73 protein-coding genes and 1 pseudogene are annotated in these 87,450 nt (G+C 61.2%); 37 read left to right on the top strand and 37 right to left on the bottom strand.

The window, feature by feature from the left end; translation table 11 throughout:
• The first annotated feature begins 105 nt into the window (after positions 1-105).
• Entirely contained in the window at positions 106-1,053 is a 948-nt protein-coding gene (locus tag AB5Y67_RS11730; protein ID WP_019706001.1) for an IS30-like element ISAs2 family transposase, read from the top strand.
• On the opposite strand, the gene AB5Y67_RS11725 is transcribed toward AB5Y67_RS11730, so the two are convergent.
• From AB5Y67_RS11725 to AB5Y67_RS11710, 4 genes are all read right to left on the bottom strand, one after another.
• Positions 1,019-1,450 (bottom strand): hypothetical protein, encoded by a 432-nt coding sequence (locus AB5Y67_RS11725; RefSeq protein WP_368207799.1) that lies wholly within the window; start codon positions 1,448-1,450, stop codon positions 1,019-1,021. The genes AB5Y67_RS11730 and AB5Y67_RS11725 overlap by 35 nt on opposite strands.
• 272 nt (positions 1,451-1,722) lie before the next feature.
• Positions 1,723-5,298 carry a pyruvate:ferredoxin (flavodoxin) oxidoreductase gene (nifJ, locus tag AB5Y67_RS11720; RefSeq protein WP_325793711.1) on the bottom strand — a complete coding sequence of 1,192 codons (3,576 nt, stop codon included), beginning with the start codon at positions 5,296-5,298 and terminating at the stop codon, positions 1,723-1,725.
• Complete coding sequence (locus AB5Y67_RS11715; protein ID WP_150999041.1) at positions 5,295-6,941, bottom strand: NAD(P)-binding protein; 1,647 nt, start codon at positions 6,939-6,941, stop codon at positions 5,295-5,297. The genes nifJ and AB5Y67_RS11715 overlap by 4 nt, the downstream gene beginning before the upstream one ends.
• A 176-nt stretch (positions 6,942-7,117) precedes the next feature.
• Positions 7,118-7,870, bottom strand: a complete 753-nt coding sequence (locus AB5Y67_RS11710; RefSeq protein WP_368207796.1) for a substrate-binding periplasmic protein — start codon at positions 7,868-7,870, stop codon at positions 7,118-7,120.
• A 77-nt stretch (positions 7,871-7,947) separates the two neighbouring features.
• Between AB5Y67_RS11710 and AB5Y67_RS11705 the strand changes: the two genes are divergently transcribed.
• Positions 7,948-9,798 (top strand): hybrid-cluster NAD(P)-dependent oxidoreductase, encoded by a 1,851-nt coding sequence (locus AB5Y67_RS11705; protein WP_325793708.1) that lies wholly within the window; start codon positions 7,948-7,950, stop codon positions 9,796-9,798.
• 224 nt (positions 9,799-10,022) lie between these two features.
• Positions 10,023-11,730 (top strand): annotated as a pseudogene (locus AB5Y67_RS11700) (methyl-accepting chemotaxis protein).
• A 75-nt stretch (positions 11,731-11,805) separates the two neighbouring features.
• Here AB5Y67_RS11700 and htpX read toward each other — a convergent pair.
• The 5 genes from htpX to bioB form a co-directional block, all read right to left on the bottom strand.
• Positions 11,806-12,678 carry a protease HtpX gene (gene htpX, locus AB5Y67_RS11695; protein WP_005337890.1) on the bottom strand — a complete coding sequence of 291 codons (873 nt, stop codon included), beginning with the start codon at positions 12,676-12,678 and terminating at the stop codon, positions 11,806-11,808.
• A gap of 113 nt (positions 12,679-12,791) precedes the next feature.
• Positions 12,792-13,469 carry a dethiobiotin synthase gene (gene bioD, locus AB5Y67_RS11690; protein ID WP_005337893.1) on the bottom strand — a complete coding sequence of 226 codons (678 nt, stop codon included), beginning with the start codon at positions 13,467-13,469 and terminating at the stop codon, positions 12,792-12,794.
• 59 nt (positions 13,470-13,528) lie between these two features.
• On the bottom strand, positions 13,529-14,344 hold the full coding sequence (bioC, locus tag AB5Y67_RS11685) for a malonyl-ACP O-methyltransferase BioC (protein WP_257124643.1): 816 nt from the start codon (positions 14,342-14,344) through the stop codon (positions 13,529-13,531).
• Entirely contained in the window at positions 14,337-15,533 is a 1,197-nt protein-coding gene (gene bioF, locus AB5Y67_RS11680) for an 8-amino-7-oxononanoate synthase (protein WP_325793707.1), read from the bottom strand. The genes bioC and bioF overlap by 8 nt, the downstream gene beginning before the upstream one ends.
• Entirely contained in the window at positions 15,530-16,618 is a 1,089-nt protein-coding gene (bioB, locus tag AB5Y67_RS11675) for a biotin synthase BioB (protein ID WP_231721040.1), read from the bottom strand. Before bioB ends, bioF begins: the two co-directional genes overlap by 4 nt.
• Positions 16,619-16,811: 193 nt before the next feature.
• On the opposite strand from bioB, the gene bioA reads away from it, so the two are divergent.
• Positions 16,812-18,086 carry an adenosylmethionine--8-amino-7-oxononanoate transaminase gene (bioA, locus tag AB5Y67_RS11670; RefSeq protein ID WP_325793706.1) on the top strand — a complete coding sequence of 425 codons (1,275 nt, stop codon included), beginning with the start codon at positions 16,812-16,814 and terminating at the stop codon, positions 18,084-18,086.
• A 176-nt stretch (positions 18,087-18,262) separates the two neighbouring features.
• Positions 18,263-19,075: a HAMP domain-containing protein gene (locus AB5Y67_RS11665; protein WP_151287000.1), complete on the top strand. Its 813-nt coding sequence runs from the start codon at positions 18,263-18,265 to the stop codon at positions 19,073-19,075.
• A gap of 9 nt (positions 19,076-19,084) precedes the next feature.
• Here AB5Y67_RS11665 and AB5Y67_RS11660 read toward each other — a convergent pair whose 3' ends face one another.
• Positions 19,085-19,429 carry a hypothetical protein gene (locus AB5Y67_RS11660; protein ID WP_005359354.1) on the bottom strand — a complete coding sequence of 115 codons (345 nt, stop codon included), beginning with the start codon at positions 19,427-19,429 and terminating at the stop codon, positions 19,085-19,087.
• A gap of 200 nt (positions 19,430-19,629) precedes the next feature.
• Between AB5Y67_RS11660 and asnS the strand changes: the two genes are divergently transcribed.
• The 4 genes from asnS to AB5Y67_RS11640 all read left to right on the top strand — a co-directional run bounded on the left by asnS (position 19,630) and on the right by AB5Y67_RS11640 (position 24,444).
• Positions 19,630-21,030 (top strand): asparagine--tRNA ligase, encoded by a 1,401-nt coding sequence (gene asnS / locus AB5Y67_RS11655; protein WP_043818544.1) that lies wholly within the window; start codon positions 19,630-19,632, stop codon positions 21,028-21,030.
• 110 nt (positions 21,031-21,140) lie between these two features.
• Positions 21,141-21,896, top strand: a complete 756-nt coding sequence (locus tag AB5Y67_RS11650) for an ABC transporter substrate-binding protein (RefSeq protein WP_270804037.1) — start codon at positions 21,141-21,143, stop codon at positions 21,894-21,896.
• A 374-nt stretch (positions 21,897-22,270) separates the two neighbouring features.
• Positions 22,271-23,614: an anaerobic C4-dicarboxylate transporter gene (locus AB5Y67_RS11645; RefSeq protein ID WP_005337916.1), complete on the top strand. Its 1,344-nt coding sequence runs from the start codon at positions 22,271-22,273 to the stop codon at positions 23,612-23,614.
• A gap of 173 nt (positions 23,615-23,787) precedes the next feature.
• A complete protein-coding gene (locus AB5Y67_RS11640) occupies positions 23,788-24,444 on the top strand; it encodes an adenine nucleotide alpha hydrolase (protein WP_236366737.1) in 657 nt (218 codons plus the stop codon).
• Between the two features lie 138 nt (positions 24,445-24,582).
• On the opposite strand, the gene AB5Y67_RS11635 is transcribed toward AB5Y67_RS11640, so the two are convergent.
• Together AB5Y67_RS11635 and dcuC are read right to left on the bottom strand one after the other, a co-directional pair.
• A complete protein-coding gene (locus tag AB5Y67_RS11635; protein WP_325793705.1) occupies positions 24,583-25,722 on the bottom strand; it encodes a M20 family metallopeptidase in 1,140 nt (379 codons plus the stop codon).
• A 134-nt stretch (positions 25,723-25,856) separates the two neighbouring features.
• A complete protein-coding gene (gene dcuC, locus AB5Y67_RS11630; RefSeq protein ID WP_005350454.1) occupies positions 25,857-27,233 on the bottom strand; it encodes a C4-dicarboxylate transporter DcuC in 1,377 nt (458 codons plus the stop codon).
• Between the two features lie 285 nt (positions 27,234-27,518).
• Between dcuC and AB5Y67_RS11625 the strand changes: the two genes are divergently transcribed.
• From AB5Y67_RS11625 to AB5Y67_RS11590, 8 genes are all read left to right on the top strand, one after another.
• Positions 27,519-27,833 (top strand): hypothetical protein, encoded by a 315-nt coding sequence (locus AB5Y67_RS11625; RefSeq protein ID WP_005337929.1) that lies wholly within the window; start codon positions 27,519-27,521, stop codon positions 27,831-27,833.
• Between the two features lie 315 nt (positions 27,834-28,148).
• Positions 28,149-28,499: an ArsC family reductase gene (locus AB5Y67_RS11620; RefSeq protein ID WP_201993411.1), complete on the top strand. Its 351-nt coding sequence runs from the start codon at positions 28,149-28,151 to the stop codon at positions 28,497-28,499.
• 19 nt (positions 28,500-28,518) lie between these two features.
• Complete coding sequence (gene dapE / locus AB5Y67_RS11615) at positions 28,519-29,646, top strand: succinyl-diaminopimelate desuccinylase (protein ID WP_219263511.1); 1,128 nt, start codon at positions 28,519-28,521, stop codon at positions 29,644-29,646.
• Positions 29,643-30,332, top strand: a complete 690-nt coding sequence (locus AB5Y67_RS11610; RefSeq protein ID WP_203116130.1) for a M15 family metallopeptidase — start codon at positions 29,643-29,645, stop codon at positions 30,330-30,332. The genes dapE and AB5Y67_RS11610 overlap by 4 nt, the downstream gene beginning before the upstream one ends.
• On the top strand, positions 30,329-30,475 hold the full coding sequence (locus AB5Y67_RS11605) for a hypothetical protein (RefSeq protein WP_005337933.1): 147 nt from the start codon (positions 30,329-30,331) through the stop codon (positions 30,473-30,475). Before AB5Y67_RS11610 ends, AB5Y67_RS11605 begins: the two co-directional genes overlap by 4 nt.
• A 280-nt stretch (positions 30,476-30,755) precedes the next feature.
• Complete coding sequence (locus AB5Y67_RS11600; RefSeq protein ID WP_216948301.1) at positions 30,756-32,483, top strand: potassium/proton antiporter; 1,728 nt, start codon at positions 30,756-30,758, stop codon at positions 32,481-32,483.
• A 43-nt stretch (positions 32,484-32,526) separates the two neighbouring features.
• On the top strand, positions 32,527-33,630 hold the full coding sequence (locus AB5Y67_RS11595; RefSeq protein WP_325793703.1) for a beta-N-acetylglucosaminidase domain-containing protein: 1,104 nt from the start codon (positions 32,527-32,529) through the stop codon (positions 33,628-33,630).
• Positions 33,631-33,658: 28 nt separating this feature from the next.
• Entirely contained in the window at positions 33,659-34,867 is a 1,209-nt protein-coding gene (locus tag AB5Y67_RS11590) for a cation:proton antiporter (protein WP_325793702.1), read from the top strand.
• 73 nt (positions 34,868-34,940) lie between these two features.
• On the opposite strand, the gene AB5Y67_RS11585 is transcribed toward AB5Y67_RS11590, so the two are convergent.
• Complete coding sequence (locus tag AB5Y67_RS11585) at positions 34,941-35,573, bottom strand: LysE family translocator (RefSeq protein WP_005344345.1); 633 nt, start codon at positions 35,571-35,573, stop codon at positions 34,941-34,943.
• Positions 35,574-35,805: 232 nt separating this feature from the next.
• Between AB5Y67_RS11585 and AB5Y67_RS11580 the strand changes: the two genes are divergently transcribed.
• From AB5Y67_RS11580 to AB5Y67_RS11565, 4 genes are all read left to right on the top strand, one after another.
• Positions 35,806-37,428 carry a methyl-accepting chemotaxis protein gene (locus tag AB5Y67_RS11580; protein ID WP_266134438.1) on the top strand — a complete coding sequence of 541 codons (1,623 nt, stop codon included), beginning with the start codon at positions 35,806-35,808 and terminating at the stop codon, positions 37,426-37,428.
• Positions 37,429-37,603: 175 nt separating this feature from the next.
• A complete protein-coding gene (locus AB5Y67_RS11575; protein WP_041208367.1) occupies positions 37,604-38,134 on the top strand; it encodes a DUF1523 family protein in 531 nt (176 codons plus the stop codon).
• A complete protein-coding gene (locus AB5Y67_RS11570) occupies positions 38,131-38,427 on the top strand; it encodes a winged helix-turn-helix domain-containing protein (protein WP_319920185.1) in 297 nt (98 codons plus the stop codon). The genes AB5Y67_RS11575 and AB5Y67_RS11570 overlap by 4 nt, the downstream gene beginning before the upstream one ends.
• A gap of 74 nt (positions 38,428-38,501) precedes the next feature.
• A complete protein-coding gene (locus AB5Y67_RS11565; protein ID WP_234879884.1) occupies positions 38,502-38,771 on the top strand; it encodes a putative quinol monooxygenase in 270 nt (89 codons plus the stop codon).
• Positions 38,772-38,907: 136 nt separating this feature from the next.
• Here the strand turns inward: AB5Y67_RS11565 and AB5Y67_RS11560 are convergent, their stop codons facing one another.
• Together AB5Y67_RS11560 and rihA are read right to left on the bottom strand one after the other, a co-directional pair.
• The gene (locus AB5Y67_RS11560; RefSeq protein WP_139472934.1) at positions 38,908-39,375 is read right to left on the bottom strand and encodes a hypothetical protein; all 468 of its coding nucleotides are present in this window, start codon (positions 39,373-39,375) and stop codon (positions 38,908-38,910) included.
• 33 nt (positions 39,376-39,408) lie between these two features.
• Positions 39,409-40,344 (bottom strand): pyrimidine-specific ribonucleoside hydrolase RihA, encoded by a 936-nt coding sequence (gene rihA / locus AB5Y67_RS11555; RefSeq protein ID WP_325793700.1) that lies wholly within the window; start codon positions 40,342-40,344, stop codon positions 39,409-39,411.
• Positions 40,345-40,566: 222 nt separating this feature from the next.
• Here rihA and AB5Y67_RS11550 point away from each other — a divergent pair, with 222 nt between their 5' ends.
• The gene (locus AB5Y67_RS11550; protein WP_325793699.1) at positions 40,567-41,295 is read left to right on the top strand and encodes an RluA family pseudouridine synthase; all 729 of its coding nucleotides are present in this window, start codon (positions 40,567-40,569) and stop codon (positions 41,293-41,295) included.
• Between the two features lie 140 nt (positions 41,296-41,435).
• Here AB5Y67_RS11550 and udp read toward each other — a convergent pair whose 3' ends face one another.
• Positions 41,436-42,191, bottom strand: a complete 756-nt coding sequence (gene udp / locus AB5Y67_RS11545; protein ID WP_325793698.1) for a uridine phosphorylase — start codon at positions 42,189-42,191, stop codon at positions 41,436-41,438.
• A gap of 382 nt (positions 42,192-42,573) precedes the next feature.
• Between udp and yiaY the strand changes: the two genes are divergently transcribed.
• From yiaY to AB5Y67_RS11530, 3 genes are all read left to right on the top strand, one after another.
• Entirely contained in the window at positions 42,574-43,725 is a 1,152-nt protein-coding gene (gene yiaY / locus AB5Y67_RS11540; protein WP_150388769.1) for an L-threonine dehydrogenase, read from the top strand.
• 137 nt (positions 43,726-43,862) lie between these two features.
• Positions 43,863-44,201 (top strand): outer membrane protein assembly factor BamE, encoded by a 339-nt coding sequence (gene bamE / locus AB5Y67_RS11535; protein WP_005337980.1) that lies wholly within the window; start codon positions 43,863-43,865, stop codon positions 44,199-44,201.
• Between the two features lie 184 nt (positions 44,202-44,385).
• A complete protein-coding gene (locus AB5Y67_RS11530; RefSeq protein ID WP_325793697.1) occupies positions 44,386-45,015 on the top strand; it encodes an NAD(P)H-binding protein in 630 nt (209 codons plus the stop codon).
• 146 nt (positions 45,016-45,161) lie between these two features.
• On the opposite strand, the gene AB5Y67_RS11525 is transcribed toward AB5Y67_RS11530, so the two are convergent.
• Both AB5Y67_RS11525 and AB5Y67_RS11520 read right to left on the bottom strand, forming a co-directional pair.
• Positions 45,162-46,856 carry a pyridoxal-dependent decarboxylase gene (locus tag AB5Y67_RS11525; RefSeq protein ID WP_325793696.1) on the bottom strand — a complete coding sequence of 565 codons (1,695 nt, stop codon included), beginning with the start codon at positions 46,854-46,856 and terminating at the stop codon, positions 45,162-45,164.
• 218 nt (positions 46,857-47,074) lie between these two features.
• Positions 47,075-48,091 carry a lipoate--protein ligase A gene (locus tag AB5Y67_RS11520; RefSeq protein ID WP_257124630.1) on the bottom strand — a complete coding sequence of 339 codons (1,017 nt, stop codon included), beginning with the start codon at positions 48,089-48,091 and terminating at the stop codon, positions 47,075-47,077.
• 430 nt (positions 48,092-48,521) lie between these two features.
• Between AB5Y67_RS11520 and AB5Y67_RS11515 the strand changes: the two genes are divergently transcribed.
• On the top strand, positions 48,522-50,984 hold the full coding sequence (locus tag AB5Y67_RS11515; protein ID WP_257124629.1) for a diguanylate cyclase: 2,463 nt from the start codon (positions 48,522-48,524) through the stop codon (positions 50,982-50,984).
• A 51-nt stretch (positions 50,985-51,035) separates the two neighbouring features.
• Here AB5Y67_RS11515 and AB5Y67_RS11510 read toward each other — a convergent pair whose 3' ends face one another.
• Genes AB5Y67_RS11510 through AB5Y67_RS11470 form a run of 9 tightly spaced genes read right to left on the bottom strand, consistent with a single transcriptional unit; the run spans position 51,036 to position 60,761 of the window.
• On the bottom strand, positions 51,036-52,235 hold the full coding sequence (locus AB5Y67_RS11510; RefSeq protein ID WP_325793695.1) for an ABC transporter permease: 1,200 nt from the start codon (positions 52,233-52,235) through the stop codon (positions 51,036-51,038).
• Positions 52,235-53,449: an ABC transporter permease gene (locus AB5Y67_RS11505; protein ID WP_325793694.1), complete on the bottom strand. Its 1,215-nt coding sequence runs from the start codon at positions 53,447-53,449 to the stop codon at positions 52,235-52,237. The genes AB5Y67_RS11510 and AB5Y67_RS11505 overlap by 1 nt, the downstream gene beginning before the upstream one ends.
• The gene (locus AB5Y67_RS11500) at positions 53,450-54,139 is read right to left on the bottom strand and encodes an ABC transporter ATP-binding protein (protein ID WP_325793693.1); all 690 of its coding nucleotides are present in this window, start codon (positions 54,137-54,139) and stop codon (positions 53,450-53,452) included.
• A complete protein-coding gene (locus AB5Y67_RS11495; protein WP_199416537.1) occupies positions 54,132-55,271 on the bottom strand; it encodes an efflux RND transporter periplasmic adaptor subunit in 1,140 nt (379 codons plus the stop codon). Before AB5Y67_RS11495 ends, AB5Y67_RS11500 begins: the two co-directional genes overlap by 8 nt.
• A gap of 27 nt (positions 55,272-55,298) precedes the next feature.
• Positions 55,299-58,475, bottom strand: coding sequence for an efflux RND transporter permease subunit (locus AB5Y67_RS11490; RefSeq protein ID WP_368207788.1), 3,177 nt, complete (start codon positions 58,473-58,475; stop codon positions 55,299-55,301).
• Positions 58,468-59,508 (bottom strand): efflux RND transporter periplasmic adaptor subunit, encoded by a 1,041-nt coding sequence (locus AB5Y67_RS11485; protein ID WP_368207801.1) that lies wholly within the window; start codon positions 59,506-59,508, stop codon positions 58,468-58,470. The genes AB5Y67_RS11490 and AB5Y67_RS11485 overlap by 8 nt, the downstream gene beginning before the upstream one ends.
• A 41-nt stretch (positions 59,509-59,549) precedes the next feature.
• Entirely contained in the window at positions 59,550-60,020 is a 471-nt protein-coding gene (locus tag AB5Y67_RS11480; RefSeq protein ID WP_270804025.1) for a YeeE/YedE family protein, read from the bottom strand.
• A 13-nt stretch (positions 60,021-60,033) separates the two neighbouring features.
• Positions 60,034-60,447, bottom strand: coding sequence for a YeeE/YedE family protein (locus tag AB5Y67_RS11475; RefSeq protein WP_041202268.1), 414 nt, complete (start codon positions 60,445-60,447; stop codon positions 60,034-60,036).
• Positions 60,447-60,761, bottom strand: a complete 315-nt coding sequence (locus AB5Y67_RS11470; RefSeq protein WP_005338008.1) for a helix-turn-helix transcriptional regulator — start codon at positions 60,759-60,761, stop codon at positions 60,447-60,449. The genes AB5Y67_RS11475 and AB5Y67_RS11470 overlap by 1 nt, the downstream gene beginning before the upstream one ends.
• A gap of 88 nt (positions 60,762-60,849) precedes the next feature.
• On the opposite strand from AB5Y67_RS11470, the gene AB5Y67_RS11465 reads away from it, so the two are divergent.
• The 4 genes from AB5Y67_RS11465 (at position 60,850) to AB5Y67_RS11450 (ending at position 64,092) form a co-directional block, all read left to right on the top strand.
• Positions 60,850-61,035, top strand: coding sequence for a DUF2892 domain-containing protein (locus tag AB5Y67_RS11465; RefSeq protein ID WP_005344304.1), 186 nt, complete (start codon positions 60,850-60,852; stop codon positions 61,033-61,035).
• Between the two features lie 54 nt (positions 61,036-61,089).
• Positions 61,090-62,361, top strand: coding sequence for an NAD(P)/FAD-dependent oxidoreductase (locus tag AB5Y67_RS11460; protein ID WP_368207786.1), 1,272 nt, complete (start codon positions 61,090-61,092; stop codon positions 62,359-62,361).
• A 380-nt stretch (positions 62,362-62,741) separates the two neighbouring features.
• Positions 62,742-63,146: a hypothetical protein gene (locus AB5Y67_RS11455; protein ID WP_075115460.1), complete on the top strand. Its 405-nt coding sequence runs from the start codon at positions 62,742-62,744 to the stop codon at positions 63,144-63,146.
• 217 nt (positions 63,147-63,363) lie between these two features.
• Positions 63,364-64,092 carry an MgtC/SapB family protein gene (locus AB5Y67_RS11450; protein ID WP_368207785.1) on the top strand — a complete coding sequence of 243 codons (729 nt, stop codon included), beginning with the start codon at positions 63,364-63,366 and terminating at the stop codon, positions 64,090-64,092.
• Between the two features lie 91 nt (positions 64,093-64,183).
• On the opposite strand, the gene AB5Y67_RS11445 is transcribed toward AB5Y67_RS11450, so the two are convergent.
• The 8 genes from AB5Y67_RS11445 to grpE form a co-directional block, all read right to left on the bottom strand.
• Positions 64,184-65,194: a LacI family DNA-binding transcriptional regulator gene (locus AB5Y67_RS11445; RefSeq protein WP_064336901.1), complete on the bottom strand. Its 1,011-nt coding sequence runs from the start codon at positions 65,192-65,194 to the stop codon at positions 64,184-64,186.
• Between the two features lie 27 nt (positions 65,195-65,221).
• Positions 65,222-66,637 (bottom strand): sucrose-6-phosphate hydrolase, encoded by a 1,416-nt coding sequence (locus tag AB5Y67_RS11440; protein WP_201936890.1) that lies wholly within the window; start codon positions 66,635-66,637, stop codon positions 65,222-65,224.
• The gene (locus AB5Y67_RS11435) at positions 66,637-68,001 is read right to left on the bottom strand and encodes a sucrose-specific PTS transporter subunit IIBC (RefSeq protein WP_042657031.1); all 1,365 of its coding nucleotides are present in this window, start codon (positions 67,999-68,001) and stop codon (positions 66,637-66,639) included. Before AB5Y67_RS11435 ends, AB5Y67_RS11440 begins: the two co-directional genes overlap by 1 nt.
• A gap of 83 nt (positions 68,002-68,084) precedes the next feature.
• Entirely contained in the window at positions 68,085-69,041 is a 957-nt protein-coding gene (locus tag AB5Y67_RS11430) for an aminoimidazole riboside kinase (protein WP_270657313.1), read from the bottom strand.
• A 115-nt stretch (positions 69,042-69,156) separates the two neighbouring features.
• Positions 69,157-70,647 carry a carbohydrate porin gene (locus AB5Y67_RS11425; RefSeq protein ID WP_270657312.1) on the bottom strand — a complete coding sequence of 497 codons (1,491 nt, stop codon included), beginning with the start codon at positions 70,645-70,647 and terminating at the stop codon, positions 69,157-69,159.
• Between the two features lie 264 nt (positions 70,648-70,911).
• Positions 70,912-72,054 (bottom strand): molecular chaperone DnaJ, encoded by a 1,143-nt coding sequence (dnaJ, locus tag AB5Y67_RS11420; RefSeq protein WP_005338032.1) that lies wholly within the window; start codon positions 72,052-72,054, stop codon positions 70,912-70,914.
• A gap of 101 nt (positions 72,055-72,155) precedes the next feature.
• On the bottom strand, positions 72,156-74,084 hold the full coding sequence (gene dnaK / locus AB5Y67_RS11415; RefSeq protein ID WP_005338034.1) for a molecular chaperone DnaK: 1,929 nt from the start codon (positions 74,082-74,084) through the stop codon (positions 72,156-72,158).
• A gap of 297 nt (positions 74,085-74,381) precedes the next feature.
• Positions 74,382-74,957: a nucleotide exchange factor GrpE gene (grpE, locus tag AB5Y67_RS11410; protein WP_005338036.1), complete on the bottom strand. Its 576-nt coding sequence runs from the start codon at positions 74,955-74,957 to the stop codon at positions 74,382-74,384.
• Between the two features lie 291 nt (positions 74,958-75,248).
• Here grpE and nadK point away from each other — a divergent pair, with 291 nt between their 5' ends.
• Positions 75,249-76,133 carry an NAD(+) kinase gene (gene nadK, locus AB5Y67_RS11405; protein ID WP_270657311.1) on the top strand — a complete coding sequence of 295 codons (885 nt, stop codon included), beginning with the start codon at positions 75,249-75,251 and terminating at the stop codon, positions 76,131-76,133.
• Here the strand turns inward: nadK and AB5Y67_RS11400 are convergent.
• The gene (locus tag AB5Y67_RS11400) at positions 76,130-77,062 is read right to left on the bottom strand and encodes a LysR substrate-binding domain-containing protein (RefSeq protein ID WP_270657310.1); all 933 of its coding nucleotides are present in this window, start codon (positions 77,060-77,062) and stop codon (positions 76,130-76,132) included. The two genes, nadK and AB5Y67_RS11400, sit on opposite strands and share 4 nt — an antisense overlap.
• 162 nt (positions 77,063-77,224) lie before the next feature.
• On the opposite strand from AB5Y67_RS11400, the gene AB5Y67_RS11395 reads away from it, so the two are divergent.
• The 6 genes from AB5Y67_RS11395 (at position 77,225) to AB5Y67_RS11370 (ending at position 86,358) form a co-directional block, all read left to right on the top strand.
• Positions 77,225-78,538, top strand: coding sequence for a 6-phospho-beta-glucosidase (locus AB5Y67_RS11395; RefSeq protein WP_270657309.1), 1,314 nt, complete (start codon positions 77,225-77,227; stop codon positions 78,536-78,538).
• Between the two features lie 158 nt (positions 78,539-78,696).
• Entirely contained in the window at positions 78,697-80,361 is a 1,665-nt protein-coding gene (gene recN / locus AB5Y67_RS11390; protein WP_270657308.1) for a DNA repair protein RecN, read from the top strand.
• Positions 80,362-80,710: 349 nt separating this feature from the next.
• Positions 80,711-81,601: a manganese-dependent inorganic pyrophosphatase gene (locus AB5Y67_RS11385; RefSeq protein ID WP_150388745.1), complete on the top strand. Its 891-nt coding sequence runs from the start codon at positions 80,711-80,713 to the stop codon at positions 81,599-81,601.
• Between the two features lie 250 nt (positions 81,602-81,851).
• On the top strand, positions 81,852-83,015 hold the full coding sequence (gene macA / locus AB5Y67_RS11380; protein ID WP_150388744.1) for a macrolide transporter subunit MacA: 1,164 nt from the start codon (positions 81,852-81,854) through the stop codon (positions 83,013-83,015).
• Positions 83,012-84,991, top strand: coding sequence for a MacB family efflux pump subunit (locus tag AB5Y67_RS11375; RefSeq protein WP_368207784.1), 1,980 nt, complete (start codon positions 83,012-83,014; stop codon positions 84,989-84,991). The genes macA and AB5Y67_RS11375 overlap by 4 nt, the downstream gene beginning before the upstream one ends.
• Before the next feature lie 2 nt (positions 84,992-84,993).
• Complete coding sequence (locus AB5Y67_RS11370; RefSeq protein WP_368207782.1) at positions 84,994-86,358, top strand: efflux transporter outer membrane subunit; 1,365 nt, start codon at positions 84,994-84,996, stop codon at positions 86,356-86,358.
• A 534-nt stretch (positions 86,359-86,892) separates the two neighbouring features.
• Here AB5Y67_RS11370 and AB5Y67_RS11365 read toward each other — a convergent pair.
• On the bottom strand, positions 86,893-87,303 hold the full coding sequence (locus AB5Y67_RS11365; RefSeq protein WP_005344269.1) for an H-NS family nucleoid-associated regulatory protein: 411 nt from the start codon (positions 87,301-87,303) through the stop codon (positions 86,893-86,895).
• Between the last annotated feature and the right edge of the window lie 147 nt (positions 87,304-87,450).

Raw genomic sequence — 87,450 nt, 5'->3', positions numbered from 1 at the left:
CGGGAATTCAGATAATAAGTGCGACACTCATGGATGAATGGCGAGAGGTGGCCAACTGCTGATTGGTGGTACCCTTCTGCTCGCCAAAGTAAAAGCAGTATCACCATGAGCTATCAGCAGTTGACCGAGGGGCAACGATACCAGTTATCGGTGCTTCGCGCACAGGGGATGTCCATCCTTGCCACCGCACGCGCCATTGGCGTTCATCGCTCCACCCTCTACCGGGAGCTGCGTCGTAACGCCGGGCCGCAGGGCTACCAGCCAGACAATGCGCATCAGCACGCCACCCACCGACGGGCCAGTGCGGCCAAATCTCGGCTATCTGCCGATGTCATCCAGTTTGTCGAGCTGACACTCGCCTGGTGGTGGAGCCCGGAGCAGATAAGCGCGGTGGGCAAGCAGATAGGCCTCATGGTGAGTCACGAGTGGATATACCGCCATGTGGCCGCCGACAAAGCCCGGGGTGGCCAGTTGTACCGCCATCTGCGCCAGGGCCACAAGCGCTACCGCAAGGGGGCGAGCAGCCTGCGTTCTCCCATCAAGGAAGCCCGCTCTATTGATGAACGGCCGGCTATCGTCGATAGCCGGGAGCGGCTCGGTGATTGGGAGGCGGACACGGTGCTGGGCAAGCAAGGCACAGGTGCACTGGTCACCCTGGTGGAGCGCAAGAGCCGGCTCTATCTGGTCAAGCGGGTCGCGAGCAAACAGGCTGGGGTGGTGCGGGATGCGATAATCGAGATGTTAACTCCCTACATCGAGCAGGTGCATACCATCACCTTTGACAACGGCGGCGAGTTTGCCGAACACAAGGCGATAGAGGAAGCGCTGGGTGCCGAGACTTACTTTGCGCACCCTTACTCTTCGTGGGAGCGCGGTCTGAACGAGAACAGCAATGGGCTGTTGAGGCAGTTTATCCCAAAGGGAACAGACCTGAGAGAGGTCACGGACGAGGATGTCAGGAGAGCGGAGCAGTGGCTCAACCTACGACCTCGGAAATGTCTCGGATTCAGGCAGCCTGTCAAGGTATTCGAAGAGTACCGTCAGGCGGCATAGGCGAGTGTCGCACTTCGAAGTTGAATTCGCGTAGAAGCTCTGGATTAAATCGGTCGCCCTCTAAGTTTAAGTATGAATAAAGCTGGGGCGACACACTCACAGATTCACCAGACTTTAATATCAGAGGTGCTTCTGGTTTATAAACCTCAAATTGAATGTCATTTTCTATCACTGCATCTATCGACCATATCGATATTGTTTTATCTTTTCGGTTTGATATTACAATGTTATTGATTTGCTCATCACAGTAACCACCATTTCGCACCTGATATGATATCGCTATTTTGTTACCAATTTTTTGGTATGCAAAGTAGCCAGACAAAATAAAACTAATTGTCGCTATAACTGCACGCCAATTGACGTTTAACCATTGCAATAAACTATCAAGTAACTCCATCACCCCTCCAAATATTAAGCCAACAGCCAAAATAAAACACTTAGTAAAAACCACAATTCAGCTTTAAATTTGAACTCATAATTAATGGCATAAAAAGATATATAACAACATGTTATCTATCCTGAGATCCTGCCCATACTAATGTAAAGTATCAACATTATTATTCAAAATTTTCAGGATCTTAGCGATGAACAACATTCTTATATAGGTAACCAATGAACTTGTAAAAAGCGGGCCAATGGCCCGCTTGGTTATATTTCACTCACCCATTCTCACACCGGCGGATGGAAATGGCTGGCTTCGCGGGTAGCCATCTCCTCGTAGGTGGCCCACTTCTGCCACGCCACTTGTTGCGCCACCTGCATCAGCCGCTCGGCCTCCTCCGGATGGCTCTGGGCCAATACCCGATAACGGGTCTCCTCCTGCCGGTATTCAGAGAGGGGAATGGAGGGACGCAGGCTGTCGAGGCTGAAGGGGTTCTGCCCCGCACTACGCAGTACCGGGTTGTAGCGCATCAGCGGCCAGTGACCGGAAGCCACAGCGCGTTTTTGCTGGGTCAGGCCAAACTCCATATCGATGCCGTGGGCGATGCAGTGGCTGTAGGCGATGATAAGCGACGGGCCCGGATAGGCTTCGGCCTCACGCAAGGCCTGCAGCGCCTGCTGCGGATTGGCACCAAAGGCGATGCGGGCAACATAGACGTTGCCGTAGGAGATGGCCTGCAGCGCCACATCCTTCTTGGCCAGCGTCTTGCCCCCCGCCGCGAACTTGGCGACGGCACCGAGCGGGGTCGATTTCGACATCTGGCCACCGGTGTTGGAGTAGACCTCGGTATCCATCACCAGCACGTTCACATCGCGCCCGGAGGCGAGCACATGGTCGAGCCCCGATGAGCCGATGTCATAAGCCCAGCCATCCCCGCCGATGATCCAGACCGAACGGCGTACCAGCTGATCGATAAGCGACAGCAGCTCGCGGGCCTTGCCGGATTTCACCTCTTCCAGCCGCTCCCGCACTTGCGCCACCCGGGTGCGCTGGGCGCGGATCTCCGACTCCAGCCGCTGCGGGGCACTAATCAGGGTATCGACCAGCTCGGCGCCCAGCTCCCCCTTCATCACTTCGAGGGCCGCCACCGCCTGACCGTGATGCTGATCGGCGGTGAGACGGAAGCCAAAGCCAAACTCGGCGTTGTCCTCAAACAGGGAGTTCGACCAGGCCGGCCCCTTCCCTTCGCCGTTCTTGGCCCACGGGGTGGTCGGCAGATTGCCGCCGTAGATGGAGGAGCAACCGGTGGCGTTGGCCACCAACATGCGGTCGCCAAACAGCTGGGTCAGCAGCTTGAGATAGGGGGTCTCGCCACAGCCGGCGCAGGCACCGGAGAACTCGAACAGGGGTTCGAGGAACTGGGTGCCGCGCACCGTGGAGAAATCCACCCGCTCGCGGGCAGGCCACGGCAGGCTCTCGAACCAGCGCAGCGCCTGCTTCTGACCAGCCAGATGGGGGGCCTTGTCCATCATGGCGATGGCGCGCTCGCCTTCATGGCTCTCATCCGCTCCGGCCCGCACCGGACAAGCCTGCACGCACTGGCCACAACCGGTGCAATCTTCCGGGTAGAGCTGCAAGGTGTAGCGGCTGTCGGGGAAGCCCTTGGCGGTGACGGGCACCGACTGCGCTGCCTCGGGGGCGGTCGCCAGCCAGTCCTGATGGTAGAACTTGGCCCGCAGCGCTGCGTGGGGGCAGACAAAGACGCAGTTGCCGCACTGGATGCAGATATCCGAATGCCAAATCGGGATCTCGCGGGCTATATCGCGCTTCTCGAAGCGGCTGGTGGCAGTGGGGTAAGTACCATCCACCGGCAGCATGGAGACAGGGATCAGATCGCCACGCCCCGCCAGCATCTCGCCGGTCACCCGCTGGACAAACTCGCTGCCGCCGGGAGCCAATGGCAGCGGATAGTCGCTGATCTGCTCCTCACCGGCCGGGATGGCCACCTGATGGAGATGAGCCAGAGTGTCGTCCACCGCCGCGAAGTTGCGCTCAACCACCTCGGGTCCCTTGCGGGCATAGCTCTTCTCGATGCTCTCCTTGATCAGCGCAATCGCCTCATCCCGCGGCAAGATGCCAGCCAACGCGAAGAAGCAGGTCTGCATGATGGTGTTGATGCGATTGCCCATGCCGTTGCGCTCGGCCACCCGATCCCCATCGATGCAGTAGAGGCGGATATCGAGGGCGCGGATGCGGGCGCGCAGCCGCTCGGGCAGCTCGGCCCAGACCCGCTCAGGCTCATAGGGGGCATTAAGCAGCAGGGTCGCCCCTTCGGCGGCATGCTCCAGCAGATCGACCGACTCGACAAAACCCCACTGGTGGCAGCCGATAAAGCTCGCCTGCTCGATAAGCCAGGGGGCATCGATGGGCTCGGGGCCAAAGCGCAGGTGGGAGACGGTGCGCGAGCCCGACTTCTTGGAGTCGTAGACGAAGTAGCCCTGAGCGTGGAACCCCTCCAGCTCGCCGATGATCTTGATGCTGTTCTTGTTGGCGCCGACTGTGCCGTCGGCACCGAGGCCGAAGAAGAGCGCCCGCACCCGACTGGCGGGCTCCAGATCGCCGATGGGGTGCCAGGCCAGACTGAGCCCCGACACATCATCCACAATCCCCACGGTAAAGCGCGGACGCGGCGCATCCGATGCCAGCTCCTCAAACACCGCCGCGCACATGGCGGGGGTGAACTCTTTGGAGGAGAGGCCATAGCGACCGCCACTGAGCCAGGGCAGCCGCTTGATAAGACCGCGCTGCAAACCGTCGATCAGCGCGCTCTGCACATCCAGCAGCAGCGGCTCGCCGCCCGCCCCAGGCTCCTTGGTGCGATCCAGCACGGCGATGCGCCGCACGCTCTGCGGCAGCGCGTCGAGCAGCGCCTGTACCGGGAAGGGGCGATAGAGGCGAATGACCAGCACCCCGGTCTTGCGATCCTGTTGGTTGAGCCAATCCACGGTGGTACGGGCGGTAGCCGCCCCCGAGCCCATCAGCACGATGACGTCGGTGGCATCAGGCGCGCCGTGATACTCCACCAGTCGATAGTGGCGGCCGGTCAGCTCGCCGAGGTTGTCCATGCACTGCTGCACCCGCACAGGTACCGCTTCGTAGAAGGGGTTGACGCTCTCGCGGGACTGGAAATAGGTATCCGGGTTCTGGGCGGTGCCGCGCATCACCGGATGATCCGGGTTCAGCGCCCGGGCACGGTGGGCACGCACCCAGTCGTTGTCGATAAGGGCACGAATTTCATCCCGATGCAGGGCGGTGATCTTGTTCACCTCGTGGGAGGTGCGAAAGCCGTCGAAGAAGTGGATAAAGGGCACCCGGCACTGCAGGGTGACGCTGTGAGCGACCAAGGCCAGGTCCTGCGCCTCCTGCACCGAGCCGGAGGCGAGCATGGCAAAGCCGGTGCTGCGCGCCGCCATCACGTCCTGATGGTCGCCAAAAATCGACAGTCCCTGCGCCGCGAGCGAACGGGCCGCCACATGGAACACCGCCGAGGTCAATTCACCGGCGATCTTGTACATGTTGGGCAGCATCAGCATCAGCCCCTGACTGGCGGTGAAGGTGGTGGCGAGCGCCCCCGCCTGCAGGGCGCCGTGTACTGTACCGGCCGCCCCCCCTTCACTCTGCATCTCCACCACGGTGGGGATGTTGCCCCACAGGTTGGTCTGCCCCTCTGCCGCCCAGGCATCGGCCAGTTCGGCCATGGTCGAGCTCGGGGTAATGGGGTAGATGGCACACACTTCACTCAGCTGGTAGGCCACCCGGGCCGCGGCTTCGTTGCCGTCGACCATGATCAGTTCATGTTTCATTGGGACTCCTCCGGTTGGCGCAGCTCGATGGCGTGACAAGGGCATTGGTCATGGCAGGCACCGCAGCCGGTGCAGCGCTCGGCATCCACCTGATAACCTTTGCCCGGCCCCAGCTTGGCGATGGCCTGCTCGGGGCAGCTGCCATAGCAGCCGTCGCACTCGAAGCAGTTGCCGCAGGAGTAGCAGCGCGCCGCCTCGTAGCGGGCGGCCACCTCATCCAGCCCGCCGATGATCTCGCCAAAGTCATCTCGCGCCCACGCCGGTTTGACCGGCTGGCTGCTGGCCGGGGCGTGGGTCTGGAACCAGAGCTGCAACTGCTCCGGCCCCACCAGCGGGTAGGAGAGCGGCTTGTGGTAGTGGCGACCGCGCAGCCAGGCATCCATATGGCGCGCTGCCTTCTTGCCATGGCCGGTGGCGATGGTGACGGTGCGCTCGGAGGGCACCATGTCGCCGCCCGCAAACAGACCCGGCACATCCGTCATCAGGTTGCCTGCCACCTGAACTACCCCCTCCTTGTTGACCCGCACGCCAGGAATGCTCTCCAGCACCGAGAGATCGACCTCCTGACCGAGCGCCAGAATAAGGGAGTCCGCTTCAAGGGTTTCAAACTTGCCGGTGGGTACCGGTTTGCCCTCGGCATCCAGCGCCATCACCTCCACCTCGATATTGGTGTTGTCGAGCTGGCGGATGCTACGCAGCCAGTTGATCTTGATCCCCTCCTCCTCGGCCTCGTCGGCTTCAAAGGCGTGGGCAGGCATATGGTCCCGATCGCGGCGGTAGATGATCATCGCCTCTTCCACACCGAGGCGACGGGCGGTACGGGCCGCATCCATGGCGGTATTGCCACCCCCATAAATCGCTACCCGCCTTCCCAGTTTTGGGGGGGGCAAGCCCTGCTCTTCGGCCAGACTGGCCTGTTCGAGGAAACTCACCGCATCGAGGATCTTGCCCGCTTCCCGGGCCGGAATATCGACCCGCTTGGCCAGATGGGCGCCGATGGCCATAAAGACGGCGTCAAAGCCCCCCTCATCGCGCTCGCGCAGCACATCCTCCACCTTGTGGTTGAGGGTCAGGGTCACTCCGGCCGCCACGATGCGGGCTACCTCCCGATCCAGCACATCGCGGGGCAGACGGTAGGCGGGAATACCGAAACGCAGCATGCCGCCCGCCAGTGGCCCCGCTTCGCGGATCTCCACCTGATGGCCAAGCCGGTTGAGGTGCCAGGCGCAGGAGAGACCTGAGGGACCAGCGCCTATGACCAGCACCTTCTTGCCGCTGGCAGGGGCAGGTGGCGCAGGCTGCCAACCACGGGCCAGCGCCTCGTCGCCAAGGAAACGCTCGATGGCGTGGATGGAGACGGATTCATCCACCTGACCGCGGTTGCAGGCGCTCTCGCAGGGGTGATAGCAGACCCGGCCATGAATGGCGGGCAAGGGGTTCTCTTCGATCAGGGTCTGCCAGGCCGCCTCAAAACGGCCAGCCTGCGCCAAAGAGAGCCAGGCCTGGATATTTTCTCCGGCCGGGCAGGCGTGATTGCAGGGTGGCAGGGCCGGCCGCCAAACGGGTAGCCGGGTACGCACCGGGCCTGTTCCCGTTTTCAGGGAGAGATCCGGCAATGGGGTCATGTCCAGTTGTTTGCTCATACATTGCTTTCTTCTTTTTGTGTGACAGGCCCCACCCGATGGCGCTTGATACCGTGTCGCCGAGGCGGACGGTGGCCGGATGGGGAAGAAGCGAAAGCGTTAGAAACTGGGAACTGAGTCGATAATGGCCGCTTTTTTGTACTGATTAGCGAATCAGGATCAAAAAATGTTGCACTTTATGGTTCATAGAGACCAGAACGTGACTCAAGTAACATCTTCTCCAGTTGACCGCTGGCTTTCAGTTTGGCGAGCCCCCGATTGAAGGTTTTGATCAGCTCGTCAGCGTTGGCACGCTTGCGGCTGATCAGCAGGTGACCTTCAACTTTCATCACGGGTTTTGAATGGGTTGCAAAGAGATCGACCGTGCTGGCCGGGTAGAACTGACGCAGGGAGTAGTAGCCAACATCGATGTTCTCCAGCGTCAGGTCGGCGCGGCCGGAGAGCAGCAGATCGAAACTCTGGCGCAGCCGGGTGACGAACTGCACCTGCAGCGGCACCTGCGCGATGGCTGCAAAAAAATCTGCATTGTAGGTATAGCCACTGACCGCAGCCAGCTTGCGATCCGCCAGATCCTGATAGCCACGCCATTCCAGCGGATCGGACTTGAGATAGAACCAGACGTAGGTCTCGCTCAGGATGGGATCGCTGTAGAGATGGGTTTTGTGCCGCTCGCTCGACTCATACCAGTGGACAGTGCCATCCACCACCCCCTCCTCCGACAAGCGAAAGGCCCGCTTCCAGGGAAGAAACTGGAACTTGACGCTCACCCCTTCATTCTTGAATGCCTCGCTCACCACATGAGGGATAAGCCCCTGATATTTCAGCGTCTCGGAGCAGTAAGGGGGATACTCTCCCGTGGTCAGGGTCAGCTCCTGCGCCCAGAGCCCGTGGCAAAAAAGGCTCCCCGCCAGCAACCAGCTTATTTTCATCCCGATGCCCTCTTGTTCTGTTTTCCCAACTATAGACCGCCCCCTTGAAAGGATTGCCGGATCGCCGGGGAACCGTTATGTTCCACTTTTTCCAGGCGATCACGCCGCGTCACAAGGATATGAAGATGCCCAGGCTAGACAGCATTCACCTCTACCCCATCAAATCGACTGCAGGTATGCCGCTGGCTCGCGCCCGGGTGACCGAAGAGGGACTGGCAGGGGATCGCCGCTACATGGTGGTCAAACCGGACGGCACCTTTATCACCGCCCGAACCCATCCCCAACTGCAACAGGTCGTGGCTACCCCCATCGAAGGGGGCTTGCAACTGCGCTATCCGGGCTTTGAACCCCTCACCCTGCAAGAGGCCGACTTCAGCCGCGCCCCGCAAGCTACCGGAGTCTGGAGCGACCGTTTCACCGCCCTGCACACCGACCCCAAAGCCGATGGGTGGCTAAGCCGGGTGGCAGGGGAAACGGTGCAACTGCTCTGGCTGGGTGAAACCTCGGATCGTTTTCGCGAAAAGACCGGCACCCGGGTCAGCTTTGCCGACGGTTATCCGCTGCTGCTGATAAGCCAGGCTTCCCTTGAGGATCTCAATCTGCGCTCCGATGCCCTGCACCAGATGAGCCAGTTCCGCACCAATCTGGTGGCAAGCAACACCCAGCCCTTCGAGGAGGACAGCTGGGTGCGCATCCGCATCGGCGAAGTGGAATTCAAGGTGGTCAAGCCCTGCAGCCGCTGCATCATGACCACGGTGGAAGCAGGCACCGATCGCTTCAACGCCCTGAAAGAGCCGCTGGCCACCCTTACCCGCTACCGCCGTGGCGAGGATGGCGAGGTCTACTTCGGCCAGAACCTGATCGCCCTGAACGAAGGGTGGATTGAGGCTGGCAGCGAGATCGAGGTGCTGGAGCGCACCAGACCGGTGGTCTATCCCGCCGCCGCACCGAAGAAGCGGGAGCTGGTCTGCGTGGCCCGCGAACCGCTGGCGCGGGATCTGGAGACCTTCTGGTTCGAAGCCGCCGATGGCGAGCCCCTGCCCGACTACCTGCCGGGCCAGCATCTGCCCATCAGTCTCGATATCAAAAATGAACGGATCCAGCGGCGCTATACCTTGAGCTCCACGCCAGATCATCCGGAGCGTTACAGCATCAGCGTCAAGAAGGTAGAGGGGGGTCGCATCTCCCACTGGCTGCACCAGCAACTGCAGGTGGGCGACCGGCTGCTGGCCGCCAACCCCGCTGGCGAGTTTCACTTAGGGTCCGAGCGCAACCTACTGTTGCTCTCCGCAGGCTCCGGCGTCACCCCCATGCTGGCGATAGCGCGCACCCTGGCGCTACGCGGGGAACTGGAAGAGGTTCACTTTATGCACCTGTGCCGCAGCGAAGCGGACATACCCGCCGCCAGCGAACTGCATGCCATGGCGCAGCAGGGGATGACCCTCACCCTGATCCTTAGCCAGCCAGATAGCCACTGGCAGGGGCTGCAAGGACGACTCAATGATGAGCATCTGCAACGGATCAAAGGGCTGGCCGAAAAAGAGGTCTTTATCTGTGGCCCCCACGGTTTTATGGCCGATGCTGCCGCCAAAGTTGCGGCCCTCGGCGTTCCGACCGCACGGATCAGACAGGAGAGTTTTGGCGGCGCCATTCTCTCGGTGGCCCGCCCCCATCAGGCGGTGCAACTGCGTATCGGCGCCCAAGCCTTTACCGGCAACAATCAGGGCACAGTGCTGGATCAGGCCAACAAGCAAGGTGTAGAGCTGCCATGGAGCTGCCGCGCCGGCATCTGCGGCAGTTGCAAACAGACGCTGATCTCGGGCGAGGTGGATCACCCCGACGCCCCCGCCATCACCGCCGCCGAGCGGGCAGAGGGCAAGATCCTTGCCTGCTGCGCCGTGCCGCTCACAGACATCGTCATCAAATAAGGTGATCGAGCCACGAAAAGGCTGGCTGGGCCCCGATCCTGGCCGACCTTTTCCCCCCTGTCGACCCGCGGTTCCTCCATTCTCGTCTCTTTCTCGCCCCGCCTGCGCAACCATGCCGACGATGACTTCTATACTCACAGCAATAACAACAAAACCCCTCCGACGTAGCGGCCTTTGCCGTCTGACCAAGGGGGTTACCCGGTGAGAATAAGGACGCTCAAACCATGGAACAGAACAAACCCGCCTTTCAACTCAACCTCTTGCTCTCCGTCATCACCCTGATCCTGCTGTCACTGGTGTTTTTCGCCTACAGCTGGGCGGGTAAACAACTGGAAGAGAGTTATCGACAACAATATCTCTCCTACCTGCTGGCCGACGAGCTGCGCCAATCCTCCGATGACCCGACTCGGTCGCACCTACGTCATCACCAAGGATCCAGCCTACGAGCAGCAGTACATGCGGATACTGGCCATTCGCAACGGCGAACAGCCGAGACCGGATGGCTACAACCGTATCTATTGGGATTTTGTCGCGGCCAACGGCCAGAATCCTCGCCCCGACAGCAATGTTCGCCGCGGCCTGATCGATCTGATGAAGGATGCCGGTTTCACCGATGCTGAACTCGCCAAGCTCAACGAGGCCAAAAACAACTCGGATGCGCTGGTCAACACCGAGGTCGCCGCCTTCAAGCTGGTGCAGCAGACCGATGGCGATCCGGTTGCCAACCAGCAAAAAGCCATCGCCATGATGCATGACAAAGCCTATCACCAGAACAAGGGGCGCATCATGTCCCCCATCGATGACTTCTACGTGATGATGGAGCAGCGCAACCATGAGGCAGTCGAGAGCGCCATCGCCAATACCGACATGCTGCGCTATCTCTTTATCGCCCTCGGTCTGGTGTTGATGTTCTTCCTCTGGCGCACCTATCGCTCCCTGCTCGATCTGGTGGGCACCTCGGTCGAGCAGCTCAAGACCGATCTCCATATGATGGCGGAAGGGGACTTCTCGCGCCCCATCAAGGTGCCGCCAGGATCGAAAGAGAGCCTGATCGGTCTGCTCGGCAGTATGCAGACCACCCTCAAGGGGATCATCGCCAAGGTCTCCCACTCCACCGAGGAGTTGTCCCACTCTGCCGACAGCATCGCCCAAATTGCCGAGCAGACCGCCCAGTTTGCCACCGATCAGCAAACCAGCACCCAGACCATGGCCGCCGCCATCGAGGAGCTGGTGGTGAGCATCAGCCACCTCTCCGACAACGCCACCCATGCCGACGAGCTGAGCAAGGTCTCCGCCAATACCCTGGAGGAGGGTTCGGGGGTCATTAAAGAGACTCTCGGCAGCATCGAGAATATCTCCACCACAGTGGGGGATGCGGCCAGCACCATTTCCGAGCTCAACGGCCATACCCAGCAGATTTCGGAGATCATCGGGGTGATCCGCGGCATCGCCGATCAGACCAACCTGCTGGCCCTCAACGCGGCCATCGAGGCGGCGCGGGCCGGTGAACAGGGTCGCGGCTTTGCGGTGGTGGCCGACGAGGTGCGCAATCTGGCCAGTCGCTCGGCGGCCTCAACCCAGCAGATCACCGGGATGATCAGCAAAATCCAGAGCGGGGCCGATGCCTCCATCCGCAGCATGGAGAACACGGTCAACAACGTCTCTCGCGGGGTCACGCTGGCCAACCAGACCGGCGAGGCGATCGCCAGCATCCAGAGCCACGCCTCCAACCTCACCGGCCTGATGGGGGAGATCAGCCACACCCTGCGCGAGCAGTCCACCGCAGCCAACGAGGTGGTCTCTACCGTCGGCAACATCACCTCCCTCTCGGAGCAGTCGGGGGATGCCGCCCGCCACGTGTCCCAAGAGGCGGCCAAGCTCAAGCAGCTGTCACGGGTACTGCGCCAGGAGATGGGGCACTTCAAGCTTTAAAGAACGCTGAAAAGCAAAACGGCTGCCCGAAGGCAGCCGTTTTTTATGCAGGGTATCCCCGTCATTCAGTATCTATCAACCACGCAGGGCGGCGATACGCTGCTCGATGGGCGGGTGGCTCATGAACAGCTCGCTCATGGAGCGCTTGCCGTTGATGCCAAAAGCCATCATGGAGCCTTCCAGCTGTGGCTCGGCACCGCGGGAGAGGCGCTCAAGGGCGGCAATCATCTTGTCGCGACCGGCCAACTTGGCGGCACCGGCATCGGCACGGAACTCACGCTGACGGCTGAACCACATGACGATGATGGAGGCCAGAATGCCGAACAGCATCTCCAGCACGAACACGGTGATCATGTAGGCAAAACCGCCGGTACTGCTGCTCTCTTCCTCGTTGTTGGAGCTGAAGAAGTTGCTGATCACGCCAGCCACGATACGGGCGAAGAACATCACGAAGGTGTTCACTACACCCTGGATCAGGGTCAGGGTCACCATGTCGCCATTGGCCACGTGGCTCACCTCGTGGGCCAGTACCGCTTCCGCCTCGTCACGGCTCATGCTGTAGAGCAGGCCGGAGGAGACAGCCACCAGCGAATCATCGCGGCGAGCGCCGGTCGCAAAGGCGTTCATCTCGGGAGAGTCGTAGATCCCCACTTCCGGCATCTTGATACCCGCTTCGCGGGCCTGACGGGCCACAGTGCTCACCAGCCAGTGCTCGGTCTCGTTACGGGGTTGCTCGATGACCTGGACGCCATAGCTGCGCTTGGCCATCCACTTGGACATCAGCAAGGAGATAAAGGAACCCCCAAAACCGAACACGGCACAGAACACCAACAGCCCGGAAATGCTGGACTTGTTGATCCCCAGAACCGAGAACAGGATATTGAGTACCACCCCCAGCACCAGCATGACGGCCAGGTTGGTCACCAGGAATAGCATAATTCGCTTCATATAGACTCCTTGTGAAGATAAGGGACATGACCGGGGATCACTCGGGATCCCCACCTGATCATGTTAATGTCGACATTCTAGGGAGATTCGATGAATGTTCGCTGAATATGCCGTCAAAGTAGCGGCGAGATATCGAGACGCCCCTGCAAATCGGCTTCAAGTGGATTGTTTATAAACGGAATTTCGCCGAGGAAGGGAGCTGGCAGCAAGCCCCTCAGGGTGTCCAGATTTTCCTGATAATGGCTCATGGAACCATGGAGCCGATTAATTACCCACCCCGCCACCGGCAGCTGATCATTGCGAATGGCGGCAAAGGTGAGCAACGCATGGTTGAGGCAACCCAGCTTGGCCCCCACTACCATGATCACCGCCATGTTCTCCTGCTTGACCCAGTCCGACAGCAGATGCTTGCGATCGAGCGGCAAATACCAGCCCCCCGCCCCTTCCACTACCGCCAGTTCGGCCCCAGCCTGTTCAATCTTGCGTAGCCCCTCGCTCAACCCCTGCATGGTGATAGGCTGGCGCGCCTCGCTGGCGGCGATGTGGGGCGCAATCGGCGGCTCATAGGCGAACGGATTGACCACCTCATAGGGCAGCGGCAGACTCGCCGCCTCCTGCAACAGAACGGCATCCAGGTTGCGCAGCCCGTCCGGAGTGCGAGCACATCCGGCCGAGACCGGCTTGTAACCCGCGCACTTGATTCCCTGTGCGCTGAATTCGCGCAGCAGGGTGCGCGCCACCAGCGTCTTGCCCACATCGGTATCGGTGCCGGTGATAAAGAATGATTTCATACGGTTCTCTCCTTGGCAGGGCCCGTTGACTACCCTGCACACAATGCGATTCCCGGCGCTCAGCGAGGCTTGCTGAGGCGGCCGAGGCACACCCGATAACTGGCGACCAGCCTGCCATCGGGCTGGCGAAACACCTCATACGCCTGCGCCAGCTGCTGCAATCTGGCGCGACCACTCAGACCGGCCGGGGCGGCACTCCCCTGATTGTCATTGATCTGATTGGCCCCAATCCCCTTGAGATCGCGCAACAACTGCGGCAATTCAAGATAGGCGAGATCCCAGGTGATACAACGCAGCTCGGGAGCAGATACCCCGGCGCTAGCCAGCGCCTGCTCCAATTGTGGCAGGCTGAGGAAGCGATTGACATGGGCGCGACCATCAAGCTGCTGCCAAGCGGCTCGCAACTGCCAGAGTGACTCATCGAGCAGGGTCGAGAAAAAGATCTGGCCGCCCGGTTTGACCACCCGCAGCAACTCGCCAAAAGCCTGGGCCGGACGCTCGCACCACTGCAACGCCAGACTGGAGAAAACCCAGTCGAACGCGCTGTCGGCGAAAGGAAGCTGCTCCGCATCACCGCAGAGCAGGCGGGCGCCGCTGCCACGCAAGGCGGCCTGCGCCAGCATGCCGGGGGCGAGATCCAGCCCCACCAGCTGGTGACAACGGTTCGCCAGCTGGGGCAAGAAAAAGCCGGTGCCGCAGCCCAGATCCAGCCCGCTCACCGTCAGATCAGTGCCAACCAGCCTGTCTGGCATCCATTCCAACAGCGCCTGACCCACCTCCTGTTGAAAGCGGGCGTGGGCATCGTAATGACGAGCGGCGGCGCCAAAACGGCGAGCAAGCTGCGCCTTGTCGACCGTTTGAAAACGCTCAGCCATAGTGAGCCTCCCCAAGCGTTGTAACTGCAGGGCAGACCCCCAAGGCATCGAGCAGGCGCTCCACATCCTGCTCGCGGTGAGCCGCGCTCAGGGTAATGCGCAGCCGGGCCGTACCGACTGGCACCGTGGGCGGGCGGATGGCGCTCACCCAGACGCCGCGTTCCCGCAGCCGTTCTGCCAGTTGCAGGGCAACACTGCTCTCCCCCACCAGCAGCGGCTGGATCGGGGTATCGCTCGCGCCAAGCTGCCAACCCTGATCCTTTGCCCCTTGCCGGAAGCGAGCGATCAGCTGGCCAAGATGGGCGCGGGACTCATCAGCCGCGCGCACCAGTTCGATGCTCTTGCTCACCGCGCAAGCCTGCGCGGCGGGCATATGGGTGCTGTAGACATAGTGGCGAGCGAAGTTGACCAGATACTCCACCAGCTCGCGGCTGCCGCCGACAAAGGCGCCAGCGACGCCAAGCGCCTTGCCAAAGGTGCCCATCTGGATATGCACGTTGGCAGGATTTACTCCCTGCGCCGCCAGGGTGCCGCGCCCCTCAGGCCCCAGCACACCGAGGCCGTGGGCATCGTCGATCATCAGCCAGTTGCCGCTCCGGGCGGCGAGGATTGCGAGCTCACCCCAGGGGGCCTGATCCCCGTCCATGCTGAACACCCCCTCCGAGACGATGAGCCCGCGATTTGGCTCAAGCTGCCGTTCAAGGACCGCCATATCGTTGTGGGCAAAACGCTTCATCTTGCAAGGGAGCTGGCTGCCCATCTCCTGCAAAGAGGCGTGGTTGAGTTTGTCCTGCCACAGCAGATGTTCCTTGCCGAGCAGCGCTTTGAGCACCGCCTGATTGGCCGAAAAACCGCAGTTGAACAGCAGCACCGCCTCCACCCCGAGCCACTCGGCCAGGGTCTCCTCAAGCTGTTGGTGGGCACGGCTGTACCCGGTCACCAGCGGCGAGGCGCCGGAGCCCGCGCCATAGCGTTCAATCCCCGCGTTGAAGGCGGCCTTGATGGCGCCGTGTTCTGCCAGTCCCAGATAGTCGTTGGCGGAAAAATTGAGGTAGTCGCGCCCCGCAACCTTGAGCCGCCCGCCACTCGCCCCGTCGGTCGCGATGCGGTTGCGCAGCAGACCCACCTGCTCGCGCTCGGCCAGCGCTGTGCCCAACACAAAAGGGCCCGTTACTGCAGGGCCGTTCATGACCGCGCAGCCCCTGCACGGGGGCGGGTGGCGTCATAAAACATCTCGGTGGGCTCGCTCTGGCGGCTCACCTCGGCCAGCAGCTCCTCTTCTTGAACCTGATCCGGTTTCTGGGCGCGCTGGGCGGGACGAATACCGAGTCGTTTGAACAGCTGCATGTCGCTGTTCTCGTCCGGGTTAGGAGTGGTCAGCAGCTTGCAGCCATAGAAGATGGAGTTGGCCCCGGCCATAAAGCACATCGCCTGCATCTGCTCATTCATCTTCTCCCGCCCGGCTGAGAGGCGCACATGGGAGGCGGGCATCATGATGCGCGCTACCGCGATGGTGCGGATAAATTCGAACGGATCGAGGTTCTCCTCGTTCTCCAGCGGCGTTCCCTTCACCTTGACCAGCATGTTGATGGGCACACTCTCCGGGTGGCGCGGCAGGTTGGCGAGCGCCATCAAGAGGCCCGCACGGTCTTTGGCCTGCTCACCCATGCCGACGATGCCGCCAGAGCAGACCTTCATGCCGGCGCTGCGCACATGATCCAGCGTATCGAGCCGATCCTGATAGGTGCGGGTGGAGATGATCTCGCCGTAAAACTCCGGCGAGGTGTCGAGGTTGTGGTTGTAATAATCAAGCCCCGCGGCCCCCAGACGCGCCGCCTGATCGGCGGTAAGCATCCCCAAGGTCATGCAGGTCTCCATCCCCAGCCCGCGCACCTCCTCGATCATCCGGATGATGTAGGGCATGTCTTTTTCTTTGGGGTTGCGCCAGGCGGCCCCCATGCAGAACCGGGACGAGCCGTTGGCCTTGGCTTCGCGGGCCCGCTCCAGCACCTTCTCCACCTCCATCAGCCGCTCGGCTTCGAGCCCGGTGTGGTAACGGGCGCTCTGGGGGCAGTATTTGCAATCTTCCGGGCAAGCGCCGGTCTTGATGGAGAGCAAAGTACTCACCTGCACTTCATTCGGGTCAAAGTGGGCGCGGTGGACGGTCTGGGCCTGAAACAGCAGATCGTTGAACGGCAGGGCAAACAGGGCCTGAACCTCGGCGAGAGTCCAGTCATGACGAAGGGCGTGGGCACCCGCGGTGAGAGCATTCATACATGGCTTCCGGTTGTTATTAGTGGGATCCTGCGCCCGCCATCTTGGGATGGACGGCCACAGAACCCGCCGCCAGGCCCGCGCGCTCAAGGTGATGCGCAGTGCCAAGTGGCTGAAATTGTTGGCTAGTGTAGAGAGCACGCGTAGACTGTCAACACCGACCAGATCAAACCAATTGACAATAGAACAACAAATGAACAGCCAAGAATTCGACCTGCACCACATCTGGCACCCCTATACCTCCCTAACTCACCCCCTGCCCTGCTATGAAGTGGCCAGCGCCAAAGGGGTGACCATCACCCTCAGCGACGGCCGTGAACTGGTGGATGGCATGAGCTCCTGGTGGGCTTGCGTGCACGGCTATCAGGTGCCGGAGTTGGACGCCGCCGCCACCGCCCAGCTCGGCAAGATGTCCCACGTGATGTTTGGCGGCCTCACCCACGCCCCGGCGGTCGAGCTCTGCCGCAAGCTGGTGGAGATCACTCCAAAGGGGCTTGATCGGGTATTTCTGGCCGATTCCGGCTCGGTGGCAGTGGAAGTGGCGCTCAAGATGGCGCAGCAGTACTGGCACGCCAAAGGGACGCCCAGAGCCAAATTTGTCGCCCTGCGCAGCGGCTATCATGGCGACACCTTTGGCGCCATGAGCGTCTGCGATCCCGATGGCGGCATGCACGAGCTCTACAAGGGGTTTCTGCCGGAACACTATTTTGTCGATGCGCCGAGCTGTCGCTTCCACGCCGAGTGGGACGAGCAGTGCGTGGTGGAGCTGGCGACACTCATGGCCGATCATCACGAGGAGATTGCCGCCATTGTGCTCGAACCCATAGTGCAGGGCGCTGGCGGCATGCGCTTCTATCACCCCCGCTACCTGCAGTGGGTGCGCGCCCTGTGCGACGAATTCGGCGTGCTGCTGATTGCCGACGAGATTGCCACCGGCTTTGGCCGCACTGGCCAGCTGTTTGCATGCGACTGGGCGGGGATCAGCCCCGACATCATGTGTCTGGGCAAGGCGCTTACCGGCGGCTACCTCACCCTCTCGGCGACCCTGACCACCGAGCATGTCGCCCGCACCATCTGTGACGGCAAGGCGGGCGTCTTTATGCACGGCCCCACTTTTATGGGCAACCCGCTCGCCTGCGCGGTGGCCAACGCCTCCATCGAGTTGCTGCTGGCCTCACCTTGGCAGGAGCGGGTGCGCACCATCGAGCATCAGCTGCGAACAGAACTGGTAGAGCTGACCCTGCACCCGGCGGTCACGGATGTGCGGGTGCTCGGCGCCATCGGGGTGGTGGAGATGAAAGAGCGGGTGGATGTAGCGCGCATCCAGCGCAAGTTTGTCGAACTGGGCGCCTGGATCCGCCCCTTTGGCAAGCTGGTCTACCTGATGCCCCCCTTCGTCATCCCCCCTGAAGAGCTGCGGGTATTGACCGGTGCCATCCGTCAGGCCATCGCCGCGGGCGAGTTTTAATGCAAGCAGCGGGCGGCCATCGCTGCCGCCCGTTTGACTACCCGCATTTGATATATAAAGAGGGCAACTTTATCCACTTCAGTGCAGTTTCACTTGCCGTAATGTGAGCAAAACACCAGACCTGAGGCCCCAAGAGGGGTAAACTGCTGCGGTTTTACCATCAAGAAAGACTGCTCATGCGCCTCTCCATTGCTGCCAAAATCAACTTTTTCCTGCTCTTCATCTTCTCCATGGTACTGGTCTTCTCCGCAGCCTATCAGGCAGTGCGCGAGCGCGATCTCATCCTGACCCTCATCAAGGAGCAGAGCCGCGAGCAGACCGAAGCCTATTTCGACGGCCTCAACATGCTGATGCTGACCGGCAAGATGGATGCCCGCGATACCCTGCGCGGCAAATTTCTCGACCATGCCCATGTGGAGGATGCCCGCATCGTCCGTGGCGACGCGGTGAGCAAACAGTTCGGGCCGGGACGAGAGACAGAGCAGGTAAAAGATGAGTTTGATGAGCTGGCTCTGGCGGGCAAAGGGAGCCTGGAGGTGGTGCACAACGGCATGCACAGCCGTCTGGTGGTCACTCGACCGCTGCTGGCCAAGAAGGATTTTCGCGGCACCGACTGCACCAGCTGTCATCTGGTACCGGAGAACACCGTGCTTGGTGCGGTGCGCTTTGACTACTCCCTCGATTCGCTGTTTACCCGGGTCGAGCAGAATATCCTCACCTCGGCGCTGATCCTCACCGGCATCTTCGGGGTGGGACTGCTGCTGACCCTCTGGGTCATCCGCACCTGGATCGTGCGCCCCCTCAACCAGTTGACCCGTTCCATGGAAGAGGCCACCGACCTGCACGACTTCGGCCACCGGCTGGAGGGGGATGACGGCGACGAGATTGGCCGGGTGGCGGTGGCCTACAACCAGATGCTCGACAGTGTGGAGCGACAGCTCGGCAAGCGCACCAAGGCCAGCAGGCAGGAACCGGATCAGCCCCGCTGAGGCGGGCGCTTAACCGACGTAGTAAAAGAGCAAGCTGGCGATCAGCACCAATAGCAGGATGGCCAGATTGACATGCCGGGAGTCATCCTGACGGCGGCTGCGCTTGCGCTCCAGCAGCAACACCGCCAGCGTCAGGGCGCAGCAGCTCCAGAGCCCGTAGACCAGCCAGGGGGTAAGGGCCGGGTCCCAATAATCGCGCACCTCGATCCCGCCATAGACCAGAAAACCGTAGGCAATTTCGGGGCGGGCATAGTGGTAAAGGGAGAGCAGCACGATAAAGCCACCCCAGCAGAGCATCACCAGCCCCTGCAACACCCGTGTCAGCCAATCTGGCCCATGCCGCCGATCTTTCACCCACCTCTCCTGCGCCCGTGACACTCTTGTTGAGTGAACCATGCCGAAAACCCCACCAGAGTCCGACATTTTTGCTTGTTTATCAAACCCGCGCGGGTAAGATTGACGGCTTAGTCTGCCATGGTGGGCCATCTGTGCCCGGGCCAGACTCCCTAGTGTTGCAAATAGCGCTGCAAGAACAAGCTGGAGACAATATTTCGATGACGCACGCATCCGTAGTAGATGTGCTGGCCGGTAAGTATCCGGTCGGCACCACCCAAACTGTCAAAGGGTGGATCCGGACTCGCCGTGATTCCAAGGCGGGGATCTCATTTTTGGCCATTTCCGATGGCTCCTGTTTCCATCCGGTACAGGCAGTTGTCCCCAATACCCTGGCCAATTACGAGAATGAAGTGCTGCGTCTGACCACTGCCTGCTCCGTGGAAGTGACCGGCGTGGTTGCCGCCTCTCAGGGCAGCGGCCAGGCTTTCGAACTGCAGGCGACCGAGGTGAAGGTAGTCGGCTGGGTCGAAGATCCGGATACCTACCCGATGGCCGCCAAGCGCCACAGCATCGAATACCTGCGTGAACAGGCCCACCTGCGCCCGCGCACCAACATCGTTGGCGCCGTGACCCGCGTTCGTCACTGCCTGGCGCAAGCCATCCACCGCTTCTTCCACGAAGAGGGTTTCCTCTGGGTTGCGACCCCGCTCATCACCGCCTCTGACACCGAAGGTGCCGGCGAGATGTTCCGCGTCTCCACTCTGGACATGGAAAACCTGCCGCGCACCGACGCCGGCAAGGTGGACTACAACGAAGATTTCTTCGGCAAAGAAGCTTTCCTGACCGTATCCGGCCAGCTGAACGCCGAAACCTATGCCTGCGCACTCTCCAAGGTCTACACCTTCGGCCCGACCTTCCGCGCTGAAAACTCCAACACCAGCCGCCACCTGGCCGAGTTCTGGATGGTTGAGCCGGAAGTGGCCTTCAACGATCTGGAAGATAACGCCGCACTGGCCGAAGCCATGCTGAAGTATGTCTTCAACGCCGTACTGACCGAGCGTCGCGACGATCTGGAGTTCTTCGCCCAGCACGTGGACAAGGATGCCATCGGCCGTCTGGAGCGTTTCGTCTCCTCCGACTTCGCCCAGATCGACTACACCGACGCCATCGAAGTGCTGAAAAACTGCGGCAAGAAGTTCGAATTCCCGGTCTCCTGGGGTATCGATCTCTCCTCCGAACACGAGCGCTATCTGGCCGAGGAGCACTTCAAGTCTCCGGTGGTGGTGAAGAACTACCCGAAAGATATCAAAGCCTTCTACATGCGCCTCAACGACGACGGCAAGACCGTTGCCGCGATGGACGTACTGGCACCGGGCATCGGCGAGATTATCGGTGGTTCCCAGCGTGAAGAGCGTCTGGACGTGCTGGATGCCCGTCTGGCCGAGATGGGCCTGAACAAGGAAGATTACTGGTGGTACCGCGACCTGCGTCGCTTCGGTACCGTGCCGCACTCCGGCTTCGGTCTGGGCTTCGAGCGTCTGGTGGTATACGTGACCGGCATGGGCAACGTCCGCGACGTGATCCCGTTCCCGCGTACTCCGCGTACCGCCGAGTTCTGATCAGCGGCATCTTGCCACTGCATTGCAAAAGCCGACCTGTGGGTCGGCTTTTTTATTGTCACCGTTATGGATGATACTCAGGATCAACCGGCACAAGGAACTCGTCGCCTATGGGATATCGCCTGCTGCTCTCGCTACTACTGTCCTGCATGCCTGTTCAACTGTGGGCCGAGCCCGTTCGTCTGACTACCCTGGAGTGGCCCCCCTACACCAGCCAGAGCCTGCCCGATGGCGGCCTCACCGGTCATATTGTCAAACGCGCCTTTGCCGAGGCGGGACTGGAAGTGACATTCGACTTCTATCCCTGGCAGCGGGCAGTGCGGCTGGCGGCCGACCCGACCCAGCCTTATAGCGGCTATTTTCCCGAGTACCTCTCCGACACCCTGCCGACCCTGTGGCGCAGCTCAGCCAGCGTAGGCGACAGTGTGCTGGGTATGGCGCAGCGCTCAGGCCCCCCCATCCCCTGGCAGCAGCTCACGGATCTCGCCCCCTATCGGATCGGCGTGGTGGAAGGGTACGTCAACACCCGTGAATTCGATGCCCTGATGGCCAACAAGCGCCTCAACACTGCCGCCGTCGATTCCGACCTGCTCAACCTGCGCAAATTGCAGCGCGACCGGCTCGATCTGGCGGTGATCGACCGGGATGTCTTTCACTGGCTCATCAACCATGATCGCAAGCTGAGCAGCGCCAGATTGCAATTTCACCCGAAGATCCTCGAACACAAGAGCCTGCACATCATGTTTCGTCCCGATCAGCAGGCGTTGCAGCAACAGTTGGCACAGGCCATTGCCAGACTCGATATTGCCAAGCTGAGCGAGGATTATCAGCGCCGCCATCTGCAACAAGCACCCGCGGCCAAGTGAGCAGACCCGACGAAGTCAGCCCTTGCTGGCAAAAATAGCCTGAGCGCTGGCTTTTTCACCCTCTTCTGCCGCAATCGAGCCCTTTTTATGCCCCTCCCCTGCAGCCCTGTTGCCGCTCTGTTCTACCGCCATGACCACCCGATGGCTTGGCCCCGAGTGATACCACTTGGTGACAGAAATGATGTTTTTGTTAGTACGTGGTTTTTAAGTGGTTTAATCAAAAATTCATCGAGTTATTGAAGTAACTCAATTTTTTCACTTTTTCAGGGGAGCAGAATAGCAACTAACCCTTTTGGGCTAAATAAAACAGACAATGACAATTCATGGTTCAGGCTACCCGCGGCAATATGGGTTGAATCACACGAGGTAACGGAATGATCTTGATGGAATTTTTAGTGGTACTCGGCTGCTTGCTGCTGGGTACCCGCTTTGGGGGCATGGGACTCGGTCTCATCAGTGGTATCGGTCTCTTCCTGCTGACCTTCGTCTTCGGTCTGGTGCCGGGCGAACCGCCGGTGCAGGTGATGCTGACCATTCTGGCGGTGATCGGCTGTGCCGCCACCCTGCAGACTGCCGGTGGCCTCAACCTGATGATGCAAGTGGCCGAGCGCCTGCTGCGCCGTCACCCGCAATACATCACTATCCTGGCGCCGCTCACCACCTGGACCCTCACCTTCCTGTGCGGTACCGGCCACGTGGTCTACACCATGTTCCCCATCATCGCTGACATCGCGCTGCAGAAGAACATCCGTCCCGAGCGTCCGATGGCTGTCGCCTCCGTTGCCTCCCAGATGGCCATCTGCGCCTCCCCGGTCTCCGTTGCCGTGGTCTCCATGGTCTCCATTCTGGCGGCCGGTCATGGTATCGGTCAGGCTTACGGCCTGCTCGACATCCTGATGATCGCCATCCCCTCCTCCCTGACCGGTGTCATCGTGGCGGCCCTGTGGAGCCTGCGTCGCGGCAAGGATCTGGACAAGGACGAAGAGTTCCAGGCCAAGATAAAAGACCCGGAGCAGCGCGCCTTCATCTACGGCGGTGGTGAAACCCTGCTCAACACCAAGTTCCCGAAAGAGGCCTACTGGTCTACCTGGATCTTCTTCGCCGCCATCGCTGCCGTGGTATTGCTCGGTGCCAACGAAGGTCTGCGTCCAGTGTTCACCATCAAGGACAAAACCGGCCCGCTCTCCATGAACCTGGTGATCCAGATGATGATGCTGATCGCCGGTGCCATCATCCTGATGCGCTGCAAGGTCAAGCCGGGCGAGATCGCCAACGGTGCCGTCTTCAAGGCAGGCATGGTCGCCATCTTCTCCGTATTCGGGGTTGCCTGGATGAGTGAGACCTTCTTCCAGGCTCACATGCCGCTGCTCAAAGAGACTCTGGCCCATGTGGTACAGGCCCAGCCCTGGACCTACGCCCTGGTGCTGTTCCTCATCTCCAAGCTGGTGAACAGCCAGGCAGCCGCCCTCACCGCCATCGCCCCCATGGGTCTGGCGCTGGGTGTCGAGCCGAAGCTGCTGATCGCCTTCCTGCCAGCCAGCTACGGCTACTTCGTGCTGCCAACCTACCCGAGCGATCTGGCCTGTATCGGTTTCGACCGCTCCGGCACCACCCGCATCGGCAAGTTCATCATCAACCACAGCTTCATCATTCCGGGGCTGATCGGGGTGGTGACCTCCTGCTCGCTGGGCTTTATCCTCACCAGCATCCTGCTCTAATCGCAGCGGCGTTTACCACGCTATTGCAATACAGGCCCCCGCTTCGGGGGCCTGCTTTTTTCCCGCTCTGTGACCCCAACCATTTCCCCGCCGCCATTTCCGGACACTATGCCTTTACCTCTGCCCCCGCCGCTGGGTAGCATGCCCCCTCGTTCACCATTGGAATCTCATCCATGTCTCGCGTCATCCTGCTCTGGAGCGGTGGCAAAGATGCCATGCTGGCCCTCTGTCATGCCCGTCAAGCGGGCCATCAGGTGATGGCACTGACCACCTTTGCCCCGCCAGAGCCCCGATTTCTCGCTCACCCCTTGCCGCTGGTGCGCCGTCAGGCGGAAGCCCTCGGGCTGCCCCATCTGCTGGTCACCATAGAAGCGCCGTTCGATCTCGGTTATGAGCGGGCACTGGCACGGCTCAAGGAGGAGTGGCAACTCGATGGCGTAGTCACCGGCGATATCGACAGCGTGGGGGGCGCACCAAACTGGATCCGCGAACGCTGCCAGCCGCTGGGGCTCACCGTCCACACCCCGCTCTGGCTGCAATCTCGTCAAGCCTTGCTGGCGGATCTGCTGGCCCGCGGCATCGTCGCCCACCTCTCCTGCGTCGATACCCGGGTGCTGGCTCCCGAGTGGACTGGACGCACCCTCGATGCCGCCACCCTCTGCGAGCTACAACAACTGGCCGAGCGCGAGGACTTCGATGCCTGCGGCGAGCAGGGGGAGTACCACACCATGGTGACTGACGGCCCGGGCTTTGCGGCCCCGCTGCGCCTCGATGGCTGGCAGGTGGCGCGCCAGGATCATCTGGCCTATCTGGCCGAGCCACAGGGGTAACGGCCTCAGGCCATCTGGCCCGCTCACTCAGCGCGCGAAAATCGAGATAAAAAAACGGGAGGCAACAGCCTCCCGTTTGGATTTGAGCGGACCAGTTTTGAGCAGGCCAATAACGACCCGAACAAGGGATAAACCGGCTTATTTCGCCAGCTTGCCCAGCACCCGCTGCAGCAGGCGGATGCGCGGCTCGATGCTGTCGAGCAGCAGGAACTCCGCCTCCGAGTGGAAACCGCCCCCCATGGGGCCGAAGCCATCCAGCGACGGCACACCTGCGGCGGCGGTGAAGTTGGCATCCGAGCCGCCACCGGCCTCCAGCCAGTTGAAGGGGATCCCCTCCTCTTTGGCTGCCGCCTCCACCAGCGCCATCACGGCCTCGGTGTCACCACTCGGGCGCATCGCCGGCTTGAAGCTCTGGCGATCCACCTCGACCCGGCAGCCCGCAAGGAAGGGGTTGTTGGCCATAAAGGTGAGCCGATCGTGTACCGCAGTGGCCTCTTCGTTGCTCCAGAAGCGCAAATCCACGATCGCCTCGGCAAAGTCCGGCACCACGTTGACACCGGTGCCGCCCTGTACCACGCCGACGTTCATGGTGGTGCCCGTGGTCATGTTGACCTGCTCGTTGATGGCCAATACCCAGTGCGCCAGCTCGGTGATGGCAGAGACCCCTTCGGTGAGGGCCGAACCGGCGTGGGACGCCTTGCCGTGGAAGGTGATGCGGTACTTGGCATTGCCTTTGCGGGCGCTGATGAGATCGCCGTTGGGACGGGCTGCCTCGGCCACCAGCACGCAGCCGCTCTGTTTGGCCTTCTCCACCAGCCAATCTTTCGACCAGGGGGAGCCAATCTCTTCGTCGCAGTTGTAGCAGACCAGCACCTTGAGCTTGGCAAGCAATGCCGGATCCATCTCTTTGAGGGCATACCAGATAGAGAGCAGGCCGCTCTTCATGTCCGACACACCGGGGCCAAAGGCTTGATTGCCTTCGATTTTCAGCGGGCGCTTGGCCGCCGTCCCCTCGGGGAAGACGGTATCCATGTGGCCGCACAGCATCACGTCGTAGTGATCGGCACCCGGCGCATTGGTGATCTCGAGGCAGGGGCCGCACTCGGCAGCGAACTGGTGGCGGGTCACCTGCCAGCCGATGGCCTCATATTTCTCGGTCATGATGTCGGCCACTTTCGCTACCCCGGCCGGGGTGCGAGTACCGCAATCGAGGTTGATGAGCGGAGCCAGATCGGCCAGATAGCTATCAAGGGAAAACGGGCTCTTTACAACTGTCATTATCTTCTCCATGCAACAATCAGCATTGATGGCCGATCGTCTATTGCAACAATGCGACACAGTGAGAAAAAGGCGGGCAGCCATGCCACCCGCCCGACTGGTAAATTCCAAACACCACTACATAACCCACATCACTACATAAACAGCAGATAGTTGAGGGTCAACGCCGTCACCAGCGCCCCCGCCATCGGCACGCTGGTGCGTTTGACCACGGTAAAGGGCGATACCTTGGCAATCCCCGCACAGGCGATCAGCACAGCCGCGATGGGAGAGACAGTGCGGCCGATACTGGAAGCGAGCTGCATCGGCAGCAGCATGGTCACCGCAGGTACGCCAAACTTGGCCGCCACCGCCGGTGCCAGGGTCGAGAAGCTGAGGAACGCCGCGTTGCCGGAGCCCATGATGACCGCCGCCACCATGATCAGCGCCACCATCACCAGGGTCATCAGACCGCTGCCGATACCGGCATTGCTGGCAGAGTGCAGCAGGGTATCGATGGCGCCGATGGCCTTGAGGGATTCGGCAAACAGCTCGGCACAGACGATGAGCGCCACCACGGGGCCAAACACCTTGCCCATGCCGTCGAGGAAGCTCGACAGCCCGGCAAACGCGGTACGCACCGAGCGGCTACGCAGCAGCTCGCACAGCATGCCGATAAAGACCGACAGCAGCATGGCCACCTCCACGCTCATCTTGATGTCGCTCACCAGCAGCTTGGAGAAGGTCATCATCAGCACGAAGGGGATGATCGGCAGCAGCGCATACCAGGTGGGCGCCTGCACGCTCTCGGTGCCCTGCTCGTCCAGCTCGGCGTGATCGCCGCGATGGAGCGCCGGATCCCAGCCATCCTTGCGATCGCAGTGACGCTGCCAGAAGAAGTGCAGCACCATGGTCACCAGCAGCATGGGGGCCACCAGCCAGATCTGGTAGTCAACGAAATAGCTGGTCGGATCCATGCCGGATTGACCGGCGGAGAAGATGGCGTTGGTCTGGGTCGGGCCAATTTCAAACGCCTGGGAGGTGGCGATGACGCCACAGGCGGAGGCCGGGCTGATGCCGAGGTTGCGCATCACCGGATACATGGTGACCATCAACAGCAGGCCAAGGCCGGTAGCGGAGGTAACGAACAGGGAGACGAATACCGCCACCAGATAACAGATGGAGAGCATCAGGTAGCTGGACTGGATGCCCGCCACCGGTTTGACCGCCACCCGCACCAGCGCCTGGGAGGCCCCGATATGGGACATGTAGGTGGCAAACCCCGCCACCGCCATGATGGTGAGACCGAGGCCCGCCGCGCGGTAGGAGAAGATCCCCTTGAACACTTCGAACAGGTCGAACAGGGCGAAGCCGGTGCTCTTGTCAGCGGGGAGAATGGGGTGCAGCCCCAGCCAGTAGGCCACTGCAAAAATGGCCATGCCCGCCAGCGCCAGCACCGCCTGCGGGTTGTAATCCTTGATAATGCCGTAGACCACGGCGACCAGAACGAGCAAGACGAATAAAAGTTCCAATATTCACTCCTGATAAATTTATCGAAGAGCGAAATCTAGTGATCTGACCACTGTTTGCCTTTGATCCCTATCAATAAAGGTGCCGTCACCGTGATTCATTAGCATAATATGTCGGCCATGTAACAATTTTTCGTTATTTCAACTGCCAGAAAACCTTTATCACCCCATATCCGGGAATTGTGTGACGCGACTCCCCTCTTTTTTGCGTTGGATCAACATATGACGGCGCCGAACTGGCGAAGATGCGCTTCGACATATAGCGACCATTTCGCGCCGGAGAGAGTTATGACAAGCCAAGCCACCGCAGGTGCTTCGACCTGCGACTACAAGCTGTGGGACATCCTCGTCGAGTCTGCAAAGGAACGCACTACCATTCGTTACTCCAAACTGGCCAAGCAGGCCGGGCTGGAGCAGTGCCAGGATGAACTGCGCACCCTGCTGCAACGCATCCGCATGTACTGCACCGAAAACAACCTGCCGATCCTCTCCGCCATCGTGGTGGACGACGTGGGCAAATACACTGGCCTCTCTTCCAGCCTGCCTGATGCACCCTGGGAACGGGCCCGGGTCTTTGATCATGAATGGACCACCCTGCACTAATTGAGGTGCTTGATGATGCCGACCAAAACGCGCCCGCTGGCGCGTTTTGGCTATCTGGCGTTTGCCCTTTCTCTTTTTCTCCTGCAATAGCGGCTTTTCTCCGCAATCACCATCTCATCGGGCATACCCACCGCACTGCTTCTGATCTTGATCTCAAAATCGCCGTTCAGGTGTGACCAGTCCCGGTAAAACCCGCGAGCCGGACCATCGGCGTTGCCATGGGATTGCCACAATGCCAGAATCGGGCCCTTGCACTGCGTTGATTCGGATTTTCGGGCACGGCCACGGCCAGCGCCCACAAGAGAAGGACTCCCCATGGCCATCACCCTCTATGGCATCAAGAACTGCGACACCATCAAGAAAGCCCGCAAGTGGCTGGATGAGGCCGGTATCGACTACCGCTTTCACGACCACCGCGCCGACGGCCTGAATCCGGACGAGCTGGACAGCTGGCTGGCAAAACTCGGCTGGGAAGCCCTGCTCAACAGCCGCGGCACCACCTTCCGCACCCTGCCGGATGAGGCCAAACAGGGGCTCGACACCGCCAAGGCACGCGCCCTGCTGCTGGAACATCCGGCCATGATCAAGCGCCCGCTGCTCGACCGTGACGGCGAACTGACTCTGGGTTTCAAGGCTGATCACTACCAATCCCTCTTTTCCCGTTAAGGACAACTAAGGACAACTGATGTCGGATGTCATCGCACTGGCCAAGGATCTGATCCGCCGCCCCTCCGTTACCCCCCTCGATGAAGGGTGTCAGACCCTGATGGCGGAGCGCCTCGCCAGGATCGGATTCGTTATCGAATCCATGGTGTTTGAAGACACCACCAACCTCTGGGCCCGTCGTGGCAGCGAGGGGCCGCTGTTCTGCTTCGCCGGTCACACCGACGTGGTGCCCGCCGGGCCGCTGGACAAATGGCACACCCCGCCGTTCGAGCCGACCATCAAGGATGGTGTGCTCTACGGGCGCGGCGCCGCCGACATGAAGGGCTCGCTGGCTTCCATGGTGGTGGCGGTCGAGCGCTTCGTGGCCGAGCATCCGGATCACACCGGGTCCATCGCTTTTCTCATCACCTCCGATGAGGAGGGGCCCTTTATCAATGGCACCCCCCGGGTGATCGACACCCTGGAGGCCCGTAACGAGAAGATCCGCTGGTGCATCGTCGGTGAACCCTCCTCTACCGCAGTGGTAGGGGATGTGGTGAAGAACGGCCGCCGCGGCTCCATCACCGGCGATCTGCTGGTGCGCGGAGTGCAGGGCCATGTCGCCTACCCCCATCTGGCGGACAACCCCATTCACAAAGCCGCGCCAGCGCTGGCGGAACTCGCCGCCACCGTGTGGGATGAGGGCAACGCCTACTTCCCCCCCACCAGCTTCCAGATCGCCAACATCTCGGCCGGCACAGGCGCCTCCAACGTCATTCCGGGCGAGCTGCAGGTCCAGTTCAACTTCCGCTTCAGTACCGAACTGACCGACATGGATATCCGCGAGCGGGTCGAAGCGCTGCTGGATAAACATGGCCTCGATTATCAGCTGAACTGGACCCTCTCCGGCCAGCCCTTTCTCACCGATACTGGCGCGCTGCTCGATGCGGCCGTGGCGGCCATCGAACAGGTTAATGGTCAGCGACCGGCCCTGCTCACCACCGGCGGCACCTCCGACGGGCGCTTTATCGCCCCCACCGGCGCCGAGGTGATTGAGCTTGGCCCCGTCAACGCCACTATTCACAAGGTGAACGAGTGCGTGAAGGCGGACGATCTGGATCTGCTGGCCGACATGTACCAAGGGGTGCTCGAGAGATTGCTGGCATGACGCAGGAACAACTGCTGGGGCTCGACGAGAGCCACCTTATTCTGGTGGGGCGCGGCCCTCATCGGCTGACCGCCGCCACCGCGGCGGCCTTCAACGACATGCAGGTGGCGGCCGCCTATGAGGGGTTCAACCTGCAGGCGGCCTCCAGCTGGCGCAGCTTCGAGCGCCAGCTCGCCATCTGGAATGGCAAGTGGCGCGGCGAACGGCCGCTGCTCGATGCCAACAGCCAGCCCATCGATGCCCTGCAACTGGGCGAGATAGAGCGGCTGCACGCCATCCTGCGCTGGAGTGCCCTGCCCGGCACCAGCCGTCACCACTGGGGGACCGATCTCGATATCTACGACCCGGACTGCCTGCCAGCCGATACCAAACTGACGCTGGAGCCCTGGGAGTATGAAGACGGGGGCTGGTTTGCGGACCTCAGCGAGTGGCTCAGCGACCATATGAGCGACTTCGGCTTCTTCCTCCCTTATGCCAAACCAGTTGGTGCAGGCAGCGGCGTCGCCTACGAGCCCTGGCATATCAGCTTCTCGCTGGAGTCCGACGAGCAGCGGCTCGATCCCGCGGCACTGGCGCTTTGTCTGCAACAGGCGGATATTGAAGGCAAGTCGACCATATTGGCCAACCTTGATGAAATTTTGGCCCGTTATGTCACCACCTGTCCTGACGAAAGGAAAATCCCATGAATCTCTGGCTGTGGATAGGGTTGCCGCTGCTGTTCCTGCTCGGGCTGTTTCTCAATGCCATCAAAGACATGAAACGGCTGGAGAAGCAGTTGCCCAACTACAAGGACAAGATCCGCGAAGTGAAGGACGACGAGGACGACTGAATCCCGCCCCCATCCCGTGGGGAGCGCCCTTGTGCTCCCCTCTCCCTCTGCTGTGCCGTTTCGCTTTTCCCCGCCCTCTCCTCCCTGCGCATCCTGAAATCGACGCTCCTTTGACTCCGCTTTCGTTAACCCCGTCACTGTCAGAATATGGCGCGGCCATGCTGAAAAAAGGGATGAAAAATGTAAGAAAGTGCAAATTGATGCACAAATAAGCCACACAAGGGGGGCCTAACTGCATATAATGTGCCTACTTTGCACATTACCAGGAAGGAGTTCGCCCTTGGATGCCGCTACCATCAACAGTTTCTTTTTTGTCGCTGCCCTGTTGGTGGGAGCCAGCGTACTGTTGAGCGCCCTCTCTTCCCGCCTCGGTATTCCCATTCTGGTTATCTTCCTCGCCGTCGGTATGCTGGCCGGTGAGGATGGCCCAGGAGGCATCCACTTCGCTGACTACTCCATCGCCTATCTGGTGGGCAACCTGGCGCTCGCTATCATCCTGCTTGACGGCGGCATGCGCACCCGGGTCTCCTCGTTCCGGGTGGCGCTCTGGCCTGCCCTGTCGCTGGCGACGGTCGGGGTGGCCATCACCACCGGCCTGACGGGGCTTGCCGCCGCCTGGCTGTTTGACCTCAACCTGATGCAGGGGATGCTGATCGGCGCCATCGTCGGCTCCACCGATGCGGCGGCGGTCTTCTCCCTGCTTGGCGGACGCAGTCTCAACGAGCGGGTGAGCGCCACTCTGGAGATAGAGTCAGGCAGCAACGACCCCATGGCAGTGTTTCTCACCGTCACCCTGATCGAGGTGCTCGCCACCGCCCAGCAAGGGCTGGATGGGGGCTTCCTGCTGCTGCAACTGGTCAAGCAGTTTGGCCTTGGCGCCGGGATTGGCCTTGGCGGCGGCTGGCTGCTGTGGCGCCTTATCAACACCGCCCGCCTGGCGCCGGGACTCTATCCGCTGCTCACCGTCAGCGGCGGTCTGCTGATCTTCGCCCTCACCACGGCGGTCGGTGGCAGCGGCATCCTCGCCATCTACCTCACCGGTCTGTTGCTCGGTAACCTCGCCCTGCGCAGCCGCAGCACCACATTGTCGGTGCTGGACGGTCTGACCTGGCTCAGCCAAATCGGCATGTTTCTGGTGTTGGGGCTGCTCGCCTCCCCCCACAAGCTGCTGCCCATCGCCCTGCCCGCGCTGGCGCTGGCGATGTGGATGATCCTGTTTGCCCGCCCGGTGTCGGTCTGGATCGGGCTGCTGCCGTTCAAGAACTTCGCCCCCCGCGAGCGCTGGTTTATCTCCTGGGTCGGCCTGCGCGGCGCAGTGCCCATCATTCTGGCGGTCTTCCCCATGATGGCGGGGCTGCCCAACGCCCAGCTCTACTTCAATGTCGCCTTCTTCGTGGTGCTGGTCTCGCTGATTTTGCAGGGCAGCTCGCTGCCGCTGGCCTCAAAACTGGCGCGGGTGGAGGTACCGGCACCGCCGTCCCCCATCAACCGCTCCGGGCTCGAGATCGATCTCGACAGCCAGTGGGAGACCTTCGTCTACCAGCTGGGGGAGGAGAAGTGGTGCATCGGCTCGCCACTGCGGGATCTGCAGATGCCCACCGGCACCCGGATCTGCGCCCTTTTTCGCGGCCGCGAGCTGCTCCACCCCTCGGGCAGTACCTGTCTGCAGGCCGATGACATCCTCTGCGTGATCGGTCACGAACGTGACCTCCCCGCCCTCGGTAAGCTGTTCAGTCAGGCGCCGGAGCAAGATCTCGGCCCCCGCTTCTTCGGTGACTTCCTGCTGGAAGCAGCCGCGCGGCTGGTGGATCTCGCCCCTCTCTACGGGCTGGATGTGAGCGAGGTGGCGGATCAGACACTGGGCGATTTTATTGCCAGCCAGTTGGGCGATAATCTGGTAGTCGGTGACAACATCGAATGGCAGGGCCTGATCTGGACCGTGGCCGAAATGGACGAGAGCGTGCCGAGCAAGATCGGGGTGCGCTTTCAGGAAGAGGACCCGGTCTGACCGACCGTCCCGTATCAAGTCCCCAGCAAGAAGGGAGAGAGTTATGCCATATCAAAGTTTGCTGTCCGGCCCCCTGCCCCCCGCTGCCAATCTGGGGGTGATTGAAGGCTTTTTTGGCAAGGGATGGAGCTGGCAGGCCCGCGCCCGTTATGCCCAGTGGCTGCCGCGCCACGGTTACGGCTTCTATATCTACGCCCCGAAAGAGGATGGCTATCTGCGCAAGCATTGGGCCCTCCCCTGGCCCGAGCAGCAGTTGGCGGATCTCGCCGAACTGGCGCGCCAGTGCCGCGCCAACGGGCTCGCCTTCGGGGTGGGCTTGAGCCCCATGGGGGCGCATCACGACTATGAGCGGCAGCGCCCGGCACTGCTCGAGAAAGTGCGCCTCATCGACGAGATGCTCCAGCCCGATATTCTGGCGGTGCTGTTTGACGATATGAAGGGGGATACCCCGGACCTGGCCCGTCACCAGCTCACCATCGCCCACGACATAGCGGCCCACAGCAAGGCGACCCGCCTCATCTTCTGCCCCAGCTACTACTCGACCGATCCGGTACTGGAGAAGGTGTTTGGCGCCATGCCTCCCCGCTATCTGGAGGAGCTTGGCGAGCAGCTCGACCGCCGCTTCGAGATCTTCTGGACTGGCCCCAAGGTCTGCTCGACCGAGTATCCAGCGAGCCACCTCAAGCAGGTGACCGAACTGCTCGGCCGCAAGCCCTTCCTGTGGGACAACTACCCGGTCAACGATGGCAGCAAGGCAAGCAGCTATCTCTATCTGCGTGCCTTCGAGAACCGCCCCGCCGAGCTGGCGGATCTGCTCTCCGGCCATGCGGTCAACCCGATGAAGCAGGCGGCGCTCTCCGCCCTGCCGCTCGCCACCCTGCCGATGAGCTACAAGCTCGGCAAGCAGTATGATCCCGACAAGGCGCTGCACGCCTCCCTCAACGCCACCTGCGGCCCGCAGATCTCGGCGATGATTGAGGCCGACCTGCCGCTGTTTCAGGATCTGGGACTGGCCCGACTCACTCCCGAGCAGATTGCCGCCCTCAAGGCGCGCTACCTGCCGTTTCGCGATCAGGCTTGCGTCGATGAAATCGTGCGCTGGCTGGACGGCGAGTATGTGTTCGACCCGGACTGCCTGACCGATTAAACCGCCCGCGTGGCTGGAAGGAGGTTGTATGGATGCACACCTGCTTTATCAGAATCTGGCGGTGATCGCCGCCTTTTTGCTGCTCTACAGCCTGATCGCGGGGCGCTTCGAGTCAAAACTGGTCAACGGCCCCCTGCTCTTTCTGCTGAGCGGCTGGCTGCTGGGGCCGGGAGGGCTGGAGCTGCTCTCCCTCTCTATCGACAGCGCCGGCATCAAGCTGCTGGCCGAGCTGACGTTGGTGATTGTGCTGTTCAACGATGCCGCCAACACCAACTGGCAGGTGCTGCTGGCCAACCGCCAGCTGCCCATCCGGCTGCTGCTGATCGGCCTGCCCCTCACCCTGCTCTGTGGTGCCCTGTTTGGCCACTGGATCTTCCCCGACCTGCCACTGCTGGAGATGGCGATCCTCTCCACCATTCTTGCGCCCACCGATGCGGCGCTCGGCAAGGCGGTGGTAAGCAACCCCGCGGTGCCTGCACCTGTGCGTGAAGGGCTCAATCAGGAGAGCGGCCTCAACGACGGCATCTGCGTACCGGTGCTGCTTCTGCTGCTGGCCCTTATCGCCCCCACCGAGCAGCACGCAGGCACCGCCACTCTGGCTATCACCCTGATGCTGGAGGAGATCGGCATTGGCCTGCTGGTCGCCTTTGTGCTGACCAGCCTCACCATCCGGCTACTGAAAATCACCTATCTCAACGGCTGGCAACTGCCGCTCTGGCGCCAGCTCACCATGCCGGGGCTGGCCCTGCTCTGCTTTGCGCTGGCACAGACTCTCGGGGGGAGCGGCTTTATCGCCGCCTTTGTCGGCGGCCTCTTTATCGGCCACCGCCTCGGCGAGCACAAGCACGCCTATATGGACAGCTGTGAAGGGTACGGCGATCTGCTCTCCGTGGTGATCTGGATGGTGTTTGGCGCGACCCTGATGCCCATTCTGCCGGAGCTGCTGCACTGGCAATACTGGCTCTATGCCATTGCCAGCCTCACCCTGCTGCGGATGGTGCCGGTTTGGCTGAGCCTCATCGGCACCGGCCTCAAGCCGGAGCTCAAGCTCTTTATCGGCTGGTTCGGCCCGCGGGGCCTTGCCAGTATCGTCTTTGCGGTGATGGTGCTGCAAAACGAGCCCGCCCTGATTGGCCAGCGCCCTATCATCGCCACCGTGCTCTGCACCATCATATTGAGCGTCATCCTGCACGGCCTCACCGCCAACCCCTGGGTCGAGCGTTTCAAGCCTCACTGAGCCACCCGGCGCCCATAAAAAATGCCACCGATCGGTGGCATTTTTCTTTTGTGGCGAGAGTCACTGACAGCTCTTACCCGAGCGCCAGCCAGACTCCCACCCCCAGCATCAGGGTACCGGCGATGCGGTTCATCAGGGTGACGTTGCCGCTCTTGGCAAGGAAGTGGCGCAGGGTGCGGCCGCCGCTGGCGTAGAGCAGCAGGCAGGAGAACTCGATGACCAGGATCAGCGCCACCAGCGCGCTGATCTGCGGCGCCATCGGCTTGTCGGCAGAGATAAAGGGGGGCAGCAGGGAGATCATGAAGGCCCACCCTTTGGGGTTGGCGATGGCGGTGACAAAGCCCTGCAGCGCCAACCCCATGGCGCTGGTCTGTTGACCGGCCGAGAGATCCGCCGGAATGGCCATCTTCCCTTTAGCCTGCCACATCTGGATGCCAAGCCACACCAGATAGGCGCCCCCCACATATTTGAAGGCGGCGAAGATCCCCGGATAGTTGAGCATGATGGCTGCCACCCCGATCACCGACAGCACCGAGACCAGCCCGACCCCGATCAGCTCCCCCCACATCATGTGCAGGGTTCGGCGCACCCCCAGGCTCATCCCCAGCGTCATCGACAGGGTCATGCACATGCCGGGGGTCACCGAGACAAAGAAAAAGGTCGGGATAAACAGAGCCAGAATGGCCGGATCGATCCAGCTGGACACAACACACCTCCATATGACGAGAGCGGGAAATCACGAAAACGGGATAGGATTGACACAATCCAGCCAGTTGTACCACATATTCAGGGGATAAAGCGCTCAATCATGCCTAAATGGCTCCTTTCCCACAAGAAAAAACCTTTTATTCAGCACATTTCAGCAATAAAAGCCTGTGACAGCTCCTGACGTGCATGTGTAATATGTCGGCTCCTCCAATTCCGGATTAGAGCCACTTATGTCATTGAATAATCTATCAATACGCGTTCAGGTCTTGATACCTTTGCTGCTGGCCAGCCTGCTGATGATGGTGATGATCGCCATCAGCAAACAGGGTCTGGATGAAGCCATCAATGACATAGATGAGACGACCCAGACCGTGGTCCAGCACAAGGACGATATTGCCAAACTGATCCACGCCACCTACCGGCTACGCACCAGCGCCATCTATGGCCTCTACGATGCCAAGCTGTTTGCCGCACTGCCCGCAAACCTCAACAGCGCCGAGCAGGAGATCAACGCCATCCTCGGCCGTCTGGTGCTCCCCGGTGCCGAGCAGGATAACCGTCAGGTCGCTGCCGCCCTGCAGGCCTACCTCAGCCATACCCGCAGCAACATGCTGCCGCTGCTGGCGCAAAAACATCAGGGTGGCGGCGATCCGGTCGCCTACGAGGCGGCTCGCCTCCATTTCCGCGAGCTGGGTGAACAGCTGATCAAACAGATCGACAGCATGTCCGCCCACATCAACCAGCTGATCCAGCAAGAGCTGGCCGAAGAGCAGGCCCACTACGACGCCACCCTGCTGCGTACCCTGCTGCTCACCGCCGGTACCCTGCTGGCGGCGCTGATCTGTGGCTGGGTCCTATCCGGGCGCATCGTCAGCCCCATCGGCCAGTTGCAAGAAGTGATGCACGCCGTGGCGCAAGGGCGCTTCAACGTGCGCGCCAAAGCGGAGGGCAACAACGAGCTGACCCGTCTGGCCAAAGATATCAACCTCACTCTGGGGCAACTTGGTAGCACCATCGAGAACCTGACCGGGATCAGCAACAGCGTCGCCTCCGCCGCCACCGAGCTGGCCGCCGTGATGACCCAGTCAGAGGCCAATGCAAAGCAGCAGCACAGCGAGATCGAACAGGTCGCCTCCGCCGTGACCGAACTCTCCAGCACAGCAGACAACGTCAACCACAACGCCGCCATCGCCGATGAGCTGGCGCGGGATGCCAATGGCCGGGTCGAACAGGGGCTCGCCCTCTTTACCGAAAGCATCGCCGCCAACAGCCGGATGGCAGGCAGTCTGGAAGATGCCGCAGCCATCGTGGCTCAGCTCAAATCCCAGTCCGAGCAGATCGGCAAGGTAATTGAAGTGATCCAGGGGATCTCCGAGCAGACCAACCTGCTGGCGCTCAATGCCGCCATCGAAGCGGCCCGTGCCGGTGAAACGGGTCGTGGTTTTGCGGTGGTGGCCGACGAAGTGAGAATGCTGGCGGCCCGTACCCAGGACTCCACCAAGGAGATCCAGGCCATCATCGAGCGGCTGCAGAGCCAGTCCCAATCCGCCAACAACGGCGTGCAGGAAACTCTGGAGATCCTCAGCCATAACCAGCGCTTGTCCGCTCAGGTGCAGGATCTGCTAAGCGGCATTACCGGTGCCGTACGCCAGATCAACGACGCCAACGCCCAGGTGGCCACCGCCGCCGAGGAGCAGTCCTGCGTCACCGCCGACATCAACCGCAATATCACCAATATTCACGAGATCGTGAGCCAGAGCTCCGCTGGCATCAGCCAGAGCGCCAGTGCCAGCAACGAACTCTCCCAGCTCGCCGAGCAGCAACGCAAACAGCTGGCCCAATTCCAGCTGTAAGCGCACAAAGTGAACCAGACAAAAAGGCCCGCAAGGGCCTTTCTTGTTGATGGAGCAATGGCTTTGTCTCTGTTTTAAACGCCATTTTTTGGCAGTTGGTGCCATAAGGGGCTGGGCTGTGGGGGCAAATGTGAGTATGGTAGAGGCACGTCACTCCCCCTCACGTGAGACCATCATGAGCCTGAGATTCAAGAAACCCGCTTTTATCGCCCTGGGGCTCATTGCCCTCGTTTCCGCCACCTGGCTCGACTACTACCTGCCGGAGCACACCATCGCCACCATCACCGGGGTCGAGGTGAAGCGCACCGACAAGGATGGCCCCATCAGCCAGAAGAACCCGGCTGACGGCCCCACTACCGATGTCTACTACATCTACACCGAGCGTCCCGGCGAGAAGATCCGGGTGTTCCGCAACGAGGATACCGAGTGGGGCTGGCCCTTCTACTTCAAGTTCAACGCCGCCGACGTACAGGCCAAGGCCAAGTCGATGGAGTTCGAAAAACGACTCGCCATCATCACCTCCTACGGCTGGCGCATCAACATGTTCTCCATGTTCCCCAACGTCACCAAGATTGAGAGCACCGAGCCTGACGCCTCCACCTGGAGCTTCTTCCGCTGGTTCTGGTTCGGCCTCTGGGCACTGGTGATGGGCAAAGCCGCCATCGCAACCTGGCGCTACTTCGATCGTCTCGAGGACGAGCTATGAGTGAGCCGAGCAAGACCCGCACCAGCTTCTACCGCCGCCTCTACGTGGCCTGGCTGATCAGCCAGGGCACGGATACGGTGCCCGCCATCATGGAGGCGACCGGCATGCCGCGTCGCACCGCGCAGGATACCCTGACGGCGCTGGCCGAACTCGATATCAGCTGCGCCTTCGAACAGACCGAGGGGGCTCGCCACCTGCAGGGACACTACCGCATCAGCGACTGGGGGCCCATCAATCCGGCATGGATCAAGGCTCAACTGCCGCTTATCAAGAAGACGCTGAGCTATCCCTGATCCGAGTGTTATGCGCTTCACATAAACAAATCAGCTACATCTGCAAAAATTTAAAAGGATGAAAGTTGAGCAAGGTGATTCTAAAAGGCTTCATTGTTGTGCCACAAGCTGAGTTAACTGCTGTTATCAATGAGCTAGACAATCATATTCGTTTGACGAGATTAGAAGATGGTTGTCTGATTTTTGAAGTCACGCAAAACGAAGAAAACCAGTATCGGTTCGATGTATATGAAGAGTTTAAAGATCAAACTGCTTTTGATAGGCATCAGCTAAGAGTTAAATCGTCTAAGTGGGGTAAAGTTTCTGTTAATGTTGAACGTTATTATGAAGTTACTGTGAGTTGAACATAACAAACACCTCGAGAAGGAATGCCAACGCGTGCCGTGCCAGCCCCTTAGGCGGGCGAAGGGGAACAAAATAGAGGGGCCAGCCGGCAAGGCTGGCCCCTCTATTTTCAGGCCGATGGCGTAACAGGTCGCCCTACTCGGGCATGGCCGAATCCTCAAGCTCCCCGTCAGACTCACCGCGGGTGCAGTCGATGATGGAGCGCTTGGGGTTGTTGGGATCGCGCAAAAGCAGAGGGGCTGAGCCCTCGTCATGCTTCTGCTCGTCGCCAAACTCGCTGCCGTAGGCGTTGTGGGTCAAGCGGCGAGCATTGGCGATGGGGGTATCAACAAACAGGGCGTGCACTTCGAAGCTGGAGGCGGGCACGATAAAACCGACCACCGGCAGGCCGTGCAGCTCCTCGTGCACCTTGTACCAGGCAAAGCCGTCGCTCACCTTGTAGGGGGTGTAGTTGGCCAGTTGCAGATTGGCGGGCCTGCCCGTCTCATCCACATAGAGATCGGTAAATTCACAGGTCGCCAGCCCCTGCCACATCCGCTCGAATGGCGTCGCACAGCCCATCAGTTGCAACCCGGCCAGCAGCACCAAGCCTCTCTTCCACATTCCCCGCCCCTTCTTGCAAAAATGAACCGGCGCTCAGTCAAACGCCCGCAGCCGCGTCACCAGCAGATCGATAAAGCCCGGACGATCCAGCCCCAACAATACCAGCGCATTGGCTGGCTTGCCGGTCAGACCATAACGATCCACCACCGTCATCCCCACGGTATGCTCCCCGCTGGTCTCGATATCGACCCGGCACTCGACTCCGTGGAACAGCTCGGGAGCCAGCAACCAGGCAATGGTACAGGGGTCGTGGAGCGGTGCACCAGTAAATCCCCACTTGGGATCCCGATGGTAGATCATGAAAAAGTCGAGCAGACCGGCCACACACTGGGCTACCGGGTTGGTGATGGCGCGCACCCGCTCGATATCCGCATCCATCACCTGCGCCTCATGGGTCACATCGAGGCCACACATGGTAATTGGGATGCCCGACTTGAAGACCATATCGGCCGCTTCCGGGTCCACATAAATATTGAATTCCGCGGCCGGGGTCCAGTTGCCGGCCCCTGCGGCGCCCCCCATCAGCACGATGCGGGCAATCTTGGATTTGAGATCGGGATGAGCCGCCAGCAGCAGGGCGATATTGGTGAGCGGGCCGGTCGGCACCAGAGTCACGGGCTGCGGGCTCTCGCGCAGGCACTTGGCCATCAATTCAAGCCCAGTCATGGTCTGCGGCGCAAAGGCAGGATCTGGCAGTTTGGGGCCATCGAGCCCAGATTCGCCATGGACGTTGTCGGCGATGATCAGCTCGCGGGCCAGTGGTTTCGGCGCCCCGGCCGCCACCGGAATATCGTCCCGCCCCAGCAGGGTGAGGATGCGCAGGGCATTGTTGAGGGTCTTGTCCGGCGTCTGGTTGCCCGCACTGGTGGTGACCGCCAGCACGTTCAGTTCAGGGCTGGCCAGCGCCAGAATGAGGGCAATGGCGTCGTCGTGGCCGGGATCACAATCGAGAATAACGGGCAGTGCCATGGAAAGGGTCCTTACAACATAACAGGGAGCCATACCTTAACAAGCAAGCTTCGGATGAACTCGGGAAGGGGTCACAAAATGGGGCCTTATTGCTGACCTGGGCGGTTTGCACGGCACGCCACCTAGCTCAACACGGCTCACTATCAAAAGTTTGCATGGCGTCATGCCGTTCATTTTCCGAGGCTGCGCACCCCCCATTCGCCCGGCCGCGCCGGTTCGGGTATGATCGCCCCCCGTTTCCAGCCTGTGCCACCTATGTCCGTTATCGTCGACACCTTTATTGCCCCGCCCTGCAATGCCGCCATCGAGATCCTGTTCGAAGATGAGCATCTGTTGCTCATCAACAAGCCGAGCGGCCTGCTGAGTCTGTCGGGCAAGAATCCGCAAAACCTCGACTCGGTTCACTATCGCTTGGTGCAGGATTTCCCCGGCTGCACCCTGGTGCATCGCCTCGATTTTGGCACCTCAGGCATCATGGTGGTGGCCAGAAACAAGGCCATCAATGCCCTGCTCTGCCAGCAGTTCAGTCAGCGGGCGGTGAGCAAGGCCTACAGCGCCCTGCTGTGCGGTCATCTGATTGACGACGAAGGAGTTATCGACGCTCCTATCGCCAAGGATCCAGCGATCTTTCCGCTGATGAAGATCTGCGCCGCCAGCGGCAAGCCCGCCCGCTCCCGCTATCAGGTGATTGAGCGGCTGGCGCAGCAGATACAGGGGCAGAACGTGCCTTTGACCCGGGTACGACTGGTGCCGGAGACCGGCCGCACCCATCAGCTGCGCATCCACAGTCAGTTGCTGGGCCACCCCATCCTAGGTTGCGATCTCTATGGTGGCCTGCTTCCCCCCGGCTGCGAACAGGCGCCGCGGCTGATGCTGCATGCCAGCGAGCTGGATTTTGCTCATCCGGTGAGCGGTGAGCCGATGCAGATCCGCTGTGCGCCTGCGTTTTAGAGGCAATGGGTAGGAACAACAAGTGCGAGTGCGACGGGATCAGTGAAAGGGGTGACGGGAGAGGAAAAGCGGTAAACGGCGGATAAAGATAGGGGCCGCGCTTTCGCAACGGCCCCCACCCCCCACTCTTTGTGGTGCTATCAGATCAGCTTGCGGGCAGCGCCTAGTACGATCTTGATGGCATCAGATTCGGTCTTCGCCATGGTCTCGGCGTTCGGGATCTCTTGCTGGGTACGGTTGACGATAACACCAGCCACCATACCGGCACGCAGGCCCTGGCTGGAGCACATGGTCAGCAGGGTGGCTGATTCCATCTCGTAGTTCAGCACGCCCATGGCTTGCCACTCTTTCATGGACCCCTGGAAACGGCTCACTACGCGGCCGGAAACTGTGTCGTAACGCTCCTGACCCGGGTAGAAGGTGTCAGAGGAGGCAGTCACACCGATGTGCAGCTTGGAACCCAGCTCTTTGGCGGTGTTGACCAGCGCGGTGGTGCAGTCGAAGTCGGCCACGGCCGGGAACTCCATCGGCGCGAAGTGCAGGCTGGCACCGTCGAGGCGCACGGAACCGGTGGTCACGATCACGTCACCCACGTTCAGGTGCGGCTGGATGGCGCCGGTGGTGCCGATGCGCAGGAAGGTGCTGATACCCAGCTGGGCCAGCTCTTCTACCGCGATGGAGGTGGACGGGCCACCGATACCGGTAGAGCAGATGATCACGGCCTTGCCGTCCATCTCGCCGCGCCAGGTAGTGAATTCACGATGGCTGGCCAGGTGCACCGGGTTATCCAACAGCTCTGCGATACGCTTCACGCGCTCGGGGTCACCGGGGACGATCGCCAGGGTGGCGCCTTGCAGATCCGCTTTCTTCAAACCCAAGTGAAATACATCAGACATATTGGACTCCTGGTTGCCCCCTGCCAGCATGGTCAGGGCACAAGTTAAGATGATTCTTTATGATACTTTCAAGCCTTTACCCCCCTCTTCGGGGAGGCGCCAACTATGGTCGAAAGCGCTTTCCAATTCCTTGAAGCGCCTCACACTTCCACGCATTGACAGTGACAAACATTGCGCAAAACGTTTGCTAACTCAATGAAATAATTGACAAACGTTTTTCTGCAAATCGAGTTGGATGCGGGAAAGTCAAGCCTGGTTCAACGCTTAATTAACGACTCGTGATCGACCCCGTAAAGTTGTAAACAAGATTCTTTTGTATCCCTTTCTAGATGGTAGCCTAGCTCTCAAATACCACTTAATGGCTAACTATAGGAAGTCCATCATGGCTACATTCAAGTTCTATATTCCCGCAATCAACCTGATGGGTGCCGGCTGTCTGCAAGAGGCTGCCGCCGATATCAAGGGTTACGGCTATCGCAAGGCGCTGATCGTCACCGACAAAATTCTCAACCAGATCGGCGTGGTCGCCAAGCTCACCACCCTGCTGGCTGAACATGGCATTGAAAGCGCAGTTTTCGATGAGACCAAACCCAACCCCACTACCAGCAACGTTGAAGCGGGTCTGGCCATGATCAAGGCCAACGGCTGCGATTGCGTCATCTCGCTGGGTGGCGGCTCGCCCCACGACTGCGCCAAGGGCATCGCGCTGGTCGCCGCCAACGGTGGCAGCATCAAGGATTACGAAGGGGTGGATCGCTCCGCCAAACCGCAACTGCCGCTTATCGCCATCAACACCACCGCCGGTACCGCCTCCGAGATGACCCGCTTCTGCATCATCACCGACGAAGCGCGCCACGTGAAAATGGCCATCATCGACAAGCACGTTACCCCGCTGATGTCAGTCAACGATCCCGAGCTGATGTTGGCCAAGCCGGCTGGTCTGACCGCCGCCACCGGCATGGATGCCCTGACCCACGCCATCGAGGCCTATGTCTCCACCATCGCCACCCCGGTGACCGATGCCAGCGCCGTGATGGCCATCAAGCTGATTGCCAAGCACCTGCGCACCGCCGTTCACCACGGCGATGACCTACATGCCCGCGAGCAGATGGCCTACGCCCAGTTCCTGGCCGGCATGGCCTTCAACAACGCAAGCCTGGGCTACGTGCACGCCATGGCCCACCAGCTGGGCGGTTTCTATGACCTGCCCCACGGTGTCTGCAACGCCGTGCTGCTGCCCCACGTTCAGGCGTTCAACGCCCAGGTGAGCGCGGCTCGTCTGAAGGATGTGGCCCGCTACATGGGGGTAGACGTGAGCGCCATGAGCGACGAACAAGGCGCCGCCGCGGCCATTGCCGCCATCAAGCAGCTGGCGCTGGATGTGAAGATCCCGGCGGGTCTGGAGCAACTCGGCGTCAAGGCCGATGACTTCGATACCCTGGCCAGCAACGCCCTGAAAGATGCCTGCGGCTTCACCAACCCGAAACAGGCGAGCCACGAAGAGATCGTCGCCATCTTCCGCGCGGCGATGTAAAGGCCACCGGATTGCCAGAAAGGGTCGCAGTGCGGCCCTTTTTATTGGCTGATGGATCAATGGCTTTTTACTTCCGTGGAGGGAGTCGGTATGATTTGCCGAGCCAAAAAAGACTGTATGGATGATCTGAACTCGATATGCGGATGAAACACCTGATTGCCGCGGCTTTGACCGCCCTCACCCTCTCCGGTTGCAGCCTGGTCTATCGTATCGATATTCCCCAGGGCAACTATGTGGAACAAAAACAGGTCGACAAACTGCGCCAGGGGATGACCCGCGAGCAGGTCAGCTATGTACTGGGAACCCCCATGCTGCGTGACGGCTTTGACCCCAACACCTGGTACTACCTCTATGAATTCCAGCCGGGCCACGGCGACAAGGAGCGCAAAGAGCTCACCGTCACCTTCGCCAACGACAGGCTGACCACAGTGACGGGTGACTTCCCGCTGCCAGCAGCCTTCAATACCCCGCTCTGATATCCCGCAAAACCGGCCTCGCGCCGGTTTTGTTTTATCCAGCCTCCGCACTATCTATCTTGCCCGTGATCCTGTCGGGGGATGTCGTATCATCTCCTACCATTGCAGCTGCCCGCAAATTGCCTGATGCTGATGAGCAGCCACCATGGCATCAACACCATCGAATGACACAGGGAGAATCCCCATGAGCCGGATCCTGATTGCCGGAGCCAGCGGCCTGATTGGCCGCGAGCTGATCAAACAGTTGCCCGCCGAACACGAGCTGACCCTGCTCTGCCGCAAGCCGGGCAAGGAGGCGCACCACTGGCTGCCGGTCGATTTTGATGATCTGGCTAGCGTCACCCTGCCCCGACCGGTGGATATCGCCTTCTGCGCCCTCGGCACCACCCGCAAGGAAGCGGGCTCTGCCGAGGCATTTCGCCGGGTCGATCTCGACTATGTGGTCGCCTTTGCCGAACTGGCCCGCCGCCACGGTTGTCAACGGCTCATCGTGGTCTCAAGCATGGGGGCCAGTGCATCGTCCCCGGCTCTCTATCCGCGAACCAAGGGGGAGATGGAGCAGGCCTTGCTGGCCCAATCCTGGCCGCGGCTCGCCATCGTGCGCCCCGCCATGTTGCTGGGGGATAGACAACCGCCGCGCCGCTCGGAGCAGATCTTTCAGGCCATCTATCCGCTGTTTCGGCCACTGCTGGTGGGCAAGCTCGCCCGCTGGCGCGCCATCGAGGCCCGTCAGGTGGCCCGCGCCATGATCGCCCTCTCGAAACTGCCCGTCGGGTGCGAGATTGTCGAGAACGAGCAACTGCTGGCCCTCTGAGCCCGGCCTTTTCCACCGCTTTCGCATTCAGTCGTGAAAACAGAAGGGCAAGCCAACCGGCTTGCCCTTTGTCTATCTGTTGGCGTGATACACCCCAACCACCTCTTGCCACCATTGACCGCGCTCGGCAGTCAGGGCAACCGCCATCAACCACGAATATGGTCGATAAAGGCGTCGATCTGCTCGCGAGTGCAGGCAGGATTCATAAAGACCGCCTTCTCCCCGGCGATGTAGGAGTATTTGCCGCGGGCGTCATAGTCGGAGTGGGCCACCGCCTCCACCCAGTTGGTGTAGAGCCCCACCTTGCCGCGCCCCTTGAACAGGCTGCGGTGGTAGTCAGTGTTGCGCTGCAGTCGCGCCTTGTAGGCAAGGTCGCTGGAGCGGGCCAGCTCGAAGGCAAATTCGGCTTCCGGATCGCTCACCCACACGGGGTTGTAGATCTTGAAGCCGACGCTCGGCCCCTGATTCTCCTGCGCCACCAGCTTGACGTTGCCCAGCTGACTTAACCGGAAGCGGAAGTAGTTGGCATTTTGCAGGCAGTGGGCCAGCACGGTGCGATACCCCTCCACCCCCATGTAGTTGAGCGCCGCATAGGCACCGAACAGGCCGCTCGCGCCGCGGGAACATTCGATGGTGGATTGCAGGTGGGTCTGGCCCTGAATGTCCCGCTCGAAGTAGGAGAAGTTCTCCGGGTCATTCTCCATCGCCTTGAGATCGTCCTGCTCCTTGATCATCACCAGACTGGAGGTGTAGGGCACATAGCCCCACTTCTGGAAGTCGACGGTGAAGGAGTCGGCATATTTCAGCTCGGCAAAGCGCGCCACGTTGCGCTCGATCCCCGCCAGAGTGGCGCTGTTGATGGCGAGCGGGTTGGCGGCAAAGTCGTAACCCAGGAAGAAGATCATCGACCAGCCGATGGCCGCATCGACGTGGATATGGGGCTTGACCGTCACCTCGAACTGCTCGCAGAGGCGATTGCGCAGCTCGAACACGGGTTTCACCTGATCCACCCCGAAGGTATCAGTGGTGCCCATGGTGAGCATGATGGTGGGCACCACGTGTTTCAGGGCAAAACTGGCGGTCAGGGTGCGCTCGAGGTGGTCGAGATCGATGTCATTGTTCTCGCCGACCTGAATGCGGATGGTCTTGTTCTCTATATCGACTCCGAGCAGGGAGAGGTTGGTGATATTGGAGTAGTGACCGCCCTGGGAGTTGATGATGCGGTAATCCTGATAGTGACCGAGCCCCTTGTGCTTGGCCTCCGGCAAAGTTTTGCGAATACCGAGCAGATAGCCATAGAGGTTACAAAAGGTCCCCCCCTGGGTGAAGATGCCGGTGGCGCGAGCCGGGTCGTAACCCGCCAGCAGCGCAATCTGGCGCACTACCTTCTTCTCCAGCTCCTCGGCCACTCCGGCATATTCGGAGTAGACCAGATTGGGGTTGGCCAGAATGCCCAGCTGGGCGCCGTAGATGGCGGGATCTGCTGACATCGTGATGACGTTCTCGACGCTGGAGGGATTCTCCCAATCCTTCGACAGCGCGGCGGCAAACAGCAGCTCGGCCATGGGCTCGCCCGGGGTGCGCATGGTGGCGGGCACCGGCATGGTCTCGCAGAGATCGGCCAGGCGGGCGCGGCCATCAGGCCAGGCATTCAAACGGGCATCGGGAGCCAGGCCACGGGCCCGAAATTCATTGAGGGAGGCAAATCCGGGTTCGCGAAAAACGGGCCAGAGATCGGGATTGCGCGAGAAAAAGTTGGCTTTGACGGTGGCGAAACGGGCGGAGAAATCGGGATGGACGGCATTGACGCTTTCGTCTTGCAGATAAACTAAGTCACTCATTTTTATACCATTAGTACAGCAAATGTGCGGCCGTTATACCCCTGTACCAGCGGGGCCGACAGTGACAATATCTAATGGCCTACCCTACTTTTTGTCATGTATCAGCCATCACAAGGGCTGGCAAAAAGGCGCCTTTGAGGCGCCTCTTTATATTTCGTGATCTTGCTCCCATCCTGGCTGACAGAGCCCTCACTATCGAACCGCCATCAGCGCAGCCCTCAACGCAGGGAGGCCAACAGCCACCGTGCAAACTCCGCCAGCTCGCTCTGCTGCTGCGGGAAGGCCGCCAACCAGGGCTGCAGACGCGCGGCAACAGCGTCCGGTCGATAGCCGCAACCCGCCAGTTCGGCCGCCAGCAGATCAAACGGGGCCGGCTCCAGAGTATCGCTAAAGAGCTGTGCCCGGGTGATGACCCCCTTCTCCACATCAAAGTGCAACTCCACCCCGCCCCAGCTGAACCGCTCCTCCAGCAGATGGCTGAACGCCGGGGCATGACCATAGTTCCACTCCCAGCTGCGCTGACGGGCGAAGGTCTCGGCAAAGCCCGGCAGATCCGGCATCTGCTCGGGGGAGATATGCTCGGGCTCAACTCGCGCGCCGTAATGGTGGAAAAAGGCCTCCTGCAGCGCCTCGCTCATCTGTTGATGGTCGATCCCCGGTAGCAGTTCGCACAGATTGGCCACCCGGCTGCGCACCGAGGTGATCCCCTTGGCCGCCAGCTTCTTGGGGTCGGGGTTGAGGTAGTTGGCGAGCCGGCCGAGATCGGCGTCCAGCAGCAGGGTGCCGTGGTGAAACCCGCGATCCAGAGTCTCCCGATAGGCCGACCCTGATACCTTGCGTTCCCCGTCCGGGGTGGCCACCAGCAGATCGTTGCGACCGGAGGCAAAGGCCTCGATCCCCAATCGCTTGAGCCCGTCCAGCACGATGGCGGTGGAGACGCTCTTGTCATACTCCGGCTTGCCCGCCATGAAGGTGAAGCAGCTGTTGCCAAGGTCGTGGAACACGGCGCCGCCACCGCTGCTGCGACGCGCCAGGGTAACCCCATCCTCTTCCATGCGGCGGGTATTGCACTCCTTCCACGGATTCTGGGCACGGCCAATCACCACGGTATTGGCATTGCGCCAGAGGAACAGCACCCGCTGGCCGGGGTCCATCTGGCGGAAGATGCACTCCTCAACGGCCAGATTGAACAGGGGATCGTGAGAGTCGGAGACAAGCAGACGCAAGCGGGACATAAAAAGACCTTATCCGGAACTGGGGGCAGCATGATAACACTGACGGGGTACCATCACTGAGCCATCGCACATTAACCGGTGCGCAGCAGCCGCGATACATTTGCGTCACACCTGACCGCCCCATAAAAGTATCTATTGATATAACGACACAGCTTGACGTGCAACCACGGAAAAAATGCAGTCAAGCCACAATGACAACGATAAAAACGGGAAAAAGTGGCTAGAATGCGACCACTTCGATAGGCCATATGACTCTCTTATTGGTCACATAACTTGCAAAAAAACGGCATGTATCCATTCCGTGTGATGAATGACACAAAAATGACTTTCCAACCCCCCTATCCCCCATTGCAAACGCCTTTTCTCCCCTTGCAGGTGACACAAAATTGCTTGAATCTAGCCTAGACACCGCTCCCGAGAGAAACGTTGTATGACGGAGAACGCAGCCCCCCGCCAGCCCCTCAGCTGGTTTCTGCCAATGCTGGTCAGTATGGTCATCGCGACCCTGACCTCTCCCCCGGTGCGAGCCGGCGAGCAGGTCATCGTCCAGTTGCCGTGGCAACACCAGTTCCAGTTTGCCGGTTACTACGCGGCCATCGCCAAAGGGTTTTATCGGGAGGCCGGTCTGCATGTCACCCTGCGCGAAGCGGACTCCCGCACCGATGTGGTCAGCGAGGTGATCTCGGGAAAGGCCCAGTTTGGCATCAGCGGCAGTGATCTGCTGCTGGATCGGGCTGCCGGTCGTCCGGTGGTGGTGCTCGCCGCCCTGCTGCAGCACTCGCCGCTGGTTCTGCTCACGCTGGATCGGCCAGATATTCGCAACCCGGCTGATCTGGCCAACAAGCGACTGATGCTGGAGCCTGGCTCCAACGAGCTGCTGACCTACCTTTCTCACCAGACCCGCAGCCGCGACTGGGTCACCCTCCCATACAAGCAGGGGATACAGGCACTGCTGGCGGGCAAGGTGGATGCCATCAGCGCCTACAGCACTACCGAGCCCTTCTATCTGCAGCAAAGAGGCATCCCCTATCGGGTCTTCAGTCCGCGCACCATCGACTTCGACTTCTACGGCGACAACCTGTTTACCTCCGAGCGGGAGCTGATCACCCGACAGGATCGGGTCTACGCCTTCCAGCAGGCCAGCCTCAAGGGGTGGCGCTATGCGATGGACCACCCCGAAGAGATGATCAACCTCATCATGGAGCAGTACCCGACCGGGGCTGGCCGTGAACAGCTGGAGTTCGAGGCGCGCGAAACCAGAGAGCTGATGCAGCCGGATTTGATTGAACCCGGCTACATGCAGCAGGAGCGCTGGCTGCAGATCGCCAAAACCTATCTGGAGGCGGGCATGCTCACGGTATTGCCCAACCTCGACCGCTTTATCTACGACCCGGCGCAGGAGCGGCTGCGCCAGCAACGGCAACTATTCGACAAGAGCGTGGCGGTGGCCATGCTCATCACCTTTACCCTGATGACCCTGCTCGGCATCTTCTTGCACCTCTATCTGCGCCTGCGCCAGGAGGCGCGAGATCGCCAGCGGCTGACCCGTGAACTGGCCCAGAGCGAGCAGCACTATCGCTTCGTGGCGGAGAACAGCGCCGATGTGATCTGGACCATGGATGCCGCCAGCTTGCGCTTTCGCTACGTCAGTCCGGCCATCACTCCTCTGAGCGGCTACGAGGCCCTAGAGCTGTTTGCCCTGCCCCTCAAACAGCTGCTGCCGGATGCCTCAAGGCAACTGCTGCGCGAGGAGATCTCTGCCACTCTGGAGGCCTGGCAGCGGGGAGAACATGACCAGACCCGCCGGGTCATTCGCACCCAGCTGCGCCACAAGGATGGCCATCTGGTGGCCACCGAAACCATCACCACCCTGCATGGCAACCACAATGCCCAGCCGGAGGCGATCCTCGGGGTCACCCGGGATATCACCGAGCGGGCAGCGCGAGAGGAGATGATGCGCCGCCTCGCCTTCTACGACCCCCTCACCGGGCTGCCCAATCGCCGCTTGCTGCAGCAACGGCTCAAGGAGCTGATGGAGCAAGAGACGCCCCGTCCGCTGGCATTGATGTTTATCGATCTCGATCACTTCAAGCCGATCAACGACACCTTCGGCCATGAGACCGGGGATATTCTGCTCAATATGGTGGCCGAGCGGATGAGCCACTGCGTGCGCAAACAGGATCTGGTGGCACGGCTGGGGGGCGACGAGTTCGTTATCTTGCTGCCGGAGAGTGGCGACGAAGTGCTGGCGGTGGCCGACAAGCTGCATCAGCAGCTGCGCCATCCGTTCCAGCTGGAGGGGCAGGAGCTGCTTATCTCCAGCAGTATCGGGCTGGCGCTCTATCCCGAGCACGGGGAGGATGCCAAGACCCTGATGCACCACGCCGATCAGGCCATGTATCAGGCGAAGAATCGCGGCCGCGGCCGGGTCTGCCTCTATACCGAAGGCCTTGATCCCGAGCAGGGCGCCCTGCTGTGGCAACCCGGCCACGAGTGCGGTCACCCGCGCATCGATGCCGAGCATCGCCAGCTGTTCGTGCTGACCAACCGGCTGCTGGAGCGGATGAAAGATCAGCACGAGGATCCGGCCCCGTTTCTGGAGAGTCTGGAGAGCCTGTTCGACATGGCTCGTCACCACTTCGCCTTTGAAGAGCAGATGCTGGCGGAGATCGACTATCGGGAACTCATCAGCCACCGTCAGGATCACCAGCGCCTGCTCAACAAAGCAAGCCAACTGCTGCACGCCGCCAAAGCGGGGACGCTGGGCAACGACGAGCTGCTCAACTTCATCATTCAGGAGCTGGTGGTCGGCCACATGAGTCAGGCGGATCGCCGTTACTTCCCCCTGTTCAGACCTGAGCGCAACGCGCCTGTTGCGGAGGTGGTCGCCTAGTCCCCCTCTGCTCAGACCCGAGCGCAACGCGCCTCTTGCGAAAGGGGCGACCTAGTCACCCCGCAGAGCCACCACGGGATCGAGACGCACTGCCCGCAGCGCAGGAGCGACCCCGGCCAGCAGACCGACCAGAGCGCTGCAACCGAGCGCCAGCAGCAGATAGAGAGGATGGAGGGTGAGCGGCAAGCCGGCCGCCAGCAGGGTGAGCAGCAGCTTGAGCCCGCCGAGCAGGGCCAGCCCCATGGCTCCGCCCAGCAGCGCCAGCACCACGGCTTCGAGCAGGAACAGCAATAGAATGCGCCGCCGTGGGCAACCCAGCGCCATCAGCAAGCCCACTTCGGGGATCCGCTCCTGCTGGGCGATGCTCATGATGCTGAAGATGCCGACCGCCCCGATCAGCAGCGAGATAATGCCGAGCCCGCCAACCGCCAGCTTGATGATGGAGAGGATTTTGTCGAGGCTGGTCAGCATGTCCTGCTGGGAGGTGAGGGTGAAATCCTCGGCGCCATGGCGGGCGATCAGCACTCGCCGGATCTGGGCGGTGATGTCGGCCTCCGTCTGCCCGGCGCGATAGATGACGTCGATCTCCTGCAGCCCCTCCTTGTTGAACAGCGCCTGGGCGTGGACGGCGGGCAGATAGATCATGTCGTCCAGATCAAAGCCGAGAAATTGCCCTTTGGGGGCCAGCACCCCGGCCACCCGAAAACGGCGATCACCGGCGCGCAGCAGACTGCCCGGCGCATCACCACCGGGAAACAGCTCAGCCGCCACCTTGGCACCCAGCACCGCATAGGCGCGGGGCATGGCACTGTCGTCCGCGGGCAGAAAACGCCCCTGCACCAGGGTGAGCCGCCAGCCGGAGAGTGCCGCCGGACCTGTGCCCAGAATGGCGGTGCTGCGGGTGAGCCCGCGGCTGCGTACCTCCCCCTGCCCCTGCACCACAGGGAGCGCCGCCTCTACCCCTGCCAATCTGGCGAGGGCATCGGCATCCTCCAGCAGCAGGGGACGGCTGCTGGAGAGGATACCGGGCGGGCCGCCGGCGGTTTCGGTCTTGCCCGGGGTCACGGCGATCAGCCGGGTGCCAAATAGGGAGAAGCTGTCGAGCAGATAGAGCCTGAGCCCCTCGCCGATGCCGGTGAGCAGGGTCACCGAGGCGATCCCGATGGCAATGCCGAGCGCCGACAGCAGGCTGCGACTGCGCCCAGCCAGCAAGGCGCGCCAGAGCCAGAACAGCAGATCAGCGGCGCGCATCAGCCACCGCTCCACTGCCCGCTGCGCAGGCTGCTGACCGGATCTTGCCGTGCCGCCCGGGAGGCGGGCAGCCAGCTAAAAAACAGCCCGGTCAGCAGGGCCGCAGGTATGGTGCAGAAAGTAGCGAGCAGAGGGACTGCCGCCGGAAATCCGGGCCAAATCACTCCGGCGAGGGCAACCAGGGCATAGCCCAACACAGTGCCAAACAGCGCGCCACTGCCGCTCAGCAGCAGCGCCTCCCACAAAAACAGCTGGCGGATCTGGCGACTGTCGGCCCCCAGCGCCTTGAGCAGGCCGATCTCGCCGGTGCGCTGGCGGGTGCTGATCAGCGCCAGATTCATCATCATGATGCCGGAGACCAGCAGGCTGATGGCGCCGATGCCGGCAACGGCCAGGGTGAGGGTCGAGAGAATGGTGGAGAAGGTAGCCAACATGGCGTCGCGACGCACCACGGTCACATCGAGTACCCCGTGGCGCCCCTGCATCAGCTGCTCCAGTCGCTTGACCAGCGGCGGCACGGCTTGCCCCGCCAGCGGCTGGATCAGCAAGCGAAACAGCCCCTCGGTGTTGAACAGCCGCATGGCGCTACCGACCGGGATCAGCGCGGCTTCGGCCATGTCCATCCCCAGATTGCTGCTCTGGCTGGTGAAGACCCCCACAACCCGAAAGCGACGATTGTCAAAACGCAGCCACTGGCCGACCGGATCGGCCTGACCAAACAGCTCACGGGCCACCACGGCCCCGAGCAGGACGGCTGGGCGATCCTCTGCGGCATCCCCCGGCAGCCAGCGGCCGGAGAGCAGCTCCAGCCCGTGGGTATCGCGCAGCCCGTTGCTGCTGCCAAGCAGCATGGTCTGACGCAACCGCGCCCCCTGTTTGGCCTCGGCAAAGCCCATCACCAGCGGCACCAGCCGCACGTTTGGCTGGTGCTGGCCAAGGTAGTGCATGTCATCGAGGGTGATCTGCCGCAGACTGTTGCCGGTGACCGGCGGCAGCCCGCCGGTGGTCTCCTTGCGGCCCGGAAACATTACCAGCAGATCCTTGCCAAGGGAGCTGAACTGGTCGGCCACATAGCGCCTCGCCCCCTCCCCCAGCGCGGTGAGCAGCAGCACCGAGGTGACGCTCAGACTCACCGCCAGGATCAAGACCAGCGCCCGTGAACGCTGACGCAGCAAGGCCACGGCGGCAAAGCGGATCACATCGGGCCGCCGCATTCAGCCACCGCCGCTATCAATGTTGATGCGGCCATCGTTCATCAGGATCCGCCTGCCCGCCCGCTCACCGAGGCGCAGGTCGTGAGTCACCACCACCAGCGTGATCCCCTGCTCCCGGTTGAGCCCCTCCAGCAGGGTAATCACCTCCTCCCCGGAGCGGGAGTCGAGATTGCCGGTGGGCTCGTCGGCCAGGATCAGTCGCGGCGCCATCGCCATGGCCCGGGCGATGGCCACCCGCTGACGCTGACCGCCGGAGAGTTCGGCTGGGCGATGTCCGGCCCGGTTCTCCAGCCCCAGCTCCCCCAGCAACTGCTGACTGCGGCGATGGCGCTCGGCGGGGGCGATCCCGCACAGCATCAGCGGCAGCTCGACGTTTTCACGGGCGGTGAGGCGGGAGATGAGGTGAAACGACTGGAACACGAAACCGATGCGATGGCCGCGCAGCTGGGCCAGCGCCGGCTCTGACAGGGTGGCGGTATCCTCCCCTCCCAGGCAGTAGCGCCCCTCGTCGGGCCGATCCAGCAGCCCCAGCACATTGAGCAGGGTCGATTTGCCGGAGCCCGAGGGGCCCATCACCGCCAGATACTCCCCCTCGGCAACCCGCAGGGAGACGCGATCGAGGGCGGCCACTTCGCTCCCCCCCAGAGTGAAACGACGGCTGACGACATCAAGGCGAATGAGATCACTCATCCGTCTGCTCCGTATCGGCGCTGAAAGGGCCCTCCCCGACAATCTGTCCGGGCTGGGCTGCCAGCCGATCACCGGCGGCGAGCCCCTCGGCCACCTCAATCCAGTTCCAGTTCTCCACACCCCAGCGGGGTACCACCCGCACCAGCTTATCCCCTTCCAGCCGCAGCACGCTGCCATCGTCGGCCCGGCTGCTGGCCGCTACCCGCAGCACATCGGTGGCACGGGTCACCTCGACCTCAAGGTCGGCGCTGTAGCCAATAAGCAGGGGGACATCGGTGGGCAGGGCAGTGAGCGCCGCCTCCACCTCCACGGTACGAGCCTGCTTCTCCAGCTCCTTCACATAGGGGGCGATACGGGTGACAGTGGCGGCAAAATCGCGCCCGGGCATGGCGTCAAGCAGTACCCGGGCAGACTGGCCCACCTTGAGGCGGGCGGCATCCACCTCATCGATGGGGGCTGAGACATAGAGACAGCGATCGTCGATGAGATCGATCACCGGAGGCATGGCCACTCCGGGCGGTGAGGGAGTCATGTATTCGCCCAGCTTGCTGTTGACCTCCGCCACCACCCCGGCAAACGGCGCCAGCAGGCGGCGCTCGCTCAAGCGGGCCTCCACCTGGGCGACCTGCGCCTCGTCAACCCGCTCCTGCTGACGGGATGCGCGGCAGACATAGCGGCGGGTATCGGCCAGATTCTGGGCCTGCTCGGCGAGGGTGCGAGAGGTGAGATTTTTGGCCAGCAAGGTGGCCAGCCGGTTGGCCTCCCGCTCGTAGTAGGCCGCCTCGCTGCAGCGCTCCTCGCGCTGGGTCTTGCCAAGGGCCTGCTGGGCGCGGGCCCGGGCGAGATCGGCGTGAATATCGTCACTCCAGAGGGTCAGCAGCAGATCTCCCCGGGCTACCCGCTCCCCGGCCTTGACGGCGATCTGCTCCACCACGCCGCCACCGGGCAGACTTAGCCCGGCCCGCTGGCACGACTTGATGGTGCCAGCCCGGGTGTTGACCACAGTGACCAGCACATCCCCCCGCCCGACCTCAGCCAGCCTGATCGGCGTCGGCTGCGGTCGCCACCACCATGCCACAGCAGCCACCGCTACCACAGCGCCACTTCCCCACCACAACCAACCTCTCTTCATCGCGCATCCTTTCGCTAGTGACTCCCGTCATGAGCGTCGGGAGAGCAGGGCATAATAGAGCAAGGGTATCACCACCAGGGTGAGCAAAGTGGAGACCAGGATCCCGAAAATCAGGCTGATGGCCAGTCCGTTGAAGATGGGATCATCGAGGATAAACAGGGCTCCGATCATCGCCGCCAGCGCCGTCAGCATGATGGGTTTGGCCCGCACCTGCGCCGCTTCGATCACCGCCTGCTCGAACGCCACTCCGGCGCTGCGCTGCTGCTCGATAAAGTCCACCAGCAGGATGCTGTTGCGTACGATGATCCCGGCCAAGGCGATCATCCCGATCATCGAGGTAGCGGTAAACTGGGCTCCCAGCAGGGCGTGGCCCGGCATCACCCCTATGATGGTGAGCGGAATGGGAGCCATGATGATGAGTGGCACCAGATAGGAGTGGAACTGGGCCACCACCAGAAGGTAGATGAGGATCATCCCCACCCCGTAGGCGATACCCATGTCGCGGAAGGTCTCGTAGGTGATCTTCCACTCACCGTCCCACAACAGCGCCACCTCCCCCAGTTTGTCGGGCTGCTGCACGTAATATTGGGGCAGATCGATGTCGGCACCGGCGGCAAACATGCCGTAGAGCGGGCTGTCGGTATGGCCACCCATGTCGGCCACCACCATCACCATGGGCTGCATGTTCTTGTGCATGATATAGCTGGGGGCCACCTCATCACGGCGACTCACCAGCTCGGAGACCCGCACCAGCTGGCCGCTCTGGCTGCGCACCTTGAGGGCCAGCACACCCGCCAGATCCCGTTTGTCACCGGGAGCCAGTTCGATGCGGATCGGCACCGGATACTTGGCACCGTGCCCCTGCAGCCAGCTGGCATCCTGATAACCCACCCCACCATTGAGGGTGCTCACCAGATCCCCGAGATCGACCCCGAGCAGGGCCGCCTTGCTGCGATCCACCACCAGCCGCCACTTGGGCTGCGGGTCGGTCAGATAGATATCCACGTCCACCAGATCCGCCGTGGCCACAAAACGGGCCTGTACGGCGCGCGCCGCCGCTTCGCGGGCAGCCTGAGTCGGGCCATAGATCTCGGCAACGATGGGAGACCAGACCGGCGGGCCGGGGGGCACCTCAACGACTTTCAGGTTGCCCCCTGCCGCACTGGCGATGGCCTGCAGCGGCTCCCGAACCGACTGGGCAATCTGGTGACTGCTGCGATCCCGTTCATGCTTGTCCACCAGATTGACCTGAATATCCCCCACGTTGGCGCCGCTGCGGATAAAGTAGTGGCGCACCAGCCCGTTGAAATTGATGGGGGCGGCGGTGCCGGCGTAGATCTGGTAATCCTTCACCTCCTCCACCTTGGCAAGCTCTCGTCCGACCGCCAGCAGGGTGCGCTCGGTCTGCTCCAGGGTCGCCCCCTCCGGCATATCGAGCACCAGCTGAAATTCCGACTTGTTGTCAAAGGGGAGCATCTTGAGCACCACCCACTGCACCACCGGCATTGCGGTGGCGGCCCCGACCAGCAGCAACACCACCAGCCAGAGTTTGCGTCTGGCACGCTTGGCGCCATCACCGATCAGGAAAGGGGTCATCAGCCGGTGAAAGAGACCAGCCTTGGCCTCGCCGTGGGCACCATGCACCTCACCTTTGAGCAAATGGCTCGCCAGCCAGGGGGAGAAGATAAAGGCCACCAGCAGGGAGATGAGCATCCCCATGCTGGCATTGATGGGAATGGGGCTCATGTAAGGGCCCATCAGCCCGCTGACAAAGGCCATCGGCAGCAGGGCCGCGATAACGGTCAGGGTCGCCAGTATGGTCGGCCCCCCCACCTCGTCCACCGCCCCCGGAATAAGATCCTTGAGTGCCCCCTTGCCCAAACCGCGATGGCGGTGAATGTTCTCCACCACAACTATGGCGTCATCCACCAGAATGCCGATGGAGAAGATCAGCGCAAACAGCGACACCCGGTTGAGGGTAAAGCCCCAGGCCCAGCTGGCAAACAGGGTCAGCGCCAGGGTGATAACGATGGCAACGCCCACCACCAACGCCTCGCGCCAACCCATGCTCACCAGCACCAGCACCACCACCGCCGTGGTGGCAAAAATCAGCTTGCCGATCAGGGTGTTGGATTTGGTCTCGGCGGTGACGCCGTAGTCCCGGGTCACCGTCACCTCGACGCCGGCAGGGATAAGCCGATTTTTGAGACTCTCGACCCGCGCCTCCACCCGCTTGGCCACCTCAACCGCGTTCTGGCCTGGCTGCTTGCCGATGGCCAGGGTCACCGCCGGATAGCTGCGATCCCCCAGCCCCATCCAGCTGCGCCTAGTCGGGGTCTCCTGACCCAGAGATACCCTGGCCACCTCCCCCAGATAGACCGGCTTGCCGTCGTGCAGCCCCACCACCAGCTCTCTAGCTTCCTGCTCACTTTGCAGGAACTGCCCCACCTGCACCTTAATCTCACTGTTGTTCTGCTCGATAGCCTGTGCGGTGCCTACCTGATTGGCGGCCGCCAGTCGCTGGCTCAGCTCGCCCCAGCTGATGCCGTGAGCGCTGAGGGCCGCCGGATCCGGCATCACCCGCAACACGGCGCTCTGGCTGCCCAGCGTGTAGATATCGCGGGTACCGGGAATGCGCTTGAGTTCGGTCTCCAGCTCATGGGCGACCCGGGTCAGCTCGGGCGCCCCCAGTTGCTTGCTCCCCTCTTTGCTCCACTCTTTGCTCCATAAGGTCAGACTGACGATGGGGACATCATCGATCCCCCTCGGTTTCACCAGTGGCTGACCGACTCCGATCCCCTGTGGCAACCAGTCGCGGTTGGAGTCGAGCTGGTTGTTGAGATCGACGATGGCCTGCTCACGGCTCACCCCTACCTTGAACACCACCACCAGCAGGGCGCCATCGGGTTGGGAAAAAGAGTAGAGAGTATCAATCCCCTTTATCTGGGAGACCACCTGCTCGGCAGGGGTGGTGACGAGAGAGGCCACTTCAGCCGGGCTGGCTCCCGGGAAGGGAATGTAGACATCGGCGAAGGTGACATCGATCTGCGGCTCCTCCTCCTTGGGGGTCACCAGCACCGCAAACAGGCCGAGCAACAGCCCCACCAGCGCCAGCAGCGGCGTGATGGCCGAGCCCTGAAACAGCGCAGCCAGCCGACCGGCAGGTCCCAGCCTCTCCTTGTTGCCATTCAGCTCGCTACTCATGGGCCACCTCCTGCTGCTGCGCCCAGGCATCGGGAGCCAGCTTGTCACCGGCTTGCAGGCCGGCCAAGATCTCGCACTGTCCCTCGACGCAATGGCCGACCCGCACCGGTGTCAGGGCCCAGCCAGCGGGTTGCTGCAGATAGACGCCGTTGAACTCCCCTTGCCGCAGCAGGGCGCGCTCCGGCACCTGCAACACCTGACGCTCACCCTGCTTGAGCTGCACCTTGAGCCACATGCCGGGCAATACCCCGGCGGTTTGCGGCGGCAAGTCGAGGCGCAACCTGAAGGCGTGGCTCTGGCTGTCGGCATAGTTGAAGCGAGTCAATTTGACCGGGGTAACAGGCTTGCCATCAGGCAGCAGCACCTGCACATCCGCAGGCTCACGAGCCAGCGTCAGGGCGGATTGGGGCAACTCCACCTCCACCCGCAAGGTGTCTAGAGAGAAGCCGGAGAGCAGCGGGGTACCGGGGGCGACAGTCTCCCCCAACTCCACCAGCCGTTTGGTCACCACTCCGGCGTAGGGAGCCAGAATGCGGGTATAACCGTAGGCCTCGCGGGCCTGAGTGAGGGCCGCATCGGCAGCGTTCACCTCGGCGCGGGCGGCGCGATCCGTCGCCTGGGCATTATCGAGCTGGGCGCGGGTGATCACCCCCTTGGCAATCAGCGCCTGAAAGCGGGCGAGCTGGCGCTCGGCTTCCACCTGCTGGGCCTGCGCCCGGGCCAGCCGCGCCTCGGCACCCGTGACGGCGGCAAACTGCTCTTTGCCGCTGATCTCCAGCAGCGGTTGCCCCGCCTGCACCTGATCGTTCACATCCACCAGCATGCGGGAGACCCGGCCGCTGGTCTGGGCCGCCACCGTCCCCTGATTGATGGCACTGACGGTGCCATCCAGCGTCAGCCAGTCGGTCACCGGCTGTGGCGTCACTGTCAACAGGGGCTCTGGCTCCCCGTCTGCGGCAAAGGCCCGGGGGGATATCATGGCCTGCGATGTCATCACCAATAAGGTGATCCCCAGCAACCGGATCTTTTCCATCATTACTCTCCTTCCCTGGCGTCATCAGTCACTTCACGGGATCAGGCGGTATGGGACTGGCGCACCTTATCCACTCCCCGAGCTGGCGCCTTGGTCAGCAACCTGGCCAGCCCTCTGTCAAACAGCAAGATCCCGGCCACCATGGCCGCTATAAACAACATTATCATGGGCTGCCCGCTGGAAATGAGACTCAGAGCAGGCCCCGGGCAGATACCCACCAATCCCCAGCCGATGCCAAACAGCGCGGCCCCGCCGATCAGCCGGCGCTCCAGCCGAGGGGCTGGTACGGCAACGATGGGCTCCCCCAGCACACTCTGGCGACGGGGTTTCACCAGCAAAAAATAACCCGGCATAAAGACCAGCAGGGCCCCTCCCATCACGAAGGCGAGGCTGGGATCCCAGGCCCCGGCCAGATCGAGAAAACCGGTGACCCGGGCGGGATCCATCATGCCGGAGATGGCCATCCCCAGTCCGAACAACACACCCGCAAACAAACTTGTCAGCAACTTCATGGCAATCAGCCCCTTACAGCAGATGATGAGTGACGAAGACGGTGATAAAGCCTGCCGCCATAAAGGTCAGGGTGGCGACGATGGAGCGCAGGGAGAGCCGCCCCATACCACAGATGCCGTGACCGCTGGTGCAGCCATTGCCAAGACGGGTACCGATGCCGACCAGCAGACCGGCCAGCAGCACCACCGGCCAACCAGGCAAGGTGGTGAATGCGGGCATACTGGCCCAACCCAGAGTCAGCGCCAACCAGGCGCCCGCCCCCAGCCCCAGCAGAAACAGCACCCGCCACGGTGCACGGTGTTGCAGCGCACCGGCCAGAATGCCGCTGATGCCGGCCACCCGGCCGTTGAACAACATCAGGATCAGGGCCGACAGCCCCGCCAGCATGCCGCCGCCCAAAGAGAGCAGCCATTGGCTTTCCATCATCAAGATTCCTTATTTTCCGAGTGACAAAAATGGGTTTGCAGCGCCCCCAGCACATCGGCAGCCGCCTCGCTCACCAGCGAGTAGTAGATCTGCTGGGAAACCTTGCGCGAACGGATCAAGCCGTAGCGCTTCAATACCGAAAGTTGCTGGGAGAAGGCCGACTGCCCGAGTTGGCTATGGGCCAGCAGCTCCCCGACCCCCTTCTCCCCCTCCACCAGCTGGCAGAGCACCATCAGGCGTTCGGGATGAGCCAACGCCTTGAGCAAGGAGGCGGCGGCTGTCGCATGTCTGTTCATCTCGTCGAATTGGCTCATAAGAGTAAATTAGCAATTGCTGATATTTGTTCTATTGTATAAAACAACACTAAATTAGCAATATCTAAAGTAGATAAGGAGAAAGACCATGACAGTAGATAACGGAGTCAGAATCGTCGCGGGTTGCATGTTGCTGCTCTCGCTTATCCTTACCACCTGGGTTCATCCGGGCTTTGTCTGGTTGAGTGCCTTTGTCGGGGTCAACCTGATCCAGAGCGCATTCACCGGTTTCTGCCCGGCAGCGATGATCCTCAAACGGATAGGTTTTAAATAAACGGGTCGGATGACCCGGCTCACATGAGCGTGTAATAAACGCAGGAGGCTGAACATGGCAACGGTAATCGTCATCGGCGCAGGTCTCGGGGGCATGTCTGCCGCCTACGAACTCAAGGCCGAACTGGGCAAGCAGCATGAGGTGATCCTCATCAATGACAAGCCGGACTTTGAATTCACCCCCTCCAACCCCTGGATTGCCGTCCAGTGGCGGGAGCGCAAGGAGATCTCGATCCCCATCGAACCCCATGTGAAGAAAAAGGGGATCCGCTTTATCCATGCCGCCCTGACCGAGCTGCAACCGGCGGCGCAGCAGCTCACCCTCTCCGATGGCCAGACCCTGCGTTACGACTTTTTGGCAATCTGCACCGGCCCGGCCCTCGCCTTTGACGAGGTGACGGGGGCTGGCCCCGAATCCGGTGGCACCACCAGCGTCTGTACCCTCTCCCACGCCGAAGAGTGCCGTCACAGTGTCAGCGCACTGGTCGATGAGCCCGGCCCTGTGATTGTCGGCGCCATGCCGGGCGCCTCCTGCTTCGGCCCCGCCTACGAGTATGCGTTCATCCTCGATCGCCACCTGCGCGACAAGAAGGTGAGGAAAAATGTGCCCATGACCTTTGTCACCAGCGAGCCCTACATCGGCCATCTGGGTCTCAACGGCGTGGGCGACTCCAAGGGGATGCTGGAGAGCGAACTGCGAATGCGCGACGTGCAGTGGATCTGCAATGCCCGCACCGTGGCGGCGCAAGATGGCCAGATGACGGTGGAGGAGCTGGACGATGAGGGCAACATCAAGCGCACCCACACCCTGCCCTACAAACATGCCATGATGCTGCCCGCCTTTGTCGGCATTGCGCCACTGCGGGACATCGAGGGGCTGGTCAATCCCCGTGGCTTTGTCATCGTCGACGAACACCAGCGCAACCCCGCCTTCCCGCAGATTTACGCCGCCGGGGTCTGCATCGCCATTGCACCGCCGCACAAGACGCCGGTGCCGACCGGGGTGCCCAAGACCGGCTACATGATTGAGGCGATGGTGCGCACCTTAAGCCACAACATCAAGGCGGAGCTCAGTGGCCAGCCGCCGGTAACCAAAGCAGTGTGGAATGCCATCTGTCTGGCAGACATGGGGGACACCGGCGCCGCCTTCGTCGCCATGCCGCAGATCCCGCCGCGCAACGTCGCCTGGTTCAAGAAAGGAAAGTGGGTCCATCTGGCCAAGATCGCCTTCGAGAAGTACTTTCTGCACAAGATGCAGGTGGGGGATACCGAGCCCATCTACGAAAAACTGATGCTCAAATACCTCGGCATCGACAAGACCGAATGACCCCGCAGACCCGGCCCTCGCCGGGTCTGCTTTTGGTGGCCCTGCGCGGCAAAACGGGGCTTTCGATTATGTTTCAAGATGTTGCTGCGGGCGGCGCGGGGTTTACCCTGCCTGCCACCTCGGCTATCATTCGAGCCTCTTATCAATAGCGGAGACCATCAGTGGGCAACTCATCAAGTGACAGTTGTAGACCGACCCTCATCGTCGGTACCAAGGTCGCGAGCTAGCCGCAGGTCTTTCTCTGCCGCAACTCGCAACCCTGCGAGAAGCGGAAATCCACTCCCCTCTTCTCCCTTTTTACACTTGACGTCTGGTGACCTGTGGCCAACCGCCACGGTCGCCATGCCTGCATAGTTTCTGCTTCCCACAAGGAGGCTGCTATGCGTTTTATCTCAATCAAACCGGCTGCGGATCGCGCGGTCGCAACAGGTTCTGTTGCTACCCGGGCTCACCCCCTGTTGAGCAGGCTCGGCCGTGGCATGCTGCCACGCTGGCTGGGCGGCAAACCGCGTCAGCACCACTACCGGCTGCAGATCCGTTGTGAGGATCGCGCCGATATGGAGCAGGTGCTGGATATGGTGAACCACACCCTGCAACCGGCGGGGCTGCAACCGATGCAATCGATGAAGCCGGGTCGCGGCGGCGGGCGTGAGCTGGTGCTCAACCTGCAGTGCACCCCGCCCCAGCGCCGCTATCTGGTGCAGTTTGTTCATCAGGTCGGAGTAGCACATCCGGTGCGCTGGCAACTGCGCCCGCGCATCGACTGCGATCCCGAACTCAACTGACCGCACACCTGCGTTAACCACAGTGAAAGGGGCCAGCCACGCTGGCCCCGCTTGTTGCGTCCTCTCCGAGCGTCAGGGCATCCGATGATGCTCACGCCCCGGGACGCCGCGTTTTGTTTGTCTGCTGGCCATCCGCGCAATCATCCCCTGATCCATCCGCCTCCCGGCGTTTCATCATGGATTGCACCAAGCTAGCACTTATCAGAAGGAGTACGCCATGAAGATGTGGCAACAAATTGACATGATCTCCCTGCTCGACACCCTGGCCAGCCTGCTGCTCGCCTTTGTGCTCGGCAGTCTGATCGGGCTGGAGCGCCAGTACCGCCAACGTACCGCGGGCCTGCGCACCAACGTGCTGGTCGCCGTAGGGGCCGCCCTGTTCGTCAGTCTGGCCCAGCGCATCTATGACCTGCACGGCGGCAACTACAACGTGGTCCATGTGGTGGCCTATATCGTCTCCGGCATCGGCTTTCTCGGCGCCGGCGTCATCATGCGCGAGTCGGGCAATATCCGCGGCATCAACACTGCCGCCACCCTCTGGGGTGTCGCTGCGGTCGGCGCCGCCTGTGGTGCAGGGCTGGCCATGGAGGCCATTCTGGGCGCCCTGTTCGTGCTGGCCGCCAACACCCTGCTGCGACCGCTGGTCAACCAGATCAACCGTCGCCCGGTAGACAATCTGGATACCGAAGTGACCTACAAGGTGACGGCCCTGACCCCGCGCGAGCATCAAAAAGAGGTGCTGCACTGGCTGGAAGAGATGCTGGAGCAGGCCAACTACCCCTTGAGCGAACTCGATATCGAGCCGTTTGGCGCGGGGGATCTGGAGATCTCGGCGGTGCTGCTGGCTACCTCCATCGATGGCGACGAGCTGGATGCCCTGATGCAAAAGCTGGCCATCCACCCTCATATCAAGCAGGTGTTCTGGCGCACCAGTACCACCGATTGAGCCGTTGGTCAGAGGAACGAACCATCCGCCCGCAGCAAAAAGCCCCGCCAGCAATGGCGGGGCTTTCTCATATGGGATGGGCGAAGAGTGGCTAGCGGCGGCTGCGCCAGCGCACCCTGGGGGTGATCACCTGGGCAGTCTGCGCCGGGGGATTGCCCGCAATCAGTTGCTGCATCAGCTCGAAAGCGGCGAGAGCCAGCGCCGGACAATCCTGCGCCACCGAGTCGATGCGCATGGGAATGCAGTCGAGCAGGTCATGATCATCGAAGGTACACAGGCGCATCCCTGTCTCCATCAGCCCCGCCTCATTGAGGTAGCGCAGTACCCCTTCCAGCAGTGTAAAAGAGGCGGTAAAGAGCCCCCTTGGGGGCGCCCCCAGCTCGGCCACCAGCTCGGCCATCAGCTGATAACCGGAGCTCGGCTGATAGTCGCGATGACGCACCCGGGCTACATCGGCTTCAAAACCGGCGCGATGGAGCCCCAGCTCATAGCCCGCCAGCCGGTGACGACTGGGGGAGAGATCCAGCAGGCCGCCGAAGTAGTAGATCTCCTCGCCGCACTCGCTGGCCATGTCCCGCACCAGCTCGGCGGTGGCCTTGCAGGCATCGGAGATCACCATGGGCAGGCGCGACTCGCCAATATGGCGGTCGAGCTGCACCACCGGCAGGCGGTCGTGAATGCGGGCATAGATGTCATCGCTGTGGCCGCTGGAGGCGACAATCAGCCCATCCACCTGGCGGCTGATGAGGTTATCCACCACCCGCTGCTCGAGGGCGGGATCATCCTCGGAGCAGGCGATCAGCAGCTGGATGCCCGCCTCCCGGCAGTGCGCCTCGAGGGCACGGGCAATGCGGGCAAAACCGAAGTTGGTGAGATCGGGGATCACCAGCCCCCAGGTGTAGCTGCGGGTCTCGCGCAGGGAGCGGGCATGAAAGCTCGGCAGGTAGTGACACTCCTCCGCCACCGCCTGAATGCGCTTGCGGGTATCGTCGGCAATCCGGTACTCCGCACTCTTCCCGTTGAGCACCAGACTGGCGGTCGCCTTGGACACCCCCGCCAGTTCGGCGATCTGGGCAATCGTGATCCGTTTCTTCTTCTCCACCTGGCCTCCCGGCTGACTAGAACCGGGCTATTGTACTAAGCACGCCGACAGCGGCCAGTGATTGAGGCAAATTTTGCAGCCATCATCGCCGTTACCTGATGAAAGTTGCGGCTTCTCCCCGGGGAAGTAGCGCGCCGACAGGGTGTGGCGACCCTCATCGATGAAACACTCCAGACTGGAGCGATCGCACAGCACGGTGATCCGCCCGCCAGCCCATGGGCTGCTGCGAGTCTCCCACGCCCCGCTCTGCCAGTTCTGGCGCCGCAAGGTGATGCGCCCCGGCTGCCACACCAGCTCGGCCACGGCGCCGAACCAGAGACTCCCCTCACCGCAGAGCCCCATATCGAGCCAGGCCGAGTCGATGGCCAGCCCCGGAAACTCGCCAAGCGTCCCCTCGAAGCGGGTCTGCTCTCCCTTCAATGCCGCCAGCTCCGCCACCGGCCGCTGGCAGAGCCACTCATCCTGCCAGAACAGCTCCCGCGGGCAGCTCATCTGGTGGATCCAGCCATAGGGGATGGTGGGCTGGCTCATCTCGTTCGCCTCCGGCAGACCCAGCCAGCCAAACAGCAAGCGCCGACCCTGGCTATCCAGAGTGGTCTGGGGGGCATAGAACTCAAAGCCCCGGTCCAGCTCGTGGAAAGCCCCGTGCTCGAAGCGCTCGCCGTCGAAATCTCCCGCCAGCCAGCCGCACTGGTAGAGGTTGCGATAATCCTCGCCCACCGGGGCAATCCCCTGCGGGCAGCTGATCAGCACATGGCGATCGACCAGCGGGAAGAGATCCGGGCACTCCCACATATAGCCAAACTCACCCAGCCCCCCTCGCCCGCTACCGGCGATGGGACCCACCCACTGCCAGCTTTGCAGGGTTTCGCCGCGATAGAGCAGCACTTCCCCCTTGTCGCCCAGAGTGCGAGCCCCCAGCACCATCAGCCACTGCTGGCCGTCGTGCCACACCTTGGGATCGCGCACATGGCCGCTGTAGCCTGCGGGCAGATCCAGCACAGGCCCCAGCTTGGCAAAACCGGCCTCACCGTCGGCGCGGGCCAGACACTGATAAGCGGTACGACTGCCATCCGGGTACTTGACATTGCCGGTGTAGATAAGAGTCAGGCGCCCCTGCTCGTCGCTCACCGCCGAGCCCGAATAGCAGCCGTGGCTCTCATAGGCTTCGGTGGGCAACAGCGCCACCGGCTCGTGCTGCCAATGCAGCAGATCGGTGGAGGTGACATGGCCCCAGCCCTTGTTGCGGTGCTCGCAGCCGAGCGGATTCCACTGGTAGAAGAGGTGGTAGCGCCCGTCGTGCTCGATAAAACCGTTGGGATCGTTAAGCAGCCCCACCGGGGCTGCCAGATGCCAGCGGGGCCGATGGGGATCGGCCGCCGCCTTGAGCTGTCCGGCCAGCAGCGACCGGACAATCTGGTTGAGAAGATCGCTTTCCTTCATCACTCCACCTTGTACTTGAGCAGGTAGGAAGCGGCGAAAGCGGCGCCAAAGGCGATCACCAGCCCGATGATGTAATGAATAAGGCTCATGGGCTGGACGATGGCCATGCCGGGAATACCGGTCAGCCCCACCGCCGTCATCCCCACCTTGGCCGCCACCACGTAGGCACCGCCGCAGGCCCCGCCAAACAGACCGGCGAGGAAGGGTTTGATGTAACGCAGGTTCACCCCGAAGATCGCCGCTTCCGTGATACCCAGCAGGCAGGACATGGCAGCCGGCACGGTAATCGCCTTGATCTTCACGTCGCGGGTCTTGAAGTAGACCGCGAGGCAAGCCCCACCCTGTGCCACGTTGGCCATGGCCCAGATGGGCAGCAGGAAATTGACGCCAATTTGCGGATTGGCCAACAACCCCGCCTCGATGGCGTGGAAGCTATGATGGATGCCGGTGATGACGATCAGCGAGTAAGTGCCGCCAAATACCAGCCCCGCCAGCCAGCCCGCCTGCTCATAGAGGGCGCTCAGACCGAACGAGATGCCATCCCCCAGCACCCGACCCGCCGGGCCGATAAAAAGCAGCGCTACAAAGCCGGTGATGATGACGGTGAGAAACGGCGTGAGGATCAGATCCAGCGCATCCGGAATGCGCTTGCGCAGCTGTTTCTCCAGATGGGACATAAACCAGACCGCCAGCAGCACCGGGAAGACGGTGCCCTGATAGCCGATCATCGCCACATCCAGCCCGAAGAAGTCCATGGTCTTGAAACCACCGGCCACGCCCCAGGCGTTGGTCAGCGCCGGGTGGGTGAGGATGCCGCCGAGGGTCGCCCCGAGGTACGGATTGCCGCCAAACTCCCGCGCCGCCGTAAAGCCGATGAGGATCGGCAATATGATAAAGGCCGCCGAGCTGAACATGTCGAGCATCACAAACAGGGCGCTGTCGGCATTGACCCAACCGTAGGTGCGCACCATGCCGAGCAGCCCCATCAGCAGGCCCGAGGCGACGATGGCCGGAATGATCGGCACGAAGATGTTGGAGAGGGTTCGCGCCAACCGCTGGGCCACGTTGAGCTTGGCCGCCGCCATGTCGGTCAGCTCCGCCTTGCTGGCGGTGCCGGTACCGGTCAGCGCCACGAACTCCGCATAGACCTTGTTGACCAGACCGGTGCCGAAGATCACCTGAATTTGGCCCGCGTTGCTAAAGCACCCCTTGACCCCCTCCAGCTTGTCGATGGCGGCCTTGTTTACCTTGCTGTCATCGGCCAGCACCAACCGCAGCCGGGTGGCGCAGTGGGCTGCGCTGACGATATTCTCCTTGCCCCCGAGCAGGGGCACCAGATCCTTGGCTATCGCACTGATATTCATATTCTTCCTCTTATGACCCGCCACGCTGGCGGGCCCTTGTCACATGAGAGTAGGGGCTGTCGAGCCGAGCTTCTAGCCTCAGCTCAACAGCCGCTTGCGCTTGATCGCAAAAAGGCATCCAGTTCGGAGCGGGTCGGCAGCGCCGTCATCGCCCCCTTGGCGGTGGTGGCGAGCGCCCCGCAACCGTGGGCCTGAGCCAGGATGGCGGGTAGCTCGGCCAGAGTCGGCAGCGACGAGCGCCCGGCCAGCGCCGCCAGCAGACCGGCGACGAAGGCATCCCCCGCCCCCGTGGTGTCGATGGGCGTTACTTTCTGCCCCACCCACTCCAGCAACTCGCCATCAAGGCGAGCCACCACCCCGGCCGCCCCTCTGGTCACCAGCACCAGCGCCGGGCCAGAGAGAGTGGCGAGCCCGGCGGCCAGTTCATCCTCGCCACTCAGCAGTTGCAGCTCCTCGATGGAGAGCTTGACCACATCCGCCTGTGTAATTGCCTGACGCACCAGCGGCAGCATCTCGGCCGGGTTGCCCCACACCTCGGGGCGCAGGTTGGGGTCGAAGCAGACCCGCCCGCCTGCCGCCTTGATGTCCGCCATGGCCTGCAGGCAGCTGGTGCGCACCGGCTCGTTGGCGAGCGCGATGGAGCAGGTCAGCAACCACTGACCGGCATCGAAGTGGGGCAACTCATCTGGGGTGAGGAACTGGTCGGCACTGGGGCGCACCATAAAGGTGAAGCTGCGCTCCCCCTCATCATCCAGTGCCACCAGCACGGTAGAGGTGCGATGGTCAGGATCGAGCCGTAGCGCACCGATATCCACCCCCTCCCCGCTCAGGGTGTCGGCCATAAAGCGGCCGAACGGGTCAGCACCAACCCGGCCGATAAAGGCCGCATCGCCACCCAGCCGTGCCACACCAACCGCCACATTGGCGGGCGCACCACCCGGACACTTGAGGTAGTTCAACGCCCCTTCCGGGATCAAGTCCACCACCGCATCCCCCATTACCCACACTCGATTCGTCACCTTGCTACTCCACTGCTGCATCGGATCCACGGTCAAACCCGAACTCTGTTCTGTTGGCTGGCATTATCAGCTAAACCGTTTTAGCCAACCAACAGATCTCGGCACCGGCTGCCATTTTTGTGATCGGGATAACGAACTAGAACCAGGTTTCCATCTGTAAGCCAAAGTTCCACTCGCCACCGGCGGTGAAGTTGCTCTGGCCCATGGCATCGTCGCTGGCGTAGTTGTCGAGCTCGGAGGACCAGTCCATCCAGCTGGCGAACACCCGCAGCTCGGGACGTTCGAAGAAACCGGCGGTCTGCGCCTTGAAGGTGGGGGCGAAGGTGAGCTTGGTGAAGTTGCCGTTCACCGCCTGGCGTCCCTTGTAACCCTTGGGGTCGAGATCCATGTACTGCCAGGCCGCCTCGTAGACCAGCTCGACGTTCTGGCTCAGCACCTGCGCCACCCGGGTATTGAAGGTGAGCCAGCGGTACTCGTCCCCTTTCACGTAGCGATCCTGACTCTGCTCGGCTAGCAGGGCCGGGGCAAAACGCCAGCGCGAGTTGAGATCGGTGGCGCCAAACACGGCGACCCGCACTGCATCGGCGTCCGGCAACAGCTCGCTGTCAGAGCCCAGCCCCTTGACCTCGGCCCCCAGCCCATGACCGTACAGCACCGCCGCCTTGGCAAAACCGGGGTTGATGCCAAAGAAGCTCTCGCCGTGGTAGGCCAGCAGGGTGTGTGCCCCCTTGTCCGCCGCCTCGCTGCCCGCCCCCTTGTCATTGATGCGGGCATCATTGTCCTTGGCCGAGAGACCGTTCACCATCCATTGCCAGTTGCCGACGCGGTTGTTCATGGTGAGGATGTAGCTCTCGATATCGGAAAGACCGCTGGCGCTGATGTCGCCGTAATCGCGGCCATAGAGGGAGAAGTTGGCCTTCCAGCTATCGGCCAGCTGCACGTCGTAGACACCGCCGCCGGTACCGGCCAGGAACACCACGTCGGAATCGAGCCAGTGGATGTCGAAGTTGTCCCGATCAAAGCGCTTACCCGCCCACAGCACCGCATTCTTGAAGGGGCCGTCGAAGCTCGCCAGATTGCCGATCTCGGCAAACACCTGACGGGTATTGAGGCTCGAATCGCTGGCGGTCCAGTCGTTGCTGGTCTCCACCCCGTCAGCCAGCATCAGCTTGTAGCGGGCCCAGCTGCCATCCTCGAAGGTCTGGGTTTTCAGCAGGTTGGCCTCCATGTAGGTGTCATCCTCGTTGCCAAGACGACCGACAGCCCCGCCCACCGAACCGGCTGGCGTGATGTAGGGGCCGCCGCGCCCACCGTTGCCATTGCTGTTGACCAACAGGCCCGAGCGAGCGTAAGCGTGAAACTCGAAACCTTGGGCACCGGCGGTCTTCTCATCCACCTTCTGGCTGCGGTTGTCGGCCACCTGCGCCTGCTCACTCGCCGCGCTCGCCTTCACTTCCGCCTGACTGGCACGGCTCTCTGCTGCCTCGGCTCTCGCTTCAGCCGCCTGTACCCGCGCCTCCAGCGCCGCCAGACGGGCCTCGATACCGCCATCCGCCGCCCACAGCGGGTTGCTCATCCCCAATCCCAGCGCTACCGCCAGCGCCAACTTGCTCTTGAACATCATCATCTTCCTCACCTGTCATCTGTAGCCCGAACGGGCGCTGTTGTTATCGACAGCCAGAGCATAGCTAAACCGCTTTAGCCAACTCAATACAGCAACTAAACCGTTTCAGCAATAGTGTGAGCGGGATAACATTTGTACAGCAGGAATTGGCGGGAGTTGTGAGGAGGATCCCTCATCAGGATCCACTCAATAGGGCGGATCCTGGCTAAACGGCGGGCAAAAAAAGAGCCGGCACAAGGCCGGCTCTGTTTATTCGGGTCGCTGAAATCAGCTGGTCAGATCGTCGAAGAAGCGTTTCACCCCTTCGAAGAAACCTTCCGATTTCGGCTTGTGGGTCTTGGCAGCGGCGCCGCTGAAGGATTCGTCCAGCTGGCGCAACAGCTCTTTCTGCTGCTCGGTGAGGTTGACCGGAGTCTCGATCACCACCTTGCACATCAGATCCCCTACCTGACCGGAGCGCACGGACTTCACGCCCTTGCCGCGCATGCGGAACATCTTGCCGGTCTGGGTCTCCGGAGTGACCTTGAGCTTGACGCGGCCATCCAGGGTCGGTACTTCAATCTCGCCACCCAGCGCAGCTGCGGTGAAGCTGATGGGCACTTCGCAGTAGAGGTTGTTGCCGTCACGCACGAAAATTTCGTGCTCTTTGACGTGCACCTGTACGTAGAGATCCCCTGCCGGTGCCCCTGCTTCCCCCGCTTCCCCTTCGCCGGAGAGACGGATGCGATCGCCGGTATCGACGCCCGCCGGAATTTTCACCGACAGGGTCTTGGTGCGCTGGTAGCGACCTTCACCGTGGCACTTGCGGCACGGATCCTTGATGATCTTGCCGCGACCGTGACAGTGCGGACATGCCTGCTGCACCGCGAAGAAGCCCTGACGCATCTGCACCTGGCCGGAGCCGTGGCAGGTCGGGCAGGTCTGGGCACTGCTGCCGGTGTGGGCACCGGAGCCGTTACAGACTTCACAGTGAACCAGGGTCGGCACCTTGATCTCCTTGGAGACCCCGCGTACCGCCTCTTCCAGCGTCAGCTCCATGGTGTAACGCAGGTCGGAGCCACGGGCCGGGCCACGACGGGCACCACCACGGCCACCGCCGAAGATGTCACCGAATACGTCACCAAACATGTCGGCGAAGTCGGCACCGCCGCCAAAGCCACCGTGGCCACCGCCACCCTGGCTCGGGTCGACACCGGCATGGCCGTACTGGTCGTAACGGGCACGCAGGTTGGCATCGGTCAGGACCTCGTAGGCTTCCTTGACCTCTTTGAACTTCTCTTCGGATGCGGCATCACCCTGGTTACGATCCGGGTGATACTTCATGGCCAGGCGCTTGTACGCCTTCTTGATCTCGCGATCGTCGGCATCTTTCGCCACACCCAGTACTTCGTAGAAATCGCGCTTCGACATACTCATCCTGTGGTTACGCAGACGGGCGTTGGTTACCCAACGCCCGTGAATTCATTGACCAAGCCGATGGGCGAAGCGGACTTCGCCCATCTGGGTAGGGCTTACTTCTTGTCGTCTTTCACTTCTTCGAACTCGGCGTCGACTACGTCGTCGTCAGCCTTGGCAGAAGAGGAGGACTGACCGGCATCAGCACCGGCTGCACCCTGGGCCTGAGCCTGCTGCTGGGCAATTTCCATCAGCTTCTGGGACGCTTCCAGCAGAGCCTGCTGTTTGGCTTCGATAGCAGCCTTGTCGTCACCCTTGATGGCCGCTTCCAGCTCGCTCAGAGCAGCTTCGATCTTGGTCTTGTCGTCGGCAGGCAGGGCTTCACCGGCTTCGGTGATCTGCTTGCGTACGGAGTGGACCAGACCATCAGCCTGGTTGCGAGCCTGTACCAGCTCTTCAAACTTCTTGTCCTCGGCCGCGTTGGCTTCGGCTTCGCGTACCATGCGCTCGATCTCGTCATCAGACAGACCAGAGGAGGCCTGGATGGTGATCTTCTGCTCTTTGTTGGTCTCTTTGTCTTTTGCAGAGACGTGCAGGATACCGTTGGCATCGATGTCGAAGGTCACTTCGATCTGCGGCAGACCGCGCGGTGCCGGACGGATGCCTTCCAGGTTGAACTGGCCCAGAGACTTGTTGTCGCTGGCGCGCTTGCGCTCACCCTGCAGCACGTGAATGGTCACGGCAGACTGGTTGTCTTCGGCAGTCGAGAACACCTGGGACTTCTTGGTCGGGATGGTGGTGTTCTTCTCGATCAGCGCAGTCATCACGCTACCCATGGTTTCGATACCCAGGGAGAGCGGGGTGACGTCCAGCAGCAGTACGTCGGTCTTGTCACCGGACAGTACGGCGCCCTGGATGGCAGCACCCATGGCCACGGCTTCGTCCGGGTTGACGTCTTTACGCGGCTCTTTGCCAAAGAACTCGGCAACGGTCTTCTGAACCAGCGGCATACGGGTCTGACCACCAACCAAAATTACGTCGTCGATCTCGCCAACAGCCAGACCGGAGTCTTTCAGGGCGACACGAACCGGCTCCAGAGAGTCCTTCACCATGTCTTCTACCAGGGATTCCAGCTTGGCGCGGGTCACCTTGATGTTCATGTGCTTCGGACCGGTGGCATCTGCAGTGATGTACGGCAGGTTGACGTCGGTCTGCTGGGCAGAAGAGAGCTCGATCTTGGCTTTCTCGGCGGCATCTTTCAGACGCTGCAGAGCCAGCTGGTCGTTACGCAGGTCGATGCCTTGCTCACGCTTGAACTCGTCTACCAGATAGTTGATGACGCGGTTATCGAAGTCTTCACCACCCAGGTGGGTGTTACCGTTGGTCGCCAGTACTTCGAAGGTGGTTTCGCCTTCAACTTCGTCGATCTCGATGATGGAGATATCGAAAGTACCGCCCCCCAGGTCATATACGGCAACCTTGCGCTCGCCTTTGACCTTGTTCACGCCGTAAGCGAATGCAGCAGCAGTCGGTTCGTTGATGATGCGTTTTACATCCAGACCGGCGATGCGACCGGCATCCTTGGTAGCCTGACGCTGGGCGTCGTTGAAGTAGGCTGGAACAGTGATAACGGCTTCGGTTACCGGCTCGCCCAGGTAGTCTTCGGCGGTCTTCTTCATCTTTTTCAGCACTTCGGCAGAGATCTGCGGCGGTGCCATTTTCTTGCCCTTCACTTCAACCCAGGCGTCGCCGTTGTCAGCTTTGGCGATGGCGTACGGCATGATTTTCAGGTCACGCTGCACTTCTTCATCTTCAAAACGACGACCGATCAGACGCTTGATGGCGAACAGGGTGTTTTTCGGGTTGGTGATGGCCTGACGCTTGGCCGGCTGACCAACCAGGATCTCGCCATCATCGGCATAGGCAATGATGGACGGAGTAGTACGATCGCCTTCTGCGTTCTCGATCACGCGAGCAGTGTCGCCATCCAGAATAGCGACGCAGGAGTTGGTAGTACCCAGGTCAATACCGATGATTTTACCCATTTGACGAATCTCCAAATACTTTGAATAAACTGGCGAGGAACTCGCCTTAATGCGTTAACGGCTAGGTGGGGGCTGCCAATCTGGCTTTCAAGCTCCCGGCATCAAATTTTTTGTGCCGCCGCGGCCTTGCTACCTATATGGGGTCGCCAGACGCAGCTTCAAGCCCCAACCCTAAAAAACCACACCCTTTGTCATGGTTGCGCGGTCACGTTGAGCCGTAAACCGGGCAAGATGAACAGGTGCTGCACTGCGAAACAAAAAGCCCGCCACAGGGCGGGCTCGGGCACCCACAGCCAATCAGTCGACCGCTTTGGCGATCATCACCATGGCCGGACGGATCACCCGACCGTTGAGGTCATAGCCCTTCTGCATCACTGCAATGACGGTGTTCGGGGCCACATCGGCACTCGGCACCATGCTCATCGCCTGATGGGCGTTGGGGTCAAACGGCTGGTTGATCGGGTCGAGCGCCACCAGACCAAACTTGGCCACACCGCTCTGCATGGATTTCAGGGTCAGCTCGACACCTTCGATCATCGGCTTGAGGGCTTCGTTCTCCTTGTCGGCCAGTTCGATGGCACGCTCAAGGTTGTCCAGCACCGGCAGCAGTTCGTTGGCGAACTTCTCCAAAGCAAACTTGTGCGCCTTCTCCACATCCAGCTCGGTACGACGGCGCAGGTTCTCCATCTCGGCGGCGGTACGCAGGGCGCGTTCACGCTCTTCCGCCGCTTTTTGGATGGCGGTTTCCAGCTGCGCTTCCAGTTCGGCAATGCGGGCCTGCTCGGCTGTCACTTCACTGTCTACATCGGTCGGCTCGACTGGCTGGGCTTCCACTTGCTCCATCGCTTCAACCTTTTGCTCTTCGTGGTTCATGACATCTCCAATTCCGGGGTTACTTATGAGGGCCCTGACGTCTGGTTGAGCGACCGGACGACAACAGACCGACTATGTTGGCGCTATTATGGGGATGCATCCCCGGCTTTCAAGGGGTAAAGGGCAATCAGGGTTGCTGAATAGCAGCAACCGTCGGTTTATCCGGGTTACCGCTCACCGTTTAACCAGTAGCCTCAAGGGGATAGCCAGCCCCGTCACACGGGAGAGCGTCACAAGCGGAGCAAAGCACTGTATACTGGCCCGCAATACCCATCCCAGATCTGACTGACTATGGATTCTCCGTTCAAAACCATCGCCCTGATTGGCAAACCCCACCATGAGGGGGCCAACCAGACGCTGACCGGCCTGCATCAATACCTGACCGCCCGCGGCTTTAGGGTACTGGTGGAGAGCCGGGTCGCCCAGACCCTGAGCATCCTCGATGAAAACGTGATGGATCTGGTACAACTGGGCCAGCAGGCCGATCTCGCCATCGTGGTCGGCGGTGACGGCAACATGCTGGGGGCGGCACGGGTGCTGTCGCGCTTCGATGTGGCAGTGATCGGGGTCAACCGGGGTAACCTCGGCTTTCTGACCGACCTCTCGCCGCAAGATTATCTATTGCCACTGGAGCAGGTGCTCTCCGGTCACTACAAGAGCGAACACCGCTTCCTGCTGGAAGCCTCGGTCTATCGCCACGGCGAGCGCAAATCGAGCAATCTGGCGGTCAACGAAGCCGTACTGCACCCGGGCAAGATCGCCCACATGATCGAGTTCGAGGTCTATATCGATGGCAGCTTCATGTATAGCCAGCGCTCGGACGGCATCATAGTGGCCACCCCGACCGGCTCCACCGCCTATTCATTGTCGGCCGGTGGTCCCATCCTCACCCCCAAGCTCAACGCCATCACGCTGGTGCCCATGTTCCCGCACACCCTGAGCAGCCGTCCCATCGTGCTGGATGCCGACAGTGAAGTGCGACTGCTGGTCTCGCCAGAGAATCAGGATGACGCCATGCAGGTGAGCTGTGACGGTCAGGTGACGCTGGCGGTACACCCGGGGGACGAGATCCTCATCAAAAAGAGCCACCACCAGCTCCATCTGGTGCATCCCCTCGACTACAGCTACTTCCATGTGCTGCGCAACAAGCTCGGCTGGGGTAGCAAGCTGTTTTAAAGAACCGGTTCAGGGCCTGACTGGCTGAGCGCCACCTCGCTGCGCAGCCAGTCGCTAAAGGCGCGAAAGCGCGGTCGCTCGCGGTTCTCCCGCGGCGAAATCAGCTCGTAATTGCGCCCGGCTGGCACCCGCGGGCCACCCACTGCCACCAGCGAGCCCTGCGCCAGCAAGCTGCACACCAGCACCTCCCGCCCCATTGCGACGCCCATGCCGCCCTGCGCCGCCTGCAGCGCCATCTGATAGTGATTGAAGCCGTAGTGACGCTGTTCATAGGGCAGAGCCATGGCCGCGCCCTCGCACCAGTGGCGCCACTCCGAGAAGAGCTGCTGCACATCAGTCGATTCGGAGGCGTGGATAAAACAGGCCTCCGCCAGCCGGGCCGGATCCGCCAGCAATCCCAGCCGCTCGGCATATTCGGGAGAACAGACGGGCACCAGTTGCTCTTCCATCAACAGCTCCCGGTGCAGATCACTGCAACGGGTGGCGCCGTAGTAGATGGCCAGATCCACCCGCTCCTCGTTGAAATCCACTGCCCCCGCCCGTACCCGCATCATGACGTTCAGCCCGGGCCAGCGCTGCTGGAAACGGGGCAACCTTGGCATCAGCCAGTTGAGCCCCAGGGTAGGCGCAACCCCCACGTGGAGCGTCCCCCGCAGATCCTGAGCCCGGATATCCTCGATCTCCTCGTTGATCTGGCGCAGGGAGTGGCTCAGGGTCGCCAACAGTCTCGCCCCCTCCTCCGTCAACGCCAGCTTGCGGGTCAGGCGAATAAACAGGCGAAACCCCAGTAGCCCTTCCAGATGACGAATACGGTGGCTGATGGCCCCCTGGGTGAGGTTCATCTCCTCGGCGGCGCGGGTGAAACTGAGATGACGGGCCGTGCTCTCGAAGGTGTGCAGCAGGGCTAGGGTGTTCTGTTGTACCAGCATGGATAACCTCGTGATCACGATCGTTACGGTGCAGGGCATTAGTATGCCACTTCCACTTATGGATGAAACTGGCTAATCCATAGTGCCCCTTATTTCGTTTGTCTGGCCATCCACGCCCCTCTTTAATAGGTGCAACCCCTATCCCTGTTCATGAGGTGGACAATGAAAAACGGACTCAAGATTGTGGTCATCGGTGCTGGCTCCAGCTATACCCCGGAGCTGATTGAAGGGCTGATCCAGCGTCAGCACGAGTTGCCAATGCGCGAACTCTGGTTGGTCGACATCGACGATGGCCGCGAGAAGATGGCGATCATCGCTGCCCTCACCCGCCGCATGCTGGCCAAAGCCGGGCTGGCGGTACGGGTTGAAACCCGGCTCGATCGGGAAGAGGCACTGCAAGGCGCCGACTACGTCTGCTCCCAGTTTCGCGCCGGCTGTCTGGAAGCCCGCATCAGCGATGAGCGGATCTCGTTGAAATATGGTCTGATCGGTCAGGAGACCAATGGACTGGGCGGCTTTGCCAACGCTTGCCGAACCATCCCCATCGCCTTGCAGATCGCCGCCGACATGGAACGCCTCTGCCCCGATGCCTGGCTGCTCAACTTCACCAATCCGTCAGGCATGGTGACCGAAGCGGTATTGCGTCACAGCAAGATCAAAGCGGTAGGGCTGTGCAACGTGCCGGTGATCATGCAAAAAGGGGTCGCTACCCTGCTGGAGACCCAGAATGAGCAGGAGTTCATCATGCAGGTGGCCGGGCTCAACCACTTCATCTTCGTACGCCAGATCCAGCATCAGGGCCAGGACCGACTCGGCGACGTGATTGCCCGGCTCGCGCAAGGGCAGGATCCGCTGGTGCCGCGCAATATTCCCCCCTTTGCCTGGCCCAAGGACCTGCTGGCCAATCTGGGCATGATCCCCTGTGCCTATCTGCGCTACTACTACATGAGCGACGACATCCTCAAGCAGGAGCTCGGTGAGGCCAATGGCGAAGGTACCCGGGGCGAGGTGGTCAAGGTCATCGAGCAACAGCTGTTCGATCTCTATCGCAACCCGGATCTCGCCGAGAAGCCCAAGGCGCTGGAAGGACGCGGCGGCCAATACTATTCGGAAGCCGCATGCGAGCTGATGAGCGCCATCCACAACGACAAGCGCATCATCATGCACGTCAACACCCGCAACAATGGCGCCATCAACGGTCTGCCGGATGAGTGCGCGGTGGAGGTCAGCTCCCTTATCACCAAGTCAGGCCCGCTGCCGCTCAACGTGGCCCCCTTCCCGCAAGACACCCTGCGCCTGCTGCAGTTGATGAAAGAGTTCGAGCAGCTCACCATCGAGGCCGCCATCACCGGCAACCGCCACGCAGCCTGGCGTGCCCTGGTGCTCAACCCGCTCATCACCAGTGGCAGTCGGCTGGAGCAGGCACTGGACGAGGTGATCGCCGCCCATCCGGATCTGATGTCAGCCTTCCACTGAGCGGCGTCACGCCTCTCATCGCCCCCTCTCGGTCCTGTACGGGTCACCACTCTGGTGGCCCGTTTTCGCTTAAAAATGGTGGCCACCTCTTTACTGTATATAAGACCAGTATATACTGGATGCATACACAGTAATGTTGACCTATACAGGATGAGACCATGCTGACCCAGCTGACCGTCAACAACTTCGCCATCGTCAAGTTTCTCGAACTCGATCTGCAAGCGGGCATGACCTGCATTACCGGGGAGACCGGTGCCGGTAAATCCATCGCCATCGACGCCCTCGGCCTCTGTCTTGGAGAGCGGGCCGAAGCAGGCATGGTGCGACCCGATAGCGATAAAAGCGAGGTCAGCGCCCGCTTCCTGCTCGACAACAACCCGGCCGCCCGCGCCTGGCTCGCCACCAACGAGCTGGAAAACGAAGGTGAGTGTATCGTCCGGCGAGTCATCTCCGCCGAGGGGCGTTCACGCAGCTATATCAACGGCGTGCCTGTCCCCCTCACCCAGCTCAAGAATCTGGGCCAGCTGCTGGTCAACGTGCACGGTCAACATGCCCACCAGATGCTGCTAAAACCCGACTACCAGCTCGCCCTGCTCGACGGCTATGCCGGTCACCATCTGCTGCTCGACGAGGTGCGCCAGCACTATCAGCAGTGGCGCCAACTGCAAAACGAGTTGAACCGGCTCAAGGCCGAGCAGCAGCAGCGGGAAGCCCGCCGCCAGCTGATCGAGTACCAGGTGCAGGAGCTGGACGAATTTGCCCTGCAACCAGGGGAGTTCGAAGAGATAGAAGAGGAGCACCAGCGTCTCGCCAACGGCACAGAACTGATGCAAGAGTGCGGGGCTTGCCTCGATCTGCTCTATGACAACGAAGAGACCACTATCGCAGGGCTGCTGCAATCAGCCGTCGATCGGGCCGAGGGGCTGGTCAGCATGGATAGCCGCCTCACCCCGGTACTGGAGATGCTGAACGAAGCCCTGATCGGGGTGCAGGAGAGTCACAGCGAACTGCGCAGCTATCTCGATCGGCTGGAGCTGGATCCCGAGCGTTTCAACGAGCTGGAGGCCCGTCTCTCCAAGGCGATCAATCTGGCTCGCAAGCACCACGTCAAACCGGCAGACCTGGCCCTGCACCATCAGGAGCTGGCCTCGGATCTCGCTCGCCTCAACTCCGATGAGGAGCGGTTAGAGGGGATGGAAGATGAGCTGGCCGATGCCCGTCAGGCTTTTGTGCAGGCCGCCGAAGCCCTGAGCCACAGTCGCCAGCGTTACGCCCAGGAGCTGGGCGCCAAAGTGACCAGCAGCATGCACGAACTGGCGATGCCCGATGGCCGCTTTGCCATCGAGGTGCGCCCCGATGCCCAGAGCAGCCTCTCTCCGCTGGGTATAGATCGGGTGGAATTTATGGTCACCACCAACCCAGGCCAACCGATCCAGCCGCTTGGCAAGGTGGCCTCCGGCGGTGAGCTGTCGCGCATCAGCCTCGCCATCGTGGTGATCAGCGCCCGCAAGATCTCCACTCCGACCCTGATTTTCGATGAGGTGGATGTGGGGATCAGCGGTCCGACTGCCGCTGTGGTAGGTCGCCTGCTACGCCAGCTCGGGGAGTCCACTCAGGTGATGGTGGTCACTCACTTGCCTCAGGTGGCAGGCAACGGCCACCAGCATATGGTGGTGAGCAAGCATACCGATGGCAAAACCACCGAAACCCAAATGAGTGCCCTTGATGAGACAGCCCGTCTCAACGAGCTGGCACGCCTGCTCGGTGGCGACCAGATCACCGATAACACATTGGCCAATGCCCGCGAGCTGCTGCGTCGCTGAATCAGGCAATAAAGCCCATTTGCAGCGATGGCGACTGATAACGCTGACAGAACATGCTGACTGCACAGGCACGAACGAGTGCCATAGCCTGCACAGTCAGCAATAGCCAATAGCCAATAGCCAATAGCCAATAGCCAATAGCCAATAGCCAATAGCCAATAGCCAATAGCCAATAGCCAATAGCCAACTGTGAGAACCGAACTCGCGTCAGGATTACCGACCCAGATCAATAAAATGGCGAGTTAGGCGAAGCTGGCAGCAACATGGGCGTGGATCCGGTTGCCTTCATGTGGCGGATTTCGCATAGTGTTGCCCCCCTTTATGGGTATCCAATTGTGAGGCTTTGTCTATGATCCACGTTTTTGGTCACAAGAATCCTGATAGCGACAGTATCTGCAGTGCGCTGGTTATCACCGACTGGCTCAATGGCCAGGGCCGTCAGGCCACCCCATGGCGTCTGGGTGACCTGCGCACCGAAACCCGTTTTATTCTGGAGCAGGCTGGCGTCAGCGAACCCGAGTTGCTGACCAAAGATCTGACCGGTGAAGATGTCTGGCTGGTGGATTTCAGTGATCTGGAACAGGGCCCTGCCACACTGGCACAAGCCAATGTACTGGGCCTGGTGGATCACCACCGTCTCGGCACTCTGGTCACCCAGTCTCCGCTGGATGCCTGGATCCGGGCCGTCGGCTGCACCTGCACCATCGCCTTCGACCTGCTGAGCCAGCAAGGCACTGTGACCCGCAGCCAGGCTCGCCTGATGCTGGGCGCCATCATGAGCGACACCCTCTGTCTCACCTCGCCGACCACCACCGAGCAGGACAAGATCGCCTGTGAGCGTCTGGCACCGCTGGCCGAAGTATCGCTGGCCGAGTTCGGCCAACAGCTTCTGATGGCGAAAACCGACCTGAGCGGCCTCACTCCTGCACAGTTGCTGCAGCAGGATGAGAAAGCGTTCCAGGCCGAAGGTCTGAACTTCATCATGAGCCAGATTGAAGTGGGCAGCGAACAACAGCTTGCCGACCAGATCGAAACTCTGCAGCAAGAGATGGCACACCGTGTTGAAAGCGAAGGGCTCGACTTCTTCGTGCTGATGGTAACTGACCTGACGGCCGCAGCCAGCCGTATCTACTTTACCGAGCACGCCATAGTACCTGCCGAGTCCAGCTACCACCCGGGCTTTGTCAGCCGCAAGAAGCAGGGTCTGCCCTGGGTGATGGATCTGCTGGCCAAGGCCTGATCCTCCCTCACCATCATCTATTCCAAAGCCCTGCCTCTGCGCAGGGCTTTTTCATCGCCACCGCCAGCGGCACTCCCTATCCTCTTGCTGACCATCTTGCTCACCACTGCGGTCTCTCGCTTACTCCTTTCACGGCTTATTGACAGTTAACGCCATAACTTTGCTTACATATTTGCGGCTGTTATTTATCAGGGCTTTGCTGCAGGATAATCGCCGCGCACAACCTTTTCCGTTTCCATTCAGGTGATCGATGAACATAACCCCCAAGCAGAGAACCCTGGCCATCACCATGCTGATCGCCGTGGTGCTCCTCGGCTGGCTGCTCTGGCCCAGTCAACCACCCAAGGCGATGCTGACCGCTCAGGTGACCCGCGAGGATATTGCCCAAACTGTACTGGCCAGTGGTGTGCTGCAGGCCGTGGAGCAGGTGGATGTGGGGGCCCAGGTCTCCGGTCAGGTTACCAAGCTGGCCGTCGAGGCCGGTGATCAGGTCAAGCAGGGAGACCTGCTGGCCGAGATCGATCCCCTGATTGCCCAGAACAACCTCAAGACGGCCGAGGCGGAGCTTGCCAGCAACCGCGCCCAGCTCAAGATCAAGCAGGCACAACTCAAACAGAACGAGCTCGCCTGGCGGCGCCAGCAGCAGATGTTCAAGCAGGAGGCGAGCTCACGGGCCGATCTGGAGAGTGCCGAGGCCCTGCTGGCGGTCACCCGCGCCGAACTGCAAAATAGCCAGGCCAATATCGACAACGCCCTGATCAAGGTTGATAGGGCCAAGACCGAGCTGGGCTACACCAAGATCCTGGCGCCGATGGATGGCACGGTCATCAGCATTGTGACCCGTCAGGGCCAGACCCTGGCTGCTAGCCAGACGGTGCCGACCGTGCTCAAGCTGGCCAACCTCGAGACCATGACGGTCAAGGCGCAGATCTCCGAAGCTGATGTCACCAAGGTCAAAGCCGGCATGCCGGTCTACTTCACCTTGATCGGCGATCCGGATACCCGCTATCAGGGTTCGCTTCGCGCCGTGGAGTTAGCGCCTACCAATATCAACGATCAGGCCACCACAGGCACCACCACCAGCAATGCGGCTGTCTACTACTACGCCCTGTTCGATGTACCCAATCCCGACCATACCCTGCGGGTCGCAATGACCACCCAGGTGACCATAGTTCTCGGCGAGCGCAAGCAGGTGCTCACTGTGCCGCAAACCGCCCTCGGCAAGTCGCTGGGTGACAACGAGTATGAAGTCACCGTGATCAAGGAAGATGAGACGACCGAAACCCGCCATATCAAGACCGGTATGAAGGATGAGATCCGCATTGAGGTGATCAGCGGGCTGAGCGAGAAGGAGGAGGTGCAGCTCAATCACGGTGCCCCCGCCGACAATGATGAGATGGCGGTGATGCTATGAGTGAGCCCCTGAACCAGCTGCCGTTGATCCAGCTGAAAGGGGTCGAGCGACGCTACCAGAGCGGCGACAGCGAAGTCACCGTGCTCCACCCTCTTGACCTCACCATCACGGCAGGAGAGATGATCGCCATTGTCGGCGCGTCCGGCTCCGGCAAGTCGACCCTGATGAACCTGCTGGGTTGTCTCGATAGCCCAAGCAGCGGCCAGTATCTGTTTCGCGGTCAGGACACCGCGACAATGGATGCGTTGGCGCTGGCCCGGCTGCGCTGCCACCACTTCGGCTTTATCTTTCAGCGCTACCACCTGCTGCCCCACCTCGATGCCGCCGCCAACGTGGAGATCCCGGCCGTCTATGCCGGTACCAGCCGCCCGGATCGCCAGGCGCGCGCGCGTCAGCTGCTGGGCAGACTGGGACTGGCCGATCGCAGTCACCATACCCCGGGCCAGCTCTCCGGCGGTCAGCAGCAGCGGGTCAGTATCGCCCGGGCGCTGGCCAATGGCGGCGAAGTGATCCTCGCCGATGAACCGACCGGCGCACTGGATAGCCAGAGCGGCAAGGAGGTGATGGCGATCCTCAAGGAGCTGCACGCTCAGGGCCACACCATCATTCTGGTCACCCACGATATGAACGTGGCCAGCCATGCCGACCGGATCATCACTCTCAAGGATGGTCGGATTGAACAAGATAGCGGCCCCTGCCAAACGGCCGTGTTGGCTCCAACCACCGCCACAACCACAGCCCCTCAAAAAATAGTGCCCACTAAAGGTGCCATGGGCAACGACTGGGATCGTTATCGGGAAGCGGGACGGATGGCGATCCATGCCATGCTCGCCCACCGGATGCGCACCTTCCTCACCATGCTCGGCATCATCATCGGTATCGCCGCCGTGGTGAGTGTGGTGGCGCTGGGGCAAGGGGCGCGCGCCAAGGTGATCGACCAGATCAATGCGATGGGCACCAACACCATCGAAATCTTCCCGGGCAAGGGATGGGGCGATGAGAAGATGGCCAGCATCCAGACCCTCAACAAGGGGGATCTCGATGCCCTGTTGGGGCAACCCTATCTTGCGGGCGCCAGCCCCGAGATCGGCAGCTCAGGCCAGTTGCGCTACCGCAACAAGACCAACAGCGGTAACGTGACCGGGGTCGGTAACGACTATTTCAAGGTAAAGGGGATGACGCTGGTCAGTGGTCGCTTACTGGAGTGGCAGGATATCCAGCAGCGTGCCGCCGTCGCCGTGGTGGACAAGAAGAGTATCACCAGCCTGCTTGGCAAGGAGGAGCCGGTCGGCAAGGTGGTACTGGTCGGCACCTTGCCAGTGCGGATTGTCGGTGTGGTCTCGCAGGAGACCGGCTTTGGCCCCACCAGCCAGTCGGTCAATATCTGGCTACCCTACAGCGCGGTGATGAGTCGCCTCATCTCGCAGCACCACTTCAGCCAGATCACCATCCGGGTCAAAGACGGGGTACAACCGGCACTGGCCGAGCAGGCGGTGATCGAGCTGATCACCAAGCGCCACGGAGTGAAGGATTTCTTCACCTTCAGCAGCGACAGCATCATCAAATCGGTAGAGAAAACCACCGCCACCATGACCCTGATGGTCTCGGCCATCGCGGTGATCTCGCTGATCGTCGGCGGGGTGGGCGTGATGAACATCATGCTGGTGTCGGTGGTGGAGCGTACCCGCGAGATCGGCATTCGCATGGCCGTGGGCGCCCGCCAGTCGGATATTCTGCAGCAGTTTCTGATTGAGGCTGTGATGGTGAGCCTGCTGGGGGGGATCTTCGGCGTCGGCCTCTCGCTGGGCATTGGCGCGCTCTTTTCACTGCTGGTGGACTCCATCAAGATGCAGTTCTCGCTCTTCTCCATCCTGATGGCCTTTGGCTGCTCGTCACTCATCGGGATCCTGTTTGGTTACCTACCGGCACGCAATGCGGCGCGGCTCGACCCTGTTGTCGCACTGGCGAGGGAATAACAATGCACAAACTCTCCTGGCTGGCTCTCTGCATGGCCCTCAGCGGCTGTAGTCAGCACAGCACCTATCAAAGACCCGAGCTGGCGATCGCCCCTGCATGGCAACAAGCAGAGGGCGCCCAACTGGCTATGCAGGCTGGCCTCTGGTGGCGGGAATTTCATGATCCCCAGCTCGACAAACTGGTCGAGGCGGTACTGGCCGCCAACCCGGACATGCATGTGGCGGCCCTCAAGCTCAAAAGCGCCAGACTGGGCGCCGAGCAGGCCGATACCAACCTCACCCCCTCGGTCAATGGCACTATCGCAGCCAGTGGCAACAAGGATCTGAAAACCGGCAAAGACACAAACAGTCTGGGCCCCTCGCTGAGCCTCAGTTACGAAGTGGATTTGTGGGGCAAGCTTGCCTCGGTGCGAGATCAGGCAAGCTGGGAAGCGGCGGCAAGCGAGCAGGATCTCGCCAGCACCCGACTACTGCTGATCGGCAATACCCTGGAGCAGTATTGGCAGCTCGGCTATCTCGGCTCTGCCATCACGCTCGGAGAACAGCAGTTGGCCAACCTGTCCCGAACTGAGCAGCTGACCCAGACCAAATACCAGGCTGGCGCCATCACCCGACTCGATCTGGCGCAGGCACGCCAACAGTTGGCCGGAAAACAGGCCGAGCTGGCCTCCCTCAAGGCGCAGCAGGAGCAAGCTCGCAATGCCCTGCGTCTGTTGCTGGGCCGCAGCAGCGGGCCGCTGGAGTATGCACCCGCTTCCCTTGCAAAGCAGACCATTCCTGAACTTGCGGTGGGTATTCCGGCCGATGTGCTGGCTCGCCGCCCCGATGTCAAAGCGGCAGAATTGCGGCTGCGCAAGACGCTGGCAAAAGGGGACGAGATCCGCACCAGCTTCTACCCCAGCCTGACCCTGACCGGCAGTGCCAGCACCGCATCCGATAGATTGGCGCAGGTGCTGCAAAATCCGGTTGGTACGCTAGGGGCCAGCCTCGCCCTCCCCTTCCTTGAATACAACCGCACCCAGCTTGCCATCGAAAGCTCAGAGCTGGATTACCAGATTGCTGAAACCGAGTTTCGCAAACAGCTCTACACCGCACTGGTGGAGGTGGAAGACAATCTGGCCGCCCGCCACTATGGCCAGCAGCGACTCGATTATCTGCAAGAGCAGCTGAGTTATGCCCAGGAGGCCGAACGACTGGCCAAGGCTCGCTTCCAGGCGGGCGCGACCGGCGTGCAAGCCTGGCTTGATGAGCAGAACCGGCTGTGGGATGCCCAGCAGATCCTGCTGGCCCAGCAAAAAGAGCAACTCTCCACCACCGCCAAAATCTATCGCGCCCTTGGCGGAAGCGATAGCGTGGCGCCCCGATAACGCTTCACCCGGCTATTCCCCACTCTGCCTACAGAGTGGGGAATGCCATCATCATCGACCGCACAGAATTCCCTCTCCCACACGGTAACCAAACTCCATTGCCCATCATCAGGGGCTGTTATGGCAGCGCAACCAATTACATGCATCGGTGACCCAGAATATCCCGGCCATACCTTGCGGCTATCTCTGCAACTCACGCGCCCTGCGGAGATAACGGTTACCGGATATTCCATCAGCAGAGAGCTCGGCTCTTGCCAAGCGGCACCCCGTGAATCGTGAGAGACATATCCGAAGCGCATATCTGCACGACTCATACAAAAAGCGATATCACGCAGTTAATCCTGCACGACAAAATTAATCGCAAACAATGAGTGATATTGAGCAAAGTAACAGTGAAGTGAAACGATGGTAAAAAGGATACAAGCGAGGATGTAGATAACAATGGGGCGAAGGGGCAGATTGGATAACCACGAGCAAAACGGCAAAAATAATGCCGCTCAAAGGCGGCATTATTCAATCTCTGAACCTGACGAATTAGATCAGGAAATCGTTCAGGTCTTTACCCAGTGCTACTTGAGCAGCAATGGCTTTCGGCATACGGCCTTGACCGGTCCAGGTTTTTTCCTGGCCATCTTCTTCGTACTTGTATTTAGCCGGACGCGGAGCACGCTTGCTCTTGGCAGCGCCAGTTGCAGCAGCCGGAGCTGCGGCAGTCGCCAGCAGCTCGCGAGGATCAATACCAGCCTGCTGCAGCATTTCGGTGAATTCATTCAGCTTGCGCTGACGCTCTTCCTGTTCAGCACGCTCCTGTTCAACAGAATCGGCACGCTCTTGGTAAACCAGGTCAAACTTCTCTTTAGCTTCCAGCAGTTGCTCAAACGGCAGTTCACGAATAGCCGCACGCAGACTGCGAATGTTCAGCAGAACTTTCAGAAACTCGTTCATTATTTCCTCACAAAAAAGTCGGTTACAGGGATACCGTTTCAGAATAGCATGGACAATTCATAACTACATGCAATTTTTACTATCAGGGCATACTTGGAAAGAATATGAAAATAAACTTGCCAACAAACTCACGCTTTCACCCATTAA

Origin of the sequence: Aeromonas sp. s12 (genome assembly GCF_040907925.1) — a bacterium.
In the GTDB taxonomy this organism is placed as follows: Bacteria; Pseudomonadota; Gammaproteobacteria; order Enterobacterales; family Aeromonadaceae; genus Aeromonas; species Aeromonas veronii.
The sequence above is the reverse complement of the archived record's forward strand: the minus strand, read 5'-3'. Positions and strand labels throughout refer to the sequence as shown.

Coding starts and splice junctions, on each gene's coding strand:
- AB5Y67_RS11460 (WP_368207786.1), top strand. CDS start 61,090: ATGGCAACGGTAATCGTCATCGGCGCAGGTCTCGGGGGCATGTCTGCC.
- AB5Y67_RS11425 (WP_270657312.1), bottom strand. CDS start 70,647: ATGATGATGTTCAAGAGCAAGTTGGCGCTGGCGGTAGCGCTGGGATTG.
- bioD (WP_005337893.1), bottom strand. CDS start 13,469: ATGAAATCATTCTTTATCACCGGCACCGATACCGATGTGGGCAAGACG.
- AB5Y67_RS11560 (WP_139472934.1), bottom strand. CDS start 39,375: ATGTGGAAGAGAGGCTTGGTGCTGCTGGCCGGGTTGCAACTGATGGGC.
- AB5Y67_RS11430 (WP_270657313.1), bottom strand. CDS start 69,041: ATGCAGCAGTGGAGTAGCAAGGTGACGAATCGAGTGTGGGTAATGGGG.
- AB5Y67_RS11710 (WP_368207796.1), bottom strand. CDS start 7,870: ATGAAAATAAGCTGGTTGCTGGCGGGGAGCCTTTTTTGCCACGGGCTC.
- AB5Y67_RS11465 (WP_005344304.1), top strand. CDS start 60,850: ATGACAGTAGATAACGGAGTCAGAATCGTCGCGGGTTGCATGTTGCTG.
- bamE (WP_005337980.1), top strand. CDS start 43,863: ATGCGGATGAAACACCTGATTGCCGCGGCTTTGACCGCCCTCACCCTC.
- macA (WP_150388744.1), top strand. CDS start 81,852: ATGAACATAACCCCCAAGCAGAGAACCCTGGCCATCACCATGCTGATC.
- AB5Y67_RS11520 (WP_257124630.1), bottom strand. CDS start 48,091: ATGTCCCGCTTGCGTCTGCTTGTCTCCGACTCTCACGATCCCCTGTTC.
- AB5Y67_RS11650 (WP_270804037.1), top strand. CDS start 21,141: ATGGGATATCGCCTGCTGCTCTCGCTACTACTGTCCTGCATGCCTGTT.
- AB5Y67_RS11480 (WP_270804025.1), bottom strand. CDS start 60,020: ATGAAGTTGCTGACAAGTTTGTTTGCGGGTGTGTTGTTCGGACTGGGG.
- AB5Y67_RS11625 (WP_005337929.1), top strand. CDS start 27,519: ATGACAAGCCAAGCCACCGCAGGTGCTTCGACCTGCGACTACAAGCTG.
- AB5Y67_RS11400 (WP_270657310.1), bottom strand. CDS start 77,062: ATGCTGGTACAACAGAACACCCTAGCCCTGCTGCACACCTTCGAGAGC.
- dnaK (WP_005338034.1), bottom strand. CDS start 74,084: ATGGGTAAAATCATCGGTATTGACCTGGGTACTACCAACTCCTGCGTC.
- AB5Y67_RS11375 (WP_368207784.1), top strand. CDS start 83,012: ATGAGTGAGCCCCTGAACCAGCTGCCGTTGATCCAGCTGAAAGGGGTC.
- AB5Y67_RS11385 (WP_150388745.1), top strand. CDS start 80,711: ATGATCCACGTTTTTGGTCACAAGAATCCTGATAGCGACAGTATCTGC.
- AB5Y67_RS11440 (WP_201936890.1), bottom strand. CDS start 66,637: ATGAAGGAAAGCGATCTTCTCAACCAGATTGTCCGGTCGCTGCTGGCC.
- AB5Y67_RS11605 (WP_005337933.1), top strand. CDS start 30,329: ATGAATCTCTGGCTGTGGATAGGGTTGCCGCTGCTGTTCCTGCTCGGG.
- bioC (WP_257124643.1), bottom strand. CDS start 14,344: ATGGCTGAGCGTTTTCAAACGGTCGACAAGGCGCAGCTTGCTCGCCGT.
- yiaY (WP_150388769.1), top strand. CDS start 42,574: ATGGCTACATTCAAGTTCTATATTCCCGCAATCAACCTGATGGGTGCC.
- bioF (WP_325793707.1), bottom strand. CDS start 15,533: ATGAACGGCCCTGCAGTAACGGGCCCTTTTGTGTTGGGCACAGCGCTG.
- AB5Y67_RS11570 (WP_319920185.1), top strand. CDS start 38,131: ATGAGTGAGCCGAGCAAGACCCGCACCAGCTTCTACCGCCGCCTCTAC.
- grpE (WP_005338036.1), bottom strand. CDS start 74,957: ATGAACCACGAAGAGCAAAAGGTTGAAGCGATGGAGCAAGTGGAAGCC.
- AB5Y67_RS11590 (WP_325793702.1), top strand. CDS start 33,659: ATGGATGCACACCTGCTTTATCAGAATCTGGCGGTGATCGCCGCCTTT.
- AB5Y67_RS11550 (WP_325793699.1), top strand. CDS start 40,567: ATGATCGCCCCCCGTTTCCAGCCTGTGCCACCTATGTCCGTTATCGTC.
- AB5Y67_RS11525 (WP_325793696.1), bottom strand. CDS start 46,856: ATGAGTGACTTAGTTTATCTGCAAGACGAAAGCGTCAATGCCGTCCAT.
- asnS (WP_043818544.1), top strand. CDS start 19,630: ATGACGCACGCATCCGTAGTAGATGTGCTGGCCGGTAAGTATCCGGTC.
- AB5Y67_RS11505 (WP_325793694.1), bottom strand. CDS start 53,449: ATGCGGCGGCCCGATGTGATCCGCTTTGCCGCCGTGGCCTTGCTGCGT.
- AB5Y67_RS11395 (WP_270657309.1), top strand. CDS start 77,225: ATGAAAAACGGACTCAAGATTGTGGTCATCGGTGCTGGCTCCAGCTAT.
- AB5Y67_RS11725 (WP_368207799.1), bottom strand. CDS start 1,450: ATGGAGTTACTTGATAGTTTATTGCAATGGTTAAACGTCAATTGGCGT.
- nadK (WP_270657311.1), top strand. CDS start 75,249: ATGGATTCTCCGTTCAAAACCATCGCCCTGATTGGCAAACCCCACCAT.
- rihA (WP_325793700.1), bottom strand. CDS start 40,344: ATGGCACTGCCCGTTATTCTCGATTGTGATCCCGGCCACGACGACGCC.
- AB5Y67_RS11730 (WP_019706001.1), top strand. CDS start 106: ATGAGCTATCAGCAGTTGACCGAGGGGCAACGATACCAGTTATCGGTG.
- AB5Y67_RS11620 (WP_201993411.1), top strand. CDS start 28,149: ATGGCCATCACCCTCTATGGCATCAAGAACTGCGACACCATCAAGAAA.
- AB5Y67_RS11475 (WP_041202268.1), bottom strand. CDS start 60,447: ATGATGGAAAGCCAATGGCTGCTCTCTTTGGGCGGCGGCATGCTGGCG.
- AB5Y67_RS11365 (WP_005344269.1), bottom strand. CDS start 87,303: ATGAACGAGTTTCTGAAAGTTCTGCTGAACATTCGCAGTCTGCGTGCG.
- AB5Y67_RS11575 (WP_041208367.1), top strand. CDS start 37,604: ATGAGCCTGAGATTCAAGAAACCCGCTTTTATCGCCCTGGGGCTCATT.
- AB5Y67_RS11640 (WP_236366737.1), top strand. CDS start 23,788: ATGTCTCGCGTCATCCTGCTCTGGAGCGGTGGCAAAGATGCCATGCTG.
- recN (WP_270657308.1), top strand. CDS start 78,697: ATGCTGACCCAGCTGACCGTCAACAACTTCGCCATCGTCAAGTTTCTC.
- AB5Y67_RS11580 (WP_266134438.1), top strand. CDS start 35,806: ATGTCATTGAATAATCTATCAATACGCGTTCAGGTCTTGATACCTTTG.
- AB5Y67_RS11500 (WP_325793693.1), bottom strand. CDS start 54,139: ATGAGTGATCTCATTCGCCTTGATGTCGTCAGCCGTCGTTTCACTCTG.
- AB5Y67_RS11515 (WP_257124629.1), top strand. CDS start 48,522: ATGACGGAGAACGCAGCCCCCCGCCAGCCCCTCAGCTGGTTTCTGCCA.
- AB5Y67_RS11490 (WP_368207788.1), bottom strand. CDS start 58,475: ATGAGTAGCGAGCTGAATGGCAACAAGGAGAGGCTGGGACCTGCCGGT.
- AB5Y67_RS11715 (WP_150999041.1), bottom strand. CDS start 6,941: ATGAGCAAACAACTGGACATGACCCCATTGCCGGATCTCTCCCTGAAA.
- dnaJ (WP_005338032.1), bottom strand. CDS start 72,054: ATGTCGAAGCGCGATTTCTACGAAGTACTGGGTGTGGCGAAAGATGCC.
- AB5Y67_RS11450 (WP_368207785.1), top strand. CDS start 63,364: ATGAAGATGTGGCAACAAATTGACATGATCTCCCTGCTCGACACCCTG.
- AB5Y67_RS11645 (WP_005337916.1), top strand. CDS start 22,271: ATGATCTTGATGGAATTTTTAGTGGTACTCGGCTGCTTGCTGCTGGGT.
- AB5Y67_RS11370 (WP_368207782.1), top strand. CDS start 84,994: ATGCACAAACTCTCCTGGCTGGCTCTCTGCATGGCCCTCAGCGGCTGT.
- AB5Y67_RS11485 (WP_368207801.1), bottom strand. CDS start 59,508: ATGGAAAAGATCCGGTTGCTGGGGATCACCTTATTGGTGATGACATCG.
- AB5Y67_RS11530 (WP_325793697.1), top strand. CDS start 44,386: ATGAGCCGGATCCTGATTGCCGGAGCCAGCGGCCTGATTGGCCGCGAG.
- AB5Y67_RS11435 (WP_042657031.1), bottom strand. CDS start 68,001: ATGAATATCAGTGCGATAGCCAAGGATCTGGTGCCCCTGCTCGGGGGC.
- htpX (WP_005337890.1), bottom strand. CDS start 12,678: ATGAAGCGAATTATGCTATTCCTGGTGACCAACCTGGCCGTCATGCTG.
- nifJ (WP_325793711.1), bottom strand. CDS start 5,298: ATGAAACATGAACTGATCATGGTCGACGGCAACGAAGCCGCGGCCCGG.
- AB5Y67_RS11705 (WP_325793708.1), top strand. CDS start 7,948: ATGTTCCACTTTTTCCAGGCGATCACGCCGCGTCACAAGGATATGAAG.
- udp (WP_325793698.1), bottom strand. CDS start 42,191: ATGTCTGATGTATTTCACTTGGGTTTGAAGAAAGCGGATCTGCAAGGC.
- AB5Y67_RS11610 (WP_203116130.1), top strand. CDS start 29,643: ATGACGCAGGAACAACTGCTGGGGCTCGACGAGAGCCACCTTATTCTG.
- AB5Y67_RS11495 (WP_199416537.1), bottom strand. CDS start 55,271: ATGAAGAGAGGTTGGTTGTGGTGGGGAAGTGGCGCTGTGGTAGCGGTG.
- AB5Y67_RS11665 (WP_151287000.1), top strand. CDS start 18,263: ATGCGCCTCTCCATTGCTGCCAAAATCAACTTTTTCCTGCTCTTCATC.
- bioB (WP_231721040.1), bottom strand. CDS start 16,618: ATGAATGCTCTCACCGCGGGTGCCCACGCCCTTCGTCATGACTGGACT.
- AB5Y67_RS11635 (WP_325793705.1), bottom strand. CDS start 25,722: ATGACAGTTGTAAAGAGCCCGTTTTCCCTTGATAGCTATCTGGCCGAT.
- dapE (WP_219263511.1), top strand. CDS start 28,519: ATGTCGGATGTCATCGCACTGGCCAAGGATCTGATCCGCCGCCCCTCC.
- bioA (WP_325793706.1), top strand. CDS start 16,812: ATGAACAGCCAAGAATTCGACCTGCACCACATCTGGCACCCCTATACC.
- AB5Y67_RS11470 (WP_005338008.1), bottom strand. CDS start 60,761: ATGAGCCAATTCGACGAGATGAACAGACATGCGACAGCCGCCGCCTCC.
- AB5Y67_RS11455 (WP_075115460.1), top strand. CDS start 62,742: ATGCGTTTTATCTCAATCAAACCGGCTGCGGATCGCGCGGTCGCAACA.
- AB5Y67_RS11510 (WP_325793695.1), bottom strand. CDS start 52,235: ATGCGCGCCGCTGATCTGCTGTTCTGGCTCTGGCGCGCCTTGCTGGCT.
- AB5Y67_RS11595 (WP_325793703.1), top strand. CDS start 32,527: ATGCCATATCAAAGTTTGCTGTCCGGCCCCCTGCCCCCCGCTGCCAAT.